Raw genomic sequence first — 93461 nt, 5'->3', positions numbered from 1 at the left:
GCCTTGTAGGGAGGTTTGGAGAGGGGTTTTTCAGATCCCGTGCAAAGTCAGATTGCGAATTGGTTTAACATCTGTGATACATTAGCACCAGATACTGCCAAAAATTTTATCAGTATGACAGCTACAACAAACTCTCGTTATGTCACTCGAAAACCGGAAATTTTATCAGGTGAACCGATTATTCAAGGAACTAGAACACCTGTGAGAGCGATTGTTGAAAATTGGCGTTTAGGAATTAGACCAGAGGAAATACCGTTACATTTACCTCATTTAACTTTAGCCCAAGTCTTCGATGCTTTGAGTTTTTACTTAGATAATCAAGCAGAAGTCAATGAATATATCGAACGCAATCATGTCTCTGATGAATTAGTTCATCCAGCTATTAAAGCTAGATTAAATCAACAATGACAATTTTTGCTCAAGTTTATATTGATGAAGATGTAGATGTTCTAGTGGGTACTTTACTTTTAGCAAGAGGTTTTGATGCAACGACAGCAAGAGAACAGCAAATGTTAGGAGAACCAGATCAAAAACAATTAGCTTTTACTGCATCTATTAGACGTTGCATATTAACACATAATCGACTTGATTTTGAGGAATTACACACAAATTATTTAGTTAATAGTCAAACTCATGCAGGGATTTTGATTGCTAAACGTAGAAATGCCTATGAAATTGCTGAGAGGGTTGCTATCCTTCTTGATACTTTGACAGCAGATGAAATTGCTAATCAATTATTGTATATTTAGCGCAGTCATGCTAAAAGCCAACACAAGAAAGTGTAGCGACTGTCTAATTTGTTAGGTTAAGTAATCAATTATCATGAAGTTTTGGTTTTTTCACACTAAACAACCCAATATTTTAAGCTTGCCGCGCTACTACACCTACTTTAAAAAGATTTTATTGGATATAAAATTTTTATAAAGGAACATTAACAACTTGAATTAACTTAGAGCAAATCTGAGCTAGACATAATTCAAACTTTACCCATTTTGATGAACGTGCATGGAGAGAATCAATGTACAAAAATACATCAGCTACCGAAATTGCTTTTGCTACTTGTGGTACTAATGGCTTAGATGTATTTAAGTTTTGATAATCTATCCAAACCTGATAACCTTCCTTTGTTAAGAAATTAGCTAAACTTCGAGCAAACATGGAATCTGCCCAAGAATAACTGATAAAAATCATCATTATTCTGATTTTAATACCTGGTCAAATTTATCTAAGAAGCGTCCAGACGCTTTATCCTCTTTTATAGTTACTTCTCCAGGAACAAAAGTTAAAGACTCAGCAACACTCCAAGAACCATCTGGATTCTGACGTTCATTGGTTACTTGAATCACACATCCTCCAGGAACTTTCATTGCTTTTGTACTTTTCTTGAAGAAACTTCCTTGAGATATTCCTTGTGCCTTGAATAGAAGCTCAAACCTATCTGGATTTCCAGCAATATCCACCTTATCACCCAGATCAGATGTCTTTTCTACAAGTTTTCCTCCTACTAGCTTAAATCCTGCTACTTCAACACTACCACCTTTTTCAATTTGCCGTGTTACAAGCTGAAATAAATGTGTAACTTGTTTTTTGAAAACTAAAAATACTATTAACCAAAAAACAGGCCATACTAAAGTTTGGAGTAGAGGAATATAATCTTTAAATACCAATAGGTTAGTTTGTGCAGGAATTGGAATATTTTGTACCAACATAGGCCGGCTTTGCATAAACAAAAATAAAATCTTAATGTTTTAGCTGAAGAATTATTATTGTAGATATATATCTGGAAAAATTAGTGTTGATATAAAAATTTACATTCTTGATTATACAAGGTCTAAAAATTATAAAATAGTAGGGTTGAAAAACAAGACTTAACAGCAGAACACATATTCCGTGCTGGGTTGCACTACGTTACAGTTTAACTTCTAATGGTTGCACAGCAATACGCGTCACTAATTCCACATACAACGACCAAGCCACCTTGCGTTCTGTGGGGTCAACTTCCCAAGCCAGCGAACCAATGCCAAACGGCAGACTGACAGATCCATTCTTTAAGGAAACGCGATCGCGAAGTGTAGGCAAAGCATAATCGCGCATAATTATTTATAATTAAGCAAATTTAACTAATTATCTGTGATTATTACAGGACTTACGCAACCCTAACGTATTTTCGTCATTGTGACTGTAGGGAAGCAATCTCAAGGCCTTTATTTTCGTAGCGAGTGCGTAAGTCCTATATTATAGTGATTGATGAAACTCTTTTACCAAAGCATTTTCAGGATGTGCTGGTAAAATGCGATCGTTAATGTAGGTTAAAAAATTTCGTAGTGAGGACTTTAGTCCTGAAATTGAGGGCTAAAGCCCTCACTACAAACTGTCATTATTAATCAGCGAGATTATGATATTTATAACACCTGTGCATCCAATCCTCGCATATCACCCTTAGCCCCAATTAAGTCATGTCAGTCGCCCAAAATTTACAACCAGTAGCAGGTATAATATTTCCACCAGGAGATATTGAAAGTGACCAACCAATAGAAGATATAATATTTCCGCCAGGAGATATTGAAAGTCACGAACCACCATTGGAAAGCGATTTACATCTACGCCAAATTATTCTGTTATTACAATGTTTAGAATTGTGGTGGCAAAACCGCAATGACTTTTATGCTGCGGGAAATTTGACAATATACTATAGCCAACGTCAACTCAAATCAGAAGAATTTCGCGGCCCTGATTTTTTTGTCGTGCGAGGATGTGAAAAGAAACCGCGCAAAAGTTGGGTAATCTGGCAAGAAGACGGTAAGTATCCCAATATTATTGTTGAGTTACTGTCACCTTCTACAAAAGCCACAGATAAAAGCTTAAAAAAGCAAATCTATCAAGATATATTTCGCACACCGGAATATTTTTGGTTTGACCCCAACAATTTAGAATTTGTTGGTTTTCATTTAGTAGATGGTCATTACCAACCTATAGAACCAAATCCCCAAGGTTGGTTATGGAGTCAGCAGTTAGATTTATATTTGGGTGTACAGAATAATCAATTACGCTATTTTACGGCACAAGGGGAGTTAGTGCCGACACCGGAAGAACTAGCAGCACAGGAAAAACGGCGTGCAGACGAAGAAAAGCAACGCGCAGAGGAAGAAAAGCAACGCGCAGAGGAAGAAAAACAGCGTGCTGAACAGGAAAAGCAACGTGCTGAACGCCTAGCTGCTAAGTTGCGGGAGTTAAATATTGACCCGGATATTCTATAAAATTATTGAGCGATGTTTTCAACAATTCAGATATAATAATGAGTTTGTCTATAGCACTCATTTTTTAGCATATGTCTACAACTTACACTGTTGAGATTCTCCACCAAGGCAAAACCCACACATTACAAGTTCCTGAAGATAAAACCATCTTATCAGTTGCCGATGAGCTAGGGCTAGATTTACCCAGTTCTTGCCATGCTGGTGTCTGTACAACTTGTGCAGGACAAATTATAAGCGGAACAGTAGACCAAGCTGACGGGATGGGAGTTAGCCCCGATTTGCAAAAAGAAGGCTACGTATTGCTGTGTGTGGCTTATCCCCGTTCTGATGTAAAAGTTGAGACAGAAAAAGAAGAAGTAGTTTATCAGAAGCAATTCGGTAAATAATCCCAAAAGATTAATGTTAGTAATTGGTAAATTTTTGCTGTCAGGATTTATGGCAGAAAACACAAATTGCTGATGGTGATTATTACCAATTACTGTTGATAATCAATAGGATAGATAAAATCAGTATTTAGCTCTGGCTGAGATCGGTTATTCTAGAATCTACAAATCAACCGGACTGACACCAATGACAACTCATTTCATTACCGCAGAAATCGACCTTCAAGAAACACCTACAGAGTTACAACAAGTGATTGAAGCTGAGTTGCGAAAGCAGGGCGAACCGCTAAGATGGGCGATTACTGCTGTAGACGCTGATAAAGAAAAGGCTACGGTGGAAGCTGTAGTGACTACAGTTAGTGCTGAGTAAATAAAAGTATGAAAGGATGATGGTGGATCTAGGTTTGTAGTAAGGACTTTAGTCCTGAATATTCTTAGCACTAAAGTGCTTACTGCAAACTTATCACAGCTTTTGCGCTAGACCATGCACTCAGCACTTAAATATGACTCGTCCCTACACTGCTATTCTCATAGTCCCAACTGGTGTTGGTGCAGCCATTGGTGGCTATGCCGGGGATGCTATACCTATTGCTAGATTAATAGCACAGGTTTGCGATCGCCTGATCACTCACCCCAATGTTCTCAACGGTGCAAGCTTATACTGGAATATTCCTAATGCTTTTTATGTAGAAGGCTACGGACTTGACAAATTTGCTGCCGGATTGTGGGGTTTGCGTCCTGTACGTAATAACAAAATAGGTTTACTTTTAGACCAGGGGATTGAAACAGACTTAAGGTTGCGACACCTCCAAGCAGCCGATGCAGCGCAGGCTACTCTGGGATTAACTTTGACAGATTATGTGATTACAGATGCGCCATTAAACGTAGAATTACGGACTGCACCATCGGGTACGAGTTGGGGAACAATTGGCAACCCAGATAGTTTATTGCGAGGGGCGGAAACATTAATTAAAAAAGCAGGAGCAGAAGCGATCGCAGTTGTTGCCCGTTTTCCCGATAATATGGATGAGGAAGCAGCGCAAAACTATCGCCTAGGTCAAGGCGTAGACCCAATTGCCGGAGCAGAAGCTGTAATTAGCCATTTAATAGTCAGAACATTTCACATTCCTTGCGCCCATGCACCAGCCTTAGCGGCTGAACCTCCCGCGCCAAATTTATCGCCGCGATCGGCTGCGGAAGAATTAGGTTATACTTTTTTACCGAGCGTACTCGTAGGATTAAGTCGCGCCCCACAATTTATCTTAGAAAAGGGATTAACTACATCCCTCCAAACAGATATTTGGGCAGAACAAGTAGATGCCATAATTATGCCAGCCACTGCCTGTGGTAGTAGTGCATTACTCAGCTTGAGCCAAAAGTCATGCCAAATCATTACAGTAGAGGAAAATCAAACTCAAATCAAAGTCCCATCCCAATCATTGGGGATAAAATCTATACAAGTAAACTCATATTTAGAAGCAGTAGGTCTATTAGTAGCCCATAAAGCAGGCATTAACCCAACTTCCCTAATTCCTAAAATATATCCTTTATCAATAGTCAATAGTCAATAGTCAATAGTCAATAGTCATTGGGCATGGGCTATATAATCTATCTTGTTTACCTTCCAGGAGTTCTTCATTGCGTGACGCTAACGTGAACTACCGAGGAGTATAATTTTGAATTTTGAATTGATTTGTCCCTAATCCCTAAACAACCGTGGTAGAACAACACAAACAAGAACCAGAAACTCCATACTTGACACGAACCCAAGTGCTAGTGGCGATGGGAGTCACTGCAATTCTGTTGTGGATAGTCGCTAGGCTGTGGTTACGCTTCGGTAACTTTTTATTATTTGAATGGCACTGGTATCCTAGGGACTTTCTCTTAGGAATAGGTGTAGGGTTATTCATCACAGCTATAAGTGGCATAGCTTATCGTTTGTGGCTACCATACCGCAAAAGTGCGGATTATTACTTGGAATTGGTACTGAAACCTTTAATTTGGCCTGACTTAATTTGGTTAGGTTTATTACCGGGATTAAGTGAAGAATTATTATTTCGCGGTGTCATGTTACCCGCTTTAGGACTAGATCATCTAGCCGTAATTGGCTCTAGTGTCTGCTTTGGTATTTTGCATCTTAGCGGCCCTCAACAATGGCCTTATGTAATTTGGGCAACTATTATTGGAATAATCCTAGGATACAGCGCACTTTGGAGTGGTAATTTGCTCGTGCCAATTGTCGCTCACATTATGACCAATTGGATTTCTAGCTGCTTATGGAAGATTCAGCAACCATAAGCAATTCTTCACGACGAATTACGAATTACTTTCGTGCTGCTAGTGCGATCGCCTGTGGTAGTATCGTATGCTCTTGAACTTGAATCCTGGCGTGTAGTGTTTCAGCCGTGTCATCTGGTAAGATTGGCACGGCAGCTTGCATCAAAATTTCGCCGCTATCTACTTCTAAACAAACTAGATGCACTGTGCAGCCAGTGATTTTTACACCAGATTGTAAGGCTTGTTCTACAGCGTGAATACCTTTGAAGCTAGGCAATAAACTAGGGTGAATATTAATAATTCTGTTGGGAAAGGCATCAATGAATACGGACGTGACCACGCGCATCCAACCAGCTAGAATCACCCAATCTACATCATATTGCCGCAAGGTATTGACAATTTCTTGGTCAAATGATTCACGATTTTTATATTCACGATGATTCAACAAAACAGTTTCTATACCTCTATTAGCTGCTCTATTAGCTGCTTTAGCTGAGGGATTATTGTAAATTAAAACTTGAATTTGGGCGTTGAGTTGCTTGTCTTCAATAGCTTGGGCAACTGCTTCAAAATTACTGCCGCTACCAGAAGCCATAATCCCCAGTTTTAAAGGAGCTACTTCAGTCAGTTGATGAGTTTTAACATTAGGAGAAACAAGGCTAGAGGTAAAATCAGGGCGGAGGGTCATAAGCAATTCAAAATTCAAAATTCAAAATTCAAAATTCAAAGTTACAAAGATATAAATAGATTAACTGAATAACCAAGAGGAAAATTATCAATGCAAAAAAAATCTACTCAGTCATGGTTAGATAATGATACATTCGCCGCCTGGACTTTTCTCACACCTGCGCTAATTTTATTAGGTTTATTTGTTATTTGGCCGATTGCCTATTTGTGTTACCTCAGCTTTACGGCTGGTAGTTTCACTTCTACAGGTACTTATTGGATAGGGTTGAAAAACTATTGGCGTTTAATCCTCAACCCCGATTTTTGGCAAGTTCTGGGGAATACCGTTTATTTTACCGTTGCTACTTTAATTCCTAGTTTGATTATCCCTATAGGTCTAGCAGTATTGTTAAATCGCTCCATAGCTCTACGGGGTTTTCTGCGGAGTGCGTATTTTTTACCCTCTATTACTTCTTTAGTCGCGGCTGGGTTAGGATTTCGGTGGTTATTTCAATCCACTGGCCCTGCCAACGGATTTTTAAGTTTGTTTGGTATTCCCGCTATTTCTTGGCTAGGAGATACATTTTGGGCAATGCCTGTATTAATTGTTTTGAGTGTCTGGAAACAACTCGGTTTTAATATGGTCGTGTTTTTAGCAGGCTTGCAAGCTATTCCCTCCAGTCGCTACGAAGCAGCAGAACTAGACGGTGCTAATGGATGGCAACAATTTTGGTACGTTACCTTACCAGGGTTACGCCCGACTGTAATTTTTGCCACAATTACGACTGCTATTTTTACCTTGCGGAGTTTCGAGCAAGTATATGTAGTTACAGGTGGTGGGCCGCTAAATACTACTAATTTGCTAGTTTACTACATTTATCAAGAGGCTTTTGGGCAATTTGATTTTGGTTACGCCGCCGCCGCCGCTACAGTGTTGTTAGCTTTCACGCTTATATTGGTCTATCTGCAATTACAAAGTTGGGGTGAGGAATCTTGAGGGAGACAGAAGGTAATATTTAAAATTCTCGGTGTGAGAAGATAAAAATAGCGATCGCCAATAAAAAGGTAATGTAGATTAAACCATAAACTGCATTACCAAGCAATGTAGCCATATCTGGTATTGCTTGCAAACCATAAACAGCATCATTTTTTAAATCTAGTCGAGATAAATCTGGCAATATTAGATATAGTCCCTGACTGATACGTTCCATTACTGGGTTGCGACTCATCCGGCTCAATTGGACTAAATTTTGAGTAATATTACCCATTAAATACACGGCAAATGTTAAAGCTACAGCTAATAAAGAACTAGTAAATACACCAAAAGTTATTGCTACAGCATTGATTACAGCTAATTGCAAGCATAAAAATAGTGATGCAATTAAAATACTGGCTATTGAGTAGGGAACATTTCCAAACTGCAAAAATAGCAAGTAAATAGCTGTCATACTAGCAATTAAGACAGCCAAGACAGATGATAAACCTAGAAATTTACCAGTGATAAATTCCCCACGGCTAACAGGTTTAGCAATTAATAATAATATAGTGCGTTTTTCAATTTCTTTATTAACAAGTCCTGTACCAATAAACACAGCAACAATTACACTAATTGCACTCATTGCTGCTATCCCAAAGTCTAAAAACATTTTGTCTTCGGTACTAGCTGCATATTCAGGTAAGGCGCGGTTAGCCACAGCCAAGATTAAAGCATAAAAACCGATAATATACAGAATGCGATCGCGTACCACTTCCTGAAATACATTCTTTGCAATTACTAAAATTTTGGTCATAATCACTACTCCACACTCCTAACTCACTACTCCACACTCACTACTCAGCACTCACTACTCAGCACTCACTACTCACTGCTGCGCTGGTGGTGCTGCTTTCCTGAGTGAGATAGTGCGATCGCAGTCAATTTCTGCGACTGCAATTTTATCTTCCGGGACACTACTATTTGTATTGCGATTTCTTGATGTTGCTAGTGGTTCAATTCGACACGATTTCTTTAAAAAATAACCTTTAGCACTAGAACTTGGGCCTACCCAAATACTCAGCAAATCTAATACATAACCAGATTTAGTATTAGTAACACGCGGCTCAATACGCCATAGTTCTTTTTCTCTCAATCCCAAGGAATTTTTATCTAAAATTTCTTTACCTAATTGTCCTACCCTCACATTTGCCTCTAGTAGCCATCTTTCAACTTGTGACCAAGATTTTTCTGATATTTCTTCTTCTACTAATGGTTGTAGTTGATTAAGTATCAAAACACCATTGGCGGGTACTTTTTCCGGTTCTTCCCTTGTAATTACAAAGGTACTATTTTGAAAATCATCTGCTAGTAAACTAGGATATTCCTGCAACCATTTATCAATCACAAAATAAAACTGTAGCCAGCAGCTAATAATCATACAACTACCGACTAAAATAATAATTTTTTGTCGAGCTTCTGGTTTAGGAATCCGCGCTTTAGAATCAACATCACTCCCTTCAATAAATTCGGGAATTGCTGTAATTAATGCTGCTATTGTTGGCCAAAGAACAATGGTCATTGGTGTTAACAAATTTTTTTGATTACCAAATGCAAAAACAGCAACTAAAAATCCGGTAATTACTGCACCTACGGGCATATATGTACCTGGAACTTTCAGAGGATCATCAGTTGTGTACCAAGCTGTGCCAGCAATTAAAAATAACCAGCCACAAAGGGCAATAATATCTCTGATGTAACCTCCAGCAAAAGAAGATATTGCACCAGAAAAAACACTTAAATAAATTAAGGTCTGCCAAGAATAAGCCTGCGGCGGAATTAATATTTTTTTAAGGCGTTCATAAACGTCTTCAAATATTTTAAATATCCCGAAAATATCTTTGAGCAAGGTGTTCATTTAGATACCTCTAGTTATAAAACTTATATTGATGGAGCAAATATTTTTAAAGTTCTTACCCATAGAATTAGTGTGATAGCAGTGTAGCTCAATGAATTTGCGATAATTGTAGTAGTAACTAAATTAGTATTTTGAAATTGAGCCTTACTGAGAAAGCTAAATTTCAACCGTGTAAGTATAGGTTTGTTTTCTTGATTTTTTCCTAAATCTTCACTTAATGAAAAGACCAAAAATCTTAAGAGGAAGAATTTCATTAAAAATGTCCCAAAGAAAATTGTGATAGTAGTGAAAACTAAAACGCCTTGGGTACTAGTGGACTTTAAAATATTAAACAAAACATAATTAATTAGCTCAGTTCTCAACTGAACTGGCAATCTAGGTTCTACGTAAAAAAATATCAACCAACCAAGAACACCAGAAAATAAATTGACTGCGATCGCATAAAAAATACTCGATTTTTTATCAAAATTTAACCTTCTGTGAAAAACGTAAGCTTCCAGAGGAATAGCTATCAAAAAAAACAAAAAATTGAACAAAATTACGCCAACTGGCAGAATTTTAGGGAGAACAATATCTTCAAACATACAAGCTCAAACTAAAAGTTAAACTGTAGAGAGTATAGCTGTAGTCATGAGACTGCTGAGGGCAATTATCTCACTGTTGCTGCGGCTTACTACCTTGGTGTGCCAGTATACTCCAATTTATCGTTAATATACCCACAGATTTGAAAATGGGCATTGGGCATGGGAGTATCTACATCGATATTGGTCGAACTAGTATATTCAAGGGTGCAGGGTAGAAAAATTAATGACTAATGACTCTTAACTAAAAAGATGACGAGAAACGGTATCGGTATTCGCACAGCACAAGTACGTTCAGAACGGCTGACTGGCCAAATACACGTATATGATGGTGTGGGCAAAGGGAAATCCCAAGCGGCTTTAGGGGTGGTTTTGCGCTCGATAGGTTTGGGTATCAACACACCAAATAATTCCAACCGGGTTTTACTGCTGCGGTTTTTAAAAGGTCCAGAACGGGATTATGACGAAGATGGAGCGATCGCTGCTTTACAGCGCGGATTTCCTCATTTAATTGATCAAGTCCGCACTGGGAGAGCAGAATTTTTTGGTGTAGAAGAAATTACAGCCTTCGATCGCGCCGAAGCGGCACGAGGTTGGGACGTAGCCAAAGGCGCGATCGCTTCTGGTTTATATTCCGTCGTCGTCTTGGATGAACTTAACCCCGTCCTCGATTTGGGTTTACTCTCAGTTGATGAAGTAGTACAGACGCTCAAAGCTAAACCCCAAGAGTTAGAAATCATCGCCACCGGACGCGCTGCGCCGCAACAATTACTAGATATTGCGGATTTACACTCAGAAATGAAACCGCAACACCATCCCACCGCCACACAATTATTGATGAATGGGATTGAAATTTATACAGGTGCAGGCAAGGGTAAATCTACCAGTGCTTTAGGCAAAGCCTTACAAGCCATAGGTAGAGGTATCAATCACCCAGGCTCAACTCGTGTATTAATTATGCAGTGGCTCAAAGGTGGTAGCGGCTATACAGAAGATGCAGCGATCGCCGCTTTGCGACAATCATATCCTGAAGTCGTCGATCATCAACGCTGTGGTCGAGATGCGATCGTCTGGCGCAATTCCCGGCAAGAATTGGACTATGTAGAAGCCGAACGGGGTTGGGAAATCGCCAAAATTGCGATCGCTTCTGGCTTATATAAAACCATCATCCTCGATGAACTCAATCCCACTGTAGATTTAGAATTGCTTCCCGTTGATCCCATTGTCCAAGCTTTACTCCGCAAACCCCGCGATACGGAAATTATTATTACTGGACGCTGCCAAAATCATCCCGCCTACTTTGATTTAGCCAGCATTCACTCTGAAGTTTATTGCCACAAACACTATGCTAACCACGGCGTAGAACTCAAACGAGGCGTAGATTTTTAGATTATTCAACAGTCATTAGCTTATAAACTATTGACTATGAACTCTTGACTCTTGACTTATGGAAAATCAAAACTTACTCGATTTGGTGATAGGAGGACTAGGGATCGCTATTCTGGGTGGCGGGATGTTAATGATGTTCACAACAATATTCACCACCAAAAATAGATAATCCCGCAGCCAAGATGCTTCACATAAGATAATTTTCTAACGTAACGCCTGTAGAGACGTTGCAGTGCAACGTCTACTCAATACCCAATAGCCAATGAAGCAACATAAGCTAAAAATTTGCTAAAAAAATTTAAAATAAGGGTTTGGCTGAGGTGCATGATGAAAATAGCAATAACTGGCGCAACGGGATTTGTGGGCAGTCGTTTGGTAGAAAGACTCCACCAACAAAGTCATCAAATATTGATATTAACGAGAAACACTACTTTTGCTCGCAAGGTGTTTCCAGCAGAAGTTTTTACTAATGTAGAGATTGTTGCCTATTCACCTACTACATCTGGTGCTTGGCAAGATGCCATTGCCGGGTGTGATGGCGTAGTTAACTTAGCTGGCGAACCAATAGCCGAGAAACGTTGGACACCAGAAGAAAAACAATCAATCCTCAATAGCCGCCAGTTAGGCACACAAAAAATCGTCGAAGCTATAGCCAACGCTAACCCCAAGCCTAGTGTGTTAGTTAATGCTTCCGCTATTGGCTATTACGGCACTAGTGAAACTGCTACCTTTGATGAAAGTAGCCCATCTGGTAAAGATTTCCTGGCTAAAGTTTGCCAAGCTTGGGAAGCAGAAGCCCAAAAAGTGAAAGATGTTGGTGTCCGCTTAGTAATTTTGCGCTTTGGGATTGTACTGGGATTGGGTGGGGCTTTAGGTAAAATGATCACCCCATTTAAACTCTTTGCTGGCGGGCCTATTGGTAGCGGTAGGCAATGGTTTTCCTGGATTCACATAGACGATTTAGTAAGCTTGATTGTGCAAGCCCTTACAAAGCCAGACATGGAGGGTGTATATAACGCTACTGCCCCTAATCCTGTAAGAATGAATGATTTAAGCCAAACTATGGGTGAAGTGATGAATCGCCCCTCCTGGCTACCTGTCCCTGGATTTGCCTTGGAAGCACTGTTAGGAGATGGCGCGATCGTTGTGTTAGAAGGACAACAAGTTTTACCTAAACTTACTTTAGAGACTGGGTTTGAATATCAGTATCCTAAGTTACAACCAGCCTTGAAGGATATTTTGCATTAGAGTCAATAGTCCACAGTCAAAAGTTGAGGTGATATTTAACTGTTGACTAATGACTCAAAACTATTGGCTAGAAAGAAACTTCCGAGATACCCAACTAATCAAACCACTGAGCAGCGCACCCCCCATCAGGATACCAATGGCTGGGTTAAATACAGGTTGCCAAAGTTTGTGCCACAAATCTAAACCTAGGTTAACACCAGCTGCATCACCCATAACTGCGATCGCAAACCAAGCAAACCCAAAAAAAACTAAAAACACATCCGCAACTAAAATCAAGTTAAGCCAATTTAACAGTTTATCTTTCATAGGGGACTGGTAACTGGGGACTGGGGACTGGGGACTAGGAATATTAGATTTTGGATTTTAGATTATTCAATCCAAAATCCAAAATTGCAAATCCAAAATTGAAAAGCTGGGGACTGGGGACTGGGTACATAGAAGAAGAGAGCAGAGTGTCAAAGGGTAATACTTAATATGGGTATTCTCCCCTGCTCCCCTGCTCCCCTGCTTCTTCCTATTCTCTACTCACCTAAAACCCAGGCTTTGACTTTTGCCAAACTCTGCCAATCAGGTTTTCTGCTAAAACCATCTTCAATACTATTTTGAATTTCCTCCCGCCATTCTGGATTTACCAAAATTAATTGGTTGGCAACATCAATGTGTTGTCTGATACCTTTTTGGTTAGTTTCCAGCATAGCTACAGCGAGATTAACTCTCGCTTGGGGATCTTGAGGGTTTAACTTTACTGCTTTTTGGGCAGCCTTCAATGCCAAGGTGTATTTATCTTCTAGAAGATATAACCAAGCTAAACAAATCCATGCTGCACCTGTTTTCGGAGAGCGATCGCACACTTCTTTAAACACAGGGATTAAATCAGTAGCGGGTTCTCCGGCTTTATAACGAGACAAACCTGTATCAAACAGGGATTCTACTGTTTGAGTCATAGAAAATTAATCAATGGTCAATAGTCAATAGCTAATCATAGTCCTAAGTCAGCAGTCTATAGCCAAAAATTCTGCCAAACTGAACTATAGACTATGGACTAAACACCAAATGATTTGCCACAACCGCAGGTTTGATTAGCATTGGGGTTAGTGAATTGGAAACCACCACCAATCATGGCATCGCTGTAATCGAGCATTAAACCGTAAAGATATAATAAGCTCTTCTTGTCGCAAACTATCTTAAAGCCATCGTAATCAAATACTTCGTCCTGGGGAGTGATCTGGCTTTCTTGTTCAAAGTCCATCATATAAGACATTCCAGAGCAGCCACCTTGACGGACTCCTACTCGTAAGCATAAGTCTTGGCCTTGCTTATCCTGGAGGGATTTTACTTGGCGCAGAGCGGCTTGACTCAACTGTATGCCGCTTTGTTGAGATTGTGTTACTTGTGTCATCCGCTTTTCCGACTCCTTAAATTGTTGAGAATAGCCTATGAGTGATTGTCTAGCAATTTTTGTATATATTCTAGCGATAATGATGATGCTAATTACCAAAATGTAAACACTCCGTTAAAAGCAGCCAAAGGTTTTTATTCTAGAATTGAGAGACTCGGTATGTTGAGACATTGGGTATTTTTTAAAGATACATCCCTGTGACAACTTGAGTCGCCAATACCTTCAGGTAAAGCCAGGAAAATGTTATTCGTGGCTAGCCACTTCCCAAAGGTTACTTTTATATTGCTTCTTTTTGGTTAACTCGCTCTATGACAAGTTTTAATCGCTCTACCAGTCGTCGGCTGAAGAAATTAACGCAAATTCCTTCTGTGTGGGAGGGCGATCGCCGTCCGTTGTCATCACCAACCCAGCATTCCCACTCAGAGGACAAGGGCGAATGTATTCTTTGGGTGGATGGTTCACAAGGTATGGTTCGGGGAATGGATGTAATATCTCCAGACACTGGCCCAGAAGCGATCGTTCGCACCTTAATGCGGGCGATGGAACATCCCCACAGTCCGGCGAAACCCGCTAGACCACAAAGAATTGTCGTTAAAGATCGCGAGATCCAGTTTTACCTGCGTGGCGTACTCCAAGATTTAGATATCGCCATTGACTATGCACCAGAATTACCTTTAATAGATGAACTATTTCGCGGATTTGCAGAAATTATCGACAATCAAACCCCTGATTTACCTCCACAGTATGCCCAAGCATTACACAATAAAGCATTTGCGATGTGGGAAGCAGCTCCTTGGGAATATTTGGAAGAGCAGCAAATCTTGTCTATAGAGATTAATAAATGGGATGTTGGCACACTCTACGCCTCAATCATGGGAATGTTGGGGATGGAGTATGGCATTTTGTTTTACCGTTCAGAAGATTCTCTCAAGCGATTTCGTGCCGCAGTTTTACAGGATGATGATTCTCAAGGGCATTTAGAAGAGGCTTTTCTCAAACAAGATTGTCTGTTTCTGACTTTTGATACTGAGGAGGAAGAAGATGATGATGATGAATTTGAGGATTTAGCTGATTTAGCTCTATCAGAAATTACCCCGACCTTTGGCACTATACACCCACTAGAAGGGCTAAGATCGGTTTTATATGAAGAAGAAGCAATAGTAATCTTCTTAGCTTTAGAGAGTCTTTCCCGCTTTATTCGTGACCATCGTCATCAGCTTTTTGCAGAAGAATTCCCTAGTCTGAGTCATCGCTATCGCATTTCTTTACCGGAAGCGAAGGAAGAAACTAAAACAGTATCTGTCACTGTTGCTACTATGCCGGAACTCGCCGCCGAATTAGAAGAAATGGCAGATTTAACTGCGTCAGAAGAAGAAATAGATGAGCTAGACTCAAGTGATTTTCGTTCGCTGCGAGATGACTTAATCCCAGAAGACTCTTTTCTCAGCTTGGGAGTCATCTCTTGGGAGATGCTGGAGTGTCTGCGAAAGGGAGTCACCTATCACCAAGCTGGTGAGATTAAACCTGTGGGTGATGGATTACCCGTAATTTTAATTCAAACTTCTCGCCCGAAAGCTAAAACTGTTATTGAAAGCATGGAAGCAGCTGGTGGTCTCAATGCTATTTGCTTTAATCCCGGTGCTGATCCTTTCGATGGCGATCGCTATGATTTAGGTTTATTACAAACACAAAATGGTGAATTATTTCTCTTCGGCGAATTTTTAGATGAAGACCCTATCCATGTAGAAGCTCGCCAAAAATGGAATCAACGCTGTAAGCAGACCAAAGGTTATTGTGGGCTAATTATTGCCAAAGGCTTAACAGGTGCTTCCCGTGGCAATCCGCAATTGCGAGATATGATGGCTCTATTTGAAGCGCGATCGCTCTCACCCAAAGATTTAGGTATTGGTACTCTCCAATTAATGCCCCAATTTCAATTGGAATAGCAATTGGGGTCATTAGCATCGATAAATTTCTAACTTATTTTCCTCATCTGCGATAGCGGCTATCTCTTTGGTAGCCGCTATCGCTTCTCTGTCCTCATACCGAGTTGCTAGGGGGTGCGAAGTGAAGAATACTTGTCACCCGTTAAGCCATCTCCCAAGCCGTCATCACCTATCACCTGTCACCTGTTTTCTCCATTCACAGTTATGTCATTACCTGGTGACTTCATCAAGTTTTCATAAACTCACCTATTTTCTAGTGATTTCTCATAACTAGGTGGGTAATTTAAAAGAGCAGATACTAATTTAGTAGACAGAGTAATTACTAATGTCAATATTTGGTTATTTTAGAAAAATAAAATTTGGATAGAAAATCAACAAAAAATGATGTTTTTAAATTACATATTTTATGAAGTAGATATAAGGTTAATTAGAAATTCAAACAAAACTATTGTATCTTTATGTTTTTCTTATAAAGTTCTGAAAACATACAAATTATCCCTTTAATAAAGTTTTTCTAAAGCACAAAAAACATGGCTATAATAGCCATACAGCAACTGCATAAAAAGCTGATGGATTAGTTTTCTAATTTATTGATTTAATAATGAACCCTAATGCAGATATTTAACGCTATTTATAGATAACCCAAGACATTGAATAACCTTATCTTAATTGCAGAATTAACTGCAAATGATGGTTAAAAATTTACAACTAAATAGTTGGCAAACGCGAATATATTTTTGGTCGCGTTTGAAGAGTGTCAAGATGTCAATCTTACAAGCGAAATACTGATTAGATTAAATCATAAGCCGAGCAGGAAAACTTATGAACAAATCAGCCAAAATGACAGGAACAAAATCAAAAAAAACTTATCATTATGACTTAAGCCGTAAAAATTTTCATCCAATTGGTGTATCTGCATCAAATAGTAGTTGATACTTTGAATTTTAATTCTAGAAAATGGGGAATTATGTAAACCATTCAGGTGTTGTTTCTTTTTTTAGAGCATTAAACTACTGAATCAAAATCATGTTTTGTCTTACTGCTAGTGACTCTGAGATTCTAAATCAATACTATAGCTGCTAACTTCAGGGCTAGAACTAATTGTCTAAACTTAGAATAAAATAACTCAGAACCATCAAGCAGTGACTCTACAATTAAAGATTCATGTATTAGAAATACATCCAGATTAGATCATACCAGCCATCTAAGTTATCTCTTGTTTGTCTCTAATTTGAAGGGATGAGTTATGGAATATATTTCTATGGCAATGTATCTATATCATTGGAGAGAATAGCAATTTCGCAACTTTTAATAAATCAAAACTCTGGAGAGATGAATTATATGGAAACTAATTAGCTTAACTTCATTGTTGAAATTTAATAGTCATAGTTAAGCCTCCTATGGCTAAAGAGATCCTCTTAAACCGTGAGTCTGTACTATTATCGTCATCACCTAGTAGAGAGTTCTTCTATTTTCTTGAAAAACTGTGAACTATTTGATAAAACGAAAATTTTTCCTATGGTCGGTATCACTTGTTTCGCGACACAAATTCTGATAATCTTATCGTCTTCATCTTCAATTTAGTTGTTTTTGATGATGTTAATACACAGCAAATAGCATGATAATGACTAATAAAAAATGGGCCGTTAAACGTATAACTGTGAATTTAGCTGCACAGGAAGCAGAGAAATTAGAAAAATACTGTCAACAGACAGGTAGACCTGCAACTGATGTAATTCGGGAACTGATTAGAAGTTTACCTGTATCAGATGACAGCAAAGAAGTGAGTAGGTAGAGGATATTTTGATATTAAGGCAGGAAATCTTTTGACTACTCAATAAATACCTATAAAGCGGTTTTAAATCCACTATTCTTGACAAAAATTTGTCTAATGGAAAACATACGCTTTAGATTAAGTGCATCTAGCCACTGACAATTAGCAGGTTAATACAATCATATTGATCATCAGGTGCATAACTTTGCCGTCCCTCAAAATAATGCGTCGCTAGAGATAAGTAGCAAATTCCGACACCAACCCAGTTACAATTTGTAAAGAAACTGAAAAGGAAAGACGGAATGCGCGTTGCAATTGTAGGTGCGGGATTGGCTGGGCTAGCAACCGCAGTGGATTTAGCTGATGCCGGCTGTGAAGTCCAGATATTTGAGTCCCGTCCGTTTGTTGGGGGTAAAGTTGGCAGTTGGATTGATGCTGATGGCAACCACGTTGAAATGGGGTTGCACGTATTCTTTGGGTGCTACTACCAACTGTTCGATCTCATGAAAAAAGTAGGGGCGTTATCAAATTTACGCCTCAAAGAACACACCCACACTTTTATCAACACGGGGGGACGCACTGGTGCTTTGGATTTTCGCTTCTTCACAGGTGCGCCTTTTAATGGGTTGAAAGCATTTTTTACAACTTCTCAACTCTCATTACAGGATAAGCTACAAAATGCGATCGCTCTCGGTACTAGTCCTATCGTGCGGGGATTAGTAGACTTTGAAGGAGCGATGAGAACCATCCGCAACTTAGATAAAGTTAGTTTTGCTGATTGGTTTCGCAGTCATGGCGGTAGCGAAGGCAGTATTAAAAGGATGTGGAATCCCATTGCTTACGCTTTGGGATTTATCGATTGCGAAAATATGTCAGCCCGTTGTATGTTAACCATCTTCCAATTTTTCGCAGTTCGCACCGAAGCTTCTATACTGCGAATGTTGGAAGGTTCTCCTGATGAATACCTCCACAAACCCATCCTGAAATATTTAGCAGATAGAGGTACAAACGTTTACACTCGTCGCCAAGTTCGGGAAATTCAGTTTGCGGAAGTAGAGGGACAAACTCATGTCACTGGTATAGTAGTTGCCCAAGGTGACACAACAGAATTGATTACGGCTGATGCCTATGTCTGTGCTTGTGATGTGCCAGGAATTCAGCGCGTCTTACCCCAAGAATGGCGCAAGTGGTCAGAATTCGACAATATTTATAAATTAGATGCCGTACCAGTTGCCACTGTACAGTTGAGATTTGATGGTTGGGTAACGGAACTGCAAGATGGGGAGAAGCGTAAACAACTAGATCAGGCAGCCGGCATAGATAATTTACTCTACACGGCTGACGCTGATTTTTCTTGTTTTGCGGATTTAGCTTTGACTAGCCCTAGTGATTATTATCGGCAAGGACAGGGGTCATTGTTACAGTTAGTGTTGACACCGGGAGATCCATTTATTAAAGAAAGTAACGAAGCGATCGCCCAGCACGTCCTTAAGCAAGTTCATGAACTGTTCCCCTCATCACGGGAATTAAATATGACTTGGTACAGCGTGGTGAAATTGGCTCAATCCCTATACCGCGAAGCACCAGGAATGGATGTGTACCGTCCTCATCAAAAAACTCCTGTGCCTAATTTCTTCCTAGCAGGTAGTTATACTCAGCAAGACTACATCGATAGCATGGAAGGGGCAACACTTTCTGGACGACAGGCAGCAAAAGTCATCTTAGAAAATATTAAACAATAGAGTTATAGGTTAATCCCATCAAATACAAACCGAAAAATAATGGCTGATTGGCTAGAGCATAGCGTACAAGTAGAAGTAGAAGCTCCCATAGATTTAGTATGGGGTTTATGGTCTGATTTGGAGCAAATGCCCAAGTGGATGAAGTGGATTGATTCAGTGAAAATTCTGCCTGATAATCCAGAAATCTCACTCTGGAAATTGAGTACAGGCGGATTGGAATTTACTTGGAAATCTCGCATCCTCAAAGTTGTCCCCAACCAAATTATTCAGTGGGAATCTGTGGATGGGTTGCCTAATCAGGGAGCAATCCGTTTTTACGATCGCCACAGTAGTAGCATTGTAAAAATGACTATTTCCTATGCTATTCCCGGTTTACTCGGCAAAATCATGGATAACCTATTTTTAGGGCGAGCCGTAGAATCAACTATCCAAGCTGATTTAGAGAGGTTTAAGGAATATGCTTTGAATGCGAAAGCAAATTAAACTAACTATTTCCAGCAATCCGATTTAAGGATTAGGCGATGACCTACGGTCGGAAACCATCACAATTGTCTCCAACAAAAAGCGATCGCTAGACCCAACATTACCCAGGGTAGCGATCGCCTATTTAATCTTTATACTTACAACAAAGCTCGCTTCAACTTTCATGTGCAAAGCTTCAGCGAGCGTTTTTTGCTTTTATATGGGTCGCCCGGGATTCGAACCCGGAACTAATCGGTTAAAAGCCGAGTACTCTACCGTTGAGTTAGCGACCCGCGCTGCATTTTGCAACTTCGCTATTATAGCACTAATGTCTGGGTGTTTGTCAATGGATAACTAGAAAAAATCTGCCGTTAATCTCACCGATGCTGTATAACTAGCTCCTGGTTCAAGTACAGTCAGTTTTTCACCCGTATTTAGGGCATTGCGGGGTGCGCTCCAAGGTTCTAGACAATAGAACTCTTTACCTTTGAGCGTCCAGAATACGAGCATAGAAAAGATATCGTCAGAGTCTAGGGTCAGTTTGAGCTTGCGGCTATGGTCTGTCACACTAGCAGACTGACTGTTAATCTGCCCAAAAGCAAAATCAATTTCATCGCGGCTGAAGTCAAAATTACCGTTAAAGGGATGAACTTCTTTGCTTTTTTGGTCTTGATACTCCTGAGAGGGAATGGCGAATTCTAGTTGATTTTTATCCCCTACGAGGAAGTAAGGATGAAAACCAGCCGAAAATGGTAACGGTGTAGACGAGAGGTTTTGGTACTGTTGCTTAATTTCTAGAGTATTTCCTTGTAGTTCGTAAGTGAATACTACTTGGAAATCAAATGGATAAACTGCCTTGGTTTGCTCGTTGCTCTTAAGAATCAGAGTGAGTGCAGCTTTATCTGTAGTGAGTTGATCCGTTACTTCCCAGGGTAAGTCACGAGCAAAGCCATGTTGTTTGAGAGTGTACTGCTTACCATTAACGGTGTAGGTATTATCTGGTAAGTTGCCGCAAATGGGAAATAAAATTGGGTTTCCACCTCTAACGCTCAACTCTGGATTGGTAAAGCGTTCAGTGTCTAGGTAGAAAATTTCTTCTCCCTTGATTTGCCAACGGGTAATAATACCGCCGCGTTCTGGTACTACTTCCAGATGAGAACTAGCCGTTTCATCAGAAAGGATATAGGTTTTGTACTGTTGCTGTTGAATGGCAATACTAAACACGAGATTAGTCCTAGGAGAGTGAGAGAGTGCTGAGTGAGGGAGTGCTGAGTGCTGAGTGCTGAGTGCTGAGTGTTTTTCTTTTTGCTCATAACTCAGCACTCATAACTCATAACTCATAACTCATTACGGTTATTCGTCTTCTGCAAAAATAAAGCGATATAATTCGCTGGGGTCTGGTTCAGGGCTGCTTTCGGCGAATTTTACAGCTTCCTCGATCACTGCCTGAATTTTGTTCTCGATCGCTTTCAATTCTGCCTCATCTGCTAAGTTCTGCTCTATTAAATAAGCCGCTAGCTTTTTAATGGGATCGCGGGAAAACCAAAATTCTTTTTCGGCTTTGCTCCGCAGTTCGTCTGGATCTGCCAACGAATGACCACGGAAGCGGTAGGTTAGGGCTTCGATTAAGGTTGGCCCTTCACCTGCACGAGCGCGGGCGACGGCTTCTTGGGCTACGGTGTGTACTGCTAATACGTCCATTCCATCTACTTCTACGCCCACCATGTTAAACACGCTGGCTTTTTTGTAAATCTCTGGGTCGGAGGTGGCGCGATCGTGCGCCATGCCAATTGCCCATTTGTTGTTCTCGACTACAAACAGAATTGGCAATTTCCATAAGGCTGCCATATTCAGCGTTTCAAAAAACTGCCCGTTGTTAGCCGCACCATCACCAAAGAAGCAAGCTGTTACTTGGTCAGCGTTGCGATCGCCTAACACTTCACGCCGGTATTTACTTTGAAAAGCTGCACCAGCCGCCACGGGAATGCCTTCAGCTACGAAAGCATAGCCACCTAACAAGCGGTGTTCGGCAGAAAACATATGCATCGAACCGCCGCGCCCTTTACTGCAACCGGTGGCCTTGCCAAATAGTTCTGCCATGACTTCTCTTGCTGGTACTCCCGCACTCAAAGCATGAACGTGGTCGCGGTAAGTGCTGGAAACGAAATCTTCCCCTGGGCGCATGGCTTGAATTACGCCAGTGGAAACTGCTTCTTGCCCGTTATACAGGTGGACAAAACCAAACATTTTGCCTCTATAATACATTTCGGCGCATTTGTCTTCAAAAAAACGCCCTAAAATCATATCTTCGTATAAGAGCAAGCCTTTTTCTTTGCTGATCTGGGCGGTAGCAGGATCAAATTTAGGTAATGCGCGTTCTTGAACCATTATTTTTTATTATTCCTGTTCTAAAATCGAAATTTACCATTTTCAATAGGTTGTTCTCTCAACAAGTTAGTTTTCTCTACAGAGGTTTTGCTAGAGTGAACAACCGATATTTATGCACCAAAAACAGTTATAGAGAATATTCAGGAAAAAACAGGGTTAATTCGCCGATTTTCACACATCTATATATGACTATCTCAGCCTAATAGCAACTCTCTTTTTCTGTACTTTGCTATTCCCCATTTCAGTTCATAGGCTATCACTCAGGATAGCTTGGTTTCTGCATATCTATGAACAATTTAGGGAAATTCAACCCCTAAATCCTTAAGTATATATTTATAGGGTTGTCATATCTTCTCCTTATGATATAATCTTGGTCTTTATGCTATCAGCATATATACTTGAGGCGGTGCATCTTTAAATCCATATTTCAGATAAACAAACATCTGAAATATATTTAAATAAAAATAAATCATAGTCTGGTGTGAAAGCAAGGCTTGTACAACTAAACTATGCTATTTGAGTTTTACAGGCTCAAAAACTGATAACATTTATTCTCAGGAAAATTACTAAGAATTAAGACAAAGTATTAGCACTTCCTAGCCGAAGACAAAATGTTGGTACTAGAATATGACACAAATTTGGGGAAGCAACAAAATCCATTGTTGCAATATACACTTATAGTGTAAGTCCGGCACGGTATTATTCACCGTATGATTATGGCACGGTTTTACACGCCTGGAATGCTCTAGGTGGATTATGTTAATCACGGTGCAGGGGAAGTAGGCTGTGCGAATTCCGCTTGATTACTACCGAATTTTAGGACTACCATTAGCGGCAAGTCAGGAACAATTGCGGCAAGCGTATAGCGATCGCATTGTACAATTGCCACGCAAAGAGTATTCTCAAGCAGCAATTGCTTCCCGTAAACAACTTATAGAAGAAGCTTACGTGGTTTTATCAGATCCCAAGGAACGTAGTAGTTACGACCAGTTATATCTTGCTCATGCCTATGACCCAGATAGTTCTGGTAGTGCCAAAGTAGCACTAGAAAATCGTCCCAACAGCAATCAGGGTAAGTTTAATGCTCAAAATCTCAGTATTGAAATTGCCTCTGAGGAGTTAGTTGGTGCTTTATTAATTCTGCAAGAACTAGGAGAATACGAGCTAGTCCTGAAACTAGGTCGTACCTATTTGGGGAATCAAAATGGTGTAGTACCTAAAAAAGCCGTTCACCTGGCTACTGACGCATTTCTCCAAAATGCTGAACGCCCAGATATGATTCTGACTGTGGCTCTGGCTTGTTTAGAATTAGGTCGTGAGCAATGGCAGCAAGGTCACTACGAAAATGCGGCTATTTCTCTCGAAACCGGCCAAGAAATGTTAGCTCGTGAAGGTCTGTTTGCCAATGTCCAAGTAGAAATTCAGGCTGACCTTTATAAGTTACGCCCCTATCGCATTCTAGAATTACTGGCACTGCCTCCAGCTCAGACCGTCGAACGTCATCAAGGTTTGGAATTACTGCAAAGTATCTTAGAAGATCGCGGCGGCATTGATGGCACTGGTCATGATGAATCGGGCTTAAGTATAGATGATTTTCTCCGATTCATCCAGCAACTACGCCACTATTTAACAGTTGCCGAACAACACAAGCTATTCGAGGCGGAAAGTAAACGTCCCTCGGCTGTGGCTACCTACTTAGCTGTCTATGCCTCCATTGCACGGGGATTTACCCACCGCCAACCCGCTTTGATTCGTCATGCCAAGCAAATGCTCATGCGGTTGGCTAAACGGCAAGATGTGCATTTAGAACAGTCACTTTGTGCGTTGTTATTAGGACAAACCGAAGAAGCATCCCGTGTTTTAGAACTAAGTCAAGAATATGAATCTTTAGCTTTTATTCGAGAAAAATCTCAAGATTCACCGGACTTATTGCCTGGTTTGTGCCTTTATGCCGAACAATGGCTACAAAATGAGGTATTTCCCCATTTTCGGGATTTAACCAATCAGCAAGCATCTTTGAAAGATTATTTTGCCAACCAGCAAGTCCAAGCCTATCTAGAAGCTCTCCCTAATGATGCAGAAACTACTAATGAGTGGAAGGTAATCAATCGCACTCAGCATCGTAGTCATGCTAGTGGAACGACTCGACCTGAGTCTGATCACCAGAGAACGCCAGATCCAGAGTTACCAGAAACCCACAACCACAAAGTAGCAGAATCGGCCAATTTTTCAGTATTTAAAGAAAATACTGCTCCTATACCCCCATATACTGGCATACCACATCCAGAAACACCTACTACATCCCAGATATCTGGTGTACAGCGTACAGCTAGGGCTAATCAGCATCCCAGCTCTGCACCTCGCCCAACTGTAACTACTAAGCGCAGAAGACGGAAGCCTAGTGAACGTTCTCATCCACAGCGTAACTTGGTTGGTACGTTAGATCGGAAAACACGCTTAGTGTGGACTGTATTTATTTCTATGGCAGGGATATTAGTTTTTTGGCTGTTAGTCTCAACCATTTTTGGTGCAGTTAAGAATCTCTTTTTCCCAGTACCTGCTTTACAGGCAGAAACATTTTTGACTCAACTCAATGAACCATTAATAGCCACACTGGAGAGTAACAGTGCTTTACAGTCCCAGGATGGGGTACTGACAGAAGCAATAGCCGAAGGGGTGATTAAAACTTGGCTATCCACCAAAGCCTCAGCGTTAGGGCCTAACCACGAGATTGACGGTTTAGCAGAGATTTTAACGGGTTCTGCTCTCTCACAATGGCGATTCACTGCCCAGCAGGTGAGAGCTACAGACAGCTATCGGATGTATAGCCACAGTATCAAAATAGAAAATATCAATAAATTTGATAGAGATTCTAATCGAGCTTTAGTCAGAGCTAATGTCAGGGAAATTACCCAATTCTACGGCAATGGTCAAAGAAGAAATTCTACTGATGAAAATCTCCGTGTCCGCTATGAATTAGTTCGGCAAGCCGGCGGGTGGCGAATTCAGAGCATGACAGCCGTTGTCAATTAATGTAATTTTTTATATCTAAAGGCTATATTTTAGTTGCTTCAGCCACAAAAAAGTTTTTTGCGGTTTGATTGGTCTAAGGCTGCTGATTTATCTATACTAACGTGCTTATATTTGCTAATATGGGAATTGTTGTCAGGAAAATATGACTTGGCTTGACTCTCGATCAGGAACGATGTCAGGGGATCATAACAAAATGATCCCACAAGAGCTTATAAGTTCGTAAAATAGGTAAAAAAGCCTGTTGACACCCCTTGATCCCTACCAAGGTTTACTAGTTAATATAAGTTCAACAAACTTAATTAAGTGACTCCTCCGATCCCAAAGTGCTGATTTTGGCATGAGTAAGAAATTGAAAGGACGTGACCTTTATTTAACAAAAGACTAAAAAAACACACTGGGCAAAACCAGGAGTCAGGCATAAGAAATTCATCTGGGATAAATAAAGTTTAATTAAGCATTTTGTTACCCAGGGAAATCATTTACCTTTCAAACTACTGGAGGCCAAAATTCATGGCAAAAGAACGCCCACCGCTAGAAGAGATGACACTGCGACAACTACGCAAAGTTGCCAGCGAATTTAGCATCTCTCGCTATAGCCGGATGAGGAAATCTCAATTATTAGCATCAATTCAAGAAGTTCAGCGTCAAAAAGCGTCGCTTAACCCATCTCGTTCACTGGAGGCACAGGAAACCGTGGAAGCAGCAAAATTTGAACTTGGTCAAGAAGACCGTACTGGTGGATCTCTAGCTGATGTTGATGAAGGCTTGGCAGATTTACCAGGTGGTTACGGTGACAGTCGGATTGTCCTGTTACCGCGTGATCCTCAGTGGGCTTATGCTTACTGGGATATTTCCAACGACCATAAAGAAGAGTTGCGTCGCCAAGGGGGACAACAACTGGCACTGCGGATTTATGACGTTACTGACGTAAATCTTGATTACCAAAGCCCCCACAGCATCCAAGAGTATCCTGCTGATGAACTAGCTAGAGAATGGTATATTCCTATTCCAGTCAGCGATCGCGATTATGTTCTTGATATCGGTTATCGTGCTTTTGATGGGCGTTGGTTAGTGCTAGCTCGTTCAGCGCGTGTTCACATTCCCCCCGTTTATCCCTCTGACTGGATTGAAGATGTCTTCATCACTGTCAACTTTGAGGAAGATTTGCGCGGCAAAACCCTGTACGAACTCGTTCCCCCTGCCAAGAAAACAGCTGCTGCTGTTGGTGCTATTAATAGCAATGGCAACCCCATCTACGACCAAATCTTTGGCATGGCAGAGTCCGCCGAAGCACAACGGGTTGCTGGTTCGCTTTTCGGTTCTATGCAGCAAGTCCCCGGTTCTGCCCGTCCAGAACAAGCTATCAGTTCCTACGTATTCCCCTCTGGTGTAGGTATGTGGGCAGTTCCCACCGCTTCCGGCATCAATATGTCCGGTGTGGGAATGTCCGGTGTAGGCTTCTCCGCTTCCGCCGTACCAATGCGTCCTCGCCAGTTCTGGTTAATTGCTGATGCTGAGTTGATTGTCTACGGTGCAACTGAACCCGATGCTACCGTGACAATTGGTGGTCGTCCCATCAAGTTGAATCCAGATGGTACATTCCGCTTTCAAATGTCCTTCCAAGATGGTTTAATTGACTACCCCATTTTGGCTGTTGCGGCTGATGGTGAGCAAACACGCTCAATTCACATGAAATTTAATCGTGAAACCCCATCTCGTAACACCAATACCAAAGACGAAGCTGTTTTAGAATGGCTTTCTTAGGAAGGTAACAGGGGACAGGATTAATTTCCATTCCCCAATCCGCAACCTTGATTGAAATTTTAAATTATTACCCGCTATAGTCATGCTGTAGCGGGTTTTTATTTTGTATGTCCTTCAAAAAAATTGTTGCTTTATCTATATTTGTAATTACTGTCAGTTTATTGTCAGGTTGTCAAAAAATTGATGCGAGTTCAGCACCAAAAACTGCAAAAACCTGTCCTGGGGAAAATAGTAAATTTAGTATTGAATTTTTTAAAACTAATAATCGCGGTGATAAATTTGCTAAAGGGATCAATCACGTAATTATTTTTAATCCTAGGTCAGATGCACTAGATTTTAAAGTGAATCTAGGGTTATCTCATCCAATTTATGCTAAAGATAGTAGAGGTAAATTTCGGAGAGAATACATACCAAAACAATTTCGTGAACTTATTTCTAATGCTAATTCGCAGCTAAATGGCAAAAGACCAATAGCAGCAATTAATGCCGACTATATAGACACTGAAAATAAACCCCAAGGTTTAAACATTTCTCGTGGAATTGAGTATGCAGGAGATTTTAAAAATAAGCGTTCTTCTTTTGGTATTTCTGGCGGTAAACCTCAACAACGACAGGCCACAATCCAAATAGGTAGAAGAGCGAATAATATTCTGAATTACAATTTAGTAGGTGGTAATGGCAGGTTTTATCTTCAAGGTAAATTTAAAGATATCTGCCAAGATTTAGGTGAATTTGCCTGTAGACAAGCTACTAATCGTTCTATGGCAGCTATCACAAATAAAGGTTATGTAATTTTGTTAGTTAATGATTTAAAAGCTAATTCTCATATTGAAGTATCGTCAATTAATCAAGAGTTAACACCAGATAAATTTGATGATGTTTTAGAAGGCATTGCACGCAATAACTGTTTAGGTAAGATTCAAGAAGGAATCCTATTTGATGGTGGTATGTCACCAGGATTGTATTACAACAATAAAATCTATGTAGAAAACCCTGGTTTCATTGGTTCAGTGTTTTTAATTTATAAGCGGTACTAGTACAGCACGGCGTAGATAAGCAGACCATTTCAAAACAGCAAAAGCCTTGGTATATTAAACTTTTGACTTTTGACTTTTGACTTACCCTCCGGGAAGCCGCTTTAGCGTCTATGACTTCCGCCTTGCGGTACTAGTTCCCAAAACACAGTTGATGATCTTCTGTCGTGATATTGGGGTTAGTGGTGAGATAATCAGTTAGGCGATCGCAAGCTTGATTTAGTAGTTGATCAACCACCAAGGTTTGTAGTTCTATGCCTTCTAAGTTCCACAGTTTGACAGTAGCATCCTGTCCACCGGAAACTAGTAGCTTACCATTGGGACTAAAACTGACATTCCTTACGCCGCCTTGATGTCCTTGGAACGTGGTTAACGAAGTCCCATTGGCAACATTCCAGAGTTTAATTGTGCCGTCATCGCTAGCAGAAGCCAGAGTTTTACCATCGGGGGAAAAATTGACATTAAAAACTAAATCATTATGCCCTTGTAAGGTTTTTAATAACTGACCGTCTATATTCCAAAGTTTCACCGTTTTATCTTGACTAGCGGAAGCAATGGTTTTGCTGTCAGGAGAAATATTCACACTCCAAATACTTGCACTATGACCTTTCAGGGTCTTCAGCAGTTTACCCTCCAAATTCCAGATTTTGATAGTTTTATCTGCACTAGCAGAGAGAATGTTTTTACCATCTGGAGTAAATTTGACATCCGTCACCCAACCGTTATGTCCTGAAAGAGTATTGAGTAGGCGACCATCTAAACTCCAAAGTTTGATGGTTTTATCTGCGCTACCAGACGCAAGAATTTGATTATCAGGACTAAAACTCATACTCGTTACCCAATGGTGATGATTTTGGAAGGTGCGGAGTAAAGTCCCATCCTGGCTGCGAATTTGGATACCTTGACTAGTGCTAGCTAAGGCAACTATATTGCGATCGCTACTGAAGCTGACACTATTAACATCAGGAATAGGAGAAGTGAAGGTTTTGATCAACTGTCCTTCTAAATTCCACAACTTCATGGTGCTATCTGCACCCAGTGAGGTAACAGTATCACCATTATTAGTAAAGCTAACCTTATTTACACTGCCTTTATGCCCATAAAAAGTTTTGGGTAGCTTTCTGTCTACATTCCACAGTCTCACCGTATTGTCATCACTCGCTGAAGCCAAAATCTTACTATTTGGGGTAAAACTGATACTGTTCACTTCATGGCTATGTCCTAAAAAAGTTCCTAGTACGCTACCATCACGCGACCAGATGGTGATAGTTTTATCGGCACTAGCAGTTGCAATCATTTGTCCATCGGGAGAAAATATCACCCGCCAGACCCCTTCATTATGTTTTTCCAAGGTTCTGAGTAAAGTCCCGTCACGAGTCCAGAGTTTCACTGTATTGTCAGCACTGGCAGAAGCGATGGTTTTACCATCTGGACTAAAACTTACACTACGTATTTCTCTGGTATGGGCGGGTATAGTTGTTAGCTGACGACCATCTAAACTCCACAATTTGATTGTGCCGTCATCGCTGGCAGAGGCGATAATATCACCTTCTGGGGAGAAAGCAACAGAATTTACACCCCCGTTATGTCCAGTAAAGGTTAGCAGTAATTTACCCTCACGAGTCCAGAGTTTCATTGTATTGTCAGCACTACCAGAGACAATGATTTTACTATCTGGTGAAAAACTGACACTATTGACAGCTTGATTATGTCCGGCGAGAGTAGTCAATAATTTACCGCTACGATTCCAGAGTTTAATCATATTGTCAGCACTAGCAGAAGCCAAAATTTCCCCATCAGGGGAAAAAACTACACTATTGACCCCATCACTGTGACCTGTCAAAGTATCGAGTAACTTGCCATCATTACGCCAAAGATGGATAGTGTTGTCAGCACTACCAGAGGCTAAAATTTCCCCATCCGGCGAGAAATTGACGCTTGTCACCCAAGAATTATGTATGAAGCGGTTGCGTTCTTGGGTAGTGTAGACTGCTTGTTGGAGAATAGTTGCTGTTTTATTACGGACATTTTGAGGAAGTCCAAGGTTAATTTTTTGGACTTCTTTTCCCGCCTGCACACTTGTTAATAGGGCTTCTAAGTGCTGGTGAGAAAGTAGATAGTTTTCCGAGAGAGAGTTTAAAGCCTGAATTTCTTGTAATTGAGCCTTTTGGGTTTGTTGGTAAGCAAAAACAGCTAAAGCAAAAGCAGTTAATCCGAGGGTGCTGATAATAGCTACAGCCCTTTGTGCTTGCCTGAGTCTATTTTGTTCCTTTTGTTGCTGTTTTCTTCTGGCTTGTAAACCAGCCGCAATGAAATTTTGAACATCCAAAGATAACTCATCAGTGTAATTGAGATAAATTTCTTCCGCTTCTGCTAATCGCACACCTTGCAAAAGAAAATCGGCTTGGCAGTCATGTTGCTTCCATAGAGTAGCAGCTTGTTCGATTTGTCGATGCGATCGCAATCTACTACGATTTTCCTCTAACCACCAGCGTAATGTTGACCAGTGGCGAATAATGATTTCATGGGCTACCTCGATGGTGACTGAAGGAGTCGGCAGTGCGGAGTAAGGAGTCAAGGCAAAACCCCCCCCTTGCCCCCTGCCCTCTGCCCCCTGCCCCCAGTCCCCAGTCCCATTCACCACAACCAACTTAGCAGTCGTTAATATCTGCAATGTTCTCTCTACCAAAGCAACGGGATATTTGTTCACAATTAACTCTGATTTCCCTACCCGTCGCCTAGTGTCTTCTGTACCTTCACCTAATTGTGTTAACGCTAAAAAAATCCATCTAGCACATTCTTGGGCTTCTGGATCTAAACTTTCGTAAACTGCCTGGGCTTTCTTTTCTAAAGCACCTTTAATTCCACCCAAATGTTGCTGATATGCCTGTAAGCTAATGACACCATTTTCCCGGTATTCCCACAACTGTTCTAGAACAAATTCCAGTAATGGTAAATAACCAGGAGAGTAATTCAACTCCTGTAATAATACCTCTACTAACTCTGGTTCTATTGTTAACCCAACTTGTTCGGCTGGGTGAATAATAATCCGGCGATACTCTTCTTTAGTTAAGCAAGGCGGTAATAAAATACTCGACTGTTGTAATAGCTGGGCTAATTTCCCTACTTCCAAGCAGGGAGCAATAAAATCTGCCCGTAAGGTAATAATTAATTTAAATCTTTCTGATACTCTTGCCAGTGTTCCCAAGACAATTTCTAGAAATCTTTGTCTATCTTCACTAGCAGCAAGAGTGAATAATTCTTCAAACTGGTCTACTACCAAAACTACCATTGGTTCAGGACGCTGATTTACCCAATGCACCAATCCTTCTACCCCTTGATACAACAGCCCCTCTAGCTGTTTTTGCTGATAGGCTTTTTCTCGCTCAGTACCACTATCTACCATGCGACGGGATAAAGTTTCTAGGGGATTTGTCCCGGGGCGAAAGCTTCTTATCCACCAGCCTTGACTACCCAGTAATTGTTTACCTCGGCGCAGTTGAGCCATTAGACCCGCCTGCACTAAAGATGATTTCCCACTACCAGAAGCCCCCACCACAGCAATAAATGATTTTCTCTCTAACTCAGCAATTATTTTTTGTGTCTGGATTTCTCTACCGTAGAAATACTGAGCATCTTCTTCCCCAAAAGCTTGTAATCCCTGGTAAGGACAGATACCTAAATCGATTGTATTTAGTAGCTGATTATTCCTATTACCTGTCCGGGTGGGAATAATTTCAATTACTCCTTGAGTACCAGATAGCCAAATCTGCAAAGGTAGAGAAGTTTCTGTCCAGATTTGTTGTAATTGGCTAATCCAAGTAGCAGCTGATAAACTGGGTTGCTCTTGGGCTGCTTCCAAGGTAGAGTTTAGGGCTTGGGCAAATTGTTCCGGGTTATCTGGAGATGAAGCCGCCGCAATAATACATTGTCCTTGTTCAAAGCCCAGTTGTAAATCTTCTACCCAATCTTTTAGGAGTAAATCACTGTGTATTCCTAGAAGACAATCTAAAATGATGATTTGTTGAGCATAGGGAGAACGTCGTAGTTGTTGTCTTAACCAAGAACGACTCAGGCGGGTATTTTCTCCCAGCACTAGGATAGGTTCTCCCACCTCAGTTGCTTCTAAGCGTCCCCGCAAATATAACAATACTGTGGTGAAATTTTGCTGTTGATTTTGGGCTGCTGATTCTATAGTTTGTAAACAACTTTGAATTATAGTGTGTAAATCTTTACTAGTATTAGTTCGTGGCCAATACTCTATCTCAAAACCACCGACAGCCTGCAACAGTTTACTCAACCCCAAAGTAGTCTGATTAGTTGCTAATCCTTCTACAATTAATGCTTGTCGGGTGTAAGATGATTCAATTAATGCGGGTTTTACCCCTAAAATTACCTCACCCACCCCTTCAACAATGCGCTTGGGAGTTTGCAATGGATATTCAGAATAAACTTTGGTGTCTCCTCTAGTACGATTTTGTTGATTAATTAGCCGTAATTGTTGGTTAGTTTGCTCGATATATTGCTTTGTTTGGTGATAAACATAACGGTAAAGTCCATCTGCATCAATTAACCCTTGACTATCAGCAGCCTCACCTCGTAAACCCCGCATTAAATAATAAGTAAATACCCCGTGTCCCAATTCTGGAAATTCCCAAGATTGTTGGTTGGTATCACAAGAAAGTAAGGCGTAAAATCCTTTACTCTGTTTTGCCCTTTGGCGTAGTAATTCTACTATCTGGGGTGTCGGGTTTGGTAAAGCCTGTTGTGTGCTGTCGTTTCTTGCGCCTCTAAAAGTTAGACTACCACTATGACAAGCATCTAGCCAGACTAATTGAGTCTGTGCTTGGCTATTACCTAACAATTGCAAAAGTTCTTGCAATTCTAAACCTGTATTAAGTAAGTCATCCGTTTGAGTATCTGCTAGACACAAAATCGCCTGCTGGGAATTTGGTTCTAGCATTCCGTGACCAGAAAAATAAAATAAAATTGTGTCTTGTGGTTGGGCTGTATTTGTAATTTGGTCTAAACTCTCACGTACTTTCGATAACAGTGGCTGTTGGGAGACAAAATCATGGTGAACGCATTCTTGTTTGTGAGGGAAAGCCTGAGTCGCATCAGCTAAAGCTGCGGCTAACCCTTGACAATCAACAGATGAGTAACGCAATGAGGGAAGTCTCTCATCCTGGTATTGGTTGACTCCCACTAGCAACAACCAAAGTTTCGCTTCTCCTGTTTCTAGAGTATGAATTAGATGACTTGTAGCAATACCGAGTGGAGACATTTTTAATTCAAAATTTAAAATTGGTGATTAGTGATTAGTGATTAGTCATTAGCCATTAGCTATCTTCCCCTACACCCCTATATTCTCTTTGAAGAAGATAACAGAAAAGTTTCTTACTATACTGACATATTGTGTTGCCTAATTGTATAGTCACAATCCAAAGCCGAGTCTATCCTGTTATTTTATTACAGTTTTATTAGTGATAATTTGTGAAACAATGAATAATTTAATACATTTCTTAGATTAAGCCATGTTTGCAAATCTAACTGTGGATAGTTTTTGTCTCTTTATTCAAAAAAAGGTGTAATTTTTTCTCTATTTGCCCATTCCATGACTTCTGGATGAGAGAATTTTGTAATTTTTATATACAAAAAATTGGTCAAAGTGGCCACAAAGACAAAATTAACCCTGCTAGACTGTTTACATTCAAGCGAATCGCAGTTCTGAATTTAGCGCATCTGATCACAGTTGTGACAAAAAAGCAGTTGAACTTAATTCATTCTGCTGCTTTGATGCTAGCCATATTCCTACAAGTTAAACTTGTAAACCCTTGTTGATTTCCTCTGATGCCTACCTCATTCATCTGCACATGAATGAGGTATTTTTGTGACTTATATAATTCTGCTTCAATATCCTAGTTATTTACTCGCATTGATGCCAATTACACCAATGACAATTAAACCAATAGATAAAAATTTTACCAATGACATGGATTCTTGAAACCAGATAATACCAATACTAGCAATTAACATTGTTCCTAACCCTGACCAAATAGCATAAGCCACGCCAACGTCAATTTTTTCGAGAGAAAGTGTAGAGAAAGTAAACCCAAAACCATAAAATACAAATATTAAGATAGAAGGAATTATATTCTTAAATCCTTCTGACAATTTCATGCAGGTTGTGCCTAAAACTTCAAACAATATTGCTGCTAGTAAGTAAACCCAATTAATTAACATATTTGTGCTGAAATCTTAACAAGAAGATTTTTCAATTTGCTAGTATTCTATGAATAATTTTCTGAGTAATTCTGCTACTTAAGCGACAACAAATTTATATAATGCAATTATCATCAATAGTTTTGATGATGTTTGAGGCGACTCACTCAATAACTCAAGTCTTTTATATTACTCTGAACCCCTTATCATCTGAAGTGAGGGTTAGATACGCTAAATACAAACCTTAAACTCTATTTATAGCACTAAGATAATATATCGATCTATTTATCTAGTAATCAATTGATTTAGAGTTTACCGAACAAATTAAACCTAGTTTACCGTACATTCTGGTAGGGTTCGGTAATTATTATTTACCAGGTGATAAAAACCGAATTTACACTAAATTATTTTTTGAATAAGATGAGAACAAATCAAATGAATTTTGAACTAATTTCCATACATCATTCTCAGAGGAGTTAAAGATATGGCACTCATTCATTGGAATCCTTTACAAGAACTGAACACGATTCAACGTCAACTTAATCATATTTTTGAAGATGAGATGTTAAATACGACAATTTTGGATAGAACCGTAGCAAAAGTTCCTGCGGCTGAATTACAAGAAACAGAAGATGCCGTATACTTAAAACTGGAGCTTCCAGGTATGGAAGCAAAAGATATAGATTTGCAAGTCACCGATAAAGCTGTCTATATTAGTGGTGAACGTAAATCTCAAACTAAGGCTGAAGACAAAGGCAAAATCAAGAGTGAATTTCACTATGGTAAATTCCAACGTGTAATTCCTTTACCTACCCGGATTCAAAATACTAATGTCAAGGCAGAATATAAAGATGGTATCTTGAATTTAATGCTGCCTAAAGCAGAAGAAGAAAAGAACAAAGTTATCAAGATTAATCTAGATTCCGTTGGCTAATCAAATTTGATTAGTGAAAATTCAAAGTTTGAGAAACCGGTTTTATTTGATAAAATCGGTTTCTTGTTTTTCATAAATGATCTAGGATAGATGTGCATAATTAAGTCAAAATTTCTTGATTAATAGATTGCAACAGTTATTGTTGCCCATGAACGGCATAATTACATAATTAGGTGTTGTCAAGGTGTAAACAGAGGATTGAGTGTGCTACCAGATACCCGAGCTGCAATTTTTGACATGGATGGGTTGTTGTTTGATACAGAAAGCATTGCTCGCTGGGCTTGGAAACAAGCCTTAGAGAGTCATGGCTATCTGATGAAGGATGATTTTTATCACGAGTTTGTCGGGCGCGATTTATCTTGGCGAGAAAAAATTCTCAAACAAAGATATGGAAGCAGTTTTCCCTTTGATGCGGTGACAGCACAACGGATTGAAATAGGCGATCGCCGGGAGCTACAAGAAGGTTTACCATTAAAACCAGGCGTATTAGATTTACTGCGTCAGTTAAATAATTTAGGTATAGTCATCGCTTTAGCAACAGGTACAGCAAGGAATAGAACTATCCGCCGTTTAACCAATGCAGGTATTCTGCAATACTTTACAACTATTGTCACCAGTGAAGATGTTGCTGAAGGTAAACCCGCACCAGATATATATTTAGAAGCCAGCCGCAGAATTAATGTTGTTCCTGTACAGTGTGTGGTGTTTGAAGACTCATGTGTAGGCATAGAAGCAGCTTTCAGTGCTGGGATGTACCCAATTATGATTCCCGACATAGAACAACCATCCCCAGAAATTAGATGTTTGGCTTACCAAGTCTGGGAATCCTTGGAGCAAGCCTGTGCTTTATTAGAACAGAGGCTAGGGTCTAGGGGCTAGGGATAGTAGAGATTGTCGCAGCGACTGAGGCGATGGCATTCTGCCCGGCGTAGCTGATCGCTTGAGATATTTAATAGACATTTCTAAAAATTACTTGTGCCTACTTTGTCGAGACGCGGAATTTCGCGTCTCTAATATTAAATGTAATGTGTTTTTTTAGTAAAGCTACTGTTATCACATCGTAGATTGTGCTTTATCTTAGATAAGTGAATATACTTGAAAATAAATGTATCTAAATAACTAGTTTATTATTTAGAGTTTCTGCTCAATCTTCTAAATCTACAATTATGGCAATTCTGATTACAACTCTTCATACCTCATGTGATCCACGACGAGCTACTGAGTTTATAGCCTGTCTTAACGCCAACCTAGCCCATCCAGCAGTTGATGCAGTCAAGGTGCTACTAGAAACGAAAAGTGATGGTGATTATGGTTTGCTCAAAGATATTCAGCACGAGAAACTAGAGATAATTACCACTGATAAAAGACCATTCTTTTCTGATTTGTTTACACTAGCTAATCAGTGCGGGGATAATCAGGTAGCAGTGATTTGTAATGGTGATATCTACTTTGATCAAGATAGTAATTTAGAACGCGCTAATGAGATAGATAGCAGTCAATTTTGGACAATCTCACGCTACAACGAGCAAAAAGGTGGCAAATGGGTACTACACCACCAAGCGGCTGAAGGTTCTCATGACTGTTGGATTTTTCGTACACCCATCCGCCCATTTCCAGCTGACTATCACTTAGGTATTCTTGGTTGTGATGCAATCATTGCTCAACGAGCAGTCGAGGCAGGGCTATTGGTTGCCAACCCTTGCTTAACCATTCTTCTACGACACCTGCACCGCTATAATATTCGCAACAATACCTTAGATAAAAAGTCTCGTTCTTATTGGCATGAACAAGATTACTTGAAGTTGGGTATACGAGTTTACTGCGCTCCTCCTACGACAATTGATTCTCCCGTCATTTGCTCCAATAGATCATTCCGATATATCTTGATGAGTAACATGGGACGGTGGTTACTGCCAATTTACAGATCAAAACCAGTTCAAAAGCAAGTTTCATCGATGAAAAAGATGTTCAAAGCTTGAGACCATATCCAGTTCAAACAAAAATAGACCATCATGAGGCAATTTGATTTTGGATTGAAATTTAATCTAAAATTCCAAATCCAAAATCCAAAATCCAAAATTCCTCTGCTCCTCTGCTTAAATACTTGACCGGAAACCCAAAACCTTTATTCGACCCTAGCACGCAGAGCCGGATATGGGAATAAAGCTTGGAATCCAGCCTGGCGTTCATTAAAGGATTCTGAGGAATAGTTCCACATACTACCGTAGTAGAATAACGCTACCCCTAATCCGCGTTGTTGGGTAACTTGTACCTGAGACTTAATTTGTTGTATGGAAACTGGGTTATTGCGTAAACCTGTCATAATCCCGATCGCAGTGGGAATCGTTTGTTGTGCTTCTTGAATTTCGGGACGGGATATATTGGTGATAAAATTTTGCAGGTTGGGACGGTAAATTTGCACAATTAACTCATCCACAAGATTTTGCCGCAACCACGTTAGCCAATCTTGCAGTTGAAACTTATAAGCAAAATCGTAATAATTGGGCGCAACAGAAAAAATGGCCTTGGGTTTTCTGGCTTTGACACCTTGGTGTAACTGGGTCATAAATGCCGTAATTTTATCAGCTCGCCACTTTATCCATGCTTGGTCTTGAGGATTGGCTGGGGGAGGGTTTTTAGTTTCTTGGGTGTAGAGAGAAACCGTGTATCGATCATAGCCAAATTCATGAGGCAAACTCATGTGATCGTCAAACTGAATGCCATCAACATCGTAGTTCGTGACGACTTCTAAGACAAGATCACTAATAAACTTCTGCACTTCGGGGTGAAAAGGATTGAGCCAGACAACTTCTCCAGCTGCACTCATCGAAGTTTCGCCACCATCGCGTTTTTTTGTCAACCACTCTGGATGGTTCAAGGCGAGTTCTGATGTAGGGGGGGCCATGAATCCAAATTCAAACCAAGCAGTTGCCAACAAACCCCGACGATGGGCTTGGTTAATTACGTCTGCTAAGATATCGTGTCCATCTGAGCCTCGAAACACAAAAGGTTGAATCTCGGCTCGTTGGGCCACAGCACTGGGATACATCACATAGCCAGAATTCCACACCACAGGGTAGACAGTATTAAAGTTCATCTCCCGTAGTCGATTCATAGCCTCTTGGACTTTGCGGCGATCCTTGAGGATGTCAAAATCATTGTTGGTCATCCACACCCCACGAATTTCTTGCCGTGGGAGTTGGGCTATAACAGGGGTGAAATTACTTGCCAACAATACGGTGACAAATGATATTAAAACAAGGATAGGGAAAATCCTCCTCAGCAGGCTGTTACGCCGCCAACATTGGCTAAAGGAAATAGATTTGATCAATTGCAATGATGCGTCAGCTACCCAGACGCACCATAGTTTGGTGTGGTGAAGGAGTGTACTAGCCATACAGTTTAAATACTTTGATGGTTACTAAAGGATTAGTTGATTGGTAGTTATTTTTCAGTACGGCGCATCGAATTTCCGCATCAGATCAACCGAAGCATACTTAGCACAGTCAGTATAGTTGACGCAATTAGTCTTAATTAGTGCCTGATGGACTTTTGCCAATAATAGCCGCGATTTGTTGACTTTGGACGGAATAAGGACATAATTAACAACGTCAATAATACTTAAATTGAATGTAATATCAAAAACTTTTATTGAAAAACAGAAAAATTGAGATTAAATTATTAGCGATCGCTTCACATACCCTTATTTTCGGGTATAAGGGGACAGAAAATCGCTCAACACCAAAAACGACAAAACACAGAAACAAATCATCATGTCTCTGTGTTTTGGCTGTATTTTATTTTAGGGACAAATTACCGAACAGTTCGCCTCACCATTATTCTACTGTCTGAGGTTTGAGACTATGAGGACTGATGGAAGAAAGTGCAGCATTAGGTAATTGACAAGCAATCATTGTCTTGACGTGTTCCATCTCATCATCTCGGATGGCTACAAACACATCATAGAGATTATTAATTTGTGGACGACGTTCGGCGGGAGTCTGCGCGGTTTGAAATTCATCAAACATATATAAGTCGCCATCACGATAGTAGAGTCTAGCTATCTCCGGTGCAGGTAGAGCTTTTAATTCAGTCTCTTGAGAGGTGAGAAACTTGTCATAGCTATTGTAGGCGTGCTTTTCCACCAATTCCATGAAATTGTATGCAGCACGGGGAGAGACAAGATACAACGCCGTAATAATCCAGTAATAAATTAAAGCAGTTGTTTTAGCTAACAAGCGATCGCCCCAAAAACTAGCACCTCCCAAATGTTCCATAATCAGCAGGTGATGCAATTCATTCCAAGACTCAGCAAAGTGAACCTTGAGCCAGTCAGCCTTACGCCATAAACCTAGAGTTTCGTAGAGGTGTAGCACCGACAGATAAGAAAAATAAGGTACTCGTGCTACGGTTTCTAAAACATAAAAGCGAGGATAAGGGCGATCGCGATAAATTGTATTAATGACAAATACTAAGATACCAACAAGCAAACGAATCATAGTTATTCTCCATCCAGCATCAAATCAGGTAAATCAGGCTAAAATCTTTGATTTCCCCTCTTCACCGTCAAAGTATTTATAACTAGAAAACTTGAGGGACTTGTGAAGAATGATACTTACTAGAGGGGACAGGGGACAGGTGACAGATGATAGGGTACAGGAGATAGGCTGTAACCTGTAACCTATAACCTGTCACCTAATACTATGAGTAATCAACTTCAAGACTATAATCCTAGCGGCGTAGGCGAAATTAACGGTAATCTCTTGGGTTTACCTTGTGATTATGACTCTGCCAACTTAATTGTTTTTGCCGTACCTTGGGAAGTGACTGTTTCCTATGGTGCAGGTACAGCTAACGGGCCACAGCGTATTCTTGATGCTTCCATTCAACTGGATTTATTTGACTTCGACAACCCCGATGGCTGGAAACAGGGAATTTTTCTAGTAGAAATTCCCCAAGATATTTTAGAAAAAAATGATTACTATCGTGACTTAGCTGCACAAATTATTGAACGATTAGCGCAAGGTAAAGCATTAACAGACACCCCAGATTTAACACCTGTTTTAACAGAAATTAATCAGGCTTCTCAACAGGTTAATCAATGGCTATTTACACAGTCTCAGAAAGCAATAAATAAGGGTAAGCGAGTTGCTGTGATTGGTGGGGATCACAGTTCACCACTAGGTTACTTCCAAGCCATAGCAGCTAAATATCCTAACTTTGGTATTCTACATATTGACGCACATGCAGATTTACGTGATGCCTATGAGGGATTTGAATTTTCCCACGCTTCCATCATGTTTAATGCTATGAAGATACCACAAATTTCTAAATTAGTGCAGGTAGGTTTGCGCGATATTTGTCATGATGAAGTGCAAATCATTGACCAATCAAATAGTCGAATTGTGGCATATTATGACCCTGCTATTCAACAGAAGTTATATTCGGGAACAACCTGGATAAATTTATGCCAAGAAATTATTAGCCACTTACCAGAATATGTTCACATTAGCTTTGATGTAGACGGTTTAGATCCCAAACTTTGTCCAAATACGGGTACTCCTGTTCCTGGAGGGTTAGAATTAGAGCAAAGTTTTTGTCTGTTCCGAGAATTGGTAAAGAGTGGGAGAAAAATTATTGGTTTTGATGTGTGCGAAGTTGGTGATGCTGAGTGGGATGGTAATGTCGGGGCGCGAATTGTTTACAAACTTTCTAATTTAATGGATTTATCTCAGCGATGACTCTGTGAGAGCTAAAGGTTACAAATGTTTTGTGGATATTTTTAACCTGTAACCTTTCTCGCTCTCTCCTACTTCTCAAAAATAAATCAAGGGTTTCCAGCATTTTGCAGAGGGAAGTGAATCATTAATATCAAACTATTGAACAAACTTATCTCTTAAATTTAGCTTAATCATTTGTTGGAATTTTGAATTTATCAAAAGCTTAGTGTAAAATCCAAAAACATAACTGAATTTTACAAAAGCAATGCTCAAAAATACCAATAAATGTCCAAATGAGTATATAGTTAATGATGATGATGCCAGTCAATATATCCGTGATTGCACTATCGCGGCTCTCATCCTAATAGCGGCTTATGGGTTATTTATAACTGAATTTATTTCCAGTTGGGTTTTATTTGTGATTGTTGCTGTTACACTGCCTCGTTGGGTTATTAGTGTACATGAACTTCTTCATGTTAAAGATGAAAAACAGATAAACAAGATAATCAAATGTTTGGGTATTAGTCCTATTCCACTTTCTATTGTCACACTAAGTTACCCACAAATGAGAGAGATTCATCTGGCTCATCATCGTAGCCCTGCAACAGAATCTGACCCAGATGCTTACCATATTCGAGGGAACTTTCTTGTTGTTATTTTTAATGCCTTGAGTGCGCCAGAACAAAGTTTTATTCGCTCACTACAAGTAAATGAATTTAATCTTCAACTAGGACTAGATTTACTGATCAAACTATTGATTTTAGGTATATTAGTCTTCGTAGGGGGAGAAAAATTCTTTTGGTTTTGGTTATTTATCCGAATTGTTTATGGGTTAGGGGATATAGTATTTTTCCGTCTTGTGCATCACCAGAAAGGACAATACGGAACATTTGAGATGAAAATTCCCAGCACTCTTGAAACATGGGGAGAGAGAATTTTTGGAGCAACTGTGGTTCAAGCAACAATCAATCACGATGTACATCATCAAAATCCTGGCATTGCTGCACGCCATCTAGCAACTGCAAGACCCTACATTATGATTTCTTCGAGTAATTAGACACCTAAGAGAGTTTATTCAGAAAGCCACTCTGTTAGTTGAATTTACCTGAAATCTTTTACTCACACCATAACGAACAGTTCTAAATTCTATATGGTTACTGGTAGGATTATAAAGAGTATATTTAGCTTCTCCTGGTGTTTTTCCTACATTCCCTACCCCGATGACTTGGCGCGGCAAAATTTCCACCTTTTGGGGAGAGACTTCACTATCAAGAGTAGTGATACCTGTAGTAACTGAACCTGCTTGTAACTGATATTGAAAAGCCAAACCAGAACGTCCACAAAATAAGTTATTAGCTTGCATTCGTGAGAGGCGGTCAAGCATTTGAATTGGTGGCGTGTCTGGTGTTAATTCTTCATCTACAGATACAGTTGTACCGTGAATTAATAAAGAATCTAGTTCAAAAAAACCAAAATCTAGATTTCTTAGCCATTGTACTGTTTGACGAGAAACAGATTCCCAGAGTAACTTAACTGTTTCACCACCATATTTTGCCATTAAATCATCTGCTTCTCCAGTAGCCCCCAGACCGTGCAAAATAAAACATTGTTCTTCCCACCAACCTTTACAAATGAGTGGTTCTAATTCACCAATCTGTGGGTTACGGACTCGTTCTACTAATTTTTCTGCTTCTGGTGTTGGCCCTACTAAATCACCCAAAATATATAAAGCCTCTACTTGATTAATTTGGCGATTAATATCTGCTAATACAGCTTCATATGCCGCTAAATTACCTTCAATTCCGCTTAAAATTGCCCACTTATTCATCTAGATTTTCGCTCTTAAATTACTTTTAAAAGTGCTGAGTGCTGTTAGCGGTAGCGCGGCGTTTAGCCGATGCTGAGTAGTGAGTAGTAAGTAGTAAGTAGTAAGTAGTAAGTAGTAAGTAGTAAGTTATTAGTCACTTTACCTTCTCCCCAGTCCCCAGTCCCCATCATCTAGTACAAATATGGGTGGGGTCTTCAGCCCTTTCTGCGTATTCCAAACCTTGGGCTAAACGCCATGCAAAAATGGCAGGTAAACCTTTTTCGATGATGGCTGCACAGGTTTTTTGATAGTCGTAAGTTACTTCTCGTAAACTCACTGCTTGAGTATCCGTGTCATAAATTACATATGTAGCATTGGGTCGTCCATGTCTAGGTTCTCCGACTGAACCTACATTGACAATTCGCTTGATAGGAGTAGAAAAGTTAATTTCCTTCTCTTCTACTCCTGTACTTTGAACACGGACTTGCAGACTACCTGCGTCCAAAGTACGGACATAGGGTACATGAGTATGTCCGCAAAACAATACATCTGCATCTGCGGAAATTACTCTTTCTAAGGCGGCAAAAGCGTCAAGTTCTGGTAATAAATATTCATGGTTACTTTGGGGACTACCATGAACGAAAACCAAATTATCTTGACCTAAGCCGTGGGGTAGTTTGGCGAGAAATTCCTTATTTTCGGGATAGAGTTCTTTATATGTCCATTCGTGGGCTATTTTGCCGCGTTTTTCAGCTAATAGTGAAGGGTAACTACAGTCACAGGAGTTTAAGCCTTCTACAATATCTTCATCCCAACAACCAGCACAAGTAGGAATATCTAGAGAATGAATTTGTGTAATTACTGCATTAGGATATGGCCCGTATCCGACTAAGTCACCTAGACAAAAAATCTTTTCGGCTTTTTGTTGGTCAATATCTAACAAGACTGCATCTAAGGCTTCATAGTTACCATGAATGCAAGACATGACTGCTATTTTCACTCTATAGTCTCCTCAATTAAAATTTGTCTTACCTGTTGTTGGTATTGTGCGATCGCAGTTTCTGATAAATAGCAATCTTCTAAGGTTTGCCTCATGGTAGACTCGTCTAAGTTCTCTCCTAATACCTCAATACCACTAAATCTTTGCGGTCTACCTTCCAAGTGGCGTGGTAAGTCTAGTTCCAGAAAATCGATTGTTGGTACACCTGCAACAAAATCTGCATATAGCACCCGGCCATCAGCGACATCAAAAATCCCCTTGGCGCGACTAACAAAACCATAAGCACCATGAGTTACTTCGTACCAAAACTCTCGTAAACTGTCTTCATCAATCACTTGGCCACTACTGGGAACACGCCAAAGCTTATTGGCGGTAATATTAGGGTCAATATCTGCACCTTTAATAATTTTGTCTGCCCAAGCATGATACTCAGAATCCTGAAGTTTTGGCGGCAGGATAGCCAAGGCTTGGTAAGATAAACCATCTAATATTTTATGGATACTGCTTAATTCCAGATAAAACCCCAATTCTATATAGACAGTCTCGGCTGTTGTTAATTGGTGCAGAAACTCAACTTCTTGCCCATCCTGAAAAACTTGCACATGGGGAAATTCCGCAGCTAGGCGCGTCTGGTCAATGGGAACATTTCCCGTACCAGGACTAAAATAAATTATATTCTCACTAGCTGTGAGATTCTGCATCTGTTGGCAAATCCACGTTGTTTTGCCACTGCCAGCCAGTCCACCAACAACAGTTATATTTAGTACCTTCATTGCTCAATGATAATCATTTTCATGCTTTTTGAAAAGCAGTAGTCATTAGTCATTAGTCATTGCACTTCTCTGCGTTCTCTCCGTTCCCTGCGGGACGCAGAGCGTGTCGTAGACGACTAAGTGCAGTGACCAGGCTAGCTAGGCATTGGGCATTGTATTTTCCTTCCCCTGCTCCCCCTGCTTTCTTATCATCTATCACCTGTCCCCAGCCTTTCTTAATAAAACACTAGCAACAAGCACACTAAAATCTCTACAATAAATCCCTGGTTGACTTAAAAAACTATAGTTGTAATTATGACGAATCAAGCTCCTATCCCGGTGATTGTGAATGGTGCGGCTGGCAAAATGGGTCGTGAGGTGGTGAAGGCGATAGCAGAATCACCCGACTTAAACCTTATGGGTGCAATTGACCACAGTGCTGAACATCAAGGTAAAGATGCGGGAGAATTAGCAGGTTTAGCAGAACCTTTAGAAATACCTATCACTAACCAATTAGAACCAATGTTGGGTTATGTGGCTGGGGAAAGACAAGGGCCTCCTGGGGTGATAGTAGACTTTACCCATCCTGATTCAGTTTACGATAATGTGCGGAGTGCGATCGCCTATGGGATTCGTCCTGTGGTTGGGACTACGGGGTTAAGTCCAGAACAACTGCAAAGTTTGGCGGATTTTGCCGAGAAAGCTAGTACAGGTTGTTTAGTGATTCCCAACTTTTCCATTGGGATGGTACTGCTACAACAAGCCGCCGTCACCGCTTCCCGATATTTTGACCATGTAGAAATTATCGAACTGCATCACAACCAAAAAGCCGATGCGCCCAGTGGTACAGCCATTCAAACTGCTCAATTACTCGCAGAACTAGGTAAAACATTTAACCCTGCGGTTGTGGAAGAAACGGAAAAAATTCCAGGGGCTAGAGGTAGTTTAGCTGAGGAAGGGATTAGAATACATAGTGTGCGCTTGCCTGGACTGATAGCCCATCAAGAAGTAATTTTTGGCGCACCTGGGCAAATTTATACTTTACGCCATGATACTAGCGATCGCGCTTGCTATATGCCAGGAGTCTTACTAGCAATTCGCAAAGTTTTACAGTTAAAGTCATTAGTATATGGATTAGAAAAAATCCTCTAACCCCAACTCCCAACTCCCAACTCCCAACTCCTAACTCACCACTCCCAACTCCTAACTCCTAACTCATTACTCAGCACTCAGCACTCAGCACTATTATGCTTGTCCCACTGACTCGCCAGAAATTTGAACAACTCATCCCCCTAATTGCCACTGGCCCACAGTACAAGTATTATTGGGGGAAGTTTGCCAATTTTTTACAGCGACTATTAATTTCTGTCGTTGTTCTAGTTGTAATATTGCTTGTCCGAGGAGTGTTTAAGCTCGATTTTTTCTTTATATTTTTCCTGGGAGTAATGGGTGCGCTGTTCTGGATGTGGTATCCAGCATTTCAGGCTAGTGTCCGTAATATAAAATACCGCCGTTACAAATATAGCGGCTTTTTTCGGGGTCGGATTCTTGATTGGTGGATTACAGAAAAACTCATTGGTAAACAAGAAACCGTTAACAGCAAAGGCGAATTAGTCATTGTCGAAAACCGGGAAAAACGCATTAACATCGAAGTTGGCGATGACACGGGATTTAGCGTCGAGTTAGAAGCACCACTGCGTCCTTTTCATAAAGAAATTACCCGTGGACAGATAGCCGAAATGATTGTCATGTCAAATCGTCCAGATTTGAGCAGCATTGAAGACTATAGTGATGTTTTTGTTCCCAGTCGTAACATCTGGGTGGGTGATTATCCTTACATCAGAAGAGAGTTTTTTGATGAAGTTAGCGATCGCTTACGTGAAAAGCGACAACCGAGAAAACAAAAATCTCGCCGTCCTCGTCCGAGAATGGAATGAGTGATGAGTTTTGTTAGCGGAAGCGCGGCGTTTAGTCGGTGCTGCGTAAAGTTATTGCGATCGAGTTTGTAGTAAGGACTTTAGTCCTTCTTTTCGGACTAAAGTTCTTACTACAAACCTTTAATTATTTACGCCGTTCTACGTAGTTGACTGAAAATAAACTTTGAGATGATATACAAACTCTGAAGTATTTTCAAAGTGAATATTATGTGCAGAATTATTGATGATTTTTAGTTGGGATGCTCGGCAAATTTGAGCCATTTCTTTATTAATATCTATAAATTTAGCATCATTTTCACCTACCATTAAAAGTAAAGGAATTTGATTGTTTTGCAACTTATCCCATAATGATGGTTGGCTACCAGTTCCCATAAATTGCAACGATTTAGTTAATTCTTTAGGATTATTTTGCAGTCGGCTTTCTAACATTCTATTAAATTCTAGATGATTTTTCATAGAACCAAAAATTGGTTGATTGTACCAATTAAACAAAAAAGCTGCAAAATCAATTTTAGATGCACTTCTAGCTAACTTTCTAGCTATTTGAGCATCACGTTGAATTCTTTCTATTTGTTCCGCTTCTGTTGCTAATCCTGGGGAAGCTGATTCTAATATAACTTTATAAAAACTCTCAGGAAAATTTAGAGTTAAATATAAAGCCAATCTACCACCCATTGAATAACCAACTAAGAAGCATTTAGGAATATTTAATTTATCTAGTAAGCTAATAATAGCTTCTGCCGTTTTTGGCATTGTATAATAGTTGTCTACTCCTGAGACTTGAGTATTTCCATGTCCGGGTAGGTCAAGTATTAAATAGGAAAAATTATCTGCTAGTAGTTTTATAGTGGCATCAAATTCATGAATATTACCCATAAATCCATGCAAGAAAAGGATTAAATGTTTGTCTGTGTTAGTAGTTAAAGAATAGTTAAAATGATAATTTTCTGAAATCATAAATTAGTTAATACTTAAGAAGTATTAGGACTGAATTTATTCATACAAAGTTTAAGGGAACTATGAGAAAAATCAGCTTGTTCATTGCTTCTAGCCTTGATGGATACATTGCTAGGGGATCAGGAGAGGTAGATTGGCTATTTACAGATCAAGATTATGGTTACACAGAGTTCTTTACCCAAGTTGACACATTAATTATGGGTCACAAGACATATCAACAGGTTTTAAGTTTTGGAGATTACCCTTATCAAGAGAAGGAAGTTTTTATATTTTCTAGAACAGAACAAGGTGAAACAGATAATCAGGCAAAATTCGTCAGTAGTGATTGGGAAGGCTTTATTAATACATTACGTCAATCAAGTGGTGGGAATATTTGGTTAGTTGGCGGAACACAAATAATCTATTTTTTCTTGCTAAAGGGTTTTATTGATGAATTAATTCTTTCAATACACCCAATTATTTTGGGAAGCGGTAGGCAATTAATTGTGAATGACTCTAGTCTCGAAACTATGCTGATTTTGCAAGATGTAAAAAGCTTTGATTCTGGACTATTGCAAGTTACTTATACTTTTAAAAGGAAAAATACAGAGATAACAGACATATTTGTTTAACTATGTCTGAGATTTTAAGGTAAAAATCTATCTAAAGCAGCTTTAAGTTGTTTGATTTCTAAGTCTATGTCACCTTCTTTTGCAGCTCTAGCGATGCACTCAGTTAAATGTTCATCTAGTACGATTCTTGCGACTTTATCTAATGCACCTCTAACAGCTGCGATTTGTAATAAAACATCAGGGCAAGGGGTATTCTGTTGCACCATTGTTTTGATACCTCGAATATGTCCTTCAATCCGAGATAACCGATTGACAATTCGCCGTAAAGATTCTTCGCTATGGACGTGAGGATGAACTGACTCTCCTTGTGCATCAGTATGAGCTATATGTCCATCCTCTACATCATGACTGTGTATGTGTTCGGTAGACTGGGATACAGGCAAAGATTCTTTAGTTAATCGGTTTGAGCCGTTCATAGTTTGTTGAAGCACTGGTGATATTAAGATCCTAGCTTAATAGTGGGAAGAAAAGAGCAGGGGAGCAAGCTAGTCCCTAATCCTCAAGCAATTGGTAAAACCGAACCTGTTAAGGGGAAATTGCCATAATAGCTATTAGGTTAAGTATTCTATTAACTTAAGTTACAGGTGGCTCGTGTCATAGCCTCCTTAAAACGATAGGCTGACATAGCGAAACTTGCAGATGAGAGCCAGCGTCAATATTCAAGGATTATCTTCACTATCTGCCAAAATAACTTTAGATAGAGTTGTCACCATCAAGTAACAATTAGGCTACTAGATTAGGTTGTGAATATGCGATTTACTAAATTACCCCGGTCTATACGCCAACTCGGTACTCATGTATTAGCCATCATTCTAGGAGTTGCGCTAACATTCAGTTCTTTGCGTGTTTTACCTTCCCAAGCTGAACCTGCACCCAGTTCTAGTACAACTGTGGATGTGCCAGAATTAATTGCTCAAAGACAACCACCATCTGCAAATACTGTAGGTAACAGTAGTTTTGTGACAGCAGCAGTGAATCGTGTGGGATCAGCCGTGGTTAGGCTGGATACAGAACGCACAATCACCCGTCGTGTCGATCCATTTTTTGATGATCCTGTGTTCCGCAGATTTTTTGGTGACAGTTTTCAAGGACAATTACCGTCTGAACAATTGCGGGGTCTAGGTTCTGGTTTCATTATTGATAAGAGTGGCTTAATTTTAACTAATGCCCATGTGGTGGATAAAGCCGATCGCGTGACTGTCAGACTAAAAGATGGTCGCACCTTTGATGGCAAAGTTCAAGGTATTGATGAAGTCACAGATTTGGCTGTGGTGAAAATCAACGCTGGGAACAGTTTACCTGTTGCGCCTTTGGGTTCTTCTACTAATGTACAGGTAGGAGACTGGGCGATCGCAGTTGGGAATCCTTTAGGTTTTGATAATACCGTCACCTTGGGTATTGTCAGCACCCTTAAGCGTTCTAGCGCACAAGTTGGTATTTCTGACAAGCGGTTAGATTTCATCCAAACTGACGCGGCTATTAATCCAGGTAACTCTGGCGGCCCCTTGCTAAATGACAGAGGCGAAGTAATTGGGATTAATACAGCGATTCGTGCTGATGCGATGGGTATTGGCTTTGCTATTCCTATTGATAAAGCTAAAGCGATCGCAGATCAACTGCAACGGGATGGTAAAGTTGCTCACCCCTATTTAGGTGTGCAGATGGTAACTTTAACACCCGAATTAGCTAAACAAAATAACACTGATCCTAACTCTGCTTTTACTATCCCAGAAGTTAACGGTGTTTTGGTGATGCGAGTTATACCCAATTCCCCGGCTGCTAAAGCTGGTATTCGGCGCGGTGATGTGATTATGCAAGTTGATGGACAAGCTATCACTAAAGCAGAACAGTTGCAGAATGTTGTCGAAAATAGTCGCCTGGGTCAAGTTTTACAGGTGAAAGTACAACGCGGTAATCAGGTACAACAGTTAGCTGTACGCACGGCTGAGTTACAAAATGCTTCTTAGGGAGTGTTGTTAGCGGTAGCACGGCGTTTAGGGAACACCAAAATATAAATTATCCGCAATTGATGGTTGGGTAGGGTGCGTCAGTGCTATAGAACCTAACTATACTCAGAATTTATTCATACTGACGCACCCTACAGTTTGGATATTTTTTTATCTGGAAGTCCCTGAGCCGGTGTTGAGTTAAAAAGCTAATAGTTTTTCTCCTCTGCTCCCCTAATTTACTATCTTTGAACGAAATTTGTTTTGAGTTTGGGGGTATGTTTTGGCGTATCCCTAATTTTTTTCGTAGATTTGAGATTGGCAAGAATTCTAAAATCAACTGATGCTATATAGACGATTCGGACGCACAGAACTGCAAATGCCGGTATTTTCCTGCGGCGGGATGAGATACCAATATAAATGGCAAGATGTTTCCCAATCAGATATTCCTGTGGATAATCAGGCTAATTTGGAAGCCACTATTCGTTATGCAGTTGAGTTGGGAATTAATCATATTGAAACTGCCCGTGGATATGGTAGCTCAGAAATGCAATTGGGGAAAGTATTGCCTAAGTTTCCCCGCGAACAGTTGATTGTACAGACAAAAGTCTCTCCTGTGGCAGATGCAAAGCAATTTCGCAAGACTTTTGAACAATCACTGCGCTATCTTCAGTTAGATTATGTAGATTTGCTGGGACTACATGGTATAAATAACAGTGAAACATTGGATTATAGTATCCGTCCTAGTGGCTGTTTAGATGTGGCGCGACAGCTACAAGCAGAGGGTAAAGTGCGGTTTGTGGGTTTTTCCACTCATGGTGCGACAGATGCAATTATTGATGTAATTAATACTAATGAATTTGATTATGTAAATTTGCATTGGTATTACATTAATCAATGGAATTGGCAGGCGATCGCAGCTGCAACAGATCATGATATGGGTGTATTTATTATTAGTCCTTCTAATAAAGGAGGATTGTTATATAATCCGCCACAGAAATTAGTAGATTTGTGTGCGCCTTTGAGTCCGATGGTGTTTAATGATTTGTTTTGTCTGAGTCACCCACAGGTGCATACATTAAGCATTGGTGCAGCTAAACCCCAAGATTTTGACGAACACTTGAAAACATTAGAATTACTAGACAGAGCCTCAGAGATTTTACCGCCAATTTTGGCTAGGTTGGAAGAGGAAGCGATCGCTACTTTAGGAGAAGATTGGGTAAAAACTTGGGAAACTAACTTACCACAATGGCAAGAAACCCCAGGAGAGGTTAATATGCGGGTGATTTTATGGTTGTGGAATCTGGCAACTGCCTACGATTTAGTAGACTATGCCAAAATGCGTTACAACCTGCTGGGTAACGGTAGTCACTGGTTTCCTGGTAAAAAAGCCGATAAATTAGATGAACTAGACTTGCACCCATGTCTCATCCACAGCCCCCATGCGGATAAAATTCCCCAATTTTTGGCGAAAGCCCATCAAATGCTAGCGGGTGAAGAAGTGAAACGGCTATCGAAGAGTTAGGGATTTCTCACTAAAAAAATATCCCATCACTAAGGTAAGCAAGGGGGTAGGGGGCAGAGGAAAAATATTATCACATGAGTAGGTGGGATAATTTATGTTCTGGAAATCCCTTAGATGAAATTCCTGAATCAATTAAGCGACAGCATAACCTGTATAGGGACGCAACTCAGGCGGACGAAAGCCTAGTACAATATGCTCTTTAGGGATTCCAGCCCGTTCTAAATCTGCGGCAATCCCCTCTTCTGTGCCATCTCTTTGAATCCAAATTTTACTATCTATTAGGTCAACATGAGCCAAACAGCCATGTACACGGCGATCGCCATCCCAACCTACATCCATCCATAAATAGCGATCACGGGTACGATCAAATATAACTTCAGATTGAATAGGAGCATAGGAATATGGCAGGGCTGCATATTCACTCAATACCCTTTCAATCACTTGACGATAATAATCTAATTGGGAACTATCCATTCCTTGATCTCCTCCTGCTTAGGATCAAATGCAATTAATTTTAATCGCCGATTTTTGAGTAATAGCTTACCTATGGGTTCTTCAAACAAATCTTCCACCACGCTAGTAGCAACAGCTAAATATAACTCCCTTTCTGGCTCTAACTCTGCTAATACATCTTGATACAATACATATTGTCCCAAAGCTTTCTCTAGATCATCAATATCTGAGCGACCTGTAAAGCTTTTAATCTCTACTGCAATTTTGTGATCTAGCTTTTGCGCCGCCAACAACCGAGTTGCACCTAAATCTATATAAAAATCTTTCTTGCCTAATTTCAGCGTCAATGGATCATGAGTAATTCTCCATTTTTCTTTAATTAGGGCATTTTTTACGGTGTTATGGTAAAAGTCTTTAGCTGGCATATCAAAAAAGATTTTATTTGTGAAAGCGATCGCAAAAACAAGAGTAATTTTCACCGTCAACAGTTAACGTTCATTGCCATAATTTCCTCGTGGGACTACCAATACCTTATCCACGCGATTACCGTCCATATCCATCACTTCGATTCGCATCCCCTCCCATTCAAAATGATCGGCGGCGGCGGGGATGCGGCCTAAATGGGTAATCACAAAACCTCCTAGGGTTTGGTAGCTACCTCGTTCCTCAAATTCTAATTCCTTCATCCCAAAAAGTTCAAAGAATTCTTCTACAGCTATCATCCCGTCTACTAGCCAAGAACCATCTTCTCTTTGCACCGCTTGGGGTTCATACTCTCCGGGGCTAGCTGGAACATCCCCAACGATTTCGCTCATAATGTCATTGAGAGTTAATAACCCTTGAATCACGCCGTATTCATCGACAATCAAAGCCATGTGAGTTGCAGTTTGCTTGAATAACTCCAAAACTTTTAAACCACGGGTGCTTTCTGGGACAAATACAGGTTGACGTAATCCTACCGTTAAGTCTATGTGTTCTCCGCGAAAACTCCTGGAAAGCAAGTCGGTGACTGGGATAATACCCAATACATTGTCCAGTCCTCCTTGACAAACTGGGTAACGAGAATAAGTATTTTCGCTTAACTTTTGCCGATTCTCTTCTTGTGAACCGTCTAAATCTAACCAGACAATATCAGGACGGGGTGTCATAAAGGATATGACAGAGCGATCGCCTAGACGAAAAACTCGCTCTACCATATCCTGTTCTGCTTCTTCAAAAGTTCCCGCCTCTGTACCTTGTTCAATGAGGATTTTAATTTCTTCTTCAGTAACTGACGGTTCTACAGAAGGGGCGATCCCCAAAACTCGCAACACCATCTCTGTAGAAGCACTGAGTAAATATACTACTGGAGAAGCTAATGCTGCTAAGGCTCGCATGGGAATAGCAACAACCGCCGCAATGCGTTCTGGGTTGTTTAACGCCAAACGTTTCGGCACTAGTTCACCGATGATCAAAGATAAATACGTAATAATCAAAACTACGATCCCAAAGGATATTTGTTCACTATAAGCTGCTAAAAAAGGTATGCGTTTTACATACATGGCTAGGCTGTTGGCAATTGTCGCTCCCCCAAAAGCACCAGTCAGGATACCAATGAGGGTAATACCGACTTGAACAGTAGACAGAAAATTATTCGGAGATTCTGCTAACTTCAGTGCGACCCTTGCCTTAGTATCGCCTTGATTAGCAAGCTGTTGTAGCCTAACCTTCCTCGCTGAGACGATCGCCATCTCAGACATCGAAAACACACCATTCGCAATAATTAGTACGAGAATGATTAAAATTTCAAAGGACATATTATAAATTGCCGCTATTCAAAAGCGAAACTAGCTTCATCATTAGTATGTAGTATTAAAGTTTCTCTGATAAATGTTTAGCTATACATAAAAATAGTAGTTTTTGTCAGAACAGACAAAAAATCAAAACATCCATTTTTTACTTTTACCTTGCGATTCCCCACCCCCTCGACGACTAACACCACTTAAAATGGTGGACATAGCCGTCACTATACCTTCTCAATCTACAAAGACTTCCTCCGTTAGTTGAACTTATGGCATTTTCTTCTATTGTGCGTGCCTTGGCGCGATCGCCACTCAGCACTGAGTTACTTTCTAAGTTAAATCGTCAACAAGATTTGCGCTTAAATGGCATCTCTCGTCTACCTAAAGGCTTAGTCGCTTCGGCATTAGCACAAAATTCTCACAGGAATTTATTGGTAGTTTGTGCCACCTTGGAAGAAGCCGGACGCGCTTACGCACAGTTAGAAGCAATGGGATGGCAGACTGTACATTTTTACCCCACATCTGAAGCTTCTCCCTACGAACCCTTTGATCCTGAAACGGAAATGACCTGGGGACAGATGCAGGTTTTGGCGGATTTGGTTAAGAGTCAACAATCAACAGTCAACGGTCAACAATCAACAAGCAACTCTCAACAATCAATAGTCAACTCTCAACAATCAATAGTCAACTCTCAACAATCAATAGTCAACTCTCAACAATCAATAGTCAACTCTCAACAATCAACAAGCAACTCTCAACAATTAAATAAAATCGCAGTAGTAGCTACTGTTGGGGCGTTGCAACCACATTTACCGCCACCAGCAGCTTTTACTCCCTTATGTCTCACCCTGAAGCGGGGGATGGAATTTGACCTGGATATTTTCAGTGAAAAAATTACTCGTTTGGGGTATGAACGCGTACCGCTAGTAGAAACAGAAGGACAGTGGAGTCGGCGCGGTGATATTGTGGATGTCTTTCCAGTATCTTCGGAATTGCCAGTCCGGTTGGAATGGTTTGGTGATGAAATTGAGCAAATCCGGGAATTTGACACCACAACTCAACGTTCTGCCCTTGACAAAATTGCACAGATTACTCTCACCCCTACTAGCTTTACTCCCATCATCTTAGAAGCACTTAAAGATAGTGCTGAGTTCCGAGTGCTGAGTGCTGAGTTGAATTCTGACTCAGCATCGGCTGAACGCATCGCTACCGCTAACAGCGAGAAGTTGCAAGGAGGGTCTCCCTCCGGGCAAACTTCGGTGACTCAACACTCACTACTCATAGAAGGTAGCCGTCGTTTTTTGGGTTTAGCTTTTGAAAGACCCGCTTCAATACTGGATTACTTACCAGAGGATACCCTAATTGCCATTGATGAGCCAGAACAATGTCATGCTCATAGCGATCGCTGGGTGGAAAATGCTGAGGAACAATGGTCACTGGGAACGGGAGAATATGAACTAGGAAAACTACAATTACCCAAGATTCATCGGTCTTTTGATGACTGTCTAGCTGATGTCACGAGATTTAAAACTTTATATTTATCAGAACTAGCAGAAGAAAATAGCGGGATGAATTTAGCTAGTCGGGCTGTACCAGTTACGCCGCACCAATTTGCAAAACTGGCGGACACGCTACGCCAAGAACGCGATCGCAATTTCTCGATTTGGTTAATTTCTGCTCAACCTTCCCGTTCTGTCTCCCTCTTACAAGAACACGATTGTCCAGCGCAGTTTATTCCCAACCCCCGCGACTACCAAGCCATTGACAAGCTGCAAATCAACCATATCCCCATAGCTTTGAAATATTCGGGACTGGCGGAACTGGAAGGTTTTATTTTACCGACTTACCGCTTAGTAGTCATCACTGACCGGGAATTTTTTGGACAGCATTCCTTAGCCACACCTAGCTACATCCGCAAACGGCGCAAAGCTGCATCTAAACAAGTTGACCCTAATAAACTGCGTCCTGGGGATTATGTCGTTCACAGAAGTCATGGGATTGGCAAATTTGTTAAGTTAGAAAGCCTGACAATTAACGACGAAACCCGTGATTATATAGTGGTACAGTATGCTGACGGTACTTTGAGAGTTTCAGCTGACCAAGTAGGCTCATTATCCAGATTCCGCAGCACCGGAGATAAAGCCCCAGAACTGCATAAGATGACGGGTAAAGCTTGGGAAAATACCAAGAACCGTGTCCGCAAAGCCATCAAGAAATTAGCGGTAGACTTACTGAAATTGTACGCCGCGCGATCGCAACAACAGGGTTTTTCTTATCCCCAAGATATGCCTTGGCAAGAGGAAATGGAAGATTCCTTCCCCTACCAACCTACAACCGACCAGCTAAAAGCGGTGCAGGATGTCAAAAGAGATATGGAAAGCGATCGCCCAATGGATCGTTTAGTTTGTGGTGATGTCGGTTTCGGGAAAACAGAAGTCGCCATTCGCGCCATTTTCAAAGCCGTCACCTCCGGTAAACAAGTCGCCTTACTCGCACCAACTACCATCCTCACCCAGCAACACTACCACACCCTCAAAGAACGCTTCGCCCCTTACCCCGTGAATGTCGGCTTACTCAACCGCTTCCGCAGCGCAGAAGAACGGCGGGATATTCAAAAGCGTCTAGCCACAGGTGAATTAGATATAGTCGTCGGGACACACCAACTTTTAGGCAAAGGTGTGAGTTTCCAAGACTTAGGACTGTTGGTAATAGACGAAGAACAAAGATTTGGGGTAAACCAGAAAGAGAAAATTAAAAGCCTGAAAACCCAAATTGATGTCCTGACTCTCTCCGCCACCCCAATTCCTCGCACCTTGTATATGTCCTTATCGGGGATTCGGGAAATGAGTTTAATTACCACCCCACCCCCCACCAGACGACCAATTCAAACTCACCTCTCCCCCAGAAATCCAGACAGCATACGTAGTGCAATTCGTCAAGAACTAGATAGAGGCGGACAGGTATTCTATGTAGTCCCAAGAGTTGAAGGAATTGAAGAGACAACGGCAAATCTACGGGAGATGATCCCAGGGGGAAGATTTGCGATCGCTCACGGTCAAATGGACGAAAGCGAATTAGAATCAACCATGCTCACCTTCAGCAATGGTGACGCAGATATCCTAGTTTGTACGACAATTATTGAATCAGGTTTAGATATCCCCCGCGTCAACACCATCTTAATTGAAGACGCTCACAGGTTTGGTTTATCGCAACTATACCAATTACGTGGACGGGTAGGACGTGCAGGGATTCAAGCCCACGCTTGGTTATTTTATCCCAAACAGCGAGAGTTATCTGATGCCGCACGGCAACGTTTAAGGGCGATTCAGGAATTTACACAACTCGGTTCTGGCTATCAGCTAGCAATGCGCGACATGGAAATCAGGGGTGTGGGTAACTTGCTAGGTGCAGAACAATCCGGTCAAATGGAAGCGATCGGCTTTGATTTGTATATGGAAATGTTGGAAGAATCGATTCGAGAGATTCGCGGTCAAGAAATACCCAAAGTTGACGATACCCAAATTGACCTCAACCTCACCGCCTTTATCCCTGCTGATTATATTCCTGATATTGATCAAAAGATGAGTGCATATCGTGCGGTAGCGGCTGTGAAATCCAAAGAAGAATTAACGCTGATTGCAGCTGAGTGGAGCGATCGCTATGGTAGTTTACCAGTCCCCGCCAATCAACTATTACGGGTAATGGAACTCAAACAAATAGCGAAAAAATTAGGATTTAGCCGCATTAAACCAGAGAACAAGCAGCACATTGTTTTAGAAACCCCAATGGAAGAACCAGCTTGGAATTTACTTGCAGCAAACTTACCAGAACATCTGAAAACCCGCTTTGTTTATTCTCCTGGTAAGGTAACTGTACGCGGTTTAGCCGTGTTGAAAGCAGACCAACAATTGCAAAGTTTAATCGATGCTTTAGGGAGAATGCAGGGAGCGATGCTTACAGCAAGCAGCTAGCGTCTACGCAGAAACTGCTGTTGTTTAAACAGTCAGTTACTGAGGAGTTTTTCTATGAATCTTAAACTTTACTTGCATATGCAGGAGATAAATAATTATGGCTTCTATTACAATTGATATTCCCGATAGTCAATTACAAAAGTTACAAGAAATAGCCAGTTTCCACGGTATTTCTCTTGAGGCTTTGTTAAGTGCCAGTATAGAAGAATGGTTAAGTGAGGAAAAAAGCGATTTTACTATCGCAGCAAATTATGTGCTGAAAAAAAATGCTGAACTCTACCGACGTTTGGCATGATGCGTTATTTATCATTATTGGAAGTATTGCATCTACATCGTCAAATTGTTGAGCAATCAGGAGGAAAATTAGGAGTTCGTGATTTAGGTGGTTTAGAATCTGCCATAGCTCAACCTCGCATGACATTTGGCGGTGAAGATTTGTATCCCAGCGTAATTGATAAAGCTGTTGCTTTAGGCTTTTCAATTATCATGAATCATCCATTTGTTGATGGCAATAAGCGCACTGGTCAAGCTGCAATGGAAACTTTTATGATACTAAATGGAATTGAAATTAGTGCTGCTGTTGATGAACAAGAGCAAATTATCTTAGCAGTAGCATCAGGTAATTTAGGTCGAGATGCACTCGTCGAATGGTTACGGCTGCATACTATAGATTAATCTGGCAAATCGCAGAGGCAGATGTTGTTTAAGTAGTAGATTAGGATTAATCTTCAAGTAAAACTATATGTCAAACTTACTGAGCAGAATTACAATTAATCCCAAACAATGCGGCTGTCGCCCATGTATTCGAGGGATGAGAATTAGGGTGTCAGATGTATTAGACTTATTTGTTGCTGGACTTAATGCAGAACAAATATTAGAAGAAATGCCTGTTCTAGAAGCAGATGATCTCAAAGCAGCACTACTATATGCTTCGCGGAAACTCAATCATCCAGTGTTAGTAGCATGACAATCTGGATATAGGTTACAAGAGATTTTAATTGCTACTTTGCCAAAAGCATTAAAGCTTTTGCGAACAGGTGAAAAGTTAGTTTAAATCAGTGAAGAATAGGAAAGGTAGTCGCCAATGGTACAGACACCAACCAAAACTTTGACATTAGAGGAGTTTCTGAAGCTACCAGAAACTAAACCTGCAAGTGAGTACATTAATGGTCAGATTATTCAGAAATCTATGCCACAGGGTGAACACAGTACAATTCAAGGTGAATTAATTATTACCATCAATGGAGTCACTAAGCCGCAGAAAATTGCGCGGGCATTTCCAGAGTTACGCTGCATTTTTGCAGGACGTGCGATCGTTCCAGATGTAGCCGTGTTTCTGTGGGATAGAATTCCTCGCAATGAAAATGGGGGTATCGCCAATATTTTTGCACTAGCACCCGATTGGATAATTGAAATCCTCTCACCTGGACAAAGCCAAACGAAAGTCATTGCTAAAATATTGCATTCCTTGAAAAATGGAACTCAAATGGGTTGGCTAATTGACCCCACGGAAAGAGTAGTATTTGTATATTTTTCCAACCAGCCACCAGAATTATTTGATCAGGCAGAGCAGTTAATTCCTGTGCCATCTTTTGCCATTGATTTACAGCTTACGGTAGGAAATTTATTTGGTTGGTTATTAGAGTAGAAAGTCAAAAAGAAAATATAGGTTCTCAATATGCAAATTGAAAAACGTTTAAAAAATCATTACAAACGCTGGAACATTGAATTATCTCAGGAAGAAGATTTCTTAAAATACAAGAATAGATTAATTAAATTACTCAATGAATTAATAGGGAATTATATAGTTTTAAATCCAGATATTGATAAGTATTTTACTGAAATATTTAACATTCATAAAGCCGATAAACCTATCATAAAAAAATCGCAGGCAGTTTACCAAGCACTTGTACCAGATACAATTAAGGCTTTACAATCTAACTTTGAGTATACAGAAAAAGGGTTTGGCGATACCAATGTATATAAGTGCGTTAATGATTGCAATACTCCAAAAGAACTAGCTACAGTTATACAATTTATTTTCTGGGTTCTAGAAAATAAATATGAGGAAACGCGAGATATGGTTTCAAAGATAGTAGGAGAAATTAAGAGATTGTCTATATTAACACCCAGTGTTAGTTTTCAAATTTACAAAAAACGTAAGCAAGTAATTGTTTATCCCTACGGTGAGCCTTTTTTGGATAAGGGTATTATCGATTGTGTTATTTCTGGACTGGAAGATTATCCCAAAGTCGCTGAATATTTTGAAATAGCACTTACAATTTACCAAAGTGGTGAAACAAGTCAATACAGGAACTTGCTTGATAATCTACGCTTTGCTCTTGAGCAACTTCTGAAGAAGATTTTGAATAACAATGCCCCATTAGAAAAGCAGAAAAATACGCTTGAAAATATGTTTAGAGAGAAGGGCTTACATCCTCAAGTGTTGAACTTGTATAAGGAGCTTTTATTTAATCAATACTCACGTTACCAGAATGAAGCTGTTAAGCACAATGAAGCGTTTTCAGTAGATGAAATAGAGTTTATGATTTATCTGACTGGCAACTTTATACGTCTGATACTTCAGCTTGCAAAACAAGATAAAAATATCGCAGAGTAAGTACAAAGTAATCAAGTGAAAGATGTTTCACAGGTGTATGAAAATCAGAGCAATTATTCATCCAGCAGAAGAAGGTGGCTATTGGGCAGAAGTTCCCGCGCTTCCCGGTTGTATTACTGAAGGCGACACGATGAAAGAGGTGATGGCTAATTTAAAAGATGCGATTGAAGGTTGGCTAGATGTTGCCAACAGTTGTAATGTAATTGAATCAACAGATAAAGTTGTCGAAATTGCTGTATGAAATCTATTTCTGGCTTTCTAGCAAGCAGCTTTGATCACCACTAGAGCGATCGCTACTTTGAAATTTTGAATTTCAACTATCCTCATCCCAGTATGGGATTTTGTGGGGATGCAAAAAATAGTATGCTAATTTTTGATGTTTATCTGTATTAAAAATTAATCCACCCATGAGAAAAAACACCAGGCAACTACTACTCATTTCTGGATTGGTTTTTAGCTTTACACTGTTGCCATTGTTAGCTCAAGCACAACAACGGGTATCTAATGCTCAAGTTGCAGCGATGGTAGAAGCATTGCGCCTAGCTGCACCGCAAACAGGCAAAGTAAATGATGGACTGTACAGTAATTGGCAAGTAAAACCAGAAACCCTTAAAGGCTGGTCAAGGAATTGTCTCAAAAAAGAGGTTACACCGACAGAGTTTGAAAATAACCAGGCGATCGCACGCGAAGTTATTTCTTGCATTGTCCGCCGCGAGTTAAATCAGCAGTTTCGCGCTACCAACAATAATGAAATTGCTGCTGTGCGTAGCACTTCTTGCTGGTGGATGACTGGTAACTACACAGGTTGTAATAGTGGCTTTACTGCTACCTATGTGCAGAAAGTTGTCGGATTTTACCAGCAGCAGCGTGCTAAACCAACGGTGAATTGAGTGCTGAGTTAAAATAGGTAGTAGTTAGTTCTTTTCCCCTACCCCATTCTTACACCCCTATACCCCTGCCTTATTCTTTTGCTCATGATCACCCAAAATATGTAGTAATTTTCTGGCTACGAGAACACCGACAATAGCACCACCCGCTAATTCCACGGCTCGGACGGCTGTTTTACTACTATCAGTAGGATTAAGGTAGTGGTGAAAAATTTCTTCATTCAGCCATTCAGCAGTGGCTTTAAAGTTATGTACTGGAGTGGGCAAGAGTTCTAAATAAGTGCCTTGCCGAATTAAATGTCCAACATTACCGTTGACCTCAAACAAGTTGTAAATGTTAGCGGCTGCATCAGTTAAGCCGAGTTTGAGAAGTGTTCCCCGGATGTTAACTTGTGCCGGTTGGAGTTCATGACCGAATGCGATCGCTTTTAAATTATGAGCGATCGCGGCCCCTTGTTGATAAGCTACCTGAGCAGTTGGCGGTAGGGGTGCATCTTCCAGGACTGTACAGTCACCACCAGCAAACACTTCGGGATAATCGAGTAATTGTAAGGTGGACTTAACTTGTAATCTTCCCCCTTTGTCTTTGTGTGTGTCTGGTATGGCTAAATTTTGAAGTAGGGGATGGGTAGCATTACCAGCCGTCCAAATGGTGGTATAGGCTGGCAAAGTTTCAACTTTACCATCGCGTTTATACTCAACTGCATTGGGTGAAACAGTCGTCACTTCTGCGCCTAGACACATCTCCACAGGTACGGCTCTTTTTTGTAATTCCTGTTGGGCAGTTGCTCGCAAATGGCTGTTAATATCACCCTTGAGGATTTCGTTACCGTGATTGATTAGCACTACCCGCACTTCCTCAGAATGGCCGTTCATCGCTGCATACCAATTGGGTAGCAAATCTGCTAACGTCGCAGCCATTTCCACACCAGCAGGTCCGCCACCTACTACTGCGATTGTCAGCCATTGGCGACGTATTTTTTCGTCTTCTGTTTGGATGGCTTGACGTAAACAATAATGTAAATGGCGGTCAATGCCAATAGCATCTTTTTGGCTGACAAAAGGTAGAGCATATTCCTTCGCACCTTTCACACCAAAATAGCCTGTGACACTCCCCACAGCTAAAACTAAATTGCTGTAGTTATAGCAATCTCCAGAACTTAATTTGACTTGTTTATTTTGTAAGTCAATGGATTGCACAGTATCTTGCACAAAAATCACACCACTACCTTGGAGTAATTCCTGAAAACGTGGTAATACCTGCATGGCATCCATTTCGCTACTGAAATACTCATAGAGTAGAGGCTTAAAACAAAAGCGATCGCTTGCGTCAATCAAGATAACAGAACGGGGATAGTGTTGATGGCTAAGGTGCAGAGCCGTAAATAATCCGGTAAAGCCGCCACCCACTATTACAGTTTGATAAACTGGGCTGCTCATAAATTCTCACCATTTAAACAGTAAGAAAGAAAACAATTAAAACAATACTCAATGCTAAAGCAAACAAAAGTGCATATTCAAATCGACGACTAAAAAAGCCGATAGCAGTAATCACAGCGATAAATAAAATAGTAATACCAACATACTGTTCACGCTGCCAACCTTTAGAAATTAACGGATCTTGGGGTTGGTTTCCCGGTAAGGGATTTTCTTGAATAGTCTCAGGCGATCGCTTTGAGTCTGGTAATTGTTGTATTTGTAATTCCATATTATTCAATAATTGATTTTATAGATGAAAAGATAATTTTTATCAGTCAGATAATCACGGGAAACCATTTTATATACTGCTTATGGTTGCCAAAGATAAAGTAGGGAAAACAGCATAATCCAGATAATGTCAACGAAGTGCCAAAAAAGGGAAGTTGCTCTCACACCAAAGTAACCATGATTGTAGTTACCCGGAATAAAAGAACGGGCAAGCATCAGCATTTGTAAAATAATACCTGCCAAAACGTGCAACCCGTGGAAGCCTGTTAACAAGTAGAAAGTCGTTCCAAACAGCCCTGTTTTCAGTCCAAAAGATAAACTATTCCACTCCCTAATTTGACCTACCAAGAAAAAAATTCCCATTGCAGATGTAGTCAACCATAACAAACGAAATTTATTCATTTTGTGCCGTTCTATGGCTTGGTCTGCAAAGTAAATAACAAAGCTACTAGTAACTAAAACTACTGTATTAATTACCGGTTTAGTTAATTCCAAGCTAGAAACTCCAGGAGGTAGCCAGTTGGGAGTTGATAACCGTAAAGCCAGATATGCAACAAAAAAACTGGCGAAGATCATGCTTTCTGATAGTAAGAACACAACAAAGCCAAATATGGCCTTGCCATGTTCGTCATGAGCTAGTCCGCCACCAATGGGCAAAAAGCGTTGTAACCAATGCGGTAGTCCTTGTCGCCAGCGTTCAAAACGAATAGGACTTTCATCTATATGGACAGGACTAGACATAATCACAATTCAAAATTAAGAAAGTTAGATTTAGTGGGAGTTTCAAATAACGACGAAATGGCAGTTATTCTTGAACAGTATTGGCGGAGATGCTGGAATTGCCGTAGTCATAGGGTGGTCTAGTCACAACTGGAATTTCTTCAAAGTTGTCTGATGGTGGTGGTGAGGGGACTGTCCACTCTAGACCCGTGGCATACCAGGGATTAGCAGGTGCATTTCTACCCTGTAACCAGGAAGCCACAACGTTGACGATGAATGGTAATGTTGACACGCCTAGTAAAAAAGCACCGAGGCTAGAGACAATATTCCAGCCGACATACTGGGAGTTGTAGGAGGCAACTCGGCGCACCATGCCTTGTAAACCTAATGGGTGCATGGGAAAGAAGGTGAGATTAGCACCGATAAATGTCAGCCAGAAATGGACTTTACCCCAACCTTCGGCGTACATTTTGCCAGTAATTTTAGGAAACCAAAAGTAAATCGCACCATAAATTGCGATCGTGATGGTGTTGAATACAAGATAGTGGAAGTGACCCACAATAAAGTAAGTGTTATTGACGTGCAGGTCAAAAGGCACTGCACCAAGCATGACACCAGTTATCCCTCCAAACAGAAACATCACCACACCGCCCAAGGCAAATAACATTGGTGTCTCTAGATGGAGTTTGCCTTTCCAAACGGTGGCTGTCCAGGCGAGAACTTTGATACCAGTAGGAACAGCAACTAACATAGAAGTCATCATAAAAAATATCCGCATCCAGGCGGGTGTACCACTGGCAAACATATGGTGTGCCCAAACTAAGGAACTAACTATAGCGATGCCAAAGGAAGCGAGGGCTACGGTACGATAGCCAAACAGGGGGTTTCGGGAAAAGGCGGGGATGATTTCCGAAAAAATACCGAAGGCAGGCAAAGCCCAGACATACACAGTGGGATGGGAGTAGAACCAGAACATATGTTGATAAAGAATAGGGCTGCCTTGTTTAAAGGGATTGAAGAAATTAGTACCTAGTGTGAGGTCTAAACATAGCAGGATCAAGCCGCCAGTCAAGGCGGGGAGGAACAATAGTTGCAGCAATTGGGCGCTGAGTACAGTCCAGACAAACAGAGGCATACGGAAGAAAGTCATTCCAGGCGATCGCATCCAGACAATGGTGGTCACAAAGTTTACCGCCCCCATAATTGATGAGATACCCAGCAACACCACACTGATAATCCAAATAAATTGTCCGTTGATTAGTTGCCCGGAAGGATTCTGCACACTCAGAGGTGGGTAAGACCACCAACCAGACTGAGCCGCGCCACTAGGTAGTAAGAAGCTGGACAACAACAGCATACCTGCGGGGGGGAAAATCCAAAAAGAGATGGCATTCAGCAGGGGAAAAGCCATATCCCTTGCCCCAATCATCAACGGGATTAAGTAGTTAGAAAGTCCCACTAGACAGGGAATAATCCACAGAAAAATCATCATTGTGCCGTGCATGGTGAACAGGCTGTTATACAGGTTGCGACCCAATAGATTTAATTCTGGGGTGAGCAGTTCAGCACGGATGAGCATGGCCAATAAGCCAGCAATTAAGAAGAAGAAAAAGGAAGTGACAATGTATTGGATGCCGATGACTTTATGGTTGGTGTTGAAACTGAAGTAACTCTGCCATCTTGTTTGTGTGTCAGATGCGTTAGCGATCGGGTTATTTGTCATAATCCATTTTGAATGTTGAATTTTGAATTCCCCGCAGGGTTAACCATTGGTTGTAAGCTTCGAGAGATTCAACGTAGACATCTGCTGTCATCAAGGCGAAGTCTCTACCACTAAATTGAGAATCCCGCAGTTGATATTTGCCTGTGCGCAGCGGTGTAAAGATAAAGGTAATGGCGCGGTTAGGAATAATATCTTGTTTAATACGAAACTCAGGGACATAGAAACCATGAAGAACGTCTTTTGAGTTCAAGACTAGGCGCACTCTCTGGTTCACTGGCAGATGCAGTTCTGTACTAGTGAGATTGTTGGGATAGCGGAAAGACCAAGCCCATTGTCTAGCTAGCACCCCAATCTCAGCCACCACGGGTTGCATATTATCGTTGCTGACGCTGGGTTTGGTTGTGGCGGAGGCGGGTGCAACTGCTGGGATATGCAAAACTATCGGTGTTAAACCTTGGATATTTAATTGCTCATAAATGTTGTAGCTTTGGAAAGCAATCCACAAAACTAGTATTGTTGGTACTACTATCCACAAGGTTTCAATCTTCCAATCACTCCTAGCTGGATGACCTTCGCTATAGTCCCCTCTTGGCGATCGATAAAAAATTATCGAATATATAATCGTGCCAACTACCCCTAGGAAGATAAATGCAGCGACTGAGACTAAAAAGCTAAATAGCTCATCAACCCTTTGTGCTTCTGCTGTTGCTTCAGGTGGCATCCAAGAGTAAGCTTGCTTTCCTACCCAATAACTAACAACGATCATTACTGCCACAACAACAGCTAATAGCAGAGTGTTGACGATTTTTTTCATAACAACATAATTGTTTCTGGTTGGGTTATTTGAGCCGTAAGTTAGGGTTTGCGCCCTCTCGCAGCAAATTGACAGCTGTATTGTGAATGCCAAACTCGTCTCCCATTTGCGCCCCTAATGTGCCGTGGAGGTAAAGGATACCTAGAAGGACAATACCTACCACTAAGTAGCTCCATTGCACCTGTCTAGCTGAATCTCTGTGCCAACGGTATCGTTGCAAGCCTCTCCAAACAGTCATGGCAACGATCGCAGTTAACAATAAAATTCCCCCCACTCCATGTAAAAGCATAGTTGGGGCTGCACCCAAACCCCAACCACTTTTCATGTCAATGGGCGGGTTGGCTAACATCAGTTCAAAAAAACCCGCTAATACCGTAAAAAATGTGACAATTGCCGCAGCTAGGATGTTATACCAACCCACATCAAAGAAGCCAGAACGCATTGCTGTCAAAGCGAAAAATTTTAGTATGGGCTGTTCTAGAGGGAAAAGCATCCCTGCTAAATCAAAGGCGATCGCCATAATGAACAAGCCCAAGGTGAAATGCACCAAATTAGGATGAATTGGTACATCATAGGGTAGTCCATTCGCTCCCAGCTTGAACCCCAACTGCTCAATTAGTTGTGAGTTCATTGCAGTATCCCCCTCTTAGTCGCCTCGACAACTGGCTCGACGTGCAACCCATATACCCAAACTAGCCGAGTTCCAAGGTATACCTGAAAAGATACCAAGATTAATAAAAATGTAGCTACACCTAAATATGCTGGTGGGATACGCAGGGGGTCACGGGCGCGAATCACAAAACGCCAGGCGGCAATTCCCACCACTAACGCCGATAACGACCAACCAGTAATTGTGTGTAAATCTAATGTCGGTTGTGCCGCTGCGTATGGTTGTGCTAGCCCAGCTTCTAACTGTCCAAAAATTACGGCGAGAAAAATAGCGACAGCAGCCACAAACATATTCCACCAACTCACCTCAAATAAATGGTGTTTGTGGGTAAGATAGCCAATCAAATCACAAGTAAAGGAAAAGAACACCATCGCAATCACAAAATGAATAATGATCGGATGGATGGGATCGGGGTATGGTAAATTCTGCTCATTCAGAGACAAAATAGGCATCGCTTTCTCCTTGTTGCTGCTCACACTCATACCACCAGCAATACCTAACAGTGTTTACGGCTGCCCACTATCTCGCATACTGATTTTTAATCAATAATTAGGCGGACATACTTTTTCAGCAATTCTTTTGCAGCAATTATCTATTAAGAAACTATGATAAATTTTTTCCAAAAAAATCTTCCCAAAGATTGAGATTAAATAGAAAAATATTTAATCTTAATCTACTTTAAGTACATTTTTTTATGCCATTTTAAAAGTTGTACGGAAATCTAATTTGACATTTAAAAACAATCTTTATACACAAAATAATTTGAAAGCCTATTCTATGAGCTTTTTGACTTTTGAGTTCATGGCGGTACTAGTGGCTTTAGTCTGAGGGTGAATAAATTTCAACCCCACGGCGAAAAATTATGATGAAATAATTATTTCTCGCTGAATATTTGTCTTCCTAGAGATGGAAAAAATGATTATTCCATTAGAAAGAAGTAATTATCATTCCAACTATTTAGATTTAACTCAAGAAGAGCAATATAACCCTTGGCTATCAAATTATCAATAATAATATTGGTTTAATTTGAATGCCATTATTTAAGCTATTTTCTTGACAAACTTAAAAGATTTCCTGGTAATTTTGATTTTTTCTTTTATCAAGGCTCAGTCTGTATGTCTCAACTAAACTTGCATGAATCATTGAGTAATAATCAAAATTTGATTTTTGAAATAGCAAAGTTTAGCAGTTAATATTAGCGCAATAATGTTGGATGTCTCTCTACCAAATTATGCTTTAATTTTGCAGCTTTTTGCATTTTATTAGCATATCAAAGACAATTTATAGCACTTCTATTGATTTTTGTTAGCGTAGCCTGCACTTGCGCTTAAAACTTCAGTACACCTCATATCCTTTCTTCCCTATCACTTACCTACGTAAGTAATTATGGCTATGCTCCCGTAAGGGATACAGAAATCAAAGCTGACTGTTATAGCTTTAGCTTATTCCTTTTCACCCAGGTAAATAACAATGACCACACAGGAGCAGCTACACCAATGGCATGAACTAGCGCAACAATTGCGAATTGATAGTATTCGCGCCACAACTATTGCTGGTTCAGGTCATCCTACGTCTTCAATGTCGCCGGCAGATTTGATGGCGGTTTTATTATCTAATTATCTCCACTACGATTTTGACAATCCCCACAACCCCAATAACGATCGCTTTATTCTCTCTAAAGGACACGCTGCACCGTTGCTTTACTCTATGTATAAAGCGGCTGGGATAATTACTGATGCAGAATTGCTGTCATTGCGACAAAAAGGAAGTCGTCTAGAAGGCCATCCCACACCTGTTTTACCTTGGGTTGATGTCGCCACTGGCTCGTTAGGACAGGGATTACCCGTTGGTGTGGGGTTAGCTCTAGCTGGGAAGTATTTAGATCAGCTACCCTATAATGTCTGGATATTATTAGGTGATAGTGAAACCTCCGAAGGTTCGGTTTGGGAAGCTTTTGATCATGCGGCTCACTATACCCTAGATAATCTCATTGCCATCATTGATGTTAATCGCCTTGGTCAACGGGGTCAGACAGAATTAGGCTGGAACACTCAAGCCTATGCTAATCGGGCTAGGGCTTTTGGTTGGCAAGCAATTGAGATAGATGGTCACGATTTGATAGAAATTGATCAAGCTTTTAGTGCGGCTGTGAGTATTAACAATCGCCCCACGGTAATTATTGCCCGCACCAAGAAGGGTAAAGGCGTAAGTTCTCTGGAAGATTTGGGGGGTTGGCACGGTAAAGCCTTAAAACCCGACGCAGAAAAACAAGCGATCGCCCAATTAGGTGGTGAACACCAAATTACAATCACAGTCAGTAAACCAGAAACCCAAGCACAGCCTGCAACCATCGCCACACCCCAACCTTTGCAACTTCCTAATTACAACAAAGGTACAACGGTCGCAACGCGCCGCGCCTATGGTGATGCGCTGAAAGCTTTAGGTGCTGCACAACCGCAAGTAGTCGCCCTGGACGCAGAGGTGAGCAATTCTACTTACGCTGAAGATTTCGCCGAAGCTTACCCAGAACGATACTTTGAGATGTACATTGCCGAACAGCAAATGGTGGCGGCGGCTGTAGGTTTGCAAATCCGCAATTACAAACCCTTTGCTTCTAGCTTTGCGGCGTTTTTAACTCGTGCTTATGACTTTGTGAGGATGGCGGCTGTCTCCCGCGCCAATATTCGATTAGTCGGTTCTCATGCGGGTGTATCTATTGGTCAAGATGGTGCTTCTCAGATGGGATTGGAAGATTTAGCAGCGTTTCGGGCTGTTTGGGGTAGCACAGTCTTATATCCCTGCGATGCCAATCAGACAGCGCAGTTAGTAGAGCAAATGAGCGATCGCAATGGTATAGTCTACCTCCGCACTACACGGGAAAGCACGCCAGTTATCTATGGTGTAGATGAACAGTTCCCCATTGGTGGAAGTAAAGTTATTCGTAGTTCCGACCAAGACCAAGCCACGGTGATTGGTGCAGGGATTACTTTACATGAAGCACTCAAAGCCTATGATCGCCTGAAAAATGAAGGGATTACAGTCCGCATTATTGATGCTTACTCTGTTAAACCTATTGATGTGCAAACCCTGCATCAAGCCGCCCATGATACAGAGGGTAATTTGGTAGTTGTCGAAGACCATTGGAGTGAAGGCGGACTAGGTGCAGCCGTGCTAGATGCCTTTGCGGGTAGTGGTGATATTTCTAGTTATGACGGGCCACAACTGCAAGTAATCAAGTTAGCGGTGCGTGATCTGCCCAGTTCGGGTACGCCGGAAGAATTACTTCATGTTGCCAAAATTGACGCTGATGCCATTGTAGAGGCGATAAAAGCCCAAATTAGACAACCTTTAGGAACTGCTGCGGCGATCGCCACTCCCTCCAGTTTGTAGTATTCGCGTAGCGTCTGTCTACGACACGCTCCGCGAACGTAGAGAGGACTTCAGTCCTTTATTTTCCAACTTACTCCCTACCCCCCATGACTAATTCAGTCGCTAGCCAGAGGGAATCCAGACAAAAGATTTTTATGCTGGTGAGTATAGCCTACTCAATGATTTTGTGAAAGCTGAGAACCCCTTTTTCGCAAGAAAGCGGTGTGCTGAAATCTTGCCATTTTCACCCATCAAATAGCATGGCATTAGATATTGTTTTAATAAATTAGGAATAGAATATGCCTCTTTATAAACTAGAAGAATTTGACCCTAACTATCGAGAAACCTTTGCTGGTGCTGATGTTAAATCTTTAGAACTATATACTGAAGGTGGAGTGTTAGTTGGCTCAATTGCTGATGCTTTAGTTGACCATGATGGACGCTTTCGTTATCTAGTTGTTTCTACCAATCTAGATTCAATTAATAAAAAAATATTACTACCAATTGGACTTTCTCGCATCAATTATCCTGCCAAACGTGTCTATGTAGACGGATTGAGCAAACAACAAGTAGAACATTTACCGGAATACCACGAACACTTGGCAGTAGATGAAGATTATGAAGAGAGAGTTCGTAATGTTTTTCGTCCGCAAACTGGTGATGTAAGCTATGACCGCGAAAAATATAGCTACCAACAAGAACCTGCTTTATATAATTTAAACGATCAATATCATCAAACTTTCAGATTGTATGAAGAACGCTTGATTGCTAATAAACAACGAGTGAAAACAGGAGAAGTAGCAGTTGGTAAACATATTGAAACCGAAACGAAAAGAGTTACAGTTCCTGTTAAAAGAGAACGTGTTGTGATTGAACGCGTTCCACAAACAGCCGGAGATACCATAGTAGATCCAAAAGAAGTTCAATTCCAAGGCGGAGAAGTAGCACGGATAGAACTTTACGAAGAAACACCTGAAATTCGTAAGCAAGCTTTTGTACGTGAAGAAGTCAGAGTAAAAAAAGTCATTGAACAAGAAACCGTAGAAGCTCAAGATACCATTCGTCGGGAAGAATTAGATATTGATACAGCAGGGAATACCACATTGACACAAGAATGAGGTAAGTAACTCAGGATAAATAATCCAAAGTTTGTAGTAATAGCTTTAGGGTTGAGAAGAAAAGCTATTACTACAAATTAAATAAATATCACTTTTGATATTGTTACATCCGAGTAATTCATTCAAACGAAAGATGCAATCTCTCACATTAAACTTTAAGTTAGTAACTATGAGAGAAGTTATAACATTTTGAGGTTCAAGCAGATGGTACTTTACAAACTAGAAGATTTTGATCCAAATTACCGTGATACATTGCAAGGCGAAGATATTAAAGGTCTTGGTGTCTACACCGAAAGGAATAATGAAAAGATTGGCACTGTTAACGATGTTTTAGTTGATGATGATGGACATTTTCGTTATCTAATTGTTGACCTAGGTTTCTGGATCTTTGGTAAGAAAGTTTTATTACCAGTTGGTCGCACTCGCATTGACCACGGCACAGACCGCGTTTATGCAGTTGGTATGACCAGAGAACAAGCCGAAAACTTACCAGAGTTTGATGAACGTTTAAATTTAGATCACGATTATGAAGAACGAGTGCGTGGAGTATATCGCAATCCCAGTTACCGCACCCAACCTTTAGATACATCAACACCTTTAGAAACAAGAACACCTGTAGAAGCACCATTAGGAACTACACCTGCTCATACCCGCGATACTTATAGATACGAACAAGAACCTAGTTTGTATGGACTGCATGAACCGCATCATGAAACCATGAAATTATATGAAGAGCGGTTAATTGCGAGTAAACGCCGTCAAAAAACCGGAGATGTCACCGTTGGTAAGCACGTTGAGACGGAAACTGCACGGGTTGCAGTCCCTGTAGAAAGAGAACGAGTTATAGTTGAGCGTGTCACACCAGAAAATGCTGGTAGAGCCGTTTCTCCCGGTGAAGCGAATTTCCGTGAAGGTGAAGTAACTCGTGTAGAACTTCATGAAGAAACCCCTGATATTCGCAAAGAAGCTGTTGTGCGGGAAGAAGTCAGAGTGAAAAAAGTCGTAGAGCAAGACACAGTTCAAGCTGAAGATACTATCCGCCGTGAAGAGTTAGACGTGAATACTTCTGGTCTTCCTGTTGAAGAGCGTTAATTTTTGATTAGCTTCGGTCAACTTAGTACAAGTGCAGGTATAGTTTTTAAACTTTACCTACACTTGTATAATAAATTTACACATATTATTTATATGACTGAATATTTAACATCAGAAACATCTGATCATCAGACAATATCAGAGCATACAAACGATGAAGAGAAACTGATTCGCTTACTGGAAGAACAGTTAGTAGTTGGTAGCAGTAAGCAAAAAATTGGTGAAGTCATTGTTCGGAAAGTTATCGAAACAACGATGGTGCAAGTTCCTGTTCGACGGGAGAAACTAATCGTAGAACAAATTACCCCAGACCATAAGCAATTAGCAGAAATTGATTTAAGCTGTGGGGAAATAACTGGGGTTGAGTTAACACAAAGCGAAAGACTAGAATTTACTAGTCAAGTTAGTGGTTTAACTGTTAATGGCCGCTTTATGTCTCCTAAGATAGCTAGTTTATTATTGAATGCGATCGCTCTAGAACGCAACCACGGTTGTCAGCAGGTATTAGTATCCATTTCTGTAGACAACGAAGAACACCAGCAAAAATATCAAGAGTGGTTTGACCGTTGTTCTAAAGGTCAATTACCAAAGACTGAAAAATAAATTGACAATTAATTTCACAAACTGAGAATCCCGCTTTCTTAAACGTTCTCACCACATCCGAAAACTAGATTCTTTCATTTCACGCCTTATGCGTTATTTTCTGTTTCAGTGGCTAGCTTCTGACCAATTTTTGGTTCTGTACCAGCTAATAACCGCTCAATATTACCTCGGTGGCGCAAAATGACATACAACCCACCCGCCACACCAAACAAAACATAGGGTAAGGGTTGGTGGAAAATGGTCATGAGGATAGAAACTGCGATCGCGCCAATAATTGAACTCAATGATACAATCCGCGATATGGCTACCACAATCGCAAACACACCCAAGGTAGCCAAACCCACTTGCCAACTCATCGCTAACAAAATCCCCAAGCTGGTAGCGACAGATTTACCACCAGTAAACCCTAAAAAGATAGACTTGCTGTGTCCCAAGATGGCGGCTAAACCTACTAAGGTAACTAGCCAAGGTTGCCAAATTTTTACGTCTACTGGGGTGGGGATAAGATTTTGACTAGAGGCGAAGTTGAATAAATAGTAGACTAGAGCGATCGCTAATACTCCTTTTAAGCAATCCATCAATAAAACAAATGCTCCCGCACCTTTACCTAAAGTTCTGAGAACATTGGTTGCGCCTGTTGAGCCTGAACCCACTTCCCGGATATCAATACCCTTAAGTTGTTTGACAGCAATATACCCTGTAGGGAAAGAACCCAACAGGTAAGCTATAAGTACGACTGCACCAGACAAACTTAACCAAACAGCCATAGGAAATTCAAAAAAGTTATTAGTTTATAGTTAATAGTCTATATTGAGTCGCCCCAGAGTTTTATGAGCGTGATGACGATGTGATTCGGATTATTTCGGCTCGTAAAGCAACACGTAAGGAGCGTGAATACTATGAAAGTTGAGGATTTTAAAAAAAGATTAGACCGAAACCGTCCGATGACTACTGTAACGATCAGGATGCCTGAAGACGTGATTGATGATTTGAAAAGAGTTGCGCCATTGCTAGGTTTTTCTGGTTTGGTCAGGATAAAGACAAATTTCTTGTGGCGAACTTCGGGCAACGATATATTCCATCACTTCCTGCCCGCAATTAACCGGACAATGCACGACACCAGTTTTAATATAGAGGAAATCGCCTGCTTTGATATCTACAAATGTATCATTCTCAACACCTAGCAAAACTCTGCACGTTCCCGTAATAATGTATATCGCAGTCTCAAAAGGATGGTAGTGTGGGGTTGCACCTGCTCCTGGAGGAATTATGCCGTGAGCCATACTAAGGTGCTTCGATCCGACAGTTTCTTCAGTTACACCCCAGCCTCGAACATAGCCATGATCTGTATCACAAATTCTTTCTGGCTCCTGAACAACTACAACACTACTCACTTGCTGTGAGATGCAAGTATCTAAATTTTCAGAACTCATAAACTATCACCCTAAAGACTATACTATTCAAAATAAATTAGTTCTTAACATCTCAGACTCTAAATAAGAATACAAGGACAGTTAAGACAGTTAAAAAAATATTTATTTAGGAGCGATATTCTAGTTATTCATTGCTTAAAAGGGAAGCTGATACCTCATCAGAGAAATGCCCAAAACCCTGATGATTGCAAAGAATAGTTATTAAACATTTTCTAAATTGGCTCAAACTAGGCAATGTTGATTCATAACTAATAAGTACCGTATAGCTAAAAACTGAAAACCTTTTCAGGTAAGGATTTTCAGCTATATGGCAGAATTTCTTGCGAATCGTTACACTACCCAAGCTTGGGTCGCGTCAGTGGCAACGACGCTTGAGTAGGTCATCTTGTCTTGCTGCCGACAACCACTGTATTGTCCCAAACGTCGCCGTACAGCCAGTTGCCTCCCGCATTTTGGTCGCTACTGGTGTAGTATTCCTGCCACGCGATCAGGAGTTCATCGACCGTAAGCTGTCCGTTGCCGTTGCTGTCGAGCTTCTGGAAAGCTAGCTGGCTGTTCGCCGCCTTACAGCCAAAAGCTTGGTGGAATTTGGCGAACTCACTTTGTTCGAGGAAACCGTTGTCGTCTCGATCGCAGATTGTGAAAATCGCTTTTGCAAGGGGATGGAACGCTGATTTATAGGCTTCTGAATCTTCGGCGAAGGACTTTAAGCCATTGCGCCATTCCTCCGGAGTCACTTGGCCATCGTTATCAACATCCATCTTGGCTTGTACATGAGTCCAAAAGTGTTCAAACGTTTGGAACAGTTTCTGTGTTTTGGGACTGCCCATAGGCTCGCCGAGATAAGTAGCAACACGAGCGGCGAGAGCGAGTACATCAGCTTGTTCTAGAACGCCGTTACCGTTCACGTCAGCATGAGTAAAACAAACATCGAATTTTCGATCTAACAAATCTTGAGTTTCAACAAGAGGCATATTTAATCTCCGTTATATGATACATGAAATGTTGTATCAACTTTGCTGTTCAACTATTCCGCGCGGATGAACTTATTTGATAGTTAGTATTTCACAATATTTTTTTTACAACAAGGACAGTTAAGACAGTTAAGAAGAAATATCAAATTAAATTTCATTTAAAGGCAAGGACAGTTAACGCTCTTTTATTACTCTTACGAGAGTATAATTAACTACTAGAAGATTAACCTACCAGGGGTGTAGAATTGGGTTCAAGAAATGCTGATCCCTTTTCTGCATTGATTGCCAGTCTCAAACGTCATGGTGTTGATAATGACGTAATTGACGAGGCTTTGAGGGAAGTAGCACAAAAATACGATGAGCATAGCTCATCGCACTAGTACAGCGCGGCATAAACAAACAGACTATTCTCAATCATTCAAAGCGTTCAAAGACAAGACTTTTGAACGTCAGTTGCTTTAAGTCGGCAACTTACTACAGTGTGGGAAACCCGCGCAAAGCAGTGTCTCCCCAACGCACTGACTCCTTTTGACTTCAGTTTTTGACTAACGAGGGTTGAATAATAGCTAAAGTTTGAGATTAGTGTCAGCACTTACTCTACGATAAGCAAACAATAATCGGGAGCAACGCGAAAAAGTGAGATCGGGGTTTAGTTCTCAATTATGCCCCCATATTCTCAACAGAACCTGGTTTTTTAGTTGCGATGCCTGCGGCGGGCGTAGCCATGGCATCCTGAAACAAGCTATATACGTCCTAGATTTCAGGACCTCACAAAATCGCGTTGCTCCCACAATAATCTAACTTACAAGCGATGACCTCCGGTCGGTCGGTCGCATAGCGTCTCGTAGAGAAAAGCATCGCACCTGTTTGCATCTTCTCCACAAATGTATTTACATAGTAAATACGCTTTGTCTATACTGAGAACTATGGATGTTTATTTCCTGCTGAATGGCATCACTTTTGTTTGGAATGATGATAAGGCTAGGCACAATTCCAATAAACATGACGGCGTAACATTCCCACAAGCAGCAGAAGTATTCTTTGACCCGTTTTTCGTTGTCGTTGATGCTAGCCGTAATGATGAAGCAAGAGATGCTGTAATTGGTTTGGACAAGCGGTGGAATCTGCTCTATGTGGTTCATATAGAGCATGATAACGATGTGATTCGGATTATTTCGGCTCGTAAAGCAACACGCAAGGAGCGTGAATACTATGAAACTTGAGGATTTGAAAAAAAGATTAGACCGAAACCGTCCGATGACTACTGTAACGATTAGGATGCCTGAAGACGTGATTGATGATCTGAAAAGAGTTGCGCCATTGCTAGGTTTTTCTGGTTATCAACCTTTAATCCGAGCTTATATTGGTCAAGGGTTACGAGCAGATTTAGAGAGGTTGGAAGGAGATCCCTTTTCTGCATTGATTGCCAGTCTCAAACGTCATGGTGTTGATAATGACGTAATTGACGAGGCTTTGAGGGAAATAGCACAAAAATACGATGAGCATAGCTCATCGCACTAGTACAGCGTGGCATAAACAAACAGACTATTCTTAATTAGTCAACTAAGTCAGTCTCTTGATTCCGTTAACATTCCACGCAACCACTGACGAAATGCTCGTCGCGCTGTACTATACCCCTGTGTCAGACTTAATGGTAAAAACTGCAATATTCCCTCAATTACAGGTAATTGCCCAAATATGGGACTAGTGTCTACCTCAATATACTTTTCTTGATGCAAGACAAAAACCTGTAATTTGCCATCTGCATAACACCAAAGTTCAGGTACTCTCAAGGCTACATAAGCTGAAAGCTGAGTTTTGGAAGTGACATCGATTTCAATTGCTAAATCCGGTGGTGGATCAACTGACAAATCTAGCCGCCGCTTGCCAATCATTTTACTAGCGTTTTGGATATAGAAACAGGTATCTGGTTCTACACCTGCTGACATTTCTGAACGTTTAAATGTAGTTGAGCCGTAAGCTTCCCAGTCAAGTTTTAACTCATCCAGTAAAAGCTTAACCATGTCACCGATGAGTTCCTTCGTAACTTCATGTTCCGGTAACGGCATCCGAATCTCTAGCACCCCTTGATAATAAGCGACTCGTGCAGCGCGATGTTCTCCGATTTCATCTAAGATTGCTTCAAACTCTGCCCAACTAATATCCCGCAATGTCAAGCACTGCCCCGGTTGAACGTCAATTTGACGCAGTTGCAGTGTAACAACCATTTTATCCTCCGTACCGTTCACTGTTCGGGGTTAGTTCCACACTTTTGTTCAATCTATTACCAATACCTAAAAATCATCATCATAATTTCTCATGGTTTTGGGATCAGGGGCAAAAGCTAACCACAGAGGGAATTGCAGAAGTCCCAGGCTGATTTGCTCCTCTGAATCATCAATGAGAATTAAGGGTAATTGATTGGTTTTAACGAGGCGATCTGCTTTTTGTGCTAGGGATTCTGCTGTTTCAAATAACACTACTCCCCTGTCTGGCCCAAAATCTGGGCGACTTATGCCCAGGCAATCTTGTAAACCCCGTCGCCATTCACCTAGACGTTCTGGAGTGTTAGCTAAAACTAGGGTACGGAGGCGATCGCCATACAGTTTATGTAATATCGAAATTGCCGCCGATGCAATCAAAACATTCTGCAAGCGACTACCCATTGTCCGCAACGCACCCCGTCCTCCTTGGCTAAAAAACCAATTAGCGACTCGTTCCGCGTGGACTGGTTCAAAGGTGCGGCGTAATTGCCAAGCCGGCCCATAATAATCAGGTTTGTTGCGGTATTGGTCAATTAGGCGACGAATCTGCTTGGTTGTCTCTTGAAACTGCTGTTGAGCAAACTGGGGAGTTCCTGCTTGGGGTTCAGCAGGTTTAGCTTCTTTGATAACTGCAACTGGTTTTTCTCTTTCGGTGACAGGGGGTAATAGTTGTAATTGCTCTGCGGCGGCTGCCAAATCTTGTAAACTACCCGTGAGATAGTCTTTAAAACCTTGTACCCGAATTGCTAAATCTTGAGACGTACCAGCAAAAGTAGTTCGCATCTCATTACGAATGCGTTCTTGGCGGCGTTCTAGTTGTTCTATAGAAATTTGTAGGGTTTGTTTGCGTTGTTCTAGCTGTGCTAACGACTCTTGTACTACTTTTCCCAATGCCGTTTGAGTTTCTCTAATTTGTCCCTGAAGAGTGTCGTATGTTGTTTGCAGGGTTGCTATTTCAGCTTTGAGGGCTGCTTCGGTGCGTTGGAGTTCAGCAATGAGTTGTTCTGATTCTGTGACTGAACCCAGTGCTGTATTTTCTCCTGCTAACTGCTGAACAAACACATCTGGTACTTCTGCATCAGCGACAGGTTCAGGACTTGTATCATCTGATGGCTGCTCAACAGATGGTGTTTGGGCTGCTATTTCCAGAACCGACTCGCCAGATGGGTTTTCTGGATTTTCTGGCTTAGGGTTTTCTACTTCGATTTGTTCCAACCACTCATCAATCGGTTCTGGGGTTTGAGATTCCTCTGGGTTCATAAACTATAATGCAATCCCTATAAAACGAATAAATAGCTTTTAGAAATATACTATTGACTTGCCCGAAAATTCCTGATTGATTAGTCTAACTCGAAACTAATCAACACGGGATAAGAGAGACTCCGCGTAGCTGGCTTGTATCTAGGACTGTGCTAACAGCAGTTGCTTCTAAATCCGTGGACAACGCTCTTCCAAGCAAGCTCTGAGGGTATGAGGGTTAAACAAAATTGGCAGAAAGTGAATACTGTTAATTTCTTTAAAATAAAACAATATAGGCACTGGATTCCAAAAAATCCGCCAATTTTGCCATTCTCCATAAGGAAAACGCCGAATCAGCTTTTCACCTCTTTTAATATCTAAGTCAGTGGCGGTAAATTGCAAGCGCAGCGTCACTGTTTGAAATAAGAGAAATAAACCCAACAGTGCCAACACTGCTCCTAGTAAGGGTTGCGCAAATATAACTGGCACAGCAGTAATTACCAGAACTACAGGGATATTGTAACTAGGCTTAAGTTCCACCGTTGATGTGAAGTTGGGAGCAATTGAACTGGTCACAGTTTCTCGTCCTGCTTGATTACTAAACACTTTCCCATTGTAAAAGCTCTGAGTTCAGTTAACTTACTCAAAACACTGCTCACGCCCCGCTCCGCTCTAAGCGCAGCTATGCCCGCAGGGCTTTACAGCACTTTTAAAATCCTTGCAACAAAGCACCACCTGTTCCTTGAAACATGATCCAGGAGAGGAAAAAGTTGCTCACAAAGATAATTAGCAAAGCGGTGACAACAGCAGTTGTGGTTGATTGTCCCACACCTTTCGCTCCTCCTGTGGTAGTCAAACCCCAGCTACAACCAATCACTGCGATGAACATCCCAAAGCAACAGGCTTTAATCATGGCACTCAAAATATCCCAACTACCTAAAAGGTTACGGGCTGAGTCTAAAAACATTGTGTCGGAGATGCCATACATACTCGACGCTATCAGCAACCCTCCCAACATTCCTGTCACCAAAGATAAAAGAGTTAAAATTGGCAGCATTAAGCAGCAAGCTAGCAGGCGAGGGATAACTAAATAATCAATGGGGTCAGTTCTGAGCATTAACATGGCATCGATTTGTTCTGTGACGCGCATAGTGCCAATTTCTGCGGCGAATGCTGAACCAACACGCCCTGCTAATATAACTGCTGTCAGCACGGGTGATAATTCTCGTGTCAATGCTACTGCTAACACGCCACCGACAAGATTCCCCGCACCGAAATTAATAAACTCTCGTGCTACCTGAATGGTAAATACTGCGCCCACAAAAATAGCAGTTAACAGGGCAATAAATAAGGAATCTGGCCCGACGGCTGCCATTTGCTCTTTAGTATTGCGCCAGTGGATTTTACCCCTCAGCAGGTGAACCATAGCTTGTCCACCCAAAAAAATCGCCGCCAGCAATCGCTGACTCCACGTTCCTAACCCGGATTTGGATGTAGTTTCACTCAATGTTCTATAGCTAACTCAGTGACTGCCTTAAGAATAGCGAAAGGGAATAGGGAATAGTCAATAGTCAATGGACATGGATGGGGAATTGGGCTGGATAATTAGACAATTCAATACGTGGATTTTGGATTGGCAATAGCGCAGCGTCTGTCTACGACACGCTCCGCGTTTCCTTCTCTAAGAGAGGCTGCACCAACGGAACACTGCGTGAACGCGAAGCGTCCCGCAGGGAACGTAGAGAGCGTCTTTTGGATTGGGATTTAATCTAAAATCCCAATCCAAAATCTAAAATTGCCAGTCACTTGTCCCCTAAATTCCCAAAAAAATATTAACTTATTGTAATGATTTTCTCAGGAAACATAGCTTTTCATGAACACGTTAAAAGTTGTAACATCCCGATCACTCGAAATATAACCTTTGTTTAATAGGGGTTTGAGAGATTGTTACGCTGTTTTAGAGTGATTTGCTGAGTGTAGCAGGAGACTATGTTTTTTAATTAAAACTTAAGATTTTTGACAGATTGAGCGATGAGGAGCGATCGCACGTATTGTAGAAAAGGACGTATGGCTAATTAGCTATTGTTGACTTGATTCTAGGAGTTGGTCTGAAATGACTACTTTTACTAACTATCTTCGCTCTTTGATGCTCACGATTATTTTTAGTTTCGTGACTCCTTTTGTTGTTATCGGCGGCGTATTACTATTTTTAGCGGTTGGGGGCTATATTCCCCTATTGCAAGAGCTAGCTACGATCAGTGCTACTGGAATATTAAATTTCCTCACTATTTTTGGTAACGGGTCTATTATGAACGGGATTTTGGCGATTAGCCTGACTTGTGGTTTTGTCGGAGGGCTATTCGATACTTACGTTTACTACCGTTATCAAATTTTGCGTATAGACTCTTAGTGATGAAATCGCTAGTTTTAGATGTTCATGGACTAAGAGCAAGGCACAAAAATATTGTTGCCACAACTAAAGATTCTGTTAGTCCTGACTTGATTTGGTATAGGAATGGATAAGTTAGTTTTAGCTATATTTATTAATAATTATTAATTAACCAGGTCAATAAGTTACCAGTTAATACATTTTCTGCACTATTTTAGCCTTGCTGTAATATGGGCTAGCACCGCTACGCGGAAGTCAAAAGTCAAAAGTCAAAAATTCTGTATTTTAAGGCTTTGAAAGATTGAGAATGGTATCTTTATTTCCGCCGTGCTGTACTAGTATTTCTACTCACTACTCAGCACCGGCTAAACGCCGCGCTACCGCTAACACTACTCAGCACTCAAATAACTTATCAAGTCGGGTCATCTGTTCGCCAGACAACTTATATTGAAATTATTACTAGGTTAATTATTTGCTCATGGTTTGGCCGTTTAAGTCCAAGTTTCGTAAACAAATTGCTCGAATTGAAATTACAGGTGCGATCGCTAGTGCTACACGCAAACGGGTACTAGAAGCATTAAAAACTGTCGAAGAAAAGAAATTTCCAGCTTTACTGCTACGCATCGATAGCCCTGGAGGGACAGTTGGGGATTCTCAGGAAATTTACAGCGCACTGAAGCGATTACGGGAAAAAATCAAGATTGTCGCCAGTTTTGGTAATATTTCTGCTTCGGGTGGTGTGTACATTGGTATGGGTGCAGAACACATCATGGCTAACCCTGGAACTATCACGGGTAGCATTGGTGTAATTCTGCGTGGTAATAACTTAGAACGCCTGCTAGAAAAGATTGGTGTTTCCTTCAAGGTTATTAAGTCCGGCCCTTACAAAGATATTTTGGCATTTGATCGGCAACTAACCGACCCAGAACAAGACATATTACAAGAGTTGATTGACACCAGCTATCAGCAGTTTGTCCAGACTGTAGCAGAGGGAAGGTCTTTAGCGGTAGAAAAAGTTAAAAGTTTTGCTGATGGACGGATTTTCACCGGGCAGCAAGCCTTAGAATTGGGTGTAGTAGACCGTCTAGGAACAGAAGAAGAAGCCCGTCGTTGGACAGCCGAGTTAGTTGGACTTGATCCAGAGAAAACACCCTGCCATACCCTAGAGGAACGAAAACCCCTGTTAAGTCGGATTTTACCTGGAAGTCGTCAAGTTTCTTCAAGACTAGGTGCAGGTGTTGATTGGCTAGAATTTGAAATGTCTACTAGTGGTTTGCCATTGTGGTTATATAGACCTTAAAGAAGAGAATAGGTGGCAGGTGACAGGTGACAGGTGACAGGTGACAGGTGACAGGTGACAGGGAAAAGCAGAGGAGGGGAACTAACTGTAATGCCCAATGCCCAATACCCAGCCTGGTCACTGAGCCTAGTCGAAGTGCAATGACTAATGACTAATTCAGGAGGATTTTGGCGTGGAGTGGCGAATGCAAGCTATTCGTGGAGCGACAACCGTTTCAGACAATACAGTGGAAGCCATGCGAGGCGCGGTGACAGAACTACTAGACGAACTGGAAAGACGAAATCAAGTCCAGCCACAAGACATGATTAGCGTGACTTTTTCTGTGACGCGGGACTTAGATGCAATTTTTCCAGCTGCGATCGCAAGACCTCGGCCTGGTTGGGATAATGTAGCTATGCTAGATGTGCAGCAAATGCACGTCGAGGGTAGTTTACAGCGTTGCATTCGCTTTTTAATCCACGCCTATATACCCACTTCCACACCCATTCATCATATTTATTTACGGGAAGCTAAGAAACTGCGTCCTGATTGGAGTTTACCCCAAGCGTTACAAGCCCCGCAGCAAGTAGTAGAGTCAAAAGTTTAGAATAGTGGCTTTAAATATGACTGAATTACTCGAAAAAGCTATAGAAAAACTGAAAACATTGCCTCTGAGTGAACAGAATGCGATCGCAGCAATGATTTTGGTAGAACTAGAAGATGAACATCAGTGGGATGAAGCTTTTGCCCGTTCTCCAGATTTACTTGCTAAACTTGCAGCCGAAGCAATGGCTGAATATCACGCAGGTAAGACACAAGAACTAGATCCAGATGCCTTGTGAAGTCCTGTATAAACGCCCAGTTTCGCCAAGCATTTGCTGATTTGCCTGATCAAGTTCGGGAGCAAACCCGTGAGGCTTACCGGCTATTCAAGCAAAATCCGAGTCATCCTAGTCTATGTTTTAAAAAAGTACACCTAGAGCTACCAATTTACTCGGCTCGCATCAGCAAAAGTTATCGTGCAGTTGGACAGTTATCGGAGATACAATTATCTGGTTTTGGGTTGGTTCACACTCAGGGTAGGATCAGTTGCTGTCTCGGTAACAGGATCGCTTTAATAATCACTCTATTCTTCGTGGCGATGGAATCTAATTCCTAAAAAGATGTCGTAAACAAATTCAAAGAAATCTTTTTTCTGCAACAATCCTGAAGTTTGGTAACAGCCTTTCTCATCTAAAAGCGGCTTCATTACATAGTAGGCAGGTTGGTAATTATACCAGGGAATAGAAGGCCACAAATGATGAATTAGATGGTAATTTTGACCCATAATCAAGATGTTGAGCAGCTTCCCTGGGTAGACGCGGGCATTTTTCCAGCGATCGCGCTCTGCAAAGGGACGATGGGGTAGATAATCAAAAAATAACCCCAGTGCTATCCCCACGATAAAAGCGGGAATGAACCAAAAATTGAGAATATATCCTAAAAAGTCATACTGAACAGAAATATAAACAATTGCCACCACAATCAAGCGGCTAATAAACCACTCTAATAGTTCATTTTTTCGCCACAATTTACGTTGAAAGAAAAATACTTCGTGATACAAAAACCGCACAGCAATCAACCATAGCGGCCCGCCTGTAGAGACGTAATGATCGGGGTCATCTTTGGGATGATTGACATGGGCATGATGCTGTAAATGCACCCGCGTAAACACAGGAAACGCAAAAGCTAATATCAACGCGCTACCATGACCTAACATGGCATTAATTACCCGGTTGCGGTGAGCAGATTGATGACAAGCATCGTGAATCACTGTACCTGCACAATGTAAAGCTAGGGTATTAATGACAAAGCACAGCCAATGTGGCCATTGCCAAAGCCAATAACCAAAGTTAGATACTACCAACATTGCCACAGCTGACATAAATAACAGCATCGTGGGATTAAAATCACCAGGAGGCGTTAAAAATTCCTTGGGTGGGATTTTTAGTGGTTGCTGTGCCTCCAATGTGAGCATTACTATCTCCTTTTTGATCGAATCATTACGAATATACGACAAAGATTAGTGAATAATAAACTTTTATAAGGTTTTGTATAGCAAGATTTATCTACATCGTTACCGATTAGTGGATGAATAACGCTATCATTCCAGACAAGACTCCAGTCTTTGCTGATGAGGGTGTGCTATCCGCATAACGAATAAGCTTGATGTAAAAATCTCTCAGTGAGGGAGAGGGAACACAGATTGGTGTACGATATCTACTCTGTCCCACAGTTTTACTACCTCTGGCGATGTTGGAGTCACAGATATAACAGTGACTGCAAAATGCCCCTCACCTTACTATGACTCACTAAATAGCTCCCTAGAATCAGCCCCTATGCAATTAAGAGATTCTGTACGCCGGACAAAAATTGTTGCTACAATTGGCCCCGCCACTAGCAGCCCAGAAATGCTGAAAGCCATTATTGAAGCGGGTGCAACAACGCTGCGGCTCAACTTCTCCCACGGCTCTCATGCCGACCATCAGCGTAGTATTCGCCTAATTCGGCAAACCGCTTTTGAACTAAATCAGCCAGTGGCAATTCTCCAAGACTTGCAAGGGCCAAAAATTCGCTTAGGAAAGTTTGAGAACGGGTCTATAGTTTTAGCTAAAGGCGATCGCTTCACCTTGACAAATCGCCCAGTTGTTGGTTGCCAAGAAATTAGTTGTGTCACCTACGATTATTTGGCGGATGAAGTCCCTGTGGGTGCAAAAATTCTCCTCGATGATGGTCGAGTAGAAATGGTGGTGGAGGATATCAACCGCGATAAAGGTGATTTACATTGTCGTATCACCGTTGCTGGTAAGTTATCTAACAATAAAGGTGTAAACTTCCCTGGTGTTTACCTTTCGATTAAAGCCATGACCGACAAAGACCGAGAGGATCTGATGTTCGGTTTAGACCAGGGTGTCGATTGGGTAGCATTGTCCTTTGTTCGCAACCCCCAGGACATTATCGAAATTAAAGAGCTAATTTCCAGCACTGGTAAGCAAGTACCTGTTGTTGCCAAGATTGAAAAGCATGAAGCTATCGAACAAATGGAAGCAGTTCTAGCTTTATGTGATGGTGTCATGGTGGCTAGAGGTGACTTAGGTGTAGAACTACCAGCCGAAGATGTACCGATACTACAAAAGCGGTTAATTGCCACAGCTAACCGTTTGGGGATTCCCATCATCACCGCTACGCAAATGTTAGACAGCATGGTGAGTAACCCTCGTCCCACTCGCGCGGAAGTGTCAGACGTAGCCAATGCGATTTTAGATGGTACAGATGCAGTCATGCTTTCCAATGAAACGGCTGTGGGTAGTTACGCTGTAGAAGCAGTGGCGACAATGGCACGCATTGCGGAACGCATCGAGCAGGAAGAAGATAATAGTGCAAAATTACGGCAACTGCGAGATAATCGCCGTTCTATCCCCAATGCTATTAGCCAAGCTGTAGGGCAAATTGCTGAACAATTGGGAGCAGCAGCAATTATGACCTTAACCCAAACTGGAGCAACCGCTCGCAACGTATCGAAGTTTCGTCCTCATACGCCGATTTTGGCAGTGACACCCCACGTCAATGTGGCACGACAGTTACAGATGGTATGGGGAGTTAAGCCTTTACTGGTATTAGAATTACCTTCTGCTGGTCAAACATTCCAAGCCGCGATTAATGTGGCTCAGGAGCATAAGTTGCTGTTTGAGGGTGATTTGGTAGTGATGACGGCTGGTACACTCCAAGGGGTTTCCGGCTCAACAGATTTGATTAAGGTTGAAGTGGTGACAGCCATACTCGGACAGGGTATTGGACTGGGACAAGGTTCAATCAGTGGTCGTGCTAGGGTTGCTCACACAGGTATGGATTCCAGTAACTTTAACCCTGGTGATATTTTGGTGGCATCGCGCACCGGTGCTGATTATGTGGATGCCATTCGCAAAGCCGGCGGGATTATTACTGAGGATGAAAGTCTTACTAGTCACGCAGCCGTGATTGGTTTACGCTTGGGTGTGCCTGTGATTGTGGGTGTGAAGAAAGCCACACAGGTAATTCGTGATGGGGCAATTCTTACTATGGATTTACAACGGGGTTTAATTTACTCTGGCGCAGTGGGAACACCTTAAATAATTCGTAGTTTGTAATTCGTAATTCGTAATTCGTAATTATGAACTACGAATTATGAAGGGTAGGTTGAAAATTAGAAAAATCAGGACTAAAGTCCTGACTACGAACCGTCAAAACTAACTTGATAGACTATTAGCCCTCAGTGACATTTAACTTTTTAGGTTCTGGTAGAGAATCAATCCAATCATCAAGGCTGAACCATGAGTGGTTTATTGGCAAATAGCGCGATCGCTTGAGCTAATATTCCCGTTATGCTGAAGATAATTGCTGATGCGGGAGCATCCCTGCTGCATCAAATTATCTAAATCCAAGTTCCACAGCATCACCCCAGCATCTTCACCACCACTCACCAAGACTTTAGCATCGGGGCTAAAACTAACACTATTCACTTTCCCTGGATGTCCTGAGAAAGTTGTGAGTAATTTACCGTTGGTAATATCCCAGAATTTGATTGTATTGTCGGCACTACCCGACGTGAGGATTTGACTATCTGGTGTAAAACTGAGGCTGGTTACGCCGTCTGTATGTCCGGTGAGAGTTTGTATTAACTTCCCGTCTGGTATTTGCCAAAGTTTGATGGTATTGTCCCAACTGGCGGAGGCTAATATTTTACCATCGGGGCTGAATTTTACAGATGCGATCGCTAAACCGTGTCCCTGTAAATCTTTAAGTAGCTTACCGTCAGTAAGTTGCCAAATTTTCACTGTATTGTCAGCACTACCGGAAGCTAAAAGTTTTCCATCAGGGCTAATATCAATACTAGTTACTTCATCATTATGTCCTGTGATAGTGCTTAATAATTGACCCTCTAATAGTTGCCATATTTTGATAGTTTTATCAGCACTGGCTGTTGCTATCATCTGGTTATCTGGGCTAAAGCTAATACTAGTAACTCTGTCTTGATGTCCCGTTAATGTTTGGAGTAATTGCTGTGTTTGAATATGCCAAATTTTAATAGTTTTATCAGCACTGGCTGTTGCTAAAATTTTACCATCAGAACTAATACCCACAGCTTGAATCATATCTTGATGGGCTGTAAATTCAATTATTGGTGACGCATTCAAAATTTGCGTTCGTTGCCAAATAGTTACTTTACCATCCCAACCACCAGAGATAAAAGTTTTACCATCAGGCGTAAATTTTACCTCTTGAACATGGTTTGCTTCATCTGTTTTATCAGCTTTGACTTGCCAAAATTTAATGGTTTTATCACTACTACCAGAAGCAATATATTTACCATCTGGACTAAATGTTATATCTTTAACTTGTTCGCCATGTCCTTGAATAGTTTTTAGTAATTTACCATCTAATTGCCAGAGTTTAATAGTCCGGTCAGCACTTGCAGAAGCTAAAATTTGATTATCCGGACTAAAATTAATGTGATTAACTTGGTCATTGTGCGCTGCTAGAGTTTGTAATAGTTTCCCCTCATAATTCCACAGTTTAATAGTTTTGTCACCACTGGCAGAAGCGATAAATTTACCATTATGGCTAAATTTAACACAGGTAATCCGAGCAGTGTGTCCTGGAACAGTTTGAATTAATGCGCCATTATCTGTGCGCCAAAGTTTTAATAAATTATCTTCACCACCAGAGGCAATCATTTTACCATCTGGACTAAAAGCAACAGAGTTTACCCAGCCATTATGAGCATTCCAACTATTAATTAATTTACCGTTATCTGTACGCCATAACTTTATTGTTTTATCTAAACTGGCAGTGGCAATAATTTTACCATCTGGACTGAAATTAACATCAGTAACAATATCTGTATGTCCGATAATATTTTTGATAAGTTTAGTACAGTCTTTTAAGCTATTTAAGTTTAAACAAGCAGGATCAAAATTATAGATTTTTATATGATGATCCGCACTAGCAGCAGCTAGATATTTACCATCTACACTAAAAGCGATCGCAGTTAATCTTTGTTGATGTACGATAGTTTCAATTAATCGCCCATCTGTAGACCAAATTTTGATTGTGCGGTCATCGCTAGCAGAAGCTAAAATTTTACCCCTGGGATGAAAAACTATACTGTTGACCTGTTGATTATGTCCGGGGAAACGATTAATTTCTTGAGTGTTATTAATAGCTTGCTGAAAAGTTGCGGCTGTTGTGATTTGTATATCTTTAGTTGGAGCAAAAACTTGTTTAAGTTCTCGTCTAGCTTTGACGCTAGCCATGACACTTTCTAATTGTTGATGAGATAATAAAAACGCCTCAGAAGAAGCATTTAAAGCGGCAATTTCTCGTAACTGCGCCGAGCGTTTTTGGACATAAGCTAAACCGCCAAAACCACTAGCAGCGATTCCCAAAACACTAATGATAGCTATAGCTTTTTGAGCTTGTCGGAGTCGCTTTTTTTGTTCTAATTGTTGTTGTTGGCGAGCATCTAAACAAGCAGCAATAAAATTTTGCACATCAACAGATAATTCATCTGTATATTTAACGTAAATTTCTTCAGCTTCAGCTAGACGAACACCGTGTAATAAAAAATCTGATTGTTGATGATTTTGTTTCCACAGAGCTGCTGCTTGTTCAATTTGACGTTGCGATCGCAGTCTACTACGATTTTCTTCCAACCACCAGCGCAACGTTGACCAGTGACGAATGAGGATTTCGTGCGCTACTTCAATGGTGACTAAGGGAGTTGGGAGTTGGGAGTTGGGAGTATTGAGTAGTGAGTGAGCATTGTATTTTTCTTCCCCTGCTTCCCCTGCTTCCCCTACTCCCTTTGTGTTCTTGTCCCCAATCCCCAGTCCCTCTTCCTCCAAATTCACCACTACCAACTTCGCCGCAGTTAACGCCGAAAGTGTTCTTTCTACTAGTTCATCGGGATATTTCCTCACAACTAACTCAGATTTCATTACTCTGCGTCTAGTGTCTTCTGTCCCTTCCCCTAACTGTGTCAGTGAAAGAAAAATCCATCTAGCGCATTCTTTCGCTTCTGAATCTAAATTTTCGTAAACTTCCTGTGCTTTGCGTTCCAATGCGCCTTTAATACCGCCAATTTGTTGCTGATAGGCTGTCAGGGTTAATTCTCCTGCTTGGCGATATTCCCATAACTGTTCTAAGACAAATTCCAACAGGGGTAAATCTCCCGCCGAGTGGTTTAACTCCTGGAGTAAAATTTCTACCAATCCCGACTCAACTTTTAACCCCACCTGTTCGGCTGGGTTGATAATGACACGGCGGTAGTCATCATCACTCAAATTCGGTGGAACTAATACACTAGACTGCTGCAATAAATTAGCCAGTGGGGGTACTTCCAAACAAGCGGCGATAAAGTCTGCTCTAACAGTCACCACCAACTTAAACTTATCAGAGGCGTATTCTATCGCTCCCAACACCAATTCTAAAAATCGCTGTCTATCTTCAGCCGGTGCAAGGGTGAATAATTCTTCAAACTGATCAACCACCAAAACAACCATCGGCTCTGGACGACTACGCAACCAGTAAACAAAGCCTTCTACCCCTTGGTAAAGCATGGCTTCTAGGAGGAGGTGGGGGGATTGGGGATTAGGGACTGGGGAGGAGGAAATAGAAGGTAAAGACCAAGAAGAATTTTCTACCTTGTCCCCCTTGTCCCCTTTGCTCCCCTGCTCCCCTGTTTCCAAGCGTCGCGCCAAAGCCTCCAAAGGACGTGCGCCGGGACGGATGGTTTTAACTAACCAGGAATCACTATTAGGTAATTGTTTTCCTAAACGTAGTTGAGAAATTAATCCTGCTTGGACAACGGAGGATTTACCGCTACCAGATGCACCGACTAAGGCTAAAAATGATTTGTGTGCAATGTGAGCAATTAACTGCTGAGTTAAGGATTCTCTCCCGTAAAAATATTGAGAATCTTCTTCGCCAAAGGCTTTCAAGCCACGATAAGGACAAATTTTTAAATCTAAAGCTGCGGATTTTTGACGGTTTTGTGTACCAGTGGTTGCGGGGATAATTTCGATGACGCCTTGTGTACCTGATAGCCAAATATGCAAGGGTAAAGATCCGTTTATTTGCGGCTGTTCTGCTAGATGAATTTGTAATTGGGTAATCCAAGTTGCTACTGATAAACCATTAGAGACAGAAGCAGCTTTTATTGTCTCTATCAGTGCTTGAGCAAATAATTCTGGGTTGGTTTTGGGACTAGTCGCCGCAATAATACATTGTCCTGTAGTCGAGTTTAATTGTAAGTCTTCTATCCAGTCTGGCAACGATACACTATGCGTCCCGACTGGACAATCTAAGATAATAATTTGTTGTGTCACCGCAGAACGGCGTAACTGTTGTCTAAGCCAAGCACGACTCAACCAAATATCATCTAATAAAACTAATGCTGCTTCTCCTGTGGGGGTTTCTTCTAGTCGTCCCCGCAGATATAGTAGTATTGTAATGGATTCTTCAGTCTGATATTTCTGTATTTGATTGCTAGAACGCAAACATTCTTTGATGCTTTCGCGGATATTTTGAGCCGTTGTATTAGCAGTGCGAGGTAAATATTCTAATTCAAAAGCTCCCGCACTCCCCAATACTTTACTAAAATCTATGGCTATTTGTGAGCCGATAATACCTTCAATTACTAATGCTTTTCTAGGGGGAATAGATTCCGCGATCGCCGGAATTTTTCCTATAATTAACTCCCCAACTCCTTCGACAATCCGCTTGGGTGTTTGTAAGGGATATTCACTATAAAGTTCTGTATCGCCTTTACCGCGTTTCTGTTGGTTAATTAATCTTAATTGTTGGTTGGTTTTATCTATATATTGCAGTGTTTGGTGATAAACGTAGCGATATAAGCCATCAGCCGAAATCATTCCTTGATGATCAGCTGCATCCCCCCGTAATCCCCGCATTAAATAATAAGTAAATACCCCATGTCCCAGTTCAGGAAACTCCCATGATTGTTGGTCTGTGTCGCAAGAAAGTAAGGCGTAAAACCCTTTACTTTTAGCAGCGCGTTGTTGTAAAACTGCCACTAATTGCGGTGTAGGATTTAGCCCTCGTAAAGTCATGCCTCCACTATGACAAGCATCGAGCCAAACTATCTGATTTTGAACACCGCTATTACTTAAAAACTCTAGCAATTCTTTAACAGCTAAACCTGTATTTTCTAAGTTATCTTTTTGTGTATCTGCCAAACATAAAAATGCTTGTTGTGTATTGGGGTGTAATATTCCGTGTCCAGAAAAATAAAATAATATTGTATCGGTAGGTTGAGCCGATGTCGTAACTTGCTGTAAGCGATCGCGAATATTAACTAACAATGGCGATTCGGTAGCGAAGTCATGGTAAATATTAATTTCTTTTTGCAAGAATTGTTCTTGAGTTGCACCTGTTAAAGCTTCTGCTAATACCTGACAATCCACTGCGGAGTAACGCAGACATGGCAGTTGTGCATCCTGGTATTGGTTGACTCCCACCAGTAGTAACCACAGTTTCGAGGTGATTGTGGTTTTAGTTTGATTGGAACTACTGGTAGCAACGGCGCGGGGCATTTTTAGTTAGGGACTGGGGACAAGTCAATTCTAATATTCATTCATTTGCTAGGTTTGCCACTGCATTTTTATGCAATAAGTAACATTGCTGTTTATCGAATTTGATGAATTGCATTGACTGCATTGATGATCACAGAGGATGCTTTGTTGATTTCTGCTTTAGTTGTAAATTTACCAATACCAATTCTTAACGCACCTTCAATTATATTCTCTGACAGATTCATCGCTTGTAGAACGTGAGAGGGTGCAACAACACCTGATGAACAAGCCGCACCTGTAGAAATCGCTAACTGGTGGCGCACTCTAGCAATGATGGCACTATTCGGAATGTCAGGGACAGAAATATGTAAGTTACCTGATAAACGGTGGTTGATGTCTCCATTCACCACTAGGTTAGGAATGTTTGATTGTAGAACGTTTTGTAGTTGCTTGCGATCGCAAAATTACAATGTTACTTTCATCTGTTTCCATCTCCAAACCTCTCAATCTGCAAGCTTCCCCTAAATCAGCGGTTCCGGGGACATTGAGTGTACCTGATCTGAGTCCCTGTTCATGTCCACCACCGTAAATCATCGGTGGGAGATGATGATTTTTTCTGACTACTAATGCACCAACACCTTTGGGTGCATAGAGTTTATGTCCAGAAATAGCTAGATAGGTAATTCCCCAGTCTTGGAAGTTGAGGGGAATTTTCCCCACGGCTTAGGATGCATCGCATAAAAAAGGGATATGGTGGGAGGAGGCGATCACGCCAATTTTTTCTATGGGGTAAATTGTCCCTACTTCGTTGTTAGCAGCCATCACACAAATTAAGGAAGCCCCCTTCACCGCAGACTTTTTCTAGATGTTCTAAATCTATCTGCGCCTGTTGATTGACTTTTAAGCAAATAATTTCCGCTAGTCCTTTTTTGGCTAATGCTTTGCAGGTATCTAAAACGGCTTTGTGTTCCACTGGGGAAACACAGGTTTATCTATTTGGTTTAAAGTTTCCTGTTACTGTTTCTTGGTATTACTTGAAGCGTGATAACGGTAAGCTTGAAAAACGCTTTGTTTTGTCTACCCGAACAATGAAAGCTTC

Annotated in this window: 89 protein-coding genes, 1 tRNA gene and 2 pseudogenes; 49 read left to right on the top strand and 43 right to left on the bottom strand. The window is 41.0% G+C overall.

Annotated features, from left to right (window positions below):
• Positions 1-39 precede the first annotated feature (39 nt).
• Entirely contained in the window at positions 40-408 is a 369-nt protein-coding gene (locus tag VB693_RS12705; RefSeq protein ID WP_323266585.1) for a DUF433 domain-containing protein, read from the top strand.
• The gene (locus VB693_RS12700; RefSeq protein ID WP_323266584.1) at positions 405-749 is read left to right on the top strand and encodes a DUF5615 family PIN-like protein; all 345 of its coding nucleotides are present in this window, start codon (positions 405-407) and stop codon (positions 747-749) included. Before VB693_RS12705 ends, VB693_RS12700 begins: the two co-directional genes overlap by 4 nt.
• A 169-nt stretch (positions 750-918) precedes the next feature.
• On the opposite strand, the gene VB693_RS12695 is transcribed toward VB693_RS12700, so the two are convergent.
• The 3 genes from VB693_RS12695 to VB693_RS12685 all read right to left on the bottom strand — a co-directional run bounded on the left by VB693_RS12695 (position 919) and on the right by VB693_RS12685 (position 2094).
• Complete coding sequence (locus VB693_RS12695; protein WP_323266583.1) at positions 919-1194, bottom strand: toll/interleukin-1 receptor domain-containing protein; 276 nt, start codon at positions 1192-1194, stop codon at positions 919-921.
• Positions 1194-1709, bottom strand: coding sequence for a hypothetical protein (locus VB693_RS12690; protein WP_323266582.1), 516 nt, complete (start codon positions 1707-1709; stop codon positions 1194-1196). The genes VB693_RS12695 and VB693_RS12690 overlap by 1 nt, the downstream gene beginning before the upstream one ends.
• A gap of 199 nt (positions 1710-1908) precedes the next feature.
• The gene (locus tag VB693_RS12685) at positions 1909-2094 is read right to left on the bottom strand and encodes a hypothetical protein (RefSeq protein WP_323266590.1); all 186 of its coding nucleotides are present in this window, start codon (positions 2092-2094) and stop codon (positions 1909-1911) included.
• A 362-nt stretch (positions 2095-2456) separates the two neighbouring features.
• On the opposite strand from VB693_RS12685, the gene VB693_RS12680 reads away from it, so the two are divergent.
• The 5 genes from VB693_RS12680 to VB693_RS12660 all read left to right on the top strand — a co-directional run bounded on the left by VB693_RS12680 (position 2457) and on the right by VB693_RS12660 (position 5938).
• Positions 2457-3257: a Uma2 family endonuclease gene (locus VB693_RS12680; protein ID WP_323266581.1), complete on the top strand. Its 801-nt coding sequence runs from the start codon at positions 2457-2459 to the stop codon at positions 3255-3257.
• A 71-nt stretch (positions 3258-3328) separates the two neighbouring features.
• A complete protein-coding gene (locus VB693_RS12675) occupies positions 3329-3643 on the top strand; it encodes a 2Fe-2S iron-sulfur cluster-binding protein (protein WP_190698967.1) in 315 nt (104 codons plus the stop codon).
• A gap of 184 nt (positions 3644-3827) precedes the next feature.
• On the top strand, positions 3828-4010 hold the full coding sequence (locus tag VB693_RS12670; RefSeq protein WP_323266580.1) for a hypothetical protein: 183 nt from the start codon (positions 3828-3830) through the stop codon (positions 4008-4010).
• 133 nt (positions 4011-4143) lie between these two features.
• Entirely contained in the window at positions 4144-5211 is a 1068-nt protein-coding gene (locus VB693_RS12665; protein ID WP_323266579.1) for a DUF3326 domain-containing protein, read from the top strand.
• Positions 5212-5356: 145 nt separating this feature from the next.
• Positions 5357-5938, top strand: a complete 582-nt coding sequence (locus VB693_RS12660) for a CPBP family intramembrane glutamic endopeptidase (protein ID WP_190698976.1) — start codon at positions 5357-5359, stop codon at positions 5936-5938.
• Positions 5939-5963: 25 nt separating this feature from the next.
• On the opposite strand, the gene purN is transcribed toward VB693_RS12660, so the two are convergent.
• A complete protein-coding gene (purN, locus tag VB693_RS12655) occupies positions 5964-6605 on the bottom strand; it encodes a phosphoribosylglycinamide formyltransferase (protein WP_323266578.1) in 642 nt (213 codons plus the stop codon).
• A gap of 90 nt (positions 6606-6695) precedes the next feature.
• On the opposite strand from purN, the gene VB693_RS12650 reads away from it, so the two are divergent.
• On the top strand, positions 6696-7580 hold the full coding sequence (locus VB693_RS12650; RefSeq protein ID WP_323266577.1) for a sugar ABC transporter permease: 885 nt from the start codon (positions 6696-6698) through the stop codon (positions 7578-7580).
• A gap of 19 nt (positions 7581-7599) precedes the next feature.
• On the opposite strand, the gene VB693_RS12645 is transcribed toward VB693_RS12650, so the two are convergent.
• The 3 genes from VB693_RS12645 to fraC all read right to left on the bottom strand — a co-directional run bounded on the left by VB693_RS12645 (position 7600) and on the right by fraC (position 10058).
• Positions 7600-8373, bottom strand: a complete 774-nt coding sequence (locus tag VB693_RS12645) for an ABC transporter permease (RefSeq protein ID WP_323266576.1) — start codon at positions 8371-8373, stop codon at positions 7600-7602.
• A gap of 72 nt (positions 8374-8445) precedes the next feature.
• Positions 8446-9474, bottom strand: a complete 1029-nt coding sequence (gene fraD / locus VB693_RS12640) for a septal junction protein FraD (protein ID WP_323266575.1) — start codon at positions 9472-9474, stop codon at positions 8446-8448.
• A 23-nt stretch (positions 9475-9497) separates the two neighbouring features.
• Positions 9498-10058, bottom strand: a complete 561-nt coding sequence (gene fraC / locus VB693_RS12635; RefSeq protein WP_323266574.1) for a filament integrity protein FraC — start codon at positions 10056-10058, stop codon at positions 9498-9500.
• Between the two features lie 249 nt (positions 10059-10307).
• Between fraC and VB693_RS12630 the strand changes: the two genes are divergently transcribed.
• Both VB693_RS12630 and VB693_RS12625 read left to right on the top strand, forming a co-directional pair.
• Positions 10308-11444 (top strand): cob(I)yrinic acid a,c-diamide adenosyltransferase, encoded by a 1137-nt coding sequence (locus VB693_RS12630; protein ID WP_323266573.1) that lies wholly within the window; start codon positions 10308-10310, stop codon positions 11442-11444.
• 327 nt (positions 11445-11771) lie between these two features.
• Positions 11772-12692 (top strand): TIGR01777 family oxidoreductase, encoded by a 921-nt coding sequence (locus VB693_RS12625; RefSeq protein WP_323266589.1) that lies wholly within the window; start codon positions 11772-11774, stop codon positions 12690-12692.
• Between the two features lie 60 nt (positions 12693-12752).
• Here VB693_RS12625 and VB693_RS12620 read toward each other — a convergent pair whose 3' ends face one another.
• The 3 genes from VB693_RS12620 to VB693_RS12610 all read right to left on the bottom strand — a co-directional run bounded on the left by VB693_RS12620 (position 12753) and on the right by VB693_RS12610 (position 14091).
• A complete protein-coding gene (locus VB693_RS12620; protein ID WP_323266572.1) occupies positions 12753-12998 on the bottom strand; it encodes a hypothetical protein in 246 nt (81 codons plus the stop codon).
• Positions 12999-13213: 215 nt separating this feature from the next.
• Positions 13214-13636, bottom strand: a complete 423-nt coding sequence (locus VB693_RS12615; RefSeq protein ID WP_190698999.1) for a tetratricopeptide repeat protein — start codon at positions 13634-13636, stop codon at positions 13214-13216.
• Positions 13637-13734: 98 nt separating this feature from the next.
• Positions 13735-14091, bottom strand: a complete 357-nt coding sequence (locus tag VB693_RS12610; RefSeq protein WP_190699001.1) for a HesB/IscA family protein — start codon at positions 14089-14091, stop codon at positions 13735-13737.
• A 308-nt stretch (positions 14092-14399) separates the two neighbouring features.
• On the opposite strand from VB693_RS12610, the gene VB693_RS12605 reads away from it, so the two are divergent.
• The 4 genes from VB693_RS12605 to VB693_RS12590 all read left to right on the top strand — a co-directional run bounded on the left by VB693_RS12605 (position 14400) and on the right by VB693_RS12590 (position 20036).
• Entirely contained in the window at positions 14400-16037 is a 1638-nt protein-coding gene (locus VB693_RS12605; RefSeq protein WP_323266571.1) for a DUF6930 domain-containing protein, read from the top strand.
• 1618 nt (positions 16038-17655) lie between these two features.
• Positions 17656-17832 carry a ribbon-helix-helix protein, CopG family gene (locus VB693_RS12600; protein WP_190699007.1) on the top strand — a complete coding sequence of 59 codons (177 nt, stop codon included), beginning with the start codon at positions 17656-17658 and terminating at the stop codon, positions 17830-17832.
• 281 nt (positions 17833-18113) lie between these two features.
• Positions 18114-19553, top strand: a complete 1440-nt coding sequence (gene zds / locus VB693_RS12595; protein ID WP_323266570.1) for a 9,9'-di-cis-zeta-carotene desaturase — start codon at positions 18114-18116, stop codon at positions 19551-19553.
• Positions 19554-19592: 39 nt separating this feature from the next.
• Positions 19593-20036, top strand: a complete 444-nt coding sequence (locus tag VB693_RS12590; RefSeq protein ID WP_323266569.1) for an SRPBCC family protein — start codon at positions 19593-19595, stop codon at positions 20034-20036.
• A gap of 200 nt (positions 20037-20236) precedes the next feature.
• On the opposite strand, the gene VB693_RS12585 is transcribed toward VB693_RS12590, so the two are convergent.
• The 3 genes from VB693_RS12585 to pdhA form a co-directional block, all read right to left on the bottom strand.
• Positions 20237-20308 (bottom strand) — tRNA-Lys (locus VB693_RS12585).
• Positions 20309-20369: 61 nt separating this feature from the next.
• A complete protein-coding gene (locus tag VB693_RS12580; RefSeq protein WP_323266588.1) occupies positions 20370-21239 on the bottom strand; it encodes an aldose epimerase in 870 nt (289 codons plus the stop codon).
• Positions 21240-21368: 129 nt separating this feature from the next.
• Complete coding sequence (gene pdhA / locus VB693_RS12575; protein WP_323266568.1) at positions 21369-22403, bottom strand: pyruvate dehydrogenase (acetyl-transferring) E1 component subunit alpha; 1035 nt, start codon at positions 22401-22403, stop codon at positions 21369-21371.
• Between the two features lie 786 nt (positions 22404-23189).
• On the opposite strand from pdhA, the gene VB693_RS12570 reads away from it, so the two are divergent.
• The 3 genes from VB693_RS12570 (at position 23190) to VB693_RS12560 (ending at position 28237) form a co-directional block, all read left to right on the top strand.
• Positions 23190-25436 carry an IMS domain-containing protein gene (locus VB693_RS12570; RefSeq protein ID WP_323266567.1) on the top strand — a complete coding sequence of 749 codons (2247 nt, stop codon included), beginning with the start codon at positions 23190-23192 and terminating at the stop codon, positions 25434-25436.
• A 510-nt stretch (positions 25437-25946) separates the two neighbouring features.
• Positions 25947-27200, top strand: coding sequence for a DUF4912 domain-containing protein (locus VB693_RS12565; protein WP_190699025.1), 1254 nt, complete (start codon positions 25947-25949; stop codon positions 27198-27200).
• A 107-nt stretch (positions 27201-27307) separates the two neighbouring features.
• Positions 27308-28237 (top strand): phosphodiester glycosidase family protein, encoded by a 930-nt coding sequence (locus VB693_RS12560; RefSeq protein WP_190699027.1) that lies wholly within the window; start codon positions 27308-27310, stop codon positions 28235-28237.
• 130 nt (positions 28238-28367) lie between these two features.
• Here the strand turns inward: VB693_RS12560 and VB693_RS12555 are convergent, their stop codons facing one another.
• On the bottom strand, positions 28368-33518 hold the full coding sequence (locus VB693_RS12555) for an eIF2A-related protein (protein ID WP_323266566.1): 5151 nt from the start codon (positions 33516-33518) through the stop codon (positions 28368-28370).
• Between the two features lie 638 nt (positions 33519-34156).
• Positions 34157-34477 (bottom strand): DMT family transporter, encoded by a 321-nt coding sequence (locus tag VB693_RS12550; protein ID WP_190699033.1) that lies wholly within the window; start codon positions 34475-34477, stop codon positions 34157-34159.
• A 463-nt stretch (positions 34478-34940) separates the two neighbouring features.
• On the opposite strand from VB693_RS12550, the gene VB693_RS12545 reads away from it, so the two are divergent.
• From VB693_RS12545 to VB693_RS12535, 3 genes are all read left to right on the top strand, one after another.
• Positions 34941-35390 (top strand): Hsp20/alpha crystallin family protein, encoded by a 450-nt coding sequence (locus VB693_RS12545; protein ID WP_323266565.1) that lies wholly within the window; start codon positions 34941-34943, stop codon positions 35388-35390.
• Positions 35391-35594: 204 nt separating this feature from the next.
• Complete coding sequence (locus VB693_RS12540) at positions 35595-36269, top strand: HAD family phosphatase (protein ID WP_323266564.1); 675 nt, start codon at positions 35595-35597, stop codon at positions 36267-36269.
• Between the two features lie 287 nt (positions 36270-36556).
• Positions 36557-37369 (top strand): hypothetical protein, encoded by an 813-nt coding sequence (locus VB693_RS12535; protein ID WP_323266563.1) that lies wholly within the window; start codon positions 36557-36559, stop codon positions 37367-37369.
• A gap of 146 nt (positions 37370-37515) precedes the next feature.
• Here VB693_RS12535 and VB693_RS12530 read toward each other — a convergent pair whose 3' ends face one another.
• Both VB693_RS12530 and VB693_RS12525 read right to left on the bottom strand, forming a co-directional pair.
• Positions 37516-38787 carry a glycoside hydrolase family 10 protein gene (locus VB693_RS12530; RefSeq protein WP_323266562.1) on the bottom strand — a complete coding sequence of 424 codons (1272 nt, stop codon included), beginning with the start codon at positions 38785-38787 and terminating at the stop codon, positions 37516-37518.
• A 439-nt stretch (positions 38788-39226) separates the two neighbouring features.
• The gene (locus tag VB693_RS12525) at positions 39227-39889 is read right to left on the bottom strand and encodes an alternative oxidase (protein WP_323266561.1); all 663 of its coding nucleotides are present in this window, start codon (positions 39887-39889) and stop codon (positions 39227-39229) included.
• 204 nt (positions 39890-40093) lie between these two features.
• Here VB693_RS12525 and speB point away from each other — a divergent pair, with 204 nt between their 5' ends.
• Both speB and VB693_RS12515 read left to right on the top strand, forming a co-directional pair.
• Positions 40094-41131 (top strand): agmatinase SpeB, encoded by a 1038-nt coding sequence (gene speB, locus VB693_RS12520; RefSeq protein ID WP_323266560.1) that lies wholly within the window; start codon positions 40094-40096, stop codon positions 41129-41131.
• A gap of 244 nt (positions 41132-41375) precedes the next feature.
• Positions 41376-42167 (top strand): fatty acid desaturase, encoded by a 792-nt coding sequence (locus tag VB693_RS12515; RefSeq protein WP_323266559.1) that lies wholly within the window; start codon positions 41376-41378, stop codon positions 42165-42167.
• 18 nt (positions 42168-42185) lie between these two features.
• Here VB693_RS12515 and VB693_RS12510 read toward each other — a convergent pair whose 3' ends face one another.
• The 3 genes from VB693_RS12510 to VB693_RS12500 all read right to left on the bottom strand — a co-directional run bounded on the left by VB693_RS12510 (position 42186) and on the right by VB693_RS12500 (position 44690).
• Positions 42186-42938: a metallophosphatase gene (locus VB693_RS12510; RefSeq protein ID WP_323266558.1), complete on the bottom strand. Its 753-nt coding sequence runs from the start codon at positions 42936-42938 to the stop codon at positions 42186-42188.
• A 166-nt stretch (positions 42939-43104) separates the two neighbouring features.
• Positions 43105-43917 (bottom strand): metallophosphoesterase family protein, encoded by an 813-nt coding sequence (locus VB693_RS12505; RefSeq protein ID WP_323266557.1) that lies wholly within the window; start codon positions 43915-43917, stop codon positions 43105-43107.
• A complete protein-coding gene (locus tag VB693_RS12500) occupies positions 43914-44690 on the bottom strand; it encodes a GTP-binding protein (RefSeq protein WP_323266556.1) in 777 nt (258 codons plus the stop codon). The genes VB693_RS12505 and VB693_RS12500 overlap by 4 nt, the downstream gene beginning before the upstream one ends.
• Before the next feature lie 294 nt (positions 44691-44984).
• On the opposite strand from VB693_RS12500, the gene dapB reads away from it, so the two are divergent.
• Positions 44985-45821 carry a 4-hydroxy-tetrahydrodipicolinate reductase gene (dapB, locus tag VB693_RS12495; protein WP_323266555.1) on the top strand — a complete coding sequence of 279 codons (837 nt, stop codon included), beginning with the start codon at positions 44985-44987 and terminating at the stop codon, positions 45819-45821.
• 95 nt (positions 45822-45916) lie between these two features.
• Positions 45917-46606: a phosphate ABC transporter permease gene (locus VB693_RS12490; RefSeq protein WP_323266554.1), complete on the top strand. Its 690-nt coding sequence runs from the start codon at positions 45917-45919 to the stop codon at positions 46604-46606.
• 138 nt (positions 46607-46744) lie between these two features.
• On the opposite strand, the gene menH is transcribed toward VB693_RS12490, so the two are convergent.
• Entirely contained in the window at positions 46745-47563 is an 819-nt protein-coding gene (gene menH / locus VB693_RS12485) for a 2-succinyl-6-hydroxy-2,4-cyclohexadiene-1-carboxylate synthase (RefSeq protein ID WP_323266553.1), read from the bottom strand.
• A 62-nt stretch (positions 47564-47625) separates the two neighbouring features.
• On the opposite strand from menH, the gene VB693_RS12480 reads away from it, so the two are divergent.
• The gene (locus VB693_RS12480; RefSeq protein WP_323266552.1) at positions 47626-48174 is read left to right on the top strand and encodes a dihydrofolate reductase family protein; all 549 of its coding nucleotides are present in this window, start codon (positions 47626-47628) and stop codon (positions 48172-48174) included.
• 14 nt (positions 48175-48188) lie between these two features.
• On the opposite strand, the gene VB693_RS12475 is transcribed toward VB693_RS12480, so the two are convergent.
• Positions 48189-48590 (bottom strand): metal-sensitive transcriptional regulator, encoded by a 402-nt coding sequence (locus VB693_RS12475; RefSeq protein ID WP_323266587.1) that lies wholly within the window; start codon positions 48588-48590, stop codon positions 48189-48191.
• A gap of 333 nt (positions 48591-48923) precedes the next feature.
• Between VB693_RS12475 and VB693_RS12470 the strand changes: the two genes are divergently transcribed.
• Together VB693_RS12470 and VB693_RS12465 are read left to right on the top strand one after the other, a co-directional pair.
• Positions 48924-50141, top strand: coding sequence for an HhoA/HhoB/HtrA family serine endopeptidase (locus VB693_RS12470; RefSeq protein WP_323266551.1), 1218 nt, complete (start codon positions 48924-48926; stop codon positions 50139-50141).
• Between the two features lie 322 nt (positions 50142-50463).
• Positions 50464-51645, top strand: a complete 1182-nt coding sequence (locus tag VB693_RS12465; protein WP_323266550.1) for an aldo/keto reductase — start codon at positions 50464-50466, stop codon at positions 51643-51645.
• A 132-nt stretch (positions 51646-51777) separates the two neighbouring features.
• On the opposite strand, the gene VB693_RS12460 is transcribed toward VB693_RS12465, so the two are convergent.
• From VB693_RS12460 to VB693_RS12450, 3 genes are read right to left on the bottom strand one after another with little or no spacing between them, the layout of a single operon-like run.
• Positions 51778-52119 carry a XisI protein gene (locus tag VB693_RS12460; RefSeq protein WP_323266549.1) on the bottom strand — a complete coding sequence of 114 codons (342 nt, stop codon included), beginning with the start codon at positions 52117-52119 and terminating at the stop codon, positions 51778-51780.
• On the bottom strand, positions 52101-52577 hold the full coding sequence (locus VB693_RS12455) for a XisH family protein (RefSeq protein WP_323266548.1): 477 nt from the start codon (positions 52575-52577) through the stop codon (positions 52101-52103). The genes VB693_RS12460 and VB693_RS12455 overlap by 19 nt, the downstream gene beginning before the upstream one ends.
• Before the next feature lie 9 nt (positions 52578-52586).
• Positions 52587-53894 carry a hemolysin family protein gene (locus VB693_RS12450; protein ID WP_416233389.1) on the bottom strand — a complete coding sequence of 436 codons (1308 nt, stop codon included), beginning with the start codon at positions 53892-53894 and terminating at the stop codon, positions 52587-52589.
• Between the two features lie 254 nt (positions 53895-54148).
• Between VB693_RS12450 and mfd the strand changes: the two genes are divergently transcribed.
• The 8 genes from mfd to VB693_RS12410 all read left to right on the top strand — a co-directional run bounded on the left by mfd (position 54149) and on the right by VB693_RS12410 (position 61360).
• Positions 54149-57850 carry a transcription-repair coupling factor gene (mfd, locus tag VB693_RS12445; RefSeq protein ID WP_323266547.1) on the top strand — a complete coding sequence of 1234 codons (3702 nt, stop codon included), beginning with the start codon at positions 54149-54151 and terminating at the stop codon, positions 57848-57850.
• Between the two features lie 97 nt (positions 57851-57947).
• Positions 57948-58145 (top strand): DNA-binding protein, encoded by a 198-nt coding sequence (locus VB693_RS12440; RefSeq protein ID WP_190699084.1) that lies wholly within the window; start codon positions 57948-57950, stop codon positions 58143-58145.
• Positions 58142-58525 (top strand): type II toxin-antitoxin system death-on-curing family toxin, encoded by a 384-nt coding sequence (locus VB693_RS12435; RefSeq protein ID WP_323266546.1) that lies wholly within the window; start codon positions 58142-58144, stop codon positions 58523-58525. The genes VB693_RS12440 and VB693_RS12435 overlap by 4 nt, the downstream gene beginning before the upstream one ends.
• A gap of 67 nt (positions 58526-58592) precedes the next feature.
• Positions 58593-58817 (top strand): DUF433 domain-containing protein, encoded by a 225-nt coding sequence (locus VB693_RS12430; RefSeq protein ID WP_323266545.1) that lies wholly within the window; start codon positions 58593-58595, stop codon positions 58815-58817.
• Between the two features lie 117 nt (positions 58818-58934).
• Positions 58935-59498, top strand: a complete 564-nt coding sequence (locus VB693_RS12425) for a Uma2 family endonuclease (protein WP_323266544.1) — start codon at positions 58935-58937, stop codon at positions 59496-59498.
• A 30-nt stretch (positions 59499-59528) separates the two neighbouring features.
• Positions 59529-60470: a hypothetical protein gene (locus tag VB693_RS12420; protein ID WP_323266543.1), complete on the top strand. Its 942-nt coding sequence runs from the start codon at positions 59529-59531 to the stop codon at positions 60468-60470.
• A gap of 37 nt (positions 60471-60507) precedes the next feature.
• Positions 60508-60711 (top strand): type II toxin-antitoxin system HicB family antitoxin, encoded by a 204-nt coding sequence (locus VB693_RS12415; RefSeq protein ID WP_323266542.1) that lies wholly within the window; start codon positions 60508-60510, stop codon positions 60709-60711.
• Positions 60712-60877: 166 nt separating this feature from the next.
• The gene (locus VB693_RS12410; RefSeq protein WP_323266541.1) at positions 60878-61360 is read left to right on the top strand and encodes a hypothetical protein; all 483 of its coding nucleotides are present in this window, start codon (positions 60878-60880) and stop codon (positions 61358-61360) included.
• Positions 61361-61417: 57 nt separating this feature from the next.
• Here VB693_RS12410 and VB693_RS12405 read toward each other — a convergent pair whose 3' ends face one another.
• The 7 genes from VB693_RS12405 to VB693_RS12375 form a co-directional block, all read right to left on the bottom strand.
• Positions 61418-62797: an NAD(P)/FAD-dependent oxidoreductase gene (locus VB693_RS12405; RefSeq protein ID WP_323266540.1), complete on the bottom strand. Its 1380-nt coding sequence runs from the start codon at positions 62795-62797 to the stop codon at positions 61418-61420.
• 13 nt (positions 62798-62810) lie between these two features.
• Entirely contained in the window at positions 62811-63065 is a 255-nt protein-coding gene (locus tag VB693_RS12400) for a hypothetical protein (RefSeq protein WP_323266539.1), read from the bottom strand.
• An 80-nt stretch (positions 63066-63145) separates the two neighbouring features.
• Positions 63146-63805: a heme-copper oxidase subunit III gene (locus tag VB693_RS12395; RefSeq protein WP_323266538.1), complete on the bottom strand. Its 660-nt coding sequence runs from the start codon at positions 63803-63805 to the stop codon at positions 63146-63148.
• Between the two features lie 64 nt (positions 63806-63869).
• The gene (locus tag VB693_RS12390) at positions 63870-65507 is read right to left on the bottom strand and encodes a cytochrome c oxidase subunit I (RefSeq protein ID WP_323266537.1); all 1638 of its coding nucleotides are present in this window, start codon (positions 65505-65507) and stop codon (positions 63870-63872) included.
• On the bottom strand, positions 65497-66321 hold the full coding sequence (locus tag VB693_RS12385; RefSeq protein ID WP_323266536.1) for a cytochrome c oxidase subunit II: 825 nt from the start codon (positions 66319-66321) through the stop codon (positions 65497-65499). Before VB693_RS12385 ends, VB693_RS12390 begins: the two co-directional genes overlap by 11 nt.
• Before the next feature lie 25 nt (positions 66322-66346).
• Positions 66347-66952: a DUF2231 domain-containing protein gene (locus tag VB693_RS12380; protein ID WP_323266535.1), complete on the bottom strand. Its 606-nt coding sequence runs from the start codon at positions 66950-66952 to the stop codon at positions 66347-66349.
• The gene (locus tag VB693_RS12375) at positions 66949-67443 is read right to left on the bottom strand and encodes a DUF2231 domain-containing protein (protein WP_323266534.1); all 495 of its coding nucleotides are present in this window, start codon (positions 67441-67443) and stop codon (positions 66949-66951) included. The genes VB693_RS12380 and VB693_RS12375 overlap by 4 nt, the downstream gene beginning before the upstream one ends.
• A gap of 1018 nt (positions 67444-68461) precedes the next feature.
• Here VB693_RS12375 and VB693_RS12370 point away from each other — a divergent pair.
• The 4 genes from VB693_RS12370 (at position 68462) to VB693_RS12355 (ending at position 73173) form a co-directional block, all read left to right on the top strand.
• Complete coding sequence (locus VB693_RS12370) at positions 68462-70381, top strand: transketolase (protein WP_323266533.1); 1920 nt, start codon at positions 68462-68464, stop codon at positions 70379-70381.
• A gap of 278 nt (positions 70382-70659) precedes the next feature.
• A complete protein-coding gene (locus VB693_RS12365) occupies positions 70660-71478 on the top strand; it encodes a DUF2382 domain-containing protein (protein WP_323266532.1) in 819 nt (272 codons plus the stop codon).
• 204 nt (positions 71479-71682) lie between these two features.
• Complete coding sequence (locus VB693_RS12360; RefSeq protein ID WP_323266531.1) at positions 71683-72570, top strand: DUF2382 domain-containing protein; 888 nt, start codon at positions 71683-71685, stop codon at positions 72568-72570.
• Between the two features lie 93 nt (positions 72571-72663).
• Complete coding sequence (locus VB693_RS12355) at positions 72664-73173, top strand: DUF2382 domain-containing protein (RefSeq protein WP_323266530.1); 510 nt, start codon at positions 72664-72666, stop codon at positions 73171-73173.
• A gap of 86 nt (positions 73174-73259) precedes the next feature.
• Here the strand turns inward: VB693_RS12355 and plsY are convergent, their stop codons facing one another.
• The 3 genes from plsY to VB693_RS12340 all read right to left on the bottom strand — a co-directional run bounded on the left by plsY (position 73260) and on the right by VB693_RS12340 (position 75580).
• Positions 73260-73940 carry a glycerol-3-phosphate 1-O-acyltransferase PlsY gene (gene plsY / locus VB693_RS12350; RefSeq protein ID WP_323266529.1) on the bottom strand — a complete coding sequence of 227 codons (681 nt, stop codon included), beginning with the start codon at positions 73938-73940 and terminating at the stop codon, positions 73260-73262.
• Positions 73941-74183: 243 nt separating this feature from the next.
• Positions 74184-74606, bottom strand: a complete 423-nt coding sequence (locus VB693_RS12345) for a cupin domain-containing protein (RefSeq protein WP_323266528.1) — start codon at positions 74604-74606, stop codon at positions 74184-74186.
• Positions 74607-74986: 380 nt separating this feature from the next.
• Entirely contained in the window at positions 74987-75580 is a 594-nt protein-coding gene (locus VB693_RS12340) for an EF-hand domain-containing protein (RefSeq protein WP_114083411.1), read from the bottom strand.
• Positions 75581-75825: 245 nt separating this feature from the next.
• Between VB693_RS12340 and VB693_RS12335 the strand changes: the two genes are divergently transcribed.
• The 3 genes from VB693_RS12335 (at position 75826) to VB693_RS12325 (ending at position 77101) form a co-directional block, all read left to right on the top strand.
• Entirely contained in the window at positions 75826-75960 is a 135-nt protein-coding gene (locus tag VB693_RS12335) for a hypothetical protein (protein ID WP_323266527.1), read from the top strand.
• A gap of 546 nt (positions 75961-76506) precedes the next feature.
• The gene (locus tag VB693_RS12330) at positions 76507-76803 is read left to right on the top strand and encodes a BrnT family toxin (protein WP_323266526.1); all 297 of its coding nucleotides are present in this window, start codon (positions 76507-76509) and stop codon (positions 76801-76803) included.
• The gene (locus VB693_RS12325; protein ID WP_323266525.1) at positions 76793-77101 is read left to right on the top strand and encodes a hypothetical protein; all 309 of its coding nucleotides are present in this window, start codon (positions 76793-76795) and stop codon (positions 77099-77101) included. Before VB693_RS12330 ends, VB693_RS12325 begins: the two co-directional genes overlap by 11 nt.
• A gap of 47 nt (positions 77102-77148) precedes the next feature.
• On the opposite strand, the gene VB693_RS12320 is transcribed toward VB693_RS12325, so the two are convergent.
• The 4 genes from VB693_RS12320 to VB693_RS12305 all read right to left on the bottom strand — a co-directional run bounded on the left by VB693_RS12320 (position 77149) and on the right by VB693_RS12305 (position 80590).
• A complete protein-coding gene (locus VB693_RS12320) occupies positions 77149-77808 on the bottom strand; it encodes a Uma2 family endonuclease (protein WP_323266524.1) in 660 nt (219 codons plus the stop codon).
• Positions 77809-77874: 66 nt separating this feature from the next.
• Entirely contained in the window at positions 77875-79104 is a 1230-nt protein-coding gene (locus VB693_RS12315) for a DUF3086 domain-containing protein (protein WP_323266523.1), read from the bottom strand.
• 168 nt (positions 79105-79272) lie between these two features.
• A complete protein-coding gene (locus VB693_RS12310) occupies positions 79273-79659 on the bottom strand; it encodes a DUF3119 family protein (protein ID WP_416233388.1) in 387 nt (128 codons plus the stop codon).
• A gap of 133 nt (positions 79660-79792) precedes the next feature.
• Positions 79793-80590: an MlaE family lipid ABC transporter permease subunit gene (locus tag VB693_RS12305; RefSeq protein ID WP_190699150.1), complete on the bottom strand. Its 798-nt coding sequence runs from the start codon at positions 80588-80590 to the stop codon at positions 79793-79795.
• A 606-nt stretch (positions 80591-81196) separates the two neighbouring features.
• Here VB693_RS12305 and VB693_RS12300 point away from each other — a divergent pair.
• The 5 genes and pseudogenes from VB693_RS12300 (at position 81197) to VB693_RS12280 (ending at position 83834) form a co-directional block, all read left to right on the top strand.
• Entirely contained in the window at positions 81197-81493 is a 297-nt protein-coding gene (locus tag VB693_RS12300) for a hypothetical protein (RefSeq protein ID WP_190699151.1), read from the top strand.
• A 457-nt stretch (positions 81494-81950) separates the two neighbouring features.
• Positions 81951-82772 carry a signal peptide peptidase SppA gene (gene sppA / locus VB693_RS12295; protein ID WP_190699154.1) on the top strand — a complete coding sequence of 274 codons (822 nt, stop codon included), beginning with the start codon at positions 81951-81953 and terminating at the stop codon, positions 82770-82772.
• Between the two features lie 184 nt (positions 82773-82956).
• Entirely contained in the window at positions 82957-83358 is a 402-nt protein-coding gene (aroH, locus tag VB693_RS12290; protein WP_323266521.1) for a chorismate mutase, read from the top strand.
• A gap of 16 nt (positions 83359-83374) precedes the next feature.
• Positions 83375-83593: a hypothetical protein gene (locus VB693_RS12285; RefSeq protein WP_323266520.1), complete on the top strand. Its 219-nt coding sequence runs from the start codon at positions 83375-83377 to the stop codon at positions 83591-83593.
• Positions 83590-83834: pseudogene (locus VB693_RS12280) on the top strand (hypothetical protein). Before VB693_RS12285 ends, VB693_RS12280 begins: the two are co-directional and overlap by 4 nt.
• A 43-nt stretch (positions 83835-83877) precedes the next feature.
• Here the strand turns inward: VB693_RS12280 and crtR are convergent.
• Positions 83878-84768: a beta-carotene hydroxylase gene (gene crtR / locus VB693_RS12275; protein WP_323266519.1), complete on the bottom strand. Its 891-nt coding sequence runs from the start codon at positions 84766-84768 to the stop codon at positions 83878-83880.
• 361 nt (positions 84769-85129) lie between these two features.
• On the opposite strand from crtR, the gene pyk reads away from it, so the two are divergent.
• Entirely contained in the window at positions 85130-86899 is a 1770-nt protein-coding gene (pyk, locus tag VB693_RS12270) for a pyruvate kinase (protein ID WP_323266518.1), read from the top strand.
• A gap of 210 nt (positions 86900-87109) precedes the next feature.
• Here pyk and VB693_RS12265 read toward each other — a convergent pair whose 3' ends face one another.
• From VB693_RS12265 to VB693_RS12255, 3 genes are all read right to left on the bottom strand, one after another.
• On the bottom strand, positions 87110-92383 hold the full coding sequence (locus VB693_RS12265) for an eIF2A-related protein (RefSeq protein ID WP_323266517.1): 5274 nt from the start codon (positions 92381-92383) through the stop codon (positions 87110-87112).
• A gap of 92 nt (positions 92384-92475) precedes the next feature.
• The gene (locus VB693_RS12260) at positions 92476-92769 is read right to left on the bottom strand and encodes a hypothetical protein (RefSeq protein ID WP_323266516.1); all 294 of its coding nucleotides are present in this window, start codon (positions 92767-92769) and stop codon (positions 92476-92478) included.
• 7 nt (positions 92770-92776) lie between these two features.
• On the bottom strand, positions 92777-93082 hold the full coding sequence (locus VB693_RS12255; protein ID WP_323266515.1) for an aminotransferase class V-fold PLP-dependent enzyme: 306 nt from the start codon (positions 93080-93082) through the stop codon (positions 92777-92779).
• 173 nt (positions 93083-93255) lie between these two features.
• Here VB693_RS12255 and VB693_RS29045 point away from each other — a divergent pair.
• Positions 93256-93461, top strand: a pseudogene (locus VB693_RS29045) (hypothetical protein); the annotation flags it as partial.

The sequence above is a fragment of the Anabaena sp. UHCC 0399 genome (genome assembly GCF_034931465.1).
In the GTDB taxonomy this organism is placed as follows: domain Bacteria; phylum Cyanobacteriota; class Cyanobacteriia; order Cyanobacteriales; family Nostocaceae; genus Trichormus; species Trichormus minutissimus.
Note: the sequence above shows the minus strand (reverse complement) of the source record. Positions and strands in the feature narration are given on the sequence as shown.

Bases quoted from the DNA above. Each gene is read 5' to 3' on its own strand.
- VB693_RS12700 (WP_323266584.1), top strand. From the start codon at position 405: ATGACAATTTTTGCTCAAGTTTATATTGATGAAGATGTAGATGTTCTA.
- VB693_RS12695 (WP_323266583.1), bottom strand. From the start codon at position 1,194: ATGATGATTTTTATCAGTTATTCTTGGGCAGATTCCATGTTTGCTCGA.
- VB693_RS12690 (WP_323266582.1), bottom strand. From the start codon at position 1,709: ATGTTGGTACAAAATATTCCAATTCCTGCACAAACTAACCTATTGGTA.
- VB693_RS12685 (WP_323266590.1), bottom strand. From the start codon at position 2,094: ATGCGCGATTATGCTTTGCCTACACTTCGCGATCGCGTTTCCTTAAAG.
- VB693_RS12680 (WP_323266581.1), top strand. From the start codon at position 2,457: ATGTCAGTCGCCCAAAATTTACAACCAGTAGCAGGTATAATATTTCCA.
- VB693_RS12675 (WP_190698967.1), top strand. From the start codon at position 3,329: ATGTCTACAACTTACACTGTTGAGATTCTCCACCAAGGCAAAACCCAC.
- VB693_RS12670 (WP_323266580.1), top strand. From the start codon at position 3,828: ATGACAACTCATTTCATTACCGCAGAAATCGACCTTCAAGAAACACCT.
- VB693_RS12665 (WP_323266579.1), top strand. From the start codon at position 4,144: ATGACTCGTCCCTACACTGCTATTCTCATAGTCCCAACTGGTGTTGGT.
- purN (WP_323266578.1), bottom strand. From the start codon at position 6,605: ATGACCCTCCGCCCTGATTTTACCTCTAGCCTTGTTTCTCCTAATGTT.
- VB693_RS12650 (WP_323266577.1), top strand. From the start codon at position 6,696: ATGCAAAAAAAATCTACTCAGTCATGGTTAGATAATGATACATTCGCC.
- VB693_RS12645 (WP_323266576.1), bottom strand. From the start codon at position 8,373: ATGACCAAAATTTTAGTAATTGCAAAGAATGTATTTCAGGAAGTGGTA.
- fraD (WP_323266575.1), bottom strand. From the start codon at position 9,474: ATGAACACCTTGCTCAAAGATATTTTCGGGATATTTAAAATATTTGAA.
- fraC (WP_323266574.1), bottom strand. From the start codon at position 10,058: ATGTTTGAAGATATTGTTCTCCCTAAAATTCTGCCAGTTGGCGTAATT.
- VB693_RS12630 (WP_323266573.1), top strand. From the start codon at position 10,308: ATGACGAGAAACGGTATCGGTATTCGCACAGCACAAGTACGTTCAGAA.
- VB693_RS12625 (WP_323266589.1), top strand. From the start codon at position 11,772: ATGAAAATAGCAATAACTGGCGCAACGGGATTTGTGGGCAGTCGTTTG.
- VB693_RS12620 (WP_323266572.1), bottom strand. From the start codon at position 12,998: ATGAAAGATAAACTGTTAAATTGGCTTAACTTGATTTTAGTTGCGGAT.
- VB693_RS12615 (WP_190698999.1), bottom strand. From the start codon at position 13,636: ATGACTCAAACAGTAGAATCCCTGTTTGATACAGGTTTGTCTCGTTAT.
- VB693_RS12610 (WP_190699001.1), bottom strand. From the start codon at position 14,091: ATGACACAAGTAACACAATCTCAACAAAGCGGCATACAGTTGAGTCAA.
- VB693_RS12605 (WP_323266571.1), top strand. From the start codon at position 14,400: ATGACAAGTTTTAATCGCTCTACCAGTCGTCGGCTGAAGAAATTAACG.
- VB693_RS12600 (WP_190699007.1), top strand. From the start codon at position 17,656: ATGATAATGACTAATAAAAAATGGGCCGTTAAACGTATAACTGTGAAT.
- zds (WP_323266570.1), top strand. From the start codon at position 18,114: ATGCGCGTTGCAATTGTAGGTGCGGGATTGGCTGGGCTAGCAACCGCA.
- VB693_RS12590 (WP_323266569.1), top strand. From the start codon at position 19,593: ATGGCTGATTGGCTAGAGCATAGCGTACAAGTAGAAGTAGAAGCTCCC.
- pdhA (WP_323266568.1), bottom strand. From the start codon at position 22,403: ATGGTTCAAGAACGCGCATTACCTAAATTTGATCCTGCTACCGCCCAG.
- VB693_RS12565 (WP_190699025.1), top strand. From the start codon at position 25,947: ATGGCAAAAGAACGCCCACCGCTAGAAGAGATGACACTGCGACAACTA.
- VB693_RS12560 (WP_190699027.1), top strand. From the start codon at position 27,308: ATGTCCTTCAAAAAAATTGTTGCTTTATCTATATTTGTAATTACTGTC.
- VB693_RS12555 (WP_323266566.1), bottom strand. From the start codon at position 33,518: ATGTCTCCACTCGGTATTGCTACAAGTCATCTAATTCATACTCTAGAA.
- VB693_RS12550 (WP_190699033.1), bottom strand. From the start codon at position 34,477: ATGTTAATTAATTGGGTTTACTTACTAGCAGCAATATTGTTTGAAGTT.
- VB693_RS12545 (WP_323266565.1), top strand. From the start codon at position 34,941: ATGGCACTCATTCATTGGAATCCTTTACAAGAACTGAACACGATTCAA.
- VB693_RS12535 (WP_323266563.1), top strand. From the start codon at position 36,557: ATGGCAATTCTGATTACAACTCTTCATACCTCATGTGATCCACGACGA.
- VB693_RS12530 (WP_323266562.1), bottom strand. From the start codon at position 38,787: ATGGCTAGTACACTCCTTCACCACACCAAACTATGGTGCGTCTGGGTA.
- VB693_RS12525 (WP_323266561.1), bottom strand. From the start codon at position 39,889: ATGATTCGTTTGCTTGTTGGTATCTTAGTATTTGTCATTAATACAATT.
- speB (WP_323266560.1), top strand. From the start codon at position 40,094: ATGAGTAATCAACTTCAAGACTATAATCCTAGCGGCGTAGGCGAAATT.
- VB693_RS12515 (WP_323266559.1), top strand. From the start codon at position 41,376: ATGCTCAAAAATACCAATAAATGTCCAAATGAGTATATAGTTAATGAT.
- VB693_RS12510 (WP_323266558.1), bottom strand. From the start codon at position 42,938: ATGAATAAGTGGGCAATTTTAAGCGGAATTGAAGGTAATTTAGCGGCA.
- VB693_RS12500 (WP_323266556.1), bottom strand. From the start codon at position 44,690: ATGAAGGTACTAAATATAACTGTTGTTGGTGGACTGGCTGGCAGTGGC.
- dapB (WP_323266555.1), top strand. From the start codon at position 44,985: ATGACGAATCAAGCTCCTATCCCGGTGATTGTGAATGGTGCGGCTGGC.
- VB693_RS12490 (WP_323266554.1), top strand. From the start codon at position 45,917: ATGCTTGTCCCACTGACTCGCCAGAAATTTGAACAACTCATCCCCCTA.
- menH (WP_323266553.1), bottom strand. From the start codon at position 47,563: ATGATTTCAGAAAATTATCATTTTAACTATTCTTTAACTACTAACACA.
- VB693_RS12480 (WP_323266552.1), top strand. From the start codon at position 47,626: ATGAGAAAAATCAGCTTGTTCATTGCTTCTAGCCTTGATGGATACATT.
- VB693_RS12475 (WP_323266587.1), bottom strand. From the start codon at position 48,590: ATGAACGGCTCAAACCGATTAACTAAAGAATCTTTGCCTGTATCCCAG.
- VB693_RS12470 (WP_323266551.1), top strand. From the start codon at position 48,924: ATGCGATTTACTAAATTACCCCGGTCTATACGCCAACTCGGTACTCAT.
- VB693_RS12465 (WP_323266550.1), top strand. From the start codon at position 50,464: ATGCTATATAGACGATTCGGACGCACAGAACTGCAAATGCCGGTATTT.
- VB693_RS12460 (WP_323266549.1), bottom strand. From the start codon at position 52,119: ATGGATAGTTCCCAATTAGATTATTATCGTCAAGTGATTGAAAGGGTA.
- VB693_RS12450 (WP_416233389.1), bottom strand. From the start codon at position 53,894: ATGTCCTTTGAAATTTTAATCATTCTCGTACTAATTATTGCGAATGGT.
- mfd (WP_323266547.1), top strand. From the start codon at position 54,149: ATGGCATTTTCTTCTATTGTGCGTGCCTTGGCGCGATCGCCACTCAGC.
- VB693_RS12440 (WP_190699084.1), top strand. From the start codon at position 57,948: ATGGCTTCTATTACAATTGATATTCCCGATAGTCAATTACAAAAGTTA.
- VB693_RS12435 (WP_323266546.1), top strand. From the start codon at position 58,142: ATGATGCGTTATTTATCATTATTGGAAGTATTGCATCTACATCGTCAA.
- VB693_RS12430 (WP_323266545.1), top strand. From the start codon at position 58,593: ATGTCAAACTTACTGAGCAGAATTACAATTAATCCCAAACAATGCGGC.
- VB693_RS12425 (WP_323266544.1), top strand. From the start codon at position 58,935: ATGGTACAGACACCAACCAAAACTTTGACATTAGAGGAGTTTCTGAAG.
- VB693_RS12420 (WP_323266543.1), top strand. From the start codon at position 59,529: ATGCAAATTGAAAAACGTTTAAAAAATCATTACAAACGCTGGAACATT.
- VB693_RS12415 (WP_323266542.1), top strand. From the start codon at position 60,508: ATGAAAATCAGAGCAATTATTCATCCAGCAGAAGAAGGTGGCTATTGG.
- VB693_RS12410 (WP_323266541.1), top strand. From the start codon at position 60,878: ATGAGAAAAAACACCAGGCAACTACTACTCATTTCTGGATTGGTTTTT.
- VB693_RS12405 (WP_323266540.1), bottom strand. From the start codon at position 62,797: ATGAGCAGCCCAGTTTATCAAACTGTAATAGTGGGTGGCGGCTTTACC.
- VB693_RS12400 (WP_323266539.1), bottom strand. From the start codon at position 63,065: ATGGAATTACAAATACAACAATTACCAGACTCAAAGCGATCGCCTGAG.
- VB693_RS12395 (WP_323266538.1), bottom strand. From the start codon at position 63,805: ATGTCTAGTCCTGTCCATATAGATGAAAGTCCTATTCGTTTTGAACGC.
- VB693_RS12390 (WP_323266537.1), bottom strand. From the start codon at position 65,507: ATGACAAATAACCCGATCGCTAACGCATCTGACACACAAACAAGATGG.
- VB693_RS12385 (WP_323266536.1), bottom strand. From the start codon at position 66,321: ATGAAAAAAATCGTCAACACTCTGCTATTAGCTGTTGTTGTGGCAGTA.
- VB693_RS12380 (WP_323266535.1), bottom strand. From the start codon at position 66,952: ATGAACTCACAACTAATTGAGCAGTTGGGGTTCAAGCTGGGAGCGAAT.
- VB693_RS12375 (WP_323266534.1), bottom strand. From the start codon at position 67,443: ATGCCTATTTTGTCTCTGAATGAGCAGAATTTACCATACCCCGATCCC.
- VB693_RS12370 (WP_323266533.1), top strand. From the start codon at position 68,462: ATGACCACACAGGAGCAGCTACACCAATGGCATGAACTAGCGCAACAA.
- VB693_RS12365 (WP_323266532.1), top strand. From the start codon at position 70,660: ATGCCTCTTTATAAACTAGAAGAATTTGACCCTAACTATCGAGAAACC.
- VB693_RS12360 (WP_323266531.1), top strand. From the start codon at position 71,683: ATGGTACTTTACAAACTAGAAGATTTTGATCCAAATTACCGTGATACA.
- VB693_RS12355 (WP_323266530.1), top strand. From the start codon at position 72,664: ATGACTGAATATTTAACATCAGAAACATCTGATCATCAGACAATATCA.
- plsY (WP_323266529.1), bottom strand. From the start codon at position 73,940: ATGGCTGTTTGGTTAAGTTTGTCTGGTGCAGTCGTACTTATAGCTTAC.
- VB693_RS12345 (WP_323266528.1), bottom strand. From the start codon at position 74,606: ATGAGTTCTGAAAATTTAGATACTTGCATCTCACAGCAAGTGAGTAGT.
- VB693_RS12340 (WP_114083411.1), bottom strand. From the start codon at position 75,580: ATGCCTCTTGTTGAAACTCAAGATTTGTTAGATCGAAAATTCGATGTT.
- VB693_RS12330 (WP_323266526.1), top strand. From the start codon at position 76,507: ATGGATGTTTATTTCCTGCTGAATGGCATCACTTTTGTTTGGAATGAT.
- VB693_RS12325 (WP_323266525.1), top strand. From the start codon at position 76,793: ATGAAACTTGAGGATTTGAAAAAAAGATTAGACCGAAACCGTCCGATG.
- VB693_RS12320 (WP_323266524.1), bottom strand. From the start codon at position 77,808: ATGGTTGTTACACTGCAACTGCGTCAAATTGACGTTCAACCGGGGCAG.
- VB693_RS12315 (WP_323266523.1), bottom strand. From the start codon at position 79,104: ATGAACCCAGAGGAATCTCAAACCCCAGAACCGATTGATGAGTGGTTG.
- VB693_RS12300 (WP_190699151.1), top strand. From the start codon at position 81,197: ATGACTACTTTTACTAACTATCTTCGCTCTTTGATGCTCACGATTATT.
- sppA (WP_190699154.1), top strand. From the start codon at position 81,951: ATGGTTTGGCCGTTTAAGTCCAAGTTTCGTAAACAAATTGCTCGAATT.
- aroH (WP_323266521.1), top strand. From the start codon at position 82,957: ATGCAAGCTATTCGTGGAGCGACAACCGTTTCAGACAATACAGTGGAA.
- VB693_RS12285 (WP_323266520.1), top strand. From the start codon at position 83,375: ATGACTGAATTACTCGAAAAAGCTATAGAAAAACTGAAAACATTGCCT.
- crtR (WP_323266519.1), bottom strand. From the start codon at position 84,768: ATGCTCACATTGGAGGCACAGCAACCACTAAAAATCCCACCCAAGGAA.
- pyk (WP_323266518.1), top strand. From the start codon at position 85,130: ATGCAATTAAGAGATTCTGTACGCCGGACAAAAATTGTTGCTACAATT.
- VB693_RS12265 (WP_323266517.1), bottom strand. From the start codon at position 92,383: ATGCCCCGCGCCGTTGCTACCAGTAGTTCCAATCAAACTAAAACCACA.